This window comes from Okeania sp. KiyG1 (assembly GCF_014132355.1).
GTDB lineage: Bacteria > Cyanobacteriota > Cyanobacteriia > Cyanobacteriales > Microcoleaceae > Okeania.
The window spans coordinates 57,672-173,014 of the sequence record NZ_BLZO01000093.1 but is presented as its reverse complement, the minus strand read 5'-3'; the positions used below and the strand labels follow the sequence as shown (position 1 = coordinate 173,014).

89 protein-coding genes and 4 pseudogenes (1 of these 93 only partly in view) are annotated in these 115,343 nt (G+C 35.3%); 41 read left to right on the top strand and 52 right to left on the bottom strand.

Features of this window, described 5'->3' with window-relative positions; all coding sequences use genetic code 11:
- Positions 1–275, top strand: the 3' end of a protein-coding gene (locus SAGCYANO_RS22620; RefSeq protein WP_202222133.1) for a CADD family putative folate metabolism protein. The gene continues 409 nt to the left of window position 1, outside the view; only the last 275 of its 684 coding nucleotides appear in the window; its start codon lies beyond the left edge, outside the window; its stop codon occupies positions 273–275.
- A 113-nt stretch (positions 276–388) separates the two neighbouring features.
- Here the strand turns inward: SAGCYANO_RS22620 and SAGCYANO_RS48840 are convergent, their stop codons facing one another.
- Complete coding sequence (locus SAGCYANO_RS48840) at positions 389–823, bottom strand: calcium-binding protein (RefSeq protein WP_305081053.1); 435 nt, start codon at positions 821–823, stop codon at positions 389–391.
- Positions 824–834: 11 nt separating this feature from the next.
- Here SAGCYANO_RS48840 and SAGCYANO_RS22610 point away from each other — a divergent pair, with 11 nt between their 5' ends.
- Positions 835–1,872, top strand: coding sequence for an AAA family ATPase (locus SAGCYANO_RS22610; protein WP_307785954.1), 1,038 nt, complete (start codon positions 835–837; stop codon positions 1,870–1,872).
- A gap of 136 nt (positions 1,873–2,008) precedes the next feature.
- Here SAGCYANO_RS22610 and SAGCYANO_RS22605 read toward each other — a convergent pair whose 3' ends face one another.
- From SAGCYANO_RS22605 to phnC, 4 genes are all read right to left on the bottom strand, one after another.
- Positions 2,009–3,004 carry a phosphonate dehydrogenase gene (locus SAGCYANO_RS22605; RefSeq protein WP_202222131.1) on the bottom strand — a complete coding sequence of 332 codons (996 nt, stop codon included), beginning with the start codon at positions 3,002–3,004 and terminating at the stop codon, positions 2,009–2,011.
- A 792-nt stretch (positions 3,005–3,796) separates the two neighbouring features.
- Positions 3,797–4,600, bottom strand: a complete 804-nt coding sequence (gene phnE, locus SAGCYANO_RS22600) for a phosphonate ABC transporter, permease protein PhnE (protein WP_375339976.1) — start codon at positions 4,598–4,600, stop codon at positions 3,797–3,799.
- 712 nt (positions 4,601–5,312) lie between these two features.
- Positions 5,313–6,191: a phosphate/phosphite/phosphonate ABC transporter substrate-binding protein gene (gene phnD / locus SAGCYANO_RS22595; RefSeq protein WP_237396534.1), complete on the bottom strand. Its 879-nt coding sequence runs from the start codon at positions 6,189–6,191 to the stop codon at positions 5,313–5,315.
- Positions 6,192–7,010: 819 nt separating this feature from the next.
- Positions 7,011–7,766 carry a phosphonate ABC transporter ATP-binding protein gene (phnC, locus tag SAGCYANO_RS22590; RefSeq protein ID WP_202222128.1) on the bottom strand — a complete coding sequence of 252 codons (756 nt, stop codon included), beginning with the start codon at positions 7,764–7,766 and terminating at the stop codon, positions 7,011–7,013.
- 459 nt (positions 7,767–8,225) lie between these two features.
- On the opposite strand from phnC, the gene SAGCYANO_RS22585 reads away from it, so the two are divergent.
- Positions 8,226–8,894: a class I SAM-dependent methyltransferase gene (locus SAGCYANO_RS22585; protein WP_202222127.1), complete on the top strand. Its 669-nt coding sequence runs from the start codon at positions 8,226–8,228 to the stop codon at positions 8,892–8,894.
- A gap of 2,248 nt (positions 8,895–11,142) precedes the next feature.
- Entirely contained in the window at positions 11,143–14,187 is a 3,045-nt protein-coding gene (locus SAGCYANO_RS22580; RefSeq protein ID WP_202222126.1) for a VIT domain-containing protein, read from the top strand.
- A gap of 147 nt (positions 14,188–14,334) precedes the next feature.
- Here the strand turns inward: SAGCYANO_RS22580 and SAGCYANO_RS22575 are convergent, their stop codons facing one another.
- From SAGCYANO_RS22575 to SAGCYANO_RS22550, 6 genes are all read right to left on the bottom strand, one after another.
- On the bottom strand, positions 14,335–14,538 hold the full coding sequence (locus SAGCYANO_RS22575) for a hypothetical protein (RefSeq protein WP_202222125.1): 204 nt from the start codon (positions 14,536–14,538) through the stop codon (positions 14,335–14,337).
- Positions 14,539–14,633: 95 nt separating this feature from the next.
- The gene (locus SAGCYANO_RS22570; protein WP_237396533.1) at positions 14,634–16,826 is read right to left on the bottom strand and encodes a GUN4 domain-containing protein; all 2,193 of its coding nucleotides are present in this window, start codon (positions 16,824–16,826) and stop codon (positions 14,634–14,636) included.
- A 4-nt stretch (positions 16,827–16,830) separates the two neighbouring features.
- Positions 16,831–16,986, bottom strand: a complete 156-nt coding sequence (locus tag SAGCYANO_RS22565) for a hypothetical protein (protein WP_202222123.1) — start codon at positions 16,984–16,986, stop codon at positions 16,831–16,833.
- The gene (locus tag SAGCYANO_RS22560) at positions 16,961–17,449 is read right to left on the bottom strand and encodes a hypothetical protein (RefSeq protein WP_202222122.1); all 489 of its coding nucleotides are present in this window, start codon (positions 17,447–17,449) and stop codon (positions 16,961–16,963) included. The genes SAGCYANO_RS22565 and SAGCYANO_RS22560 overlap by 26 nt, the downstream gene beginning before the upstream one ends.
- A 2-nt stretch (positions 17,450–17,451) precedes the next feature.
- The gene (locus tag SAGCYANO_RS22555; RefSeq protein WP_202222121.1) at positions 17,452–17,784 is read right to left on the bottom strand and encodes a hypothetical protein; all 333 of its coding nucleotides are present in this window, start codon (positions 17,782–17,784) and stop codon (positions 17,452–17,454) included.
- 159 nt (positions 17,785–17,943) lie between these two features.
- The gene (locus tag SAGCYANO_RS22550) at positions 17,944–20,034 is read right to left on the bottom strand and encodes an amylo-alpha-1,6-glucosidase (protein ID WP_202222120.1); all 2,091 of its coding nucleotides are present in this window, start codon (positions 20,032–20,034) and stop codon (positions 17,944–17,946) included.
- A gap of 25 nt (positions 20,035–20,059) precedes the next feature.
- Here SAGCYANO_RS22550 and SAGCYANO_RS22545 point away from each other — a divergent pair, with 25 nt between their 5' ends.
- Positions 20,060–20,200, top strand: coding sequence for a hypothetical protein (locus tag SAGCYANO_RS22545; protein ID WP_202222119.1), 141 nt, complete (start codon positions 20,060–20,062; stop codon positions 20,198–20,200).
- Positions 20,201–21,918: 1,718 nt separating this feature from the next.
- Here the strand turns inward: SAGCYANO_RS22545 and SAGCYANO_RS22540 are convergent.
- Complete coding sequence (locus tag SAGCYANO_RS22540; RefSeq protein WP_202222118.1) at positions 21,919–23,808, bottom strand: hypothetical protein; 1,890 nt, start codon at positions 23,806–23,808, stop codon at positions 21,919–21,921.
- A 104-nt stretch (positions 23,809–23,912) separates the two neighbouring features.
- Complete coding sequence (locus tag SAGCYANO_RS22535; RefSeq protein ID WP_202222117.1) at positions 23,913–24,314, bottom strand: hypothetical protein; 402 nt, start codon at positions 24,312–24,314, stop codon at positions 23,913–23,915.
- 681 nt (positions 24,315–24,995) lie between these two features.
- Between SAGCYANO_RS22535 and SAGCYANO_RS22530 the strand changes: the two genes are divergently transcribed.
- Complete coding sequence (locus SAGCYANO_RS22530) at positions 24,996–25,745, top strand: hypothetical protein (RefSeq protein ID WP_202222116.1); 750 nt, start codon at positions 24,996–24,998, stop codon at positions 25,743–25,745.
- A gap of 851 nt (positions 25,746–26,596) precedes the next feature.
- Here the strand turns inward: SAGCYANO_RS22530 and SAGCYANO_RS45350 are convergent.
- The 9 genes from SAGCYANO_RS45350 to SAGCYANO_RS22490 all read right to left on the bottom strand — a co-directional run bounded on the left by SAGCYANO_RS45350 (position 26,597) and on the right by SAGCYANO_RS22490 (position 31,558).
- Positions 26,597–27,361 (bottom strand): hypothetical protein, encoded by a 765-nt coding sequence (locus SAGCYANO_RS45350; protein WP_237396526.1) that lies wholly within the window; start codon positions 27,359–27,361, stop codon positions 26,597–26,599.
- Between the two features lie 62 nt (positions 27,362–27,423).
- Complete coding sequence (locus SAGCYANO_RS45345; RefSeq protein WP_237396525.1) at positions 27,424–28,185, bottom strand: glycosyltransferase family 39 protein; 762 nt, start codon at positions 28,183–28,185, stop codon at positions 27,424–27,426.
- A gap of 163 nt (positions 28,186–28,348) precedes the next feature.
- Positions 28,349–28,489, bottom strand: coding sequence for a hypothetical protein (locus SAGCYANO_RS22520; protein ID WP_202222115.1), 141 nt, complete (start codon positions 28,487–28,489; stop codon positions 28,349–28,351).
- Positions 28,490–29,004: 515 nt separating this feature from the next.
- Positions 29,005–29,145, bottom strand: a complete 141-nt coding sequence (locus tag SAGCYANO_RS22515; protein WP_202222114.1) for a hypothetical protein — start codon at positions 29,143–29,145, stop codon at positions 29,005–29,007.
- Positions 29,146–29,168: 23 nt separating this feature from the next.
- A complete protein-coding gene (locus tag SAGCYANO_RS22510) occupies positions 29,169–29,309 on the bottom strand; it encodes a hypothetical protein (RefSeq protein ID WP_202222114.1) in 141 nt (46 codons plus the stop codon).
- Between the two features lie 23 nt (positions 29,310–29,332).
- Entirely contained in the window at positions 29,333–29,473 is a 141-nt protein-coding gene (locus SAGCYANO_RS22505) for a hypothetical protein (RefSeq protein ID WP_202222114.1), read from the bottom strand.
- A 23-nt stretch (positions 29,474–29,496) separates the two neighbouring features.
- Positions 29,497–29,637, bottom strand: a complete 141-nt coding sequence (locus tag SAGCYANO_RS22500) for a hypothetical protein (protein ID WP_202222114.1) — start codon at positions 29,635–29,637, stop codon at positions 29,497–29,499.
- 244 nt (positions 29,638–29,881) lie between these two features.
- Complete coding sequence (locus SAGCYANO_RS22495; protein WP_202222113.1) at positions 29,882–30,028, bottom strand: hypothetical protein; 147 nt, start codon at positions 30,026–30,028, stop codon at positions 29,882–29,884.
- Between the two features lie 6 nt (positions 30,029–30,034).
- Positions 30,035–31,558: a DUF6798 domain-containing protein gene (locus tag SAGCYANO_RS22490; RefSeq protein WP_202222112.1), complete on the bottom strand. Its 1,524-nt coding sequence runs from the start codon at positions 31,556–31,558 to the stop codon at positions 30,035–30,037.
- A gap of 440 nt (positions 31,559–31,998) precedes the next feature.
- On the opposite strand from SAGCYANO_RS22490, the gene SAGCYANO_RS22485 reads away from it, so the two are divergent.
- Positions 31,999–33,345 carry an alpha/beta hydrolase gene (locus tag SAGCYANO_RS22485; RefSeq protein WP_202222111.1) on the top strand — a complete coding sequence of 449 codons (1,347 nt, stop codon included), beginning with the start codon at positions 31,999–32,001 and terminating at the stop codon, positions 33,343–33,345.
- 179 nt (positions 33,346–33,524) lie between these two features.
- Here SAGCYANO_RS22485 and SAGCYANO_RS22480 read toward each other — a convergent pair whose 3' ends face one another.
- Positions 33,525–35,384: a hypothetical protein gene (locus SAGCYANO_RS22480; protein ID WP_237396524.1), complete on the bottom strand. Its 1,860-nt coding sequence runs from the start codon at positions 35,382–35,384 to the stop codon at positions 33,525–33,527.
- 358 nt (positions 35,385–35,742) lie between these two features.
- On the opposite strand from SAGCYANO_RS22480, the gene SAGCYANO_RS22475 reads away from it, so the two are divergent.
- Entirely contained in the window at positions 35,743–36,438 is a 696-nt protein-coding gene (locus tag SAGCYANO_RS22475) for an HAD family hydrolase (RefSeq protein WP_202222109.1), read from the top strand.
- 854 nt (positions 36,439–37,292) lie between these two features.
- Here SAGCYANO_RS22475 and SAGCYANO_RS22470 read toward each other — a convergent pair.
- Positions 37,293–38,825, bottom strand: coding sequence for a glycosyltransferase family 39 protein (locus tag SAGCYANO_RS22470; RefSeq protein ID WP_202222108.1), 1,533 nt, complete (start codon positions 38,823–38,825; stop codon positions 37,293–37,295).
- 38 nt (positions 38,826–38,863) lie between these two features.
- Here SAGCYANO_RS22470 and SAGCYANO_RS45340 point away from each other — a divergent pair, with 38 nt between their 5' ends.
- Positions 38,864–39,118, top strand: a complete 255-nt coding sequence (locus SAGCYANO_RS45340) for a hypothetical protein (RefSeq protein ID WP_237396523.1) — start codon at positions 38,864–38,866, stop codon at positions 39,116–39,118.
- Positions 39,119–39,618: 500 nt separating this feature from the next.
- Here the strand turns inward: SAGCYANO_RS45340 and SAGCYANO_RS22465 are convergent, their stop codons facing one another.
- The gene (locus SAGCYANO_RS22465; RefSeq protein WP_202222107.1) at positions 39,619–40,581 is read right to left on the bottom strand and encodes a lysylphosphatidylglycerol synthase transmembrane domain-containing protein; all 963 of its coding nucleotides are present in this window, start codon (positions 40,579–40,581) and stop codon (positions 39,619–39,621) included.
- A gap of 913 nt (positions 40,582–41,494) precedes the next feature.
- The gene (locus SAGCYANO_RS22460) at positions 41,495–43,309 is read right to left on the bottom strand and encodes an aspartate kinase (protein ID WP_202222106.1); all 1,815 of its coding nucleotides are present in this window, start codon (positions 43,307–43,309) and stop codon (positions 41,495–41,497) included.
- 147 nt (positions 43,310–43,456) lie between these two features.
- On the opposite strand from SAGCYANO_RS22460, the gene SAGCYANO_RS22455 reads away from it, so the two are divergent.
- Genes SAGCYANO_RS22455 through SAGCYANO_RS22445 form a run of 3 tightly spaced genes read left to right on the top strand, consistent with a single transcriptional unit; the run spans position 43,457 to position 44,403 of the window.
- Positions 43,457–43,747: a hypothetical protein gene (locus SAGCYANO_RS22455; protein ID WP_202222105.1), complete on the top strand. Its 291-nt coding sequence runs from the start codon at positions 43,457–43,459 to the stop codon at positions 43,745–43,747.
- Positions 43,748–43,789: 42 nt separating this feature from the next.
- Complete coding sequence (locus tag SAGCYANO_RS22450; protein WP_202222104.1) at positions 43,790–44,173, top strand: hypothetical protein; 384 nt, start codon at positions 43,790–43,792, stop codon at positions 44,171–44,173.
- A gap of 20 nt (positions 44,174–44,193) precedes the next feature.
- A complete protein-coding gene (locus SAGCYANO_RS22445; protein WP_202222103.1) occupies positions 44,194–44,403 on the top strand; it encodes a hypothetical protein in 210 nt (69 codons plus the stop codon).
- A gap of 52 nt (positions 44,404–44,455) precedes the next feature.
- On the opposite strand, the gene SAGCYANO_RS22440 is transcribed toward SAGCYANO_RS22445, so the two are convergent.
- From SAGCYANO_RS22440 to SAGCYANO_RS22430, 3 genes are all read right to left on the bottom strand, one after another.
- On the bottom strand, positions 44,456–44,833 hold the full coding sequence (locus SAGCYANO_RS22440; protein WP_202222102.1) for a hypothetical protein: 378 nt from the start codon (positions 44,831–44,833) through the stop codon (positions 44,456–44,458).
- A gap of 54 nt (positions 44,834–44,887) precedes the next feature.
- Complete coding sequence (locus SAGCYANO_RS22435; RefSeq protein ID WP_202222101.1) at positions 44,888–45,175, bottom strand: trans-aconitate 2-methyltransferase; 288 nt, start codon at positions 45,173–45,175, stop codon at positions 44,888–44,890.
- Positions 45,176–45,275: 100 nt separating this feature from the next.
- Positions 45,276–46,139 (bottom strand): sulfotransferase domain-containing protein, encoded by an 864-nt coding sequence (locus SAGCYANO_RS22430; RefSeq protein ID WP_202222100.1) that lies wholly within the window; start codon positions 46,137–46,139, stop codon positions 45,276–45,278.
- Positions 46,140–46,655: 516 nt separating this feature from the next.
- Between SAGCYANO_RS22430 and SAGCYANO_RS22425 the strand changes: the two genes are divergently transcribed.
- The gene (locus SAGCYANO_RS22425) at positions 46,656–47,267 is read left to right on the top strand and encodes a hypothetical protein (protein ID WP_202222099.1); all 612 of its coding nucleotides are present in this window, start codon (positions 46,656–46,658) and stop codon (positions 47,265–47,267) included.
- A 495-nt stretch (positions 47,268–47,762) separates the two neighbouring features.
- Entirely contained in the window at positions 47,763–49,547 is a 1,785-nt protein-coding gene (locus SAGCYANO_RS22420; RefSeq protein ID WP_202222160.1) for a metallophosphoesterase, read from the top strand.
- 285 nt (positions 49,548–49,832) lie between these two features.
- Here the strand turns inward: SAGCYANO_RS22420 and SAGCYANO_RS22415 are convergent, their stop codons facing one another.
- The gene (locus SAGCYANO_RS22415; RefSeq protein WP_202222098.1) at positions 49,833–50,990 is read right to left on the bottom strand and encodes a DUF819 domain-containing protein; all 1,158 of its coding nucleotides are present in this window, start codon (positions 50,988–50,990) and stop codon (positions 49,833–49,835) included.
- A 414-nt stretch (positions 50,991–51,404) separates the two neighbouring features.
- Here SAGCYANO_RS22415 and SAGCYANO_RS22410 point away from each other — a divergent pair, with 414 nt between their 5' ends.
- Entirely contained in the window at positions 51,405–52,316 is a 912-nt protein-coding gene (locus SAGCYANO_RS22410) for a lipid kinase (RefSeq protein ID WP_202222159.1), read from the top strand.
- Positions 52,309–52,431: a hypothetical protein gene (locus SAGCYANO_RS47905; RefSeq protein ID WP_255502655.1), complete on the top strand. Its 123-nt coding sequence runs from the start codon at positions 52,309–52,311 to the stop codon at positions 52,429–52,431. Before SAGCYANO_RS22410 ends, SAGCYANO_RS47905 begins: the two co-directional genes overlap by 8 nt.
- Positions 52,432–52,902: 471 nt before the next feature.
- Here the strand turns inward: SAGCYANO_RS47905 and SAGCYANO_RS22405 are convergent.
- Positions 52,903–53,115 (bottom strand): annotated as a pseudogene (locus SAGCYANO_RS22405) (XisI protein); the annotation flags it as partial.
- Between the two features lie 240 nt (positions 53,116–53,355).
- On the opposite strand from SAGCYANO_RS22405, the gene SAGCYANO_RS22400 reads away from it, so the two are divergent.
- From SAGCYANO_RS22400 to SAGCYANO_RS22390, 3 genes are all read left to right on the top strand, one after another.
- Positions 53,356–53,979, top strand: a complete 624-nt coding sequence (locus SAGCYANO_RS22400; protein ID WP_202222096.1) for a 7-carboxy-7-deazaguanine synthase QueE — start codon at positions 53,356–53,358, stop codon at positions 53,977–53,979.
- An 864-nt stretch (positions 53,980–54,843) separates the two neighbouring features.
- Complete coding sequence (locus tag SAGCYANO_RS22395) at positions 54,844–55,029, top strand: hypothetical protein (protein WP_202222095.1); 186 nt, start codon at positions 54,844–54,846, stop codon at positions 55,027–55,029.
- A 151-nt stretch (positions 55,030–55,180) separates the two neighbouring features.
- Complete coding sequence (locus SAGCYANO_RS22390; protein ID WP_202222094.1) at positions 55,181–55,759, top strand: hypothetical protein; 579 nt, start codon at positions 55,181–55,183, stop codon at positions 55,757–55,759.
- A 669-nt stretch (positions 55,760–56,428) separates the two neighbouring features.
- On the opposite strand, the gene SAGCYANO_RS22385 is transcribed toward SAGCYANO_RS22390, so the two are convergent.
- The 4 genes from SAGCYANO_RS22385 to SAGCYANO_RS22370 form a co-directional block, all read right to left on the bottom strand.
- Positions 56,429–58,213 (bottom strand): bifunctional serine/threonine-protein kinase/formylglycine-generating enzyme family protein, encoded by a 1,785-nt coding sequence (locus SAGCYANO_RS22385; RefSeq protein WP_202222093.1) that lies wholly within the window; start codon positions 58,211–58,213, stop codon positions 56,429–56,431.
- A gap of 26 nt (positions 58,214–58,239) precedes the next feature.
- Positions 58,240–59,661: an RNA-guided endonuclease TnpB family protein gene (locus SAGCYANO_RS22380; RefSeq protein ID WP_202222092.1), complete on the bottom strand. Its 1,422-nt coding sequence runs from the start codon at positions 59,659–59,661 to the stop codon at positions 58,240–58,242.
- A gap of 1,621 nt (positions 59,662–61,282) precedes the next feature.
- Positions 61,283–62,548 (bottom strand): HEAT repeat domain-containing protein, encoded by a 1,266-nt coding sequence (locus SAGCYANO_RS22375; protein WP_202222091.1) that lies wholly within the window; start codon positions 62,546–62,548, stop codon positions 61,283–61,285.
- A 537-nt stretch (positions 62,549–63,085) separates the two neighbouring features.
- Complete coding sequence (locus SAGCYANO_RS22370; protein WP_202222090.1) at positions 63,086–64,510, bottom strand: NADP-dependent isocitrate dehydrogenase; 1,425 nt, start codon at positions 64,508–64,510, stop codon at positions 63,086–63,088.
- Between the two features lie 635 nt (positions 64,511–65,145).
- On the opposite strand from SAGCYANO_RS22370, the gene SAGCYANO_RS22365 reads away from it, so the two are divergent.
- Both SAGCYANO_RS22365 and SAGCYANO_RS22360 read left to right on the top strand, forming a co-directional pair.
- Entirely contained in the window at positions 65,146–65,661 is a 516-nt protein-coding gene (locus SAGCYANO_RS22365) for a hypothetical protein (RefSeq protein ID WP_202222089.1), read from the top strand.
- Between the two features lie 1,569 nt (positions 65,662–67,230).
- Positions 67,231–67,731, top strand: coding sequence for a hypothetical protein (locus tag SAGCYANO_RS22360; protein ID WP_202222088.1), 501 nt, complete (start codon positions 67,231–67,233; stop codon positions 67,729–67,731).
- A gap of 360 nt (positions 67,732–68,091) precedes the next feature.
- Here the strand turns inward: SAGCYANO_RS22360 and SAGCYANO_RS22355 are convergent, their stop codons facing one another.
- From SAGCYANO_RS22355 to SAGCYANO_RS22325, 9 genes and pseudogenes are all read right to left on the bottom strand, one after another.
- Positions 68,092–68,583 (bottom strand): FxLYD domain-containing protein, encoded by a 492-nt coding sequence (locus SAGCYANO_RS22355; RefSeq protein ID WP_237396522.1) that lies wholly within the window; start codon positions 68,581–68,583, stop codon positions 68,092–68,094.
- 911 nt (positions 68,584–69,494) lie between these two features.
- Positions 69,495–70,274, bottom strand: coding sequence for an FAD-dependent oxidoreductase (locus SAGCYANO_RS22350; RefSeq protein WP_237396521.1), 780 nt, complete (start codon positions 70,272–70,274; stop codon positions 69,495–69,497).
- Between the two features lie 19 nt (positions 70,275–70,293).
- On the bottom strand, positions 70,294–70,806 hold the full coding sequence (locus SAGCYANO_RS22345) for a hypothetical protein (protein ID WP_375339975.1): 513 nt from the start codon (positions 70,804–70,806) through the stop codon (positions 70,294–70,296).
- 1 nt (position 70,807) lies between these two features.
- Positions 70,808–71,149: an FAD-dependent oxidoreductase gene (locus SAGCYANO_RS45335; protein WP_237396519.1), complete on the bottom strand. Its 342-nt coding sequence runs from the start codon at positions 71,147–71,149 to the stop codon at positions 70,808–70,810.
- Between the two features lie 176 nt (positions 71,150–71,325).
- Positions 71,326–71,559 (bottom strand): transposase, encoded by a 234-nt coding sequence (locus tag SAGCYANO_RS45330; RefSeq protein WP_237396517.1) that lies wholly within the window; start codon positions 71,557–71,559, stop codon positions 71,326–71,328.
- A 24-nt stretch (positions 71,560–71,583) separates the two neighbouring features.
- Positions 71,584–71,772 (bottom strand): annotated as a pseudogene (locus SAGCYANO_RS45325) (transposase); the annotation flags it as partial.
- Between the two features lie 105 nt (positions 71,773–71,877).
- Positions 71,878–72,519 carry a transposase gene (locus tag SAGCYANO_RS45320; protein WP_237396516.1) on the bottom strand — a complete coding sequence of 214 codons (642 nt, stop codon included), beginning with the start codon at positions 72,517–72,519 and terminating at the stop codon, positions 71,878–71,880.
- Between the two features lie 156 nt (positions 72,520–72,675).
- Positions 72,676–72,858, bottom strand: coding sequence for a hypothetical protein (locus SAGCYANO_RS22330; protein ID WP_202222084.1), 183 nt, complete (start codon positions 72,856–72,858; stop codon positions 72,676–72,678).
- 404 nt (positions 72,859–73,262) lie between these two features.
- Positions 73,263–74,969 carry an NAD(P)/FAD-dependent oxidoreductase gene (locus SAGCYANO_RS22325; protein ID WP_202222083.1) on the bottom strand — a complete coding sequence of 569 codons (1,707 nt, stop codon included), beginning with the start codon at positions 74,967–74,969 and terminating at the stop codon, positions 73,263–73,265.
- A gap of 120 nt (positions 74,970–75,089) precedes the next feature.
- On the opposite strand from SAGCYANO_RS22325, the gene SAGCYANO_RS22320 reads away from it, so the two are divergent.
- From SAGCYANO_RS22320 to SAGCYANO_RS22315, 3 genes are all read left to right on the top strand, one after another.
- A complete protein-coding gene (locus SAGCYANO_RS22320) occupies positions 75,090–75,731 on the top strand; it encodes a hypothetical protein (RefSeq protein WP_237396514.1) in 642 nt (213 codons plus the stop codon).
- 52 nt (positions 75,732–75,783) lie between these two features.
- A complete protein-coding gene (locus SAGCYANO_RS45315) occupies positions 75,784–75,978 on the top strand; it encodes a hypothetical protein (RefSeq protein WP_237396512.1) in 195 nt (64 codons plus the stop codon).
- Between the two features lie 616 nt (positions 75,979–76,594).
- On the top strand, positions 76,595–81,037 hold the full coding sequence (locus SAGCYANO_RS22315) for a DUF6973 domain-containing protein (RefSeq protein WP_202222082.1): 4,443 nt from the start codon (positions 76,595–76,597) through the stop codon (positions 81,035–81,037).
- 73 nt (positions 81,038–81,110) lie between these two features.
- Here the strand turns inward: SAGCYANO_RS22315 and SAGCYANO_RS47900 are convergent, their stop codons facing one another.
- The 3 genes from SAGCYANO_RS47900 to SAGCYANO_RS22300 form a co-directional block, all read right to left on the bottom strand.
- Positions 81,111–81,236, bottom strand: a complete 126-nt coding sequence (locus tag SAGCYANO_RS47900) for a hypothetical protein (RefSeq protein ID WP_255502654.1) — start codon at positions 81,234–81,236, stop codon at positions 81,111–81,113.
- A gap of 315 nt (positions 81,237–81,551) precedes the next feature.
- Positions 81,552–81,752: a hypothetical protein gene (locus SAGCYANO_RS22305; protein WP_375339974.1), complete on the bottom strand. Its 201-nt coding sequence runs from the start codon at positions 81,750–81,752 to the stop codon at positions 81,552–81,554.
- Positions 81,753–81,870: 118 nt separating this feature from the next.
- Positions 81,871–84,399 (bottom strand): M10 family metallopeptidase, encoded by a 2,529-nt coding sequence (locus tag SAGCYANO_RS22300; protein ID WP_202222079.1) that lies wholly within the window; start codon positions 84,397–84,399, stop codon positions 81,871–81,873.
- Positions 84,400–85,330: 931 nt separating this feature from the next.
- Here SAGCYANO_RS22300 and SAGCYANO_RS22295 point away from each other — a divergent pair.
- From SAGCYANO_RS22295 to SAGCYANO_RS49395, 3 genes and pseudogenes are all read left to right on the top strand, one after another.
- The gene (locus SAGCYANO_RS22295; protein WP_202222078.1) at positions 85,331–85,747 is read left to right on the top strand and encodes a Uma2 family endonuclease; all 417 of its coding nucleotides are present in this window, start codon (positions 85,331–85,333) and stop codon (positions 85,745–85,747) included.
- A 108-nt stretch (positions 85,748–85,855) separates the two neighbouring features.
- Positions 85,856–86,151, top strand: a pseudogene (locus tag SAGCYANO_RS22290) (Uma2 family endonuclease); the annotation flags it as partial.
- A 606-nt stretch (positions 86,152–86,757) separates the two neighbouring features.
- A complete protein-coding gene (locus SAGCYANO_RS49395; RefSeq protein WP_202222077.1) occupies positions 86,758–88,254 on the top strand; it encodes an RDD family protein in 1,497 nt (498 codons plus the stop codon).
- 2,890 nt (positions 88,255–91,144) lie between these two features.
- Here SAGCYANO_RS49395 and SAGCYANO_RS22280 read toward each other — a convergent pair.
- On the bottom strand, positions 91,145–92,347 hold the full coding sequence (locus SAGCYANO_RS22280) for an argininosuccinate synthase (RefSeq protein ID WP_202222076.1): 1,203 nt from the start codon (positions 92,345–92,347) through the stop codon (positions 91,145–91,147).
- Between the two features lie 481 nt (positions 92,348–92,828).
- Here SAGCYANO_RS22280 and SAGCYANO_RS22275 point away from each other — a divergent pair, with 481 nt between their 5' ends.
- The 3 genes from SAGCYANO_RS22275 (at position 92,829) to SAGCYANO_RS22265 (ending at position 96,890) form a co-directional block, all read left to right on the top strand.
- Positions 92,829–93,746: a glycosyltransferase family 2 protein gene (locus tag SAGCYANO_RS22275; protein ID WP_202222075.1), complete on the top strand. Its 918-nt coding sequence runs from the start codon at positions 92,829–92,831 to the stop codon at positions 93,744–93,746.
- A 549-nt stretch (positions 93,747–94,295) separates the two neighbouring features.
- Positions 94,296–96,011: a group II intron reverse transcriptase/maturase gene (ltrA, locus tag SAGCYANO_RS22270; protein ID WP_202222074.1), complete on the top strand. Its 1,716-nt coding sequence runs from the start codon at positions 94,296–94,298 to the stop codon at positions 96,009–96,011.
- Positions 96,012–96,668: 657 nt separating this feature from the next.
- The gene (locus tag SAGCYANO_RS22265) at positions 96,669–96,890 is read left to right on the top strand and encodes a hypothetical protein (protein WP_202222073.1); all 222 of its coding nucleotides are present in this window, start codon (positions 96,669–96,671) and stop codon (positions 96,888–96,890) included.
- Positions 96,891–97,274: 384 nt separating this feature from the next.
- Here SAGCYANO_RS22265 and SAGCYANO_RS22260 read toward each other — a convergent pair whose 3' ends face one another.
- Positions 97,275–98,078 carry a trans-aconitate 2-methyltransferase gene (locus tag SAGCYANO_RS22260; protein WP_202222072.1) on the bottom strand — a complete coding sequence of 268 codons (804 nt, stop codon included), beginning with the start codon at positions 98,076–98,078 and terminating at the stop codon, positions 97,275–97,277.
- A gap of 651 nt (positions 98,079–98,729) precedes the next feature.
- On the opposite strand from SAGCYANO_RS22260, the gene SAGCYANO_RS22255 reads away from it, so the two are divergent.
- The 9 genes and pseudogenes from SAGCYANO_RS22255 to SAGCYANO_RS22220 form a co-directional block, all read left to right on the top strand.
- Entirely contained in the window at positions 98,730–98,921 is a 192-nt protein-coding gene (locus SAGCYANO_RS22255) for a hypothetical protein (RefSeq protein ID WP_202222071.1), read from the top strand.
- Positions 98,922–99,505: 584 nt separating this feature from the next.
- Entirely contained in the window at positions 99,506–100,450 is a 945-nt protein-coding gene (locus SAGCYANO_RS22250) for a methyltransferase domain-containing protein (RefSeq protein ID WP_202222070.1), read from the top strand.
- Between the two features lie 151 nt (positions 100,451–100,601).
- Positions 100,602–100,769, top strand: coding sequence for a YqaE/Pmp3 family membrane protein (locus SAGCYANO_RS22245; protein WP_202222069.1), 168 nt, complete (start codon positions 100,602–100,604; stop codon positions 100,767–100,769).
- Between the two features lie 464 nt (positions 100,770–101,233).
- On the top strand, positions 101,234–101,704 hold the full coding sequence (locus tag SAGCYANO_RS45300) for a hypothetical protein (protein WP_237396510.1): 471 nt from the start codon (positions 101,234–101,236) through the stop codon (positions 101,702–101,704).
- An 80-nt stretch (positions 101,705–101,784) separates the two neighbouring features.
- Positions 101,785–102,234: an IS200/IS605 family accessory protein TnpB-related protein gene (locus SAGCYANO_RS45295; RefSeq protein WP_237396508.1), complete on the top strand. Its 450-nt coding sequence runs from the start codon at positions 101,785–101,787 to the stop codon at positions 102,232–102,234.
- Positions 102,235–102,762: 528 nt separating this feature from the next.
- Positions 102,763–103,806: a branched-chain amino acid aminotransferase gene (locus SAGCYANO_RS22235; protein WP_202222157.1), complete on the top strand. Its 1,044-nt coding sequence runs from the start codon at positions 102,763–102,765 to the stop codon at positions 103,804–103,806.
- Between the two features lie 956 nt (positions 103,807–104,762).
- The gene (locus tag SAGCYANO_RS22230; RefSeq protein WP_202222156.1) at positions 104,763–105,614 is read left to right on the top strand and encodes an EI24 domain-containing protein; all 852 of its coding nucleotides are present in this window, start codon (positions 104,763–104,765) and stop codon (positions 105,612–105,614) included.
- 254 nt (positions 105,615–105,868) lie between these two features.
- Positions 105,869–106,831, top strand: a complete 963-nt coding sequence (locus SAGCYANO_RS22225) for an RNA-guided endonuclease InsQ/TnpB family protein (RefSeq protein ID WP_375339973.1) — start codon at positions 105,869–105,871, stop codon at positions 106,829–106,831.
- Positions 106,830–107,219: pseudogene (locus SAGCYANO_RS22220) on the top strand (RNA-guided endonuclease TnpB family protein); the annotation flags it as partial. The gene SAGCYANO_RS22225 and the pseudogene SAGCYANO_RS22220, both read left to right, overlap by 2 nt.
- A gap of 44 nt (positions 107,220–107,263) precedes the next feature.
- Here the strand turns inward: SAGCYANO_RS22220 and SAGCYANO_RS22215 are convergent.
- Positions 107,264–107,596: a hypothetical protein gene (locus SAGCYANO_RS22215; protein ID WP_202222068.1), complete on the bottom strand. Its 333-nt coding sequence runs from the start codon at positions 107,594–107,596 to the stop codon at positions 107,264–107,266.
- Between the two features lie 662 nt (positions 107,597–108,258).
- Positions 108,259–109,218: an orange carotenoid-binding protein gene (locus tag SAGCYANO_RS22210; RefSeq protein WP_202222067.1), complete on the bottom strand. Its 960-nt coding sequence runs from the start codon at positions 109,216–109,218 to the stop codon at positions 108,259–108,261.
- 222 nt (positions 109,219–109,440) lie between these two features.
- Between SAGCYANO_RS22210 and sodN the strand changes: the two genes are divergently transcribed.
- Together sodN and sodX are read left to right on the top strand one after the other, a co-directional pair.
- Positions 109,441–109,899, top strand: coding sequence for a superoxide dismutase, Ni (sodN, locus tag SAGCYANO_RS22205; RefSeq protein ID WP_202222066.1), 459 nt, complete (start codon positions 109,441–109,443; stop codon positions 109,897–109,899).
- A 32-nt stretch (positions 109,900–109,931) separates the two neighbouring features.
- Positions 109,932–110,276, top strand: coding sequence for a nickel-type superoxide dismutase maturation protease (gene sodX / locus SAGCYANO_RS22200; protein WP_202222065.1), 345 nt, complete (start codon positions 109,932–109,934; stop codon positions 110,274–110,276).
- Positions 110,277–111,399: 1,123 nt separating this feature from the next.
- Here the strand turns inward: sodX and SAGCYANO_RS22195 are convergent.
- The gene (locus SAGCYANO_RS22195; RefSeq protein ID WP_237396507.1) at positions 111,400–113,367 is read right to left on the bottom strand and encodes an ATP-binding protein; all 1,968 of its coding nucleotides are present in this window, start codon (positions 113,365–113,367) and stop codon (positions 111,400–111,402) included.
- Between the last annotated feature and the right edge of the window lie 1,976 nt (positions 113,368–115,343).

Sequence of the window (115,343 nt, the reverse complement as noted above, 5' to 3'; positions counted from 1 at the left end):
ATGCTTATGAGTCTCAAATTCCTGAAGTAGCTACTACTAAAATTGCTGGTTTGAAAGAATTTTATGGCATTAATTCTGAAGCAGCTTTAGCCTTTTTTAAAGTACATGAAAAAGCTGATGAAATTCACAGCCAAGTTACAAGAGAAGCATTAGTGAAAATGTGTGAAACTGATGTTGAAAAACAGGAGGCATTATCAGCAGCAGCTAAGGCAGTAGATGCTTTAAATTTATTGCTTGATGGTGTTTATGAAGAATATTGTCAGGCTGTTAATTAATTGTTAGTTAACATCTTGAATAATTAGTTTGGTGATTAGAGACTAGAAGTAGACCAGAGTAGGGGCGAATAGCCATTCACCCCTACCCATTGTATGACCATCAATATTACCGATTATTCCAAGACAAAATCAGAAGCACTAATTCTCGGTGCACCGTCTAATGTAGCGATTTTTCCTCCACCGCCAAGACCAGGTAAAGCACTGTTGGCGTTGTAATATAAGTCTCCAGTGGAGCGAACGTAAACGATATCTGCAACTGAACCAGCAACGGCTTTTTTGTTTTTAACTGATGCAAATTCTCGCTTAATACTAAATCCTTCTCCTAAATCACTTTTTAGGGTAACAAATGTATCTGTATCGAGAATGATGTCGTCAACGTTGCGTTTAAAGTCTGTGATGGTATCAATACCTAAATCTTTTTTCTTGTAAGCTTTGCCACTGCCTAAAACAAAGTCATCTGCACCGCCACCACCAACTAAAGTGTCGTTTCCGGCTGCACCGATGAGAATGTCATTGCCATTTTTGCCGTCGATTTTTTCGTTAAACACCAACTCAATATATTATCGACCTAGACAAAGCACCGGAAATTATTAACTTTTATGGTCGCACAGAGGAACTTTCTACCTTATCAAAATGGATAGTGAGCGATCGCCTCCGTGTCATCTCGCTTTTAGGAATAAGTGGTATTGGCAAGACTACCCTTTCTCTACGATTAATTCAGGAAATAAATGGGTTTGGTAACCAAACCCCTACGTTTAATTACATCATTTATCGCACTCTTCGTTTTTCTCCCACCCTCACCACAACTCTCACTAACCTCCTGCAAATTTTCGTACCAGAAACAGAAATTTCTGACAATATCGAAACTCTATTATCACAACTACAAAAATACCTGGAAAAATATCGTTGTTGCATCATATTTGATGACGTACAAAAATTATTTGCTCCAGGAAAACTTTCAGGTCAATACAAATCTGGTTATGAAGATTATCGAGATTTTTTTCAACTACTTGTAACAGTCTCCCATCAGAGTTGTTTGCTATTAATAAGTAGAGAAAAAATCCCAGAAATTACCAAATTAGAAACAGAAAATTATCCAGTGGGAACCTTAATTTTAAGAAGTTTAGGAGCTTATGCAAATGAAATATGCCAAAAACGCCAATTAGTAGATCGAGAATCCTGGGAAAAATTGATTAATAATTATCAAGGAAATCCCCGATGGTTAGATATCGTAGCAACAACAATTCAAGAATTATTTGGCGGTCAACTAGCAGAATTTATGGAATATGAAACCCTAATTTTACCAGAAGCATTACAAGCAGAATTAGAACAACAATTGCAGCATTTATCTCTTGTAGAAATCAGAATTATGGAGCAAATTGCCAATCAAAACCAACCAATTTCAATGGGAGAAATAATTAGAAAATCAGAACTATCTATTCAGGAATCTGTAAACGTAATTCAATCCCTGAAAAAACGATTATTATTAGATGGAAAATTAGAGAATAATTTGACAGTATTTACTCTTAATCCTGTTGGGAAACAATACTTGAAAAATAAATTTGAAAAATTTGAAAGTATTAACGAAATCAAATAACGCAGATGGAGGAATTTAAACAGATTACAAAATTAATTTTCATCAAAAACCTTAACTGTCTATAGACGCATCTACTTTCTTTACTCCTTCTTAATTTTCTTTACTCCTTCTTCATTCTTCCTTCTTCCTTCTTGATTTATAGCTTTTTAACAGCTCCTTGAGGAATTTTTCGTGATAAAACTTGCACAATATTTTTTGCTGCTTCAAAAGCAATATCATGGCGAATTTCATCAACAGCAGAACCTAAATGAGGAGTGAAAAAAGTCTGATTTTTCTCAGTTATTAATGTGTTGCAAATTTCTTGAGGACGATGAGAAATTGCCCAATCTTCCATCTCAAATACATCAGCAGCATATCCAGCTAAATGTCCTGATTGAATTGCCGAGGCGATCGCTTTCTCATCTACAACTGACCCCCGGCAAGGATTAATCAAAAAACTATTTGGTTTCATCTTAGCTAAGGTATGTTCATTAATCAGATGGTAGGTATTAGGAATTAATGGTACCATTAACACCACATAATCACTACTTTTTAAGAGTTCTTCTAAAGAAACTCTAGAGATTTTCCAGGCAGTTTCTTGTTCTACAGATAAAGGAATAGGATCGTTGTAAAGTAAATTCATTTCAAAACCTACTAATCTTTGAACCAAAGCTTTTCCTAATTTTCCCATTCCCACAACTCCTAGAGTTTGATTTAATAATCTCCTACTATAAAGTTGTGGTTTCCATCCTTGAAAATTACCATCACGAATTAGGCGATCGCCTTCTAACATTCGACGACCTAATCCAATTAATAAACCAATGGTTAATTCTGCTGTTGGTGCTGCTAATAAATCGGGAACAATTGTGAACCAAATACCTCGTTTTGTACAAGCATCTATATCAAAATTATCATAACCTCTTAAAGCTCCGGCAATAATTTTTAATTGGGGACAAGCATCTAAAAAACTCGATTCAATATAGTCAGGCATAAATACCATTAAACCTTCAGCTTCTTTGGTTCGTTTGATAATTTCTTCACGAGATAATGTGTCTTGAGTTTCATTGAGAATAACTTCACAAGTTTGACTTAGATAGTCAATAACTTCAGGATGAATCCAATGAGTAATAACAACTTTAGGTTTTTTATTCATAATGAGGAAGGAATTCAAAATTTATGCATTCAAAAGTCAAAATAAGATTTTATAGGCTTAAAACTTTTCGCTGTGCGACATTAAATATACCAAGTAAATTCATGCATTCAAAAGTCAAAATAAGATTTTATAGGCTTAAAACTTTTCGCTGTGCGACATTAAATATACCACAGTAATTTCAGGAAATTATTTCACATCTAAAGTTTAAAATAAATTCAAAAGTCATGCATTCAAAAGTTAAAAGTAAGATTTTATAGACTTAAAACTTTTCGCTGTGCGACATTAAATATACCACAGTAATTTCAGGAAATTATTTCACATCTAAAGTTTAAAATAAATTCAAAAGTCAAAAGTAAGATTTTATCAGCAATTTCAGGAAATTATTTCATATCTAAAGTTTAAAGGTAAATTCAAAAGTCATGCATTTAAAAGTCATGCATTATGATTTTATAGGCTTAAAACTTTTCACTGTACGACATTAAATATACCAAGTAAATTCAAAAGTCATGCATTTAAAAGTCATGCATTATGATTTTATAGGCTTAAAACTTTTTGCTGTGCGACATTAAATATACCATAGTAATTTCAGGAAATTATTGTGTGCATCTCTATTTTGAATAAAGCCAAAAATTTATTGCTTTTAGGCAATAGGCAGCAGGCAAAAGGGAATATAAACTAGGGAATATATAGGAAAAAAGTATTTTTGCAAATATGAAATGCACACTATCGTTTTTCTCTTTTTTTCAATATTTACTCCTTCTTCCTTCTTCCCTCTTCCTTCTTCCTTCTTCCTTAATTAAATTTTTGACGTAAATAATTACTTAAACTATCAACTAAAGTAACCATTATTAACACAACCAATAAAAGTGCAGAAACTTCCTCATATTTGAGTAAACGTAAGGCTCCAATAATCTCAAATCCAATGCCACCAGCTCCCACAGCTCCTAATACCATTGAAGCTCGAAAATTGTATTCCCAACGGTAAAAAGTTACATCAGCAATTTGAGGAAAAATTTGAGGAAAAATACTATGAAAAATAATTTGTAAATGATTAGCACCCGCAGATTTTGCAGCTTCAATAGGAGCATTATCGGTATGTTCTATAGCCTCAGCAAAGAATTTTCCCACCATACCAATTGAATGAAATCCTAATGCTAATACCCCAGGAAGTGTGCCAAATCCAACTGATGCTACAAACAGAATTCCGAGAATTAATTCAGGAATTGCCCTGGCTATATTCAGAATCATTCTTGATAGGAAATAAACAAAAGGATGAGGTGTGGTATTACGAGCAGCTCCTAAAGAAAGGGGAATGGAAAGAATAATAGCCATACCTGTACCAGCAATACTCATAGCAATAGTATCAACTAAAGGTTTAATCCAGTCTAGAGCGCGACTAAAATCAGGCGGGAACATTTCTCCAACCATGTCAATTAAGTCAGGAACTCCCTCGGATAACCGTTGTCCATCCAATAATCCCACACTCCCAAAACTCACTAAAATAATGCCTAACAAAGTCAATGTTTTAGTCAAAGAAATATACCAACTTCTTTGTTGTTGACGGAGCAAACTATCAAATTTATTAGGATTAACCATCATTTCAGTTATTAGTTATCAGTTATAGTAATTTCATTTGAGTTGCTCCAAAAACCCGATCGCTTTTAGGCAACAGGCAACAGGCAACAGGCAACAGGCAACAGGCAACAGGTAAGAAGGTTTGCCGGACTTTTTACCGTTAGTAAATAACCAACTCTTATTTAACATCTCATTTGAAAACGCTATATTATTTGCTATTTGTCATTTTTCAGTTTTCATTTATTATTAAAGATAATTTTTAGAATAAAATTGACTAATTTTTTGTAAGCATTCAGCTATTAACAATCAGCTCTCAGATATTTAGGGTTTGCTGAAAAAGTATTTTTGCTCTTCGTAGTATTCGGTAGTCAGGATTTAGGGAAATTATAGAAGCGGTAGTAGGAAAAATTTTCCGTTGATTTTTCTGCCATAATCGTCTCAAAATACTAACTTTTTGAGCTTTTTTCACCGAAAAACTAACGCTTTTTTAGATAAAAAAAATCTACAACCAATATCAGTCAATGCTTTGATATTTAATCAGCAAGCCCTATTTAATATTTTTCATAAATTAAGCAAGCTTTTCCTTTAACTTCTACTATATTTTCAACTATAGAATTGAAACACAATAATGACTAACTTAAGTGGTTAACTCATACAATTAATTGTGTAGGAGGAAATTTTAGATGTGTTTCAGAAGCTGATAGCTGATAGCTGATAGCTGACAGCTTATTTATTATTTACTCAATTCAGCAAAATCAAGATCGAGTAGTTTTCCTAAGTCTCTGACCACATTATAATCTTCATCTGTAATTGATTGAAATCCATCTGCTTTAAATGGCTTTAGTATCGCTTCATCTTCTAATTCTAAAAATGCCTGTTGAATTTGCGTTTTAAGTTCAGGTTCTAAATCAGAACGCATTGTCCAAGGGTATTGAGGAAAAGGTTTAGATTCAGCAATAATAATTACCTTATTTTTATCAATTGTTCCCCTCTCAACTAAGGCAGTAAAAATGGGTTTGCTCAACCCTCCCGCTTGTGCTTTTCCATTAGCAACAGCAACAGCAACAGCATCATGGGCACCTGCAAAAACTTCTTCATAATTTTCCCCAGCTTTTAATCCTTTTTCCATTAACATTGACTTAGGAATTAAGTGACTAGAAGTAGAAGCTTGGTCGCCATAAGCCATTATTTTTCCTTCTATTTTTTCATAGGAATCAATTCCTGATTCTGCATTACCAATAACTAGAGCTTGATAAGTGGTTTTTCCATCTTTTTCTAAAGCAGCAAAGGGTTCAATATTACTTTTAGTTTTGGCTAAAACGTAAGATAATGGACCAAAATAGGCTAAATCTAAACGTCCTTTGCTAGCCACTTCAATCATGGAAGAATAATCAGTGCTGACAAATAATTCAATATCTTTACTTAGTTTATTTTCTAAATAAGTCTCAAGTCCTTTATTATTTTGAATGACAGTAGCTGCAGATTCATCTGGTAATAAAGCAACCACTAATTTCTCAGGATTTGCTTTTGTATCTGCTTGATTTTCTGTATTTGATGTTTGAGTATTAGAATTACTACAACTAACTAAACCTAACCAAGCCAAAAAAACCACTATCAAAAATTTTTTTTGAGGATTAAACTTAACATAATCTTTCTTGACTAAACAATTAATGAGTAAGCATTCAGCTATCAGCTATCAGCCATCAGCTATGAGTTATTAATTCATACTGTTTGGAAAGAAGAATTAGTCTCCAATCCAAGGAGAATTAAAAATCATCATCTGACTACTAATAGCTGTTTGCGCAGCAGTCCGCAGGAAATACTCACATTAATGAAATTATAGGTATTGTCTCTCAAAAGTCAATCCCTTTCACGGAAGTCAAAAGTCAAAATTCAAAAGTCAAAAGTAAGATTTCCACCATTTCACCGAAGTTAAAAGTCGAAAGTCAAAAGTCAAATTTTCACCGTTTCATGGAAGTTAAAATTCAAAAGTCAAAAGTAAGATTTCCACAATTTCACCGAAGTTAAAAGTCAAAAGTCAAAAGTAAGATTTTCACCGTTTCACCGAAGTTAAAAGTCAAAAGTAAGATTTCCACCGTTTAACCGAAGTTAAAAGTCAAAAGTAAGATTTCCACCGTTTAACCGAAGTTAAAAGTCAAAAGTCAAAAGTCAAATTTTCACCGTTTCATGGAAGTTAAAAGTCGAAAGTCAAAAGTCAAAATTTCACCGTTTCATGGAAGTTAAAAGTCGAAAGCCAAAAGTAAGATTTCCACAATTTTACCGAAGTTAAAAGTCAAAAGTCAAAAGTAAGATTTCCACAATTTCACCGAAGTTAAAAGTCAAAAGTCAAAAGTCAAAAGTAAGATTTCCACAATTTCACCGAAGTTAAAAGTCAAAAGTAAGATTTCATTTGAAACTATTTGTGACATTTTTAAGGTGAATTGGTATTACTTAAAGAGAACGTTTGATAAATTTCTTCAAGTTGGTGGTTTTTTATCTCTGAAGGACTACCATCAAAGAGAATAGTCCCTTTACCTAATCCAATAATACGATCGGCATATTCTAAAGCTAAATCAACTTGGTGTAAACTAACTAAAGCTCCAATTCCATCTTCCTGACAAATCTTTCGTAAATTGGATAAAACTTGATGAGAACTGGCAGGATCTAAACTAGCGATCGGTTCATCAGCTAAGAGAAATTTAGGTTGTTGGGCTAAAGCACGAGCAATTCCTACTCGTTGTTGTTGTCCTCCACTTAATGCTTTCACAGGTGTTAAAGCTTTGTCTAATAAACCTACTCTTTCTAGACAGTTTAAGGCAATATATTGATCTTTTTTAGGAAGAGGAAATAAACTTCTTAAAGTAGAATGATAACCTAAACGACCTACTAGAACATTTTTCAGAGCTGTTTGTCGAGGAATTAATTGATGTTGTTGAAAAATCATTCCTGTCCTTTGGCGATGTTTTTGTAATATTTTGGGGTGATGTAAATTACTGTTACCTTCAGTAATTACTTGACCACTTGTAGGATGAGTAAGAAAGTTTATACAGCGTATAAGGGTAGATTTTCCCGCCCCAGAAGACCCTAATATTACTGTGAATTCCCCTTGAGTAAATTCAATAGAAATGTTATGTAAAGCTATTGTGCCATCTTGGTAAGTTACCCCCAGATTATTCAGATAAATCATAATTTTTGATTAGTTAAATGATTAATTAATTTGTAAGCATTCCGCAGAAAATACTTGCATTAATTTTTCCTAGAGCTTACTTTTAATATCAATATTTTGTCAAGTATATTTTGTGAAATTATTGTCTAAATATCCGCAAGTCAAGCATATATATTAAACCTCTCCAGAAAATAGATAGTAGGGATAAATAATTGATGTATCTATTGCCGCTACGCGGAAGTTAAAAGTCTAGGAGCGAATGCCATTCGCCTGTATAATTGATTTAATTTTTTATTATCGGACGATTTCTATTGATATATTGAAAAAGTTTAGGTAAACTATAACCTTCAAAAATTGATGAAAAAATAAACTTCAGTTTAAGGTGTTTGACATTTATAAACCCTGAAAATTTTTAACAGTTTACTATTCCCTATTCCCTGTTCCCTATTCCCTAGTGCGTAGCGCTATAACTGAAATAATATGAACGAAATTAAAATTAAAAGGCAATACGATGAACTTGCTAATATCTACGATTTACGCTGGCGTAATTATATAATTAATACTCTTACCTTTCTACATAACTGGCAGCAAATTGAACCACAAGCAAGTATTCTAGATGTTGCTTGTGGAACTGGCGAATTTGAAAGACTTTTGCTTGAAAAAAATCCAAAACAAGAAATTATAGGAGTTGATATATCTGAAAATATGTTAAATGTAGCTAGGAAAAAATATCAGGCTTATTCTAACGTTAAGTTCCAACAAGCATCTGTTCATTCATTGCCATTTAACAGTCATTCTTTTGATGTAGTTGTATGTGCTAATTCTTTTCATTTTTTTGACAAACCTCAAGTAGCATTAGGAGAAATGAAACGGGTGCTTAAACCAAATGGTAAAGTAATAATTCTTGACTGGAACAAAGATTATTTTGTCTGTAGAATTTGTGACTGGTTCTTACAAATTTTCGATCCTGCTTATCAACAATGTTATACCCAAGCAGAGTTACATAAGTTATTAGTATCTGCTCAATTTGAAGTACATTCTGCAACTAAATTTCGTTTAGGAATTATTTGGGGAATGATGGCTGTAACTGCATTTTTTAGGAGTCAGGAGTCAAGATTCAGTAGAAATAGCCCATATATAATTTATTAGAGTTATTAGAATCAAACTCTGTTGTTAGTCAAGTCGACATTTCTAGGTAAATTTTTTTAAACACATTCTTTAGGAGTCAGGAGTCAGTAGTCAGTAGTCAGTAGAAATAGCCTATATATCATTTATTAGAGTTATGAGAATCAAACTCTGTTTTTAGTCAAATCGACATTTATGGGTAAATTTTTTTCACTACATTCTTTAGGAGTCAGTAGTCAGTAGTCAGTAGTCAGTAGAAATAGCCTATATATCATTTATTAGAGTTATGAGAATCAAACTCTGTTTTTAGTCAAATCGACATTTATGGGTAAATTTTTTTCACCACTATCATTACCGACTGCTGAAGTAGGAAGCTTGAAATATGAAATTTATTTTTTTAGTAGTTCTGCATAGTAATACTATATGTGGATGAATAGTACTTAGCGATAGAGCAAAATATTTTAACAATTTGAATAAAGAATGTTACGAATAATAAGGGAAATTAAAATATTTTATCCGAGATGTCTCTTGGAATAAAAAGATAAATTAAAACCTAAAAAATGGTATTAAAGTCATTCATTATGACTCTCCTGACTCCTAAGAAATATCCTAGCTATTTGTAGCAAAAATTTATCAATTTGTTGTAACTCTTGCACTTTACAAAAAAAGTTAGACAAAAATTTTTTTCTACTATTCGGGAAAATAGGAAGTTGACAGTGGAGATCAACAAAATGATATTTCCTTATTTAAAATCTTAGGTAATGTCGTTTTGGGTTGATTATACTAATTTGAAAAAAGAATGTTACGAATAATGAGGATAATTAAAATACTTTATCGGAGATATCTCTTGAACTAAACAGATAAATTCCGACCTAAAAACTGGTATTAAAGTCATTCCCATATGACTCCTGACTCCTGACTCCTAAGAAATATCCTAGCTATTTGTAGCAAAAATTTATCAATTTGTTGTAACTCTTGCACTTTACAAAAAAAGTTAGACAAAAATTTTTTTCTACTATTCGGGAAAATAGGAAGTTGACAGTGGAGATAAACAAAATGCTATTTCCTTATTTAAAATCTTAGGTAATATCGTTTTTGGTTGATTATACTAATTTGAAAAAGAATGTTACGAATAATGAGGATAATTAAAATACTTTATCGGAGATATCTCTTGGACTAAACAGATAAATTCAGACCTAAAAAATGGTATTAAAGTCATTCCGATACAACTCCTGACTTCTGACTCCTGATTCCTAAGAAATATCCTAGCTATTTGTAGCAAAAATTTATCAATTTGTTGTAACTCTTGCACTTTACAAAAAAGTTAGACAAAAATTTTTTCTACTATTCGGGAAAATAGGAAGTTGACAGTGGAAATAAACAAAATGATATTTCCTTATTTAAAATCTTAGATAATGTCGTTTTGGGTTGATTATACTAATTTGAAAAAGAATGTTACGAATAATGAGGATAATTAAAATACTTTATCGGAGATATCTCTTGGACTAAACAGATAAATTCAGACCTAAAAAATGGTATTAAAGTCATTCCGATACAACTCCTGACTTCTGACTCCTGATTCCTAAGAAATATCCTAGCTATTTGTAGCAAAAATTTATCAATTTGTTGTAACTCTTGCACTTTACAAAAAAGTTAGACAAAAATTTTTTCTACTATTCGGGAAAATAGGAAGTTGACAGTGGAAATAAACAAAATGATATTTCCTTATTTAAAATCTTAGATAATGTCGTTTTGGGTTGATTATACTAATTTGAAAAAGAATGTTACGAATAATGAGGATAATTAAAATACTTTATCGGAGATATCTCTTGAACTAAACAGATAAATTCCGACCTAAAAACTGGTATTAAAGTCATTCCCATATGACTCCTGACTCCTGACTCCTAAGAAATATCCTAGCTATTTGTAGCAAAAATTTATCAATTTGTTGTAACTCTTGCACTTTACAAAAAAAGTTAGACAAAAATTTTTTTCTACTATTCGGGAAAATAGGAAGTTGACAGTGGAGATAAACAAAATGCTATTTCCTTATTTAAAATCTTAGGTAATATCGTTTTGGGTTGATTAGTCACACAACAATATTGTCTCTTAAGAATAGGGTGGGATAGTGAGGTCTCAGAACCATATCCATCAGACTAAGAGAAAAGAAGATTCTGTATTTTTGTAGCCTCCTTATTGCAGAGATACTGATAACTGATAACTGATAACTGATAACTGAAATGACTGTCATTCTAGAAAGTTGAGAAATGCCATGAGTAAATGTTTTAATCCTAACTGTTTACATCAGAATTCAGCAGAAACAGAACTATGTCAGGAATGTGGTTCAAAACTATTATTGGCAGAACGATATCGTGCTTTAGAAATTATTGGTGAGGGTGGTTTTGGTCGAACTTTTAAAGCTGTGGATGAGTTCAAACCTTCAAAACCTTTATGTGTAATTAAACAATTTTTCTCTACAGTTCAAGATGCTAAAAGTATTCAGAAGGCTACAGAATTATTTGAACAAGAAGCAATACGTTTAGAAACCCTCGGCAAACATCGACAAATACCAGAACTTTTTGCTCATTTAGTTCAAGATAATCATCAATATTTAGTACAAGAATATATTGCTGGTCAAAACTTAGCTGAAGAGTTGGCAACAGAGGGAGTTTTCAGTGAAGCTAAAATCCGAGAATTTCTGAATGAAATGTTACCTATCTTGGAGTTTGTTCATAGCCATCAGGTAATACACCGAGATATTAAACCAGAAAATATTGTTCGTATTGCTAACTCCGAGCGGGATGAAAATCAAAAAAATTCTCTAGTTTTAGTTGATTTTGGTGCAGCTAAATTTACCTCTAAAACTGCTTTGGCAAAAACTGGAACTTTAATTGGTTCAGCAGCATATATTGCGCCGGAACAAGTAAGGGGTAAAGCTATCTTTGCTAGTGATATTTATAGTTTGGCTATAACTTGTATTTATCTACTTACTGGAGTAGCACCTTTTGATTTATTTGATAGTAGTGAGGATAGTTGGGTTTGGCGAGATTATTTGAAAAGTCCTGTTTCTCTTCAGTTGAGTCAAATTCTTGATAAAATGCTGAAAACTGCGACTAAAAATCGTTATCAAACAGCACGGGAAATTTTACATGATTTGAATAGTTATCCAGAATTAACTACAGTCAAAAATAATCTTCCTAAATTATTTATTGGTGGAGTTGCAGGTATAACTTGCTTATTTTTAACGGGGATAGTTTTAGCAGGAATATTTTCAAGTTCTCCTCGACAAAAACCTGTTGTTATTCAATCAGAAAAACTTAAATCAGAACCTCAAAAACCAGTTATTTCGCCTCCAGAATTTGGCGGATTATATGCAAAATCTCCCACAGGGACAGTACAAGCTTTTCCATTAGAACATACAGATGTTACAGCTAAAATTGCGGGAAATGTATCGAGAGTAGAAGTAGTACAACGTTTTACTAATCCTTATAAAACTCCTTTAGAAGCAGTTTATCAATTTCCACTTCCCGATGAATCTGCCGTGGATGATATGGAAATTCGTATAGGCGATCGCGTGATTAAAGGCATGATTAAAAAACGGGAACAAGCAAAAAAAATCTACAATAAAGCTAAAAAAGAAGGAAAAACTGCTGCTTTACTGGAACAAGAACGAGCTAATATTTTTACTCAGTCTTTAGCTAATATTCAACCAGGGGAAACTATAGAGGTAGTAATTCGCTACACTGATGCTTTAAAATTTGCCGGGGGTGACTATGAATTTGTCTTTCCAATGGTTGTCGGACCTCGTTATAATCCAGGAAATTCTAATTTAAGTAGTTTTCCAGAAAAACCAATTCATTTAGCCAGTTTACCTACCACAAATTATCTGACTAACTTACTTTCTCAAACGGCAAAAACTCCACCAAAAGAACGTTCTGGTCATGATATTAATGTCACAGTTGAAATTGATGCCGGAGTACCAATTTCTAATATTATCTCTCCCTCCCATCAAATCCAAATTCAAAAAATTGCTGCGTCAGGATTACCATCTATTACTCAAGTACAATTAAACAAAACTGACACTATTCCCAATAAAGATTTAGTTCTTCGTTATCAAGTAGCTGGCAAAGAAACCCAATCTACAGTTCTCTCTCAAGCAGATAATAAAGGCGGACATTTTGCAGTTTCTTTAATTCCCGCTCTGGAATATCAAACCAAAGAAATTGTACCGAAAGATGTAGTATTTTTGATGGATACATCCGGTTCCCAAAGCGGTGCGCCTTTAGCACAATCAAAAGTATTAATGCGCCGTTTTCTTCAGGGATTAAATCCTGACGATACCTTCACAATTATTGACTTTGCTAATAGCGCTCAAACATTATCAACCCAACCTTTAGCTAATACTCCTGCTAACCAGAAAAAAGCCATAGATTATGTTAATAACTTAAAGGCAAATGGTGGAACAGAATTACTCAATGGAATTGATACTGTACTGAACTTTTCACCAGCAAAAAATGGGCGACTGCGAAGTATTGTCCTAGTAACAGATGGTTTAATTGGCAATGAAAATCAAATCATTTCTCGCATACAAAAACAACTACAACCAGGAAACCGTCTCTATAGTTTTGGTGTTGGTAGCTCCGTAAATCGATTTTTATTAAACCGACTAGCAGAAGTAGGACGGGGTACAGTCCATGTTGTACGTCACGATGAATCTGTCGATGCGGTAGTAGAAAAGTTTTTCAATGAAATTAATAACCCAGTTTTGACCAATATAGAAGTAACTTGGCAGGGTTTAGGAGAAGCTCCCGAAATATTCCCACTCAAACCTGCAGACTTATTTGCTCAAGAACCTTTAATTTTGTACGGACGTAAACAAGACCGACTCAGTGGAAACTTGCAAATAACTGCCGTTGCTGCTGGTGGAAAACCATATCGTAAGACCTTTCCCTTGCGCTTCGACTCAGATGGTGGGAATGAAGCGATCGCTCAACTTTGGGGACGAGCCAAAATTAAGGAATTGATGTTGGAAATGACTGATGGGGAGATGTCAGAAAAAGTTGAAGCTGTGACAAATGTCGCTTTGGGTTATCGGTTGATGTCGAAATATACTGCTTTTGTGGCGGTGAGTGACGAGCAACGAGTTGATCCTAGTAGTTCTAGTCGTCGGGAGAAAGTGAAAAAACAGACTCCTGATGGGATGGTAGGTATTCCAGAACCTAGTTTTGTTTGGGCGATATTGTTATTTGGTTTGTATATGGGTTGGAAACATTGGGTGCAGTTGTGCAAAGCTAAGAAATTGTCAGAGAATAGTTAATTAATTAGTTTGTAGGTTGGGTTGAGGTAACGTTAGCGCAGCTTATCCGAAGGATAAACCCAACTCTAACTACCTGTTTTGAGTTTGGTATTATTTGTTGGGTTTCACTTCGTTCTACCCAACCTACTTTTATTCAAATAATTTTTTCTACTCAAAATTACCTTGATAATGTCTGACAAAAGTTTCATCTTGAATACTGCCATAAGTGTTTTCAATAAACTCATGCCAAGACTGATTTTCAGGTTGGTTATTATCTTGAATTAAATTAATCATTTTTCCCAAAAGCTGTTTTTCTTCTGGAGTTAAGTTGTTAATTATTTCTGCTAAGGATTTAACTAATTTTAAATTCATAAAAACCTCTAATAATTACTTCGGGAAGATAATTGGGAGACTATTGAGACTAGCTGCTCAGTTGTCAGATATTCAAATTCACCCCTCCAGATCAATCATAAAAGTTTACCCAAATTAACAAATTCTATCTTCGGCCTCATTGATTCTGTCGCTTCCCAATACTGCCATGCCTGAAACGGGAGATGCCCAGTATAATCAGTATTCAAGCTAAAAGTTAGGTCTGAATAATGCAACTGTTTTTCTCCTGAACGCCATCCGACTTCATTACCAAATGCTTCGTATACTTCCTTGTCATATTTTCCTTTTCCACCCAAACTCTGATAAATTTTCTTTTGGACGGAAAAACCAAACTTACCATTACTATATTTTATCCAAAGTTGGTCTATGTACTTAAGTATTGACATTGGAAACTCCTTATCATCATAAATAAAAGATGTTTGAATATCCCTTAATGCCATTACTTGATAAAAAATAACTACTGTCTGCTCATCAGCTTTTCTCCATTCACCTTGACACAAATATTCTTCCAAATTATTATTCTTTAGTAGTTCTGTTAGTTCCGTTTTGATTTGCTTAAGTTCAGACTTATAAGCAGAATCAGCTGCACTATAATAGTCGCAGGACAACATTTGAGAAAATCCCTCTCGAAATCGCTCAGGATTTTCTTTATTGGCAAACTTTAACCGGAAAATCTCACGCCATTTTTCCTCACTTCTATTGTCTTTCTTCCCCCATAACTCAAACAACTTTTCCGAACCTTTTTCATACAAAGAATAAACTTCAGGAACTTCAGGCAATTTAATACTCGAAATAATATGAGGTACAATCCGTGAAACTCGATAAACACGCTCAGATTCTTCTACTTCCGAACCAGTTTCTATTAAACCTAAATCTACCGCTTGATTTAACTTTTCTTGATAACCAGAAATAGACTCACAAACCGCATCTAAAGCTAACATCGGTACAGGAATTTCCAACACTAAACAATTACTCAATACCTGAATACCTTTTTCATCAATTTGTGCATAAAGTTCAGACCTAGTTATTTTCCATTTCCAATCTTCAGAACTAGATTCATGCTCAGTTAGTTTGGCATCAATATTCTTACAGGCAAGCACATCTTTATCCAACCATTCCAATAAACGGGGATTTCCATCTGCAAGTTTTAAGGCTCTTTCGATTAACTTTTCATCAATTTTTCCCGAATTAAAATTCTCCAGACGTTTCAATTTTTTCTTTAAATCAGCTTTGCGAAATGCGTCTAAACCTTGTACCCAAAACTCACTTAATAAATCATATTGAAACTCATAACGAGAAGTAATAATAATTTTTTCCCTACCTATTTCTCGAATTGCAAAAACCAAAGCATCTAAAACTTCTGCCACTTCAGGTTTCAAAACAAATCCACCCTCACGAGGTTCGAGATTAAATTCAAAATCATCAAAGAGGAAAAGAAAAGGTTTTGCTCCAGCTTCAATCAAATTTTCAAACAAATCTCGCAACCTATATTTAAGTCCATTTTTATTATTTTGTAATTTAGAACGTAGGTCAGCATCCCTCAATTTATCTGCCAATTTTTGTACTAAATTAGAACTATCTATTTGTTGCCACCATAAGACTGTTTCATATTCCGAGAAACGTTCCCAAAGTCGAGAAGCAATGGTACTTTTTCCTAAACCTCCCATACCATGAATTAATATTCCCAACTTATCATCTAACTTAAAAGCACGGAGACAATTTTGTAACTGACGGCGACGACCAACAAAATTTTCACGATTTACTACTCTAAATTTACGCTCTTCATCCCTAAATTCATCAATTGTTTTGTTGTAACGGGGTGCAGGTTTCCGACCTGGTTTTCTCAAGGGAGTTACTAACGCTCCCGGTAAACTACCCGCCACATAAAGTCGTAATTTATGCCAGTCTCTAGCATTAACTTTAATTAATTCCTGGTAAGTTTCCGCCAATGCTTCCGTTACTCTTTTTCCAGAAGACAACCCCTGATAAAATTTTGCTGCTACTGTTGTTGCATCTGTATCTAAAACCCGATCGCCCCATCCTAAAACTGCTGTTACACGTTCACTCAATAAAGATTCTGCCATTGACGGAATATTTTCTTCATATTCATATCCAGTCCGACAACCGGATAGAAAAATCAGTTTAGGGTATCGATATTGTAATTGTGTAGCAATATCTTCCCCACTACTATATTCTGCCTCTCCATATTCTGTCTCAGTAACAAAGCAAGGTTTATCATTCCGAAATTTTGTATGACCTGTGAGATGAATAACATCAAAAAAAATTCTCTTCCTGATTTCCCACCAGATAACCTAATTCAGTCAAACAACCACTTTCTTCTACTTCTAAAAACAAAGGTGTTCTTTTAGTTGCTTCTAAAATACTTCCCTCCTCCGCTTCAAAATCAAGTTCCGAAAAATGGTCTCCCATGTTGCGGGGGGGAAGTTGCCATAAACACAACATTTAATGCTCGGTTATGAGGTTGATTTTGAAAAGAAAGTTGTTGACTATCCGTCATCCAACGAACAGGAATAATGGCAGGTTTAGAATTAACTAAAAATCCTTTACCATCATGGAGCAATTCCCAAGGTAAATGAGCTAATCTTTCTGAAGTAGAAATAGCTAAAACAATTCCTTCTCGTCGATTTTTATCAATTTCCCTTTGCAAAATACGGCTATTTCCATCTAACCAGTTATAAAGTATTTGACCAGTTTTGTCAGGGTCTTCTGGCAGTCTGGTGTAATAGTATGAGTTTGACTTTTCGACTAGAGCAGAAATTTTTGTCAGAGGTAATTGCTCGGAGGTTTGATAATTATTAGGATTATTCCAAAAGTATCGGAATTGAGCATAATTATCCCCTATTAATTTCAAGTCTAAGTGAAGAATTTGCATAGTTATTTTTTCAGGAAACTTTCCAAAATATCTTTAATTTGTTCTACAGTTGCCCCGTGAAGTATAACTCGGTTGCCATTCTTAGAAACAAATTCTACCTTCTCTAGTTTTGTCTCATGTTTTTTGAAACACTGGGAAATCTTCTCTGCAATATTTAGAGTATTAATAATCATAACAGAAGTTCCTGCACCAATTCCAACTATTGTCGCGATAGTTGCTAAATCAGCTTCTCTTTCAATACCAACTATTTCATAACTACCTTCTATACCTTCAATTGCCAGAATTTCTTCTGTAAATTGGACAGCATTTAAACCATCAATAGCTATTTTAAGCATTGTTCAACTCACCAACTTTTTTGGTTTGATTATAACAGATAGCTAAAATGGTGCGTTACGACGGATTGTTAAATGCCTTTGAAAGCTTATATTTTTGCCGTCTAACGCACCCTACTGGAGTACTTTTAACTCATTTGATTAATAATTATTAATTATCAATTATCCATTAATTACCGTCCACGCTCGCAAAACTTCTGCAACACTCCACGCTTGAGCAATACAACCACGGGGTGTCATCGGTTCATTTCCATCAAAAATTTCACTGATGCTGCCAATACCATGTACCGTTAAATGCTCTGCCATCGGTTTTAATAACTCTTCAGCTTTTGCTTGGTTGTTATAAATTCGTAGATGCGCTACAGCATAATGACCAATCAACCAACCCCAGACAGTACCTTGATGATAAGCACCATCTCGTTGATAAATATCGCCTCCATAAACACCTTTGTATTCAGGGTCGTCACTAGCTAGACTGCGTAACCCATAGGGAGTCAATAGCTTGTGCGTGCATATATCCATCACTTGTTTTTCCTGCTCTGGAGTTAGTAGAGGTGGATAACTAAATTTCCCGATCGCTGGTAATGATAAGGCAAATATTTGATTAGGTCGCAAAGCAGCATCATTACCATTAGGTGTATCAAGTACATCGTAACAATAACCTTCCTCTTGATTCCAGAAACGAGCAAAACCCTTTTCCTTAATCAACCTTGCCAACCTTTCATAATCTAGATTATCCTTACCCAACTGTTGGGCAAACTTATCCATGATTTGCAGAGCATTATACCAAAGCGCACTAATTTCAATGGGTTTACCAATACGCGGTGTCACTACCCAATCATCTACTTTGGCATCCATCCAAGTAATTTGTGAACCTGCTTCTCCAGCATAAATTAAGCCATCATCAGTATCTAACTGAATATTGTAACGAGTACCTCGGCGATAGTAGTCAATGATTTCTGCTAAAGTTGGAAACAATTCTACTAAAAGTTGGCGATCGCCTGTAGCTTCATAGTATGCACGAACTGCTTCAAAATACCAAAGTGTGGCATCTACAGTATTATAATCTGGTGTTGTACTACCGTCGGGGAAGCGGTTTGGCAACATTCCTTGGTCAACATACTCGGCAAAGGTGAGCAGAATTGACCGGGCGACATCAAATTGTTTTGTACAAATAGTTAAACCTGGTAAACTAATCATTGTGTCGCGACCCCAGTCTTCAAACCAATGATAACCTGCAAGGATAGTTTTGCCGTATGGATGTTTGGACGATTTGCGATCGACAATAAATTGGTTAGCTGCTAATACTAATTGGTTTATCCAGTCTGGAGTTGGTTTTGCAGTAGGTTGTGGTTTTGTCTGGGTAAATGATTTCCAGAATTTAACGACTGGATTTTTGACTTCTGAGTTAGATGTTTTAGTAGTGGCAAATTTTTGGATTATTTGTTGTTCGTAATTATGATGAAAAGCTAGTTCTCTCTCGCCATTAGTAGTAGCATTTTCTTTTGTGCTGGCAACTATTGTTAGAGATTTTCCTACTTCAATTTGTGCATGAAAAGTAACAGCGTGTAAGTGGTCTTCTAATTCTTGTTGACCACGATATTTTTCTACTGCTAAGTTAAATCCGTAATACCAATTATTGGCGGGTGTGGATACTATATTTTTGTCATCTGGATGAGGGTCTGTCAGCAGATATAAGGGTGTTGCTTCAGGAAAAGCTTGTATACGGACTCCCTTTTTAATTTTGTCAGTACTGATTTGCCAATCTTGAGCGTTGGTATGATGATGATGATCGCGATGGTTAATTAATGCTTTAATTTCTAAGTTTAAGGGTTGACTACCATTGCGCAAATTATAATGAATATAGGTGGTGTTTTCTCCTTGTTCCATCCAGATCCGCTTCTCTAATACCACGTCTGCAAATGTAAATTTCCATACTGGTATTGTTCCTTCTAGGTGGAAGCTTTCTGTTTGTTGATAACCTTCTGGGTTTTCTGCGCCATCAGCCCAACGGTTACAGTAAAGAGGATAGTCTAGACCTTGATAATTGGCAGTTTCGTCTAGTTTTGTTAGCAATAATGTACGCCCTAATGGGGGTTTGAGTGCTGCTATGAGTAATCCATGATAGCGACGGGTTAGGATGTTAGCTACTGTACCAGAAGCGTAGCCTCCAATTCCGTTTGTTACTAACCATTCGCGGGATTCAGTTATGTTGAGATTACTACAAGTTTCTTGATCGAAACTGATGACCATAAAATAAAATATTCACAATATATAAGTGCAAAGGTTTCTGCTGAAACCCGATTTCTTTATATCACATTTACGAAGGAAGAAGGAAGAAGGAAGAGGGAAGAAGGAAGAGGGAAGAAGGAAGTCAGAAGTTAGGTTTGATAGGTTAAACACTTTGACAATGCAATAGTTCAGGCAATTACAATTATTTGACATTTTAAGGAGCGAAACTATCTTAGGAATTAGCCAGTATAAAGCATTTTCGTCATTGCGACTGACAGGGAAGAATCTCAAATCCCTAGTTTTTCATGCCTCAAATGTGATTATTTCTCAGTATTGCGATCGCTCTGCTATTTTCTTTGTTGAATAAAAAGTCATGCGTATGGCCGAACACCACCCAATAACAATAGTGTATCAGAATTTTTGGTGTCGCGCAACCCTAATTCCCTTCCGCCATGCCGCTTTTTTTGAGCTTCACAAAATGACAAGATGTGATTATTTCTAGTTCTCTCTATTGCGATCGCTGATCAAAACATGATTTTTAGTTGAATAAAAAGTCATGCATATGGACGAACTCCATCCAATAACTAAAGTGTATCAGAATTTTTGGTATCGTGCAACCCTAATTTCCTTCCGCGCCGCTTTTTTTCTCGGAGTGCTTTCGAGAATGAAGGAAGATAGTAATTGCGCCTCACATTAAAGAATAAATTGAGCGAGCATCAACACTTACCTACTTTCAAGAGTCGGACAAACATCGGACTGTCTTAGGGTTGATCGTCAGCATAAGTTCTAAGCAACTTGATATTTGTGATCGCATCCAGTTCTATCTATAATTCTTTGTTGAATAAAAAGTCATGCGTGGGGGCGAACTCCTCCCAATAACAATAGTGTATCAGAATTTTTGATGCCGTGCAACCCTAATTTCCTTTTCTCGTGGTAGTGCTTCAGAAGATGAGTTTGACCGAACATCAAGACTTTTTGGTTCTATGCTTTGTTGAAAAAGGGCGGCAATGGCACAAAAATCGGACTGTCTTACGGTTCATCATCAGTATCAGTCTTCAGCAACTTGATATTTGCGATCGCATTAGTTCTATCTACAAGATATTTTTTTGTTGAATAAAAAATCATGCGTATAGGCGAACGCCTCCCAATAACAATAGTGTATCAGAATTTTTTGTGTCGCGCAACCCTAATTCCCTTCCGCGCCGCTTTTTTTCTTGGAGTGCTTTCGAGAATGAAAATAGTAATCGCGCCTCACATTAAAGAATAAATTGAGCGAGTATCAACACTTACCTACTTTCAAGAGTCGGACAAAAATCGGACTGTCTTACGGTTTATCATCAGCATCAGTCCTCAGCAACTTGATATTTGCGATCGCATCTAGTTCTATCTACAGATATTTCTTTGTTGAATAAAAAGTCATGCATAGGGGCGAACGCCACCCAATAACAATAGTGTATCAGAATTTTTGGTGCTGCGCAACCCTAATTTCCTTCCCCACGCCGCTTTTTTAGTGCTTCACAAAATGACGAAATGTGATTATTTCTAGTTCTCTTTATTGCGATCGCCTATCAAAACATGATTTTGGCGTTGAATAAAAAGTCATGTGTAGGGGCGAACACCACCCAATAACAATAGTGTATCAGAATTTTTGGTACCGCGCAACCCTAATTTCCTTCCCCACGCCGCTTTTTTTAGTGCTTCACAAAATGACGAAATGTGATTATTTCTAGTTCTCTTTATTGCGATCGCCTATCAAAACATGATTTTTGTGTTGAATAAAAAGTCATGCGTAGGGGCGAACACCACCCAATAACAATAGTGTATCAGAATTTTTGGTATCGCGCAACCCTAATTTCCTTCCGCCACGCCTTGAGCTTCACAGAATGAAAAATTTAGTAATCTCCCTTATTTAAGACCTAAAATACATTTTGCTTCTAATAAAACTAAGTCTGGAATATCTAGAACTTGACAACTTTTCTGAACATTTAACAAACTGGGAACCACACCATTTTCCATCTGCACCTTAACTACAGCAGCAGCAGTATTATTTAATTGCCTCAGACGATGATTTTTAGTGACATATTCTAAAGTCAACCCTTGAGAATCTAATAACCAAAAATCAATTCCATATTTTTCAATAAAATTTTGTACCTGTTTTAAATCGGGACTATATTGTGCTTCGATTAAATCCTTAGCTCGTTGTTTTATTTCCCGATAATATCCCTGATGATAAGGCAAAGCATATTCCGAACCTACTAATATTGAACGTTGAGCAAAAGTAGGAATATTATTAGCTTCCAATGCTAAAGAAGCAATGCGAATATCTGAAGGTTGTTGGGCTAAATATTCATAAAGTTGAGGTACTTTTCCCACAACATAATTAGTCACAGGAAAGTTGTTGGTTAAAGCTGGATATAAAAGGAGGAAAATTAGCACTATATATATAGATATAGTTTTGATTTTTACCGAATAATTAAGGTTTAAAGCCTCTCCATTTATGGAGAAAAAAGCCGTCGAGGGATGGCGAGGAGACTTTGCCATATCCAATCGACCAAGAGAAGAAAAAAAATCTTTTGATCTAATCATCTTATTTATAAGAAGAGGTAATTCTAAATTCTTAATTCTAAATTCTAAATTCTTGAATACTGGTTTGGTTTTGGACGACTGGTTGAGTAGATGAAATTTGTGCCAGACAAAATCAATTATTAAAGTAAAGGCTATGCCACCCGCTAAAGCCATGATTATTCTGAGACTATGTTGACTGTAACGACTGGGATGATGTAACCGAAACAGTAAAAAGTGAGCAGCTAAAAATATTCCGGTTGATGCTAATAATAATTCTGGTAAAAGGATGATTTTATGAGTGATTTTTTTGGCTAGGGGAAAATATCTTGAGCTTAAAAAAATGAGTAATAATCCTGCCCAAACTTGGGGAGGTAGGAAAGATTGAGATAACCATTCTGGGGGAATAATGCCGGAGCGATCGCCTGTGAACCAAAAGTCAAAACTATTATTTGAAAAGAAGGAAGCTCTACCTCCTGGCCAAAATTCTGGTAATTTTTTAGCTTCAGCTAATGTAATAATCGGACTATATTCGGAGGTATTCAAAGCGTAGGGTAAAAGTACGAAAAAACCTGCTGTTAAACCAATAGCTAAAATGATGAATTTTGGGCGACTTCGGAAGTGGAGAAAATCTAAGACTAAGATAGCAAGACAGAGTAAAACTCCTTGGGGATAAAATAATCCGAGCAGAGCGATCGCTACTGCAATTCCTAACTGAGAATGTCTGAGGAAATAGTATAAAAATGCCAAAAATAAAGGATATAAAAATGCTCTGGGGGTAGCGGAGATTAAGTCATCTTTTAGCCAGAGATTTTGATTCAAAAATAATGTGCTGAGAAACCCAGCGAGTGGCACTGGGAATATTTCTATTTCTACTCTAAAACAATAGGCAGTTGTGATTAATCCTAATATGATTGGCAGAAATTTATTTAATAGTAAAGGTGGAATACCGATGAGGGAAAATAATTGGTAAAAGGAGGTATATCCGGTGGGGGCGACAGATTGAAAATAGTCAGCAATAATATCGTTGGGAAAAAGTTCGGGATTGAGAAATCTTGCCATCCAAAAAACGTGGGAGCGAGCATCATCCTGCACTACATATTCACTACTAAAAGCGGGAATAATTCCTAAAATTCCACAAATTGCTGCTAAACCCAGACTTAAATAAAACCAAAATCTGATTGGAGTGGGTGCAGTTAAAAACTTATGCAAATTAATCTCTTCATAGTCCATAGATAGTTACAAAAAAATGGGGCATTGCTGAAATCAGGTATGAAATTCGTGAGTGAGTAAGATTGAGAGTCAGGAAAAAAGCTGTTTTACCTACTGGCGTTTTGCTACCGCATAACTCCGTTAACGCTCCGTGATATGTAGAGCGGCAGCTCTGCGTTAGCAAATGGCCATTCGCCCCTACAATATAGACTCTTATCTTTAAAAATACTGAATAATATCAAATCCGCTGAATTCGGTATACAAAAATGTTTCAACCGATGCGCCATTGCCAAATCTTTCTTGATATTCCCCTCCTGGGAGGGGAGGGGTGGGTCCCCATCTCCCCAAACTCCCCAAACTCCCCAAACTCCCCACACTTCCCAAACTTCCCAAACTCCCCACCTCCCCATCTCCCCACCTCCCCATCTCCCCATCTCCCCATCTCCCCATCTCCCCATCTCCCCACATTCCCGTTCCCTGCTATAGAGTAATAGCAAGATTTGTAAAGGTTCTATGAAGACAAGCACTTCATTCTATGTAAAAATACTATAAGTAAAATTTATTAAATAAACGTATTTGTGTTATTTCAGGGTTTTTACTTATATAGATAAGTAATAAAAATCAATATTATTTTGCTAATAAATAATGTTGTGAATTAAACAATTCAGGTATTAAATCTAAAGTTATGGAGAGTCTTGTGTATGAATAATTATGTTGATTTGACATTTAGAACAAGCAAATATTAAGTCAGCTAAAATGCTTATATTCTCTATGTTGCTTAGGTTAAAATAAACTTTCAGCTCAGTGAGTAGGGGTCTATCTTCCCGTCTTACCTATCCTAAATCATCATTTAACTTTCCTTGAACAAAAAATCTATCAGTACAATAATCAAAATTATATTGTTCGATATAACACATTATAAACATAAAAAACTAATATATTTAAACAAATTAAATATATTAAGTTTTCGTGAAGATAGTAATTTTAGTTGAATTAGCTGATGACTTTGTTGCTATGGTTAGAGTTATAGTTAACTTGTAACTAAGTTGTAATTAATTAATTAAGTAATTACACTGTATTATGAAGCTGTAATCAATAGAGCTTCCTGACAGTGTTGTCCTGATTAGGACCATAAGCTATAGCTGATTGACTGTTCTATATATCTGTAGTCATATCTGTAGTCAAAGTTATTTGGAAGGAGAATTTGTATGAAGAGACATCAAAAATATGTTTTTAGCTTATTGGCAGCCACAGCTATGTTGGGAGCAGGCAGTGCTCAAGCAGCTCCAATTATAATCGACGATTTTAGCGTATTCCAGGATGTTGGATTTCAGGCGGTTGACCCCGTTATACCTAGTAGCAGCCAAGTAGGACCAGATGGTTCTATCATTGGTGGGTTTAGGGATATAGAAGTTACGGGAAATGCTGCTTTAGCACTTCAAAGTCGTATCACAGCAACTAATGGAGTACTTGACTTTAGTAATAATGTAGGTACTGACGGGTCTGGAACTATAGTTTGGGATGGAGATGACGATCCCACAGTAGTAGATCCTACGGGTTTGGGAGGAATAGACCTAACTGGTGGTGATTGGCCTCTAGATCGTATATTAGTAGAAGTCATCTCAGCTGACCTTCCTGGTTTAGAGTTAAACTGGACTATCTATGACCTTGATAACGGTGTTTCAAGTCTTTCACGTACCTTTTCCCAGGCTATCACAACTCCAGAAACTGTAACTTTCCTCTTTGATGATTTTAGTGGCGATGCAGATTTCACTAATGTTGGCGCAATTAGGTTGGATATTGATGGTCCGCTAGAAATTGATGCCGAATTCTCTATAATTGAGGTTGGTAAAGATCCTCGTCGTCGTGTTCCAGAACCTTTGACATCTCTCTGGACTTTGGCAGGAGTATCTGCATTAGGTGGATTATGTGCAAAGAAAAAAAGTTTGCAGCAGTAAATAGATCATATTCTCAAAAGCACTTGAAAGATTTCCTGGATGACAGATAATTTAATGTTAGTGTCAATTCTATGTCCATGAGTTAGGGATAATTCTGACGGCTGTTTAAGCATATGGACAGAATAAGTTAGACTACATTCGGTGATTCTACAGGAGTCACCGAAGTGAGTGTGTAGAGCTTGATAATAAAATTTTGGGGAGATTGCTCTTGTATAGCTTTTGGATTTTTGACCTCCTTCCTAGTTGACTATTACGTCTCGGTACTTTTGATTATTGCTCTCAACAATTCGGTAGTCCTGCATAGTTAATGGTATAGAGCAAATAAGGAATAACTGGCACGGGAGCAAGATGCTCACACTGTTTTTGTAAAAAACATTACCGGGCAATGCACAACCATTACAACCGACATTCCGCACCACAAAATGTAGCATAAAAAACATAATTCAAAATTCAAAAGTCAAAAGTAAGAAGTCAAAAGCAAGAAATAAGAAATAAGAAATAAGAAATAAGAAAGAAGAAGTAAGAAATTAAGAAGTAAGAAGAAAATTATAGTGGTCAATAGGAATCAAGGATTCAGTAATATCATGTCCGGATAAGAGCGATCTGGAAAAAAACTATCCTGTCACTTTCAGGGTAAATCTCTATATTTTCCCTCCATACCTACTCCCTATTTCCCCTCCACCGGAGGGGTTAGGGGTGGGTCCCTACTCCCTACTCCCTGATTTATAAGTATTCAAACGGACATGATATAAGTGTTCAACCGGATTTGATATGACTCCTGACTTCTAAGTAATTGAAATTAATGCCATACACGCGCTTCAGCAACGCAGTTTTTTCTTCTTTTTTCTTGATTATTTTAAAATCCAGAGTTCTCCACTGTTATGAACTAATTCTAGCGGGGAGTTTTCTTGTGTTTCTAATCCTGAAATTAAACTCCATTCTGGGCGAAATATAAACACATGACTAAAACCATCAGGAATTTCTGGTATATCACCGACTTCAACAAATTGAAATTTAACTTGAGGATTAAGTAAATAACTCAGAGAAGCTAATCTCAGGGAATGATTACTAATTACAAGTGGGTTGTTTGTTTGGTTAATTATTTTTGCTACTTGAGGGTCATAATAACTACTATATTTATGCCACCAAGTTTCAGCTTGGGAACTAATTCCACAAGATATTACTCCTACAGAAATTAGAGTAACTGTTACTATTTGCCAAAATTTATATTGAATTTGGTTACTAAAGTTGGTTAAATTAGTAGCTAAAAGATAAGCAACAGATATTTGAATTCCTAAGTAAGTAGGGATGAAATAACGAGGAATAGTTGAACGTTGTCCACCAGAGATTAAATCGGGAATTATCAAGGTTATGGGAGTTAACAATATCAAGGTTAAGATGAACAGACTTACTGATTTAGATGTATTCCGACAGATAAAATAAATTGAGTATATTACTAAGATTAAACTTATCAATAATAGATACGGCCAGATTGTATTGAGGCTTAATAAAGCATCATTATCAAAAACAATATTTTTGACATCAAATAATCTTTCTGAAGAGCCAATTTGAATATCGATAAAAGTAAAACCTATATTAATAAACCATCTTTTCAACAGGGTTAATAAAGGTGCTGTTCGAGATACCCATTTTGTGCCATCGAAATGCTCAATTATTACTATAAACCAGGGTAAAAAATTATAAATCCAGAAACAGATGCTAGGAGATAAGCTTTTAATTTTTTGGTTAATTTTAGTTTTTCGATTAAAAGTATATATATTCCATGACCAAAGGCTACTAATATGGAAAAAAGATGAGTATATAAGGCAAAAATTAAACTTATTGTGTAAATTTGCCAGTTACGTTTAGTGGGAATTTTCATTGCTCGAAGTAAGGCAATACTTGATAATAAAATTGTTACTGTAAATAAACTATAAACCCGTGCTTCTTGAGCATATAATACTGAGATTGGAGAAACTGCCGTCAGAGCGATCGCTATTTCTCCAACTAATGGTTGATTGAACAATTCTCGGCATAACAAATAAATACAAGGAAATACTAATAAGCTGGTCAAAGCTGAGAAACTTCTGGTTACTGCTACAGAATGACCAAATAATTTTACCCACCATCTGAGTAGTACAAAATAAATTGGTAAATGTTCGGGGTTTTCTGTTGCTAAGGAGTTGATAGTATTAATGACATTTTTATTAGGGTTAGTTCCTTGATACTGCTGGAAAAATTTCCCATTAATTATATCAGCTTCATCGGTTATGTCTTCTAATTCGCCTCTAGTATAACCAGCAATTCTTAAGGAGGTAATTGTTTCATCGTACCAGTAAACTTTGCGGTCAATATTTATGAATCTGAAACATATTCCTAAGATTAAGGTAATGGTAATAAATATTTTTAGCCAAGTAAAATAAGGTTTTTTATATAACATTTTTGAAGAATATGGTAGGTTTTAGGTGGTAGGTTTTAGGTAGTAGGTTCAATTTGATTGGGAATTTCAACCAAATTAATTTTAGAAAGCTTCAACAAGGTTTCCTCTGCAATACTGTTCTTGAAAATCTGCTTTTTCATAACACAAACCTCCAATTGAATACTCAAGGAAAGGGTAGCATTAAAGAAGGTGGTAAGTCGTAGATTTTAGGTTCAATTTGATTGGGAATTTCCACCAAATCAATTTGAGAAAGCTTCAACAGGGTTTGCTCTGCAATACTGTTCTTGAAAATCTGCTTTTTCATAACTCAAACCTCCCATTGAATACTCAAGGAAAGGGTAGCATTAAAGAAGGTGGTAAGTCCTAGATTTTAGGTTCAATTTGATTGGGAATTTCCACCAAATCAATTTGAGAAAGTTTCAACAAAGTTTGTTCTGCGATACTGTTCTTGAAAATCTGCTTTTTCATAACTCAAACCTCCCATTGAATACTCAAGGAAAGGGTAGCATTAAAGAAGGTGGTAAGTCCTAGATTTTAGGTTCAATTTGATTGGGAATTTCCACCAAATCAATTTGAGAAAGTTTCAACAAAGTTTGTTCTGCGATACTGTTCTTGAAAATCTGCTTTTTCATAACTCAAACCTCCCATTGAATACTCAAGGAAAGGGTAGCATTAAAGAAGGTGGTAAGTCCTAGATTTTAGGTTCAATTTGATTGGGAATTTCCACCAAATCAATTTGAGAAAGTTTCAACAAAGTTTGTTCTGCGATACTGTTCTTGAAAATCTGCTTTTTCATAACTCAAACCTCCAATTTAATACTCAAGGAAAGGGTAGCATTAAAGAAGGTGGTAAGTAGTAGATTTTAGGTTCAATTTGATTGGGAATTTCCACCAAATCAATTTGAGAAAGCTTCAACAAAGTTTGTTCTGCGATACTGTTCTTGAAAATCTGCTTTTTCATAACTCAAACCTCCAATTTAATACTCAAGGAAAGGGTAGCATTAAAGAAGGTGGTAAGTAGTAGATTTTAGGTTCAATTTGATTGGGAATTTCCACCAAATCAATTTGAGAAAGCTTCAACAAAGTTTGTTCTGCGATACTGTTCTTGAAAATCTGCTTTTTCATAACTCAAACCTCCAATTTAATACTCAAGGAAAGGGTAGCATTAAAGAAGGTGGTAAGTAGTAGATTTTAGGTTCAATTTGATTGGGAATTTCCACCAAATCAATTTGAGAAAGCTTCAACAAAGTTTGTTCTGCGATACTGTTCTTGAAAATCTGCTTTTTCATAACTCAAACCTCCAATTTAATACTCAAGGAAAGGGTAGCATTAAAGAAGGTGGTAAGTAGTAGATTTTAGGTTCAATTTGATTGGGAATTTCCACCAAATCAATTTGAGAAAGCTTCAACAAAGTTTGTTCTGCGATACTGTTCTTGAAAATCTGCTTTTTCATAACTCAAACCTCCAATTTAATACTCAATAGAACTGTAGTGATGATGATTTTTATGAATTTATTAACTATGCCTGATTTCTTGTACTTTTTGTCTGGAAATAATTCTTTTTTTTTGCTTTCCCTAGATTAATCTAGACCCTTTTCAACATTTTTTGGTTAGTAATTTTTTGAAAATTATCAAATAGGGATTATTTTGTCAATGCTAGTTGTTTCTCTTTTTATTTTGGGTTTAATATCCCGCCGTCTACAGGGTGTTTACAATTGATTGGGGTTTGAGTCCCCATTCACTTTTTCCTTTTTCCTTCTTGCTTCTTGCTTCTTGCTTCTTGCTTCTTGCTTTTTCCTTCTTCAACAATTTATATAAAGGAAGAAGGGAAGCAAAATTTTTCAATAGTAGCTATTTTTCAATAACTTTATACATCTTATATAAATTGTCAATGTAAGTTTTTTCTACTCCTGAACATTGAATAGAATCATTATTTTCAATAATTATATGAGTTATCTGATATTTATCAATTAAATTTTGCAAAGTCTGACATTTAGCTATGGCAGAATTATCATAAAATTGCTGTGCCATTAATAATCTATTGTGCCATTCAATAACTTCTGTATCTTTGTAGGGATGAGATTTAAGATTAATAAATATTGGCGCACCTGTAGCAATTCTAAAATCAACGAATTTCCCAGAAGCGTAAGGAACTAAATATATATCTCCTGCCTGTTTATTTTCTTTGACATATTCCATAATAATTGGCGTATCTTTTTGATTAATAGTTAGCTTTTCTAGTTGTATTCCTACTCCTGACAAGATGAATAGATATATTCCTACTAAAGTGCCAATTTCAAACAGCTTTTTGTATTTCAGGATTTGAGGATGATACTTATCAAAAATAACCGCCACAATATAGGCACTTATCATACAAGTAGAAATCGGAACTAAAAAAGCGGAGACTCGCCAAGGAGTAAGAAACGCCAAAGTATTACTGACAGAAACTATTTGAATTATTGTCAGAATAGTTGCTGTGACAAAGGGCAAAAATAAGATAAAAAATAATCGAGTTTTGCGGAGAAGATAGAGAGCGATCGCTACTACTAAGATTTGAATGGGGGCGGCAGGTTCAGTTAACCAAATATCGGGGAAGGAATGATGGGGAATTCGATTTACAAGTAAACTTTCAGAAATTTGAAAAAGCTCTGGAGATGTGGGTCTAAAAGTAATAGTCATATAACTGACTACTGGTAATACAAATATAAATGAAACGACACCTATTAATAATGATTTTTTGAGCTGATTTTCATTTTTATAAGTGAGAATCAGATAAGCTAAAGTTAGTAAAGCTGCACTGGGAAGATATGTAGGATGAAAAGTTGCTGCTATCCCTAAAGCGAATACTGCTAAAAAGGGTTTTTTTCTCAGAAAGGCATAGATAGAAAAGATAATTAATACTCCAAATGTACAGGGTTGAAAATAGTCACCGAGAATATATTGTTCGGCTAAACCGTAGTGGAGATGTACATGAGTTTTAAAGTCAAATATTCTGATTTGTAGACAGTGGATAGTCAGGAGGAGGAGAAAATAAATTAGTAGTTTAAGTCGGGAAGTATTAATTTTGAAAATTACTGAAGCAATGCCAAGCAGACTGTAAATATAGATGCCAAAGATAAGGATGTAATAAAAGTAGAAAAAGTTTTCGTGGAAGTAATTATAAGTAATTTGAACTAAAAAAGTAAAAGCGGGTAAAGGGTCGAGTGTATTAGCTAACCAATCTTGGTTTAAATAACCTAAATTAGCTTGAGCTAACCCTTGCAGAAATTTAGTATGTTGATTTGAGGTATATAGAGGGTCTTGAGTATAGGAAATTCCAAAAATTAAGCCTAAGATAAAAATTTGAACTATTGAAGTTAGAGTGCTGATTTTCACTGTTTTGTTATTCTAAAGGTTTCAAGATAGACAGAGCTTGACACCACCTTCTCTCAAGTATGAATTGATTTGTCAAAAATTATGAATTAATTTGTAAAAAATATAGTTTAAGTGGTATAGTTATAATTAAATATTTTGCACCACTTAAGAGCTGATTAGTAAACTTAGCTGTTTGCGTAGCATTTCGTAGGAAATTAATTAATATTCAAAGCACTATTCAAAAAGTTAAGACAAGTCCTAAAACTGAGATTATTGTTAATTTAAAGTTTTAAAGGCAGTGCCAATACAGACTATTCAGAATTTATAAATTAATGCAAAATATGAAGGATTGAATGAACGATTTCTGGGGGCGAGTCAAAGCTTCCATAATATAGTAGTGTAACTTTAATAGAATCAGAAAACTTAGTCAAACTTAGAAAATCAATAAAAAATCAGTGAGTATGTCGTACAATCTTAATGTAATTCAGGAATTAATTAACGAAGCTCTAACTTCAGAAGAATTTGATGACTTAGTTAAGAACAGTTTTCCTAATATCCAAAGACAATTTACTAATGAACAAACAAAGTTTCAAAAAATCCAAATTTTAATTGATTATGTGAATACACATGGAGAAATTGATAAATTACTCGAAAGCATTAAAAGTATCAATCAAAAAGTTTATGAAGAGTATGCACCAAAATTACTGATAGACGACAATCTAGTTACACCTGAAAAGTTTGAGGGACCACCGTCAATGGCGATACCGCCAGAGGAATTGTTAATAGCGGGTTCGGCGGCCCCGGCCAAAGGGACTCTATATCCTCTCTGGTTTGGGACAAACAGAAAAGCTGTAGACAGACAAGATATCTCCAAAGGATTTTCTGGAGAAAGAGACAATAAGCTTAACTATGGTATTTGTAAAGTAGCTGTTCCTAAATCCCATAAAATAGGTTCTACAGGGTCTCCTTGGTGGAAAAGATTATTAACCTTAACAGACGATCGCCTCAAACTACAGTCAGAAACTTTGCAGATTTTAGATGAAGCAATGTTTTGGGCTAATATGAATCAAGAATTACAAGAACATGAAATAGATGAACGGTCTGCTTTAGTCTTTATTCATGGATTTAATGTAAGTTTTGAAGATGCAGCATTAAGGGCAGCACAAATCGGTTTCGATCTTCAAGTACCAGGAATTATGGCATTCTATAGTTGGCCTTCACAAGGAAAACTAACAGATTATACAGTGGATGAAGCAACCATTCAAGCTAGTGAAAAATATATTGCTGAATTTTTACTAAACCTAGCTCAAAAAAGCGAGATTGAGAAAATTCATATTATTGCTCATAGTATGGGAAATCGAGGTTTACTCAGAGCAATGCAACGAATTGTCGCTCAAGTTCAAACAGCAAGTAGTGATAATGATATTGCCTTTGGACAAATTTTTCTAGCTGCACCTGATGTAGATACAGACTTATTTAAAGACTTGGCCTCTGCGTATCACCAATTAGCTGAACGAACCACATTATACGTTTCATCTAAAGATAAAGCTCTAAAAGCATCAGCGATTATTCATGAGCATACCCGTGTTGGTTTTTTTCCTCCTATTACAGTTGTTGAGGGAATAGATACAGTAGAAGTTTCTAATATTGATGTAACTTTATTAGGACATGGTTATTTTGCTGAAGCTCTTACCTTACTTGAAGATATAAAAGATCTGTTAATCAATAATACATCTCCTCAGCAGCGACAAAGTATCTCAAAACCTTCACAAGATGGGAATTATTGGATTATGGGGATAGGGAAATAATCAATTTTTCAAGTCTTATATGAAATACGTTAATGTTTGCTACCTATAATTGGATAAGGAGATGGAAAGATAGGAAGATAGGAAGATTCATCAATAGCATTATTTTTCGTATTTCATATTATTTTGACAAACAATCAACTCAAAAAAAGAGATTGCTAACTTAAGTTTTTCATTCTTACTTATTCAAGCAAAATACATTTCGCCTCCAAAACCCATAATTTTTCTGTTTCTAAAACCGAACATTTATCTATAGTGCCAACTACGGCAGGAATATTTCCATTTTGCAGATTAATCTCAATTTGATTTCCTATCTGAAAATACCACTGCTTCAACCAACGATTTTTTAGTACATATTTTGGCATAAATGCTCTGCGGTCTAAGATTAAAAAATCTATTTCATAAGTATTGATAAAATTCTCCATCCACTGAATATCTGAGTGATACTGAGCAAAAATAAATTCTGTAGCTCGTTGTTTAATTTGACTGTAATAACCGAGATGATAGGGAATAGCATATTCCCAAGCAAACAATACCGAACGTTGAGAAAATGTAGGGATATAATCCACCTCTTGTGAGAGAGAAGCAACGAGAATATCTTTTGGTTGTTGAGCAAAAAATTCATAAACTTCTGGAGATTTACCTCTTCGATAATTAAGGTGATAAAGATTTTTCCACAAGCTAAAATTACCAATAAGTAAAATCCCTAAAAATCCAATAAAAATTAATCCTGAAAATCTTCTAATTTTGTCAGATGGCTGTTGAATTAGCCACTGAAATACGGCATCTAAAATTATGCACAAAACAACGGCAGTTGCTATAGCTAAAATTATCCGAAAACTATAATTTGTGTAACGACTTGGTAAATGTAACTTGAATAATAAAAGATGAGCTGCCACGAATAAAACTACACCAGCAAAAAAAATCTGAACTAACAATTTAATATTCGGTGTTATTTGTTTCATTAAAGGCAGTCTTCTGAGAAAATTTTTTGCCCCATCAAAGTTATAAATTTCTTCTTCTTCCTTCTTCCTTCCTCCTTCTTCCTTCTTCTTACTTCCCTCTTCCTTCTTCCCTCTTCCTTCTTCCTTCTGAAAAAGTATTGGCAAAAATAATCCAAGTATTAATATGCGAGGCAGAAATAATTTTTGAGGTAAAATGCCACTACGACTGCCGAAGATGAAAAAATCCCAAAAATTTTGTAAGAAAAAAGGACCTCTACCAGCTTGGCCAAATTCTGGCAAAATTCTTGCTTGAGCTGCTGTAATTACAGGTTCATAATTACTAGAATTTAAAGCATAAAATAAAATCACTAACAAACTTAATCCTAAACCTACTGCACTAAATAGATAATCTTGTGAATTTTTACTCAGACAAAACCGCCCTTTTTCCCAGTTTAAAAGTCTGATAATTAAAATCAAAGCAGTCAGGATAACGTATTGAGGATAAAATAATCCCAACAGGGCGATCGCTACTAAAAATGGAACTAATGACTTGCGTAATAAATAGTATAAAACTGCCAGAAATAAAGGATATAAAAAAGCTCTAGGTGTGCCAGAAACTATGTCATCTTGAAGCCAGATATTTTGACTTAATAATACTGAGGCAATAAAACCAGCAAAAGGTATGGGCAATATCTGAAAACAAATTCCAAAACAGTAGGCAGCAGTTATTAAACTTAAAGGTAATGGTAATAATTTATTCAGGAACATTGGGTCTATTCCTATTTGGGAAAATAACCAATAGAAAGTTTTATAACCCCATGGTGCAACAGACTGAAAATAATCAGCAATTAAGTCGTTGGGAAATAATTCTGGGTCTAAAAAACGACGCATCCAAAAAACGTGCTGTCGTGCATCATCTTGCACAATATATTCTCCACTAAATGCTTGTTTAAGTGCCAGTAAACTATATATTGTTGCGAAAGTTAAGCTGAGAATTAGCCAGAATATTTTCTGATTTGTTTTTGGAGTATTTGATGGGATTAAGATTTGTTTAAGATTTTCGATATACATGATTTTGTAGTAACGGTGTAGATTCAAAGTCTGCCTTGCTTACAACCTGCTTCAGCCATATTTTTACTATGTTATTGTGATATATGGTAATTGCTTAACTACTAACAGAAAAGCATTCTATATTGGACTAAATTTAGATTTTATCGCTTTATTTAGTAATCCCGTATTTTCTAGGGGACAGTTTTTTTCACAAATCATTTAGGATTGCTATATCTACAAAAGCTATCTAAATTATGTCAAAAGGCAAAATTCAAAAATTTAAAAGTAAGAAAAGATAGAATATTCGTAAATGGGTGAGAAAGAAAATACTTTGAGGATAAAATAATAGTTAAAAGTACGAAATATTTATTAATTTCTAAAAAATTAACCAGTTACCCTAATCAAAATGACTACAATACTATTTTGGGATATTGACGGAACATTATTAACCACTGGTAGAGCAGGTATTTTTGCCCTAGAAGATGCTGCTAGAGAAATAATTGGCAAAGAGATAGATTTATCACAGCTCAACACAGCAGGAGCAACAGACCGCTCACTAGCAGCTCAAATTTTAGAATTAGGTGGTATTACTCCCAATGATGGCAAAATAGACCAATTATTACAAGTTTATAGTGAATATTTACCTCAAAATCTCACTAGAAAACAAGGGGTAGTATTACAGGGAGTAAAAGAAATTCTCTCTTACTTACACCCCCACCGTAACGATGTAATTTCTCTATTACTAACAGGAAATACCTCTGTAGGAGCAAAAGCAAAACTTACTCATTATGGTTTAGATAATTATTTTAATTTTACCCAGGGTGGATTTTCAGATACAGTAGCAGATAGAAAAGCGATCGCCCGTCAAGCGTTAACTATTGCTAAAGAATTAGTAGGAGAAATTAATTTAGAAAAAGTCTATGTGATTGGAGATACGCCCCATGATATAAACTGTTGCCATGCTATTGGTGCTAGGTCTATTGCTGTTGCGACTGGTTCCTATAAATTGGAGGAGTTACAACAACATAATCCCTGGTGGGCCATACCCTCCTTACCGACACCAGATATTTTTACTGATAAAATAGGTTTAGAGAATAGTTAAAAAGCTACTGAAAAAACAAAACTTTCTCTGAAGCTTTTCTTACAAATTAAAGACCTAAAATTTATCAAAACTTTATCTGTTAATGCTTTGATATTTAATCAGCAAACCATACTTATTGGAATTGCTTTAATAGGAAAAATGGATTGACCTTAAAAAGCTTTGAAAAAGTAGAATTTATGAATTTATGGGATTAGATATCTTCAGAAAAGAGGTGAGATTTTTCCCCTCATCAAATCTTGCCATTAATCCTTCTTCATTCGAGAACCACAAACATCCTCATTTTATGAAGCTCAAAAATCGCGCGTCAAAAGATTTGAGGTTGCATCCTCACCATTTTTGTGATATCGTAAGTATTAACTGGGGTAACTCGCCCATACGCATGACTTTTTATTCAACTTATTTTTCCTACTAACAGAGTGATAGAACGACCTTCCGCTCCGCGATCGCTCTGATGCAGGAATTTTTTCCAAGAGCAATATCAGAAAGATGTTCATCTTGTATAGCTCTCATAAAATGCTGACTTTTACCTCGTCAAATCTTGCCATTAATCCTTCTTCATTCGAGAACCACAAACATCCTCATTTTATGAAGCTCAAAAATCGCGCGTCAAAGGATTTAAGGTTGCATCCTCACCATTTTTGTGATATCGTAAGTATTAAATGGGGTAACTCGCCCATGCGCATGACTTTTTATTCAACAAAAAAAAATGTATCGTTTCTGAGTGATAGAACGACCTTCCGCTTTGCTTCCTATATAAACGCGTTGGCGGAGGATGGTGGCGGCAGCTATAACCTTCAGGTTGTAGAAATGATTTGCGAAAAAAACAAAATATCACAACCAATTAAGGCCAGACCTCAACTTAAATCATATAAATATACATAAGACCCAGGCTTTTCAAAAGTATCCATTCTCAAACCAATTTCATTCAGATAATAATTTAAAAATCTCCTTTCTGCTGGAATATGAGTATGAGAAAATAATAACCAAACTCTTTTATTCCCCCGCAATTTATCTAAATCTTTTTCATATCTTGTCATTTCGGCAATTGATAATTCTTGACCATCATATTTATCTAAATCATCCACACCAATAATATAATCCCCCTCTTGATAACCATATTTTTCTGCATAATACTGAAATTGATATATACCTCGTTGATAAACATACAAAACATCCCCTGGTTGTTGATGTTTTTGAATATAATTCAGCACAGGCTTAATTTCTGAATAAGTTATCGGGTCTTCTATCAAATCAATAGCTTTTGATAAAGGTTTATATAACAATAAGATAACCAAGAAAATCCCAATAATTTTTATCGGTCGAAATTTAGGTTTTCTCAGAATATAACCTCCACCTGCTGCGATGAGAAAAATTACGAATGGTGTGAGAAATAAAACTAGACGACTCCGAAATGGGTATTGGTGTAAAAAGGATGCCAGAAAAGTTACAAATAATGGAGAAAGTAATAGCAATAAAATTTCTTTTCTGCTCAACCAACAAGAAATACAACCTACTAAAAAAAGGATAATAGCTAACCCATCCATCCATTTACTAAAACCCAAAGGTTTATAGAAAAACTTGCCAAAAGCATCAAACATCCAAACAATATCAAACGGGGAACTAGGAAAACCATCGCCCCAAGAAGTTGTGAGAGTTTCGTTGCCAGTTAAACTTCTCAAAGACACAAAATAAAAGATGACAAAACTGAAAACCCAAGCTGAATAAATGAGTAATAAATTTTTGACTTTACTCAGGTCTTTCTGCCAAAAATTAATTAGTAAAGCACTACCCCCAATACTTGCCAAAATAAAGATAGAAGGATGAGAAAACCAAATAGCGATCGCTCCGAGCAAACCAAATCTAATCATTTGACCAAAGTTCAATTTTGCCTTAACCAAAGGTAGTAATAGTAGATATAAAAAGAGAGCGATCGCTACATCACTAGAATATTGTTTTACTTCTGCGGAATAGTAGACTAAATATTCCAAACTGGCAAACAAAATTAAACCTATAGGAATAGCAGATTTAGGAATCCATTTTTTTGCTAATTCATAAAATATAAACAACGAACCTACGCCACAAATAAAAGGAAATAAACGTAGAGCATACTCATTATTCCCTAATATCTGAACTGCCAATTTTTCTACCATCAAAAAACCAATTGGAGCACCTTGGTCATAATCCAAAGGTTGGAGCAATTCTAAATAGGAACGATTAACAATATTCAAAGCCAAAACCGCTTCATCTGCCCAAAGAGAACGATTAGATAAATATTGAACTAACCTTACAGCCACCCCAAAAGCAATAATTAAATATGGCAGTATTTGATTGTCAAGGAAAAACTTAAAATCTGGTAAACCAAACTTTTTATTTCTAATAATTTCCATGTTAATTCAAAATTCAAAAGTCAAAAGTCAAAAGTTAAGTGAATTCAAAAGTCAAAAGTCAAAAGTCAAAAGTAATAATTTATAGAACCCATTTAGTATCTTTTATTGAAATACAAAAGCTTCAGGAAAACCGTTTTAAGGGTAAGCATTCAGCTATTAGCGGTCAGCTCTCAGCAATAAAAATGAATGAAGCAAGCATTTGCTTAACTTCTACAACATTTTTAAACAAAGAATTGAAGCACAAGAACAGCAAGCTTAAATTGTCTACTAAAGGTAATAAAGCTGATAGCTGACCGCTGTTTGCGCAGCATTCCGTAGGAAATGCTTACTTTTAAGGAACCTAACAACTATAAGGGTTCAGGAGACCAAAAAATTATGAAAAATGACTGCCAGAATCATAAAACTATAGAAGGGGAAGCTTTAAACCAGAATTATTTAATTAGGGTTTGCTGAAAAAGTCTTTTAGTAGGGGTAGGAGACAGGAGACAGGAGACAACCCACCCCTAGCTCCCAGGAGGGGAAGACAGGAGAAATGGGAATTGTAGAGGAGGTAGTCGGAAAAATTGTCCCAAGATTGTTCTGCCATAATCGCCCCAAAATACTAGCTTTTTGAGCTTGAGCGACCGAAAAGCTTACACTTTTTAAAGGCAAAAAAAGGCTGAAACTAATATCAGTCAATGCTTTGATCTTTAATCAGCAAGCCCTAATTATTTATAAGAAGAGGTAATTCTAAATTCTAAATTCTAAATTCTAAATTCTAAATTCTTGAATTATAAATTCTAAATTCTAAATTCTAAATTCTTGAATTTTTTTCCATAGCAATTAAATATTGTCCGAAAAATGGTAAACCAGCAATTGCTGGTAATACATAACGGGATGTACAAAGTAATCCTAAAGCCGCCCCAACTTCTGTAGAAAAATAAGGTTGATAAAACAGAATAAAAGCAGCATCACGAGTACCAACTCCAGCAAAAGTTAAAGGTAATAATCCAGCCAAAATTGCTAAGGGAGATAATGCTAAACTTGCCAAAAGTGGAACCGAAACATTTAACGCTAGAGTAAAAAACCAAATTTGTAATAAATGTCCGAACCAGATAAATATTGAAGTAGTAGCAATTTTGGTTAATTGTACTTTGTCGTGCCAAAAATATCTGTGCATTTCTATCCAAGAATGCTCTAAACTATCAATTTTTGAATAGATTTTTTTCGGAGCTATTTTTCGTGTTATTTGAAAAAATATATTAGTAAATTTGCGAGAAGATAATAATAATAATCCAATAATTAATCCTAAAGTTACTCCGGCAGTCATCACCCAAAATAATAAATCTTTTTCTGGATAAACAATCAATCCAAAAGCACACCAGATTAACAAAGAAACTAAATCACAAGCCTTTTCAAATATCACTAGAGATAGAGATAAACTCCCCTCTAAATGCCCTCTTTGTTTCATAAAATAAGCTTTGACAATATCTCCCATTTTTGAGGGTAATATCATATTTAAAACACTGGCAGCTAAAATTAATTGATTTGCTTCTCCAAAATTTAAATAAGATGATGATTTACTCCCTCTTTTTGGCATTAATTGTTGTAACCGCCAAGCAGTTAACATTGTCAATGGCGCTATCATACTAACACTGATTACCATCCATACAAGGTGAGAATTTTGGAATACTTTTATCAGTCCAGCAAAATCAATTTTCCAATAGATAGCTGTCAGAATAAGTAAACTGATAATTATAGAAATTAGTCGTTTCATAAGGGATACTCAAGTCTTTAACTGAATCTAAATTACTATAGCAATTCCCATACTGCTGAAGTACAAAATTGTAGGTTTGAGGGAACAGGGAACAGGTAACAGGGAATAATATCATGTTCGGATAATTACTTAATAACAAAATTTTTGTTTGTAGTTGGGCTTTAACCCTTACAATACTTACTATTATTGCTCAAGCCCAACTATGAGCCTAATTATAACTGTTCTACTGAAAATGATATAAAAAGACAAAAAGATAACTGTACCTCACGACCTTGGGAAACGCTATATGGATAGTTCAATAATTATAGTAGTGGTGTTGCATAATATTATGATATTAAATCCGGTTTATAAAGCATCCTTTTATTTTGATGGGGAGATAGGATGTAGAGGAGATAGGGAGAGGATTTAATCTTACCGAATAATTAAAGTTTAAAGCTTCTACCTTTAAGTAGAAAAGAATTAATCAGCAAATCCTAATTACAAGAGAAACCCATTGAGCTACGGTTATCCATTTTTATAGGGTTTATTTGACACTCTACCAAATGAAATATTATTGGAGAAGCAAGTAAAATAAATATTATTGATATTACAAAAATAGCAATAGAAATAGCGCATACCAAATATTTTATTTTTCTCATTTTTTCCATTATTTTCGGATACTAACTTACAGCGAATTCCTAGTATATGAAGTACAAAGATTAACAATTAAATGAATGCAAGTGCGGGCATCTTGCCCGCGACGGGTGTACCTCATCAAAGTGGAATCTGCTGTATATCTAGTCCGCTTAATTAGCGATAAAAAACTTTCTTCTTCTCTTCCTTCTCTTTTCCTCCTGACTCCTGACTCCTTTTTTTGTCAATTATTTGAAGTAATTATTAATTATTAATTGTTGAACTACCTGCTTAATTAATATCAAGTAGGAACTTTAACAACCTCACTACTAGACAAACCAAAAGCTTTATGAATAGCTTGCAACGCTTTTACACCATCCTCCTCTTCTACCACACAACTAATTTTAATTTCCGAAGTAGCAATCATCAAAATATTGATTTGACTTGCTGACAACGCCTCAAACATTTGCGCTGCCACCCCTGGATGGGCAATCATTCCAGAACCGACTACACTCACTTTAGAAATAGCACTCTCCAACACTACTTCTCCCCAACCAAACTCTAATGCTGCATTTACCAAAATTTGATATGCAGTTTCTCCCTCTGGTTGGGAAACAGTAAAAGCAATATCGCGAGTCAAAACCCCATCCACACTATGACAACGTTGTGACTGAATAATCATATCCACACTAATATTATTCTGCGCCAATAAACCAAATATTTTAGCGGCAACACCTGGAGTATCAGGAATTTGACGTACTGCTAGTCTTGCTTGCTTCATGTCTAAAGCAACTGCTCGCACTGGTGAGGGAACTTCTTCCGACTCAGAAGCAGCAGAATTAGTAGAAATATCTGCAACATCCACATCAAATGCTTCACACAAAGAATTAACTGCCTTTTCACAGTCTTCTGCATCAACCACACAACTAACCTTAACTTCCGAAGTAGAAATCATTAATATATTTACTCCTACTGCTGCCAAAGTCTCAAACATTTTTGCTGCTACTCGTGGTCGTCCGATCATTCCCGCACCCACAAGACTAACTTTAGCAATAGGTCGCTCTTCTGTTTTGACTTCCGGTTCGCCCAAACTGGGATCAGAATTTTTACCCAAAGCAGGTAGTATAGCATCCGCTACTGCTGCCGCTTGTTTCAAAGTATCTTTCCCGACAGTGAAAGCAATATCATTAGTATTACTTTCGTGAATAGACTGAATAATTAAATCTACATCTATATTTTGTACCGCAATACCAGCAAATAATTTAGCTGCCACACCAGGGCGATCGGGAACCCGCAACAGAGAAACTCCCCCTTGGTCAATGTCATATTCCACAGCATCTACAGATTTTGTCAACTCCAAATCTTGCAAAGCACGATGTTGGGGTATTGCAGAAACTACACGAGTACCAGGAGCATCGCTCCAACTGGATAAAACTACTAATGGCATTCCATAATTTCGAGCAATTTCCACTGCTCTCGGATGTAGTACTTTTGCGCCTAAACTTGCCAACTCCAACATTTCATCACAGGTAATATCTGACATTAACTGTGCTTCGGGTACTATACGGGGGTCGGTTGTGAGAATTCCAGGTACGTCTGTATATATTTCACATCTTTCTGCTTGGAGTGCTGCTGCTAAAGCGACTGCGGAAGTATCCGAACCCCCTCTACCTAATGTTGTGATTTCCTGGTAGCGAGTCTGACTAATACCTTGGAAACCTGCAACGACTACGACTTCTCTCTGTTTGAGATGTTCTTCTATGCGTTCGGTTTTAATATTTAAAATGCGGGCCCGGGAATGTTCAGCTTCTGTGACTATTCCTACCTGCGCTCCAGTCAGGGAAATAGCTGGCACTCCCAACTCTTGTAATGCCATGCTCATGAGAGCGATGGTCACTTGTTCCCCTGTGGATAGTAGCATATCCATTTCTCGACGACTGGGGTTGGGGGAAATTTCGTTTGCTAGTTTGACTAAACCATCTGTGGTTTTTCCCATTGCTGAAACGACTACTACTACTGAGCGATCGCTTGCTGTTTGAGCTATACGTTGGGCCACTGCTTTAATTCTTTCTACAGACCCGACTGATGTACCACCGTATTTTTGGACTATTAGCATATTGATTTGAGAATTAGACTATTAAAATATAAACTGTATTGATGTTAAATTCTTTGGTGGAGTGTTGTTAACCGGATTGATTAAAATTTTGTATAATTTAACATTTAAAAAATAATCAATTTGGGTTAAATACTGAGGATTTATCTTATGCCAGAAATTAATTGGATGAAAATTTTAGAATCACAACAAGATGAATTTATTATCAAACTAAAACAAAGAATGCCTGCTTTTACAAGGAGTAAATATGACTTTGATGAGGCTATTCATCTATATTCTTTAGTTGATTTGGATGACATAGACTTAGCAGACAAATTAAATTGGTTTTGTCAGGAGTTAACATACAAGTATTATGGTGGGTATAGCGATTACTTTCCTGATGAATTTATTAATTATAAAATAGGTAAAATAGGGAAGAATCTTTCAATAATTGATAATTGATAATGGATAATTGATAATTACCTCTCCCTAAAAGGAAGAGGATTGAATCAAAGGAAAATTTTTTCTTGTTTCTCCTTAAAAGGAGAGGCTTTAAACCTTAATTATTCGGTAAAAGAATATTTAGGTGAATTAATTAGTAATGTTAATTACGAGTTATATGAATGGGGAGATGATGGAGCGGATTTTTATTTGACAAATAATAAATCAGTAAATTTACAAGTTAAAACTACTTGTTTTTCTAGGATTTTGGAGGAAAATGTTGACTATGAATATGAAGAAGATGAAGATGAATATTTTTATGTTTTATACCATAATTATGTAAACCTAGAAGATGATGAATGCCAGAAAATTTTAGATGGAGTTAAATGGAAAATAAGTGAAAAAGAACAAAAGAAAACCAAATTTGTATTTTTGTTCTATTGTTAAATCAGGTAGTAGGAGATAGAATGCCTATCTATGTTGACATTAAAGAAATAGATAAAGAATTTGTTTCATATATATATCATCCAGTTTATGATTTTGACTGCAATGGTATTTACAGTTCTATATTATGTGGATTTAAACCAACAAATTTATTAAAACCTAATACAGATATTTATTTAAAAGACCTGTTTTATATTGGTGGACTCAAAGGCTATCTCAAACATTTTACTTAAAATTATTAGCAGGAAAATATTATAAATTTTCAGTTTCAGTACCAATAGACTTTTATCTCTTTTTGTAGACCGCCAAGGTATTCTCATTATTAACACCTTGGAAATCAAATCCTGCTTCATCAAATAATTTCTGATAAGCATCCTGTCTAAACAAGGTAATTGTTAGTTGTTCTTGAGCTAGAATTTTACCATCTTTCTTAAAGAAATAGCTTTTTTTACGAGTGTGATAATCTATCTTATCTTCTAATTCCTCAATAAGTTGAGAATATACAATTCCTCCTGGTAAATGTTGTTCAAAATCAATCCCCGACTTTTGTATACTTAACAAAAACAAACTTCCTGTTCGTAAATGACGAGCTAAATTTTTTAACCCTTGATAGTTAGCTTGAACATCAGGAATATGACTAACTAACTCTAAGCGATCGCCCAAATTAATAAATAGCCAAACTCCGGCATTTGATATGGCAACATCGAAGGTTTTATTTTATTCCATTGTTAGGGCATCAGCGACAATAAGTTTAGCTTTATTTCCCAAACGTTTTTTGGCAATTTCCAAAAAGGATGGTGTAATATCGACTCCAGTAAACTGACAGTTTGGGTCTATTTCTATGTATTTTTCTGCAAGTAATCCCGTTCCTGTTCCTAATTCAATAATCTCACAATTATTACCTATAATTGAGTATACTTCCTTAGCTATATTATGGTAGTCATAGTAGCCAGACATCATCAATAAATCGTAATAATTAGTAATTCCTGTATATTGATTGACCATTTTTTTTACTTTAATTTCTTGCCAAATTTTTCATATTTAATTATATCAATAATTTCTTTTTATTTATCATCCCTAATTTTTTATTTAAAAATAACCAGAATTATTCAGGAATTTCCCATAAATTTTCAGCTTCAGTACCAACAGTTCTTATTCTAAATTTTTCACTTAATCTCTGAGTTTGAGAAAGTGAGAAATGTGCCTTCCAATCTCCTACTTTTCCTTTACGAATAAATGGAGTCATATTAGCTGGACGTTGACTAGACCAACGACTTTGATTTTTGCTCATGCTAGTAAAATTTGTATGGTAAAGAATGCTTTCTAGAATTTGTGGATTTTCGATTTTTTCTAAATAGCGATCGCCTAAAAATTTTGCTATAGCAATAATATTTTCTTTCTGGTTATTTTTCATAGATTCATAAGTTAAAAACAACACATTTTTATCGTTTTTATGTTGCACCCAACCAACTAAATGGTCGAAATAATCTCCCCAGTCTACTTCTCCATTAATAAAACATTCAAAAAAGTCATCAAATGTACCTTCAGCAAAATCATAATGTTTGATGAATCCTTTAGTATGATAATAGAAAGAAACAGCACAGTCGAAAGGATTACGAGCTATATAAATGTATTTTGAATCAGGATTATAGGGAGTTAAATCGTAAGTTAAATGAGTTTTGATAAAACGAGTTTCGGATAAATATTTCACAAAATCACTTCCTACTTCTTCCAGGTGAGGAACTTCTAAATTAATATTTTTACCAACAGGAAATGGTTTTCCATCATGGGATAACATCCAAACAATATGTTGAGTCCAAGTTGTTCCACATTTGGGATAAGTAACAATAAAAGTGTCTCTTGCTTGAGCTTGATATGTAAGTCCATAATCAAAATTTTCTGGAGAAAATCCCATTGGTAGGCGAAAATTTTTGTGTAGTATATAACTTGGTTTTATACTTTGTTTCATCAAGGCAAGCTCCTATTTATTTAAGTTATCAGTTATTAGTGATTAGCTATTAGTTATTAGTTAACAGCACTTTCATCTGAAGCTAGATTTTTAAATACTAAAGTTGATTTTTTTTGCCCCCTTATACCAAATCTCAAAAATTTTTCTATGTTTCCTTGAGTGTGGGAGTAGTAGACAGAAGAATAATATACACTTTCAGTGAATAATTAAATTCTTTATATATTTTCTATTTGACTTCAATGTATCTACAAAATTGACTAGAAATTGACAAAGTATTTTTTTATAGTATTCTGAGCATCAATTTATAATAATAGTTCAATTTAGAATAACTTAATAGGAGTAAATATGCAATCCATAACTTTAGAAAAGTTACTCTGTGAAAGATCGAAGCAGAACTTTTATGATTATCAAGCCCAAGCTTATCGTAACTGGAAGCAACTTTTAAATAGACAATTATAAAGTATTGAATATCGAGCAGTTCAACCATTTATTGAAGGTTTAGCAAATATCAAAGATTTGATTCAAGATATTCCTAATATTAATGATATTTCCGATTTTTTACAAGAGCAAACTGGATGGCAACTATGGCCTGTAAAAGGTTTATTAGAAGCAGAAGACTATTTTTATCTTCTATCTCATCGATATTTTCCAGTAGCAACTTTCGTCAGCTCGAATACTGATATTGATTTTTCTCAACTTCCCGATCTTTGGCATGATATTTTTGGTCATATTCCGTTACTTTTTTCCCCAATATATTCTAACTTTTTGCAAAATTTAGGCAATCAATATATAACTATAAAAGATGTCAACGACAAAGATATAGAACAAGAAATAGTTCGGCTTTTTTGGTATACAATTGAAGCTGGTGTTTGCGATGAAAAAGGGAAACTTCGAGTCTATGGAGCTAGTCAACTTTCTAGTATTAAAGAAATAAAATATGCCTTAAGCGATCGCCAAATTAAATATCCCTTTAAATTAGAGAACGTGATTAATTTAACTGTAGAAATTGACCGGGTACAAGACCGACTATTTGAGATTCCTTCCTTTGAATATTTAAGAGTAATTCAAGATGATTTTGACAGTTACATTGCAAGCATTTCCTACGGAATGCTGCGCAAACAGCAGTAAGCTATCAGCTATTCCTACGGAATGCTGCGCAAACAGCTTTATTAATTTTAGTGGAAAATTTAAGCTTGCTGTTCTTGTGCTTAAATTATTTTTTTAAAATGTCGTAGAAGTTAAGTAAATGCTTGCTTCATTTATTAAAAAGCTGTTTGCGTAGCATTACACAGGAAATGCTTACTTTACATTAAAGGAAGAAGAGAAAATAAGTAGGAGGGAAAAAAGGAGGAAATTTTGCATAAAAGGTAGTATTGTGCAAGTAGTGATATTGAGAGAAAAACTAAATTCAGCAAGCAAAAGGAGAGGTAATTATTAATTGTTAATTATTAATTGTTTATTTCCTCCAGTATAAATCACTACTTCTACAAAGCTACTGAATAAAAAAGAAAAAAATAATAGAAATAGCTGTCTTAAATGAATTGAAGCAGCTCATTTTAAACATCTATAATCAAGATGCACCTTCTTGTAGTATTATTTTTTCAAATTGGTCTAATTATTTCTATGTTTAATCCTCCTCCAGAAATATTTGAAAATCCCAGAGATTCTTATCGTAATCCATGGATTTTTGGTGTTTTAATTATTGTTGTTATCTTCATATTTATAATTATGTATTCTCTCGAATCTCCAGTCCAATTGTTAACAGATCCATTTCTCCAAGCTCCGACAGAAAATTCTGTACAAGTTGTTTGGTTTACTGAATTTCCTGGCAAAGGTAATTTTGTAGTTTATGGTGAAAATTTGAATCAAGTTATTGAGGCAAATACTACTAAACTAAGTCGCACTCGTGAAGACCAAGATTCTCGCGTAGGAAAACAAACAGAAAAAGGTTTAATTTATCAACAACCTATTATGCGAGATATCTGGCGACATGAAGCAAAAGTTATTGGTTTAACACCTAATATTTCTGTGCCATATCGAATTATTAGTCAAAAGGAAAATGGGGAAAATATGAGGAGCAAAATTTTTACTTTGGCTGCTAAACCAACCCCTGATAGACCTTTAAAAATTCTCCTCACTTCCGACCATCAATTAAAACCAATGAGTTCGGCAAATCTGCAAAAGGTAACAGAAAATTTTGATAAATTAGACGCTATTTTTTTTGCTGGAGATTTAGTTAATATTCCTGACCGTGCTTCAGAATGGTTTGATGATAATCGAGGAAATGCTTTTTTTTCTAACCTCCAAGGTAGAGCTAATTATGAATTAGAAAAAAATGGTACAAAAACTATTTATAAAGGTGGGGAGTTAATTCAAAATATCCCTCTCTTTCCAGCAATTGGCAACCACGAAGTTATGGGTATATTTTCCATGAAAACTTCTTTGAATTACCAATTTAGTCAACCCTACCCACGGGATGCTGCGTCAGATTTATATAGACAAAATTCCACAAATATCGCTCCTGATATAGCTTGGTTAAAAAATAATTCTTTTAATACAGACACTTACCAAGAAATTTTCACCCTGCCTCAAAATGGTTCAGAGGAAAAAAATTACTATGCTGTAACTTTTGGCGATGTACGTTTAGTAGTTTTATATATTACGAATATCTGGAGAGTTCCTCATTTAAGAGATAATGCGAGAGGTAAATATCGGGAACGGAAAAAAGATTTTGATAATCCGGCTGAATGGGGTTATGGCCAGCATATTTTTGAACCTATTAATCAAGGTAGCGAGCAATATAATTGGTTAGAAAAAGAACTGGCAAGCGAAGAATTTAAACAAGCTAAATATAAAGTCGTAATGTTTCACCATCCGCCCCATTCTCTTGGTGAAAATATTGCTCCTGCTTATACTAATCCAGTACAATTTATTGACAGAGATGAAAATGGCAATATTACGATGATTCGTTATGAATATCCCCAACAAAATGACTATATTATTCGAGATGTTTTACCCTTGTTAGAAAATGCTGGCATACAGTTAGTATTTTATGGGCATTCTCATCTTTGGAATCGTTTTGTTAGTCCGAGTGGAATGCACTTTCTAGAAACATCAAATGTGGGTAATAGTTATGGAGCTTATGTAGGAGATAAAAAGCGAAATGTACCTTTAGATTACCAGGAAAAATATGCTGAAATTGGAAATCCTAATGGTTTAGAACCGATAATTCCAACCATTGTACCTTTGCTAGATGAAAAGGGAAGACCTCAACCCTATATTGCCAGTAATGATATTACAGTTTTTAGTATTTTTGAGACCGAGACAGGAACAGTTAGTAGTTACTATTTTGATACCAGAAAACCTAATTCTGAAGTAGTAAAATTTGATGAATTTCAATTGTTTTAGGGAGTATTAATTAATTGATAATGGATAATTGATAATTGATAATTACCTATGGTTAAAACCGTTACAGAATTGAATATAAGGAAATATTATTTCTTCTCTTAGTCTCATGGATATGGCGAGGAGACCCGTTCTTGCAGACCCGCTCCACTAACGCCATCCCTCGACCGCTTTTTTCCCTTTAAAAGGGGATAAAAAGAAAAAATTTTTTTTGAGTCAATCCTATCCGTTTTAAAGGAGAGGTAATTCTAAATTCTAAATTCTAAATTCTAAATTATTGAACATTTTTTAACCCAAAAAATTAGCTAAAGCAACTCCAATAAAAGTAGCTAGAGCATAACCAAAAATACCACAAAGAATGGCAGGAGTTACTAATTGATACCAATTTTTCGCTTTTGCCATAGCAGCAGCAGTAGTAGGACCTCCCAAATTGGCGTTAGAAGCTACAACTAACTCAGCCAATTCTAAGTTTAATAATTTACCAGCTAGTAATAGAAAAAGTAAATGAACAGTCAAAATTACCCCAGCGAAAAAAAATAAAACTGGTCCAAATTCTAGAACTTTCCAAATATTAGCACTAGCTCCAATTACGGCAAAAAATATCTGCATTAACAAAGTACCAATTTTGTCTGCTACTGTTAATTTTCCTAAATATTGGGGAAATATTGTGGCTAGAGAAACTATTAAAATAGTGGTGAATAAAATTGCTGCTTTATAAATGCCTAATAAACTAGCAATACTAATGCCTAATGCACCTGAAATTCCACTAATAGCTAATGCTTTACTCATATCTAGAACCGATAATTCTTGTGTTAGTGACTCAGAAAAATTCCTTTTACTTTGTTCTAGAAAACTTGTATCTTGAGCAAAATTATTAGCAGGAAAAATTTGTTTTACCCATTTCAGAGAAGGTAAAGCAAATAACAGTAGAAAAAACAAGGTCATAGCCAAATTATCTGCTGCTGTTCCTGCAGTTAACAAATCTCCTGAATCTAAATTTAATTCGATAATTTGAGCAGTGGCAAAAAAATTTACAGAACCACCTATGTAAGTAGCACAGAAAACTCCAGCTAATTTCCAATCTAACTCACCTATAGGAATCAAATAATATGCTAATATAGTTCCCAAAACTGTTCCCAAAGCACCTAAAAAATAAGCAATTAAAACTCGCCCACATTCATGCATAATTTGTAGTATATTAGCTTGAAATAAAAGCAGAGGAATAGAAAAAGGAACCAGAAAAGACCAAACTACATTATAGACAGGAGCATCAATAGGTATAATTCTTAAATTCGACAGAAAAAATGTTACAACCATAGTTACGACAGCACCAGATATGCTTGCACCCCACTTTTTTTGTTCTGACCAAAAACCAATAGTTGCTGCTGAAAGAAGAATTGCCCAAATAGCGAAATTTTGCTCAGGTTGAATCAAACTGTTTGTCATAACCAGTCGAAAATTCTTTTTCAAAGATTACAAAATTATACAAAAATATGTTATACCAATTCCCAAAAATAATACTATACTTCCAATGCGACTTCTGTTATTAAGTAATAATAATAATTCAGTAATGAATGTATAGGATTATCGGCATTAATCCAAAATATATTATGCCTTTAAACCCTACTCCCTACTCCCTACTCCCTACTCCCTACTCCCAAGGGAATGTAGCAAAAATTTTGATAAATGGTATTAGTAAATGCAATAAATATCTCCAATTTTAGCAATAATATGAAATCCGGTTATACAGTTATCGTATTTGCTAGTAAGCATTTCCTACTTCTCGATTTATTGCTTAAATCCTTCCTTTTTTTCTTACTTTTAAATTTTTACTTTCTTTATGAACTCAAATAAAATAGAATCAAAAAAGCTCTTTTATTAATTAATCCCCATGCTAGAAAAGTCACTAATAATTTACCTTTAGCTTTAAATTATTTACAAGATTTTGGCTTAGAAGTTATTTGTAAAGAAACTCAATCTCCCCAGGATTTTAACCATTTTATTCAAAACTACAAAAACCAGATAAATATGGTAATTATTGGCGGTGGAGATGGCACATTAAACTTGGCAGTAGATGCTCTAGTAGACACAGGTTTACCCTTAGGAATTTTACCATTAGGCACTGCTAACGATCTAGCTAGAACTTTAGGAATTCCTGATTCTTTATTTGAAGCTTGTCGAGCGATCGCTACAGGTAAAAAACGTTATATAGATTTAGGTGTAGTTAATGGCAAATATTTTTTCAATGTTGCTAGTATCGGATTAAGTGTAGATATTACTAACAATTTAACTAAAGAAGCAAAACGTCGATGGGGTGTATTAGCTTATGCTATTACTGCCAGTAAAATGATTTTAAAAAGTCGCCCTTTTACTGCAGAAATTCGCTGCAATGGTGAAACAAAAATAGTTAAAACACTGCAAGTTGCGGTAGGAAATGGCAAACATTATGGGGGTGGTATGACTATTGCTCACGATGCTGCTATTGATGACCAAAGACTAGATTTATACAGTTTAGAAATCAAGTATTGTTGGCAATTTATTGGTATGTTGCCTTCTATATGGCAAGGAAAATATCAAGAAAATTTTGGATTTCGTTTCCTTTCTGGTTCTGTATTTAATGTTTATACCCGCAAACCTCGTCCCATTAATACAGACGGGGAAATTGTTACTTATACTCCAGCACATTTCCAGGTAGTTCCTTTAGCTTTAGCTGTTATGGTACCCAGGAAACTAACAACTGAAAAGGAAAAACTTAACCCTGGAATTGATTAAAAGAAGGAAGAAGGAAGAAGGAAGAAGGAAGAAGGAAAAAATTAATTTAAAAGTTGATCATATAATTTATAACTATTCAACCGGACATTATATACAGCAGATTGCAGGTATATGAGGTACAAATATTAATGTTCCAGTCTTTGTAGTGCTGGCATCTTGCCCGCAACAGATGTACTTTCAACAATTAATAATTAATAATTAATAATTAATAATTAACAATTACCTCTCCTTGGAAAGAAGAGGATTAACGCTTAAGGAAATTTTTTTCTCTCTTGGTCGATTGGATATGGCGAGGACACCTCGCCATCCCTCGACCGCTTGTTTCTCCTTTAAAGGAGAGCCTTTAAACCTTAATTATTCGGTAAGTTTTAAAAATTACTATTTGGAAAAAATAATGTTACGAATAATAAGCACCATTGCGGGTACTTCATAAGAAAGTCTATTTGACGAAAAAGATAATTCACAACATCAAAAATGGTATTAAATCTATTCCCGTGTGAATTCTGAATTCTAAATTCTGTTTGCGGAGCATTCCGTAGGAAATTCTAAGAAATATCATAGCCATTTGTAGCAAACATTTATCAATTTAACTAATCCCATACTCGGTAAATTGCCTCATATAGGGGGAATGAAATCCTAAAACAATATCGTGTTTGGGAACTCCTAATGTCAATAATTCTTCAGCAATATCGACCTCGGTTCCGTTGTACTGTATCCAGATTTTTTCGTTGATAATATCGACGTGAATAATACAACCATAAATTCGCCTCCTTTTATGCCAACCCACCCTAAATAATAAATAATTGTCTCCTTCTCACTGTATCGTGAAAAATATCTTTAGGAGGCATTGTTTAAAGTTTTTCTACTTATATAGTCATTTTAAATAAGAATGAAACACTTTTTCTGCTGAAACCTTTTCTCTTAAAGAAAATCTTGTCTCAATCTCAACTGAAATGACTATAAGATTGGAGATGTCTATTATTGAAGATGTCAATGACTAAAACAAAATCCTTTTTTTATTCTTATTTATAACTCAAACATGACAGAAAATTTAATCATTCCGATCCATGAAACATTCCAAAAAACTATTCAAGGAGAAGGCTATTGGGCAGGTACACCAGTAGATTTTATTCGTCTTGCTGGTTGCCCAGTAGGCTGTCATTATTGTGATACTGGTTATGCCGATGGAGGAACTAATTTACCAAGAAAAATTAAAACTTTTGATGAGTTAATTAATGAGTTATTTTCTCCCAGAGTTGTTATTTCTGGTGGTGAACCTTTTATCCATAAACAGTTACCTAATCTAGTGAAAAAAATAGAAGATACTGGTAGACAAGTTTCTATAGAAACTTCAGGTTGCTATTGGCAAGAAATTTCACCTCAGACTTGGATAACCCTCAGCCCTAAACAACATATTAGTCCTAAATATCCAGTTGTAAAACAGATGTGGATGCGGGCTTCAGAAATCAAATTAGTAATAGAAACTGGTAAAGAGTTAGAATTTTATAGTAAAACTTTATTGGCAAATAATAATATTCCAGTTTTTCTCCAGCCAGAATGGTACAACCGTAATTTTGCCTTACCATTGGTCCTAGAGTTACTCCAAAAATATCCTAGATACCGCCTATCCGTACAATTACATAAATATTTGGGGGTACAATAATTAGGGTTTGCGCTCAAAAGTCTTTTTTAAGGAGTAGGGGAGCGGGGAGTAGGGGAGTAGGGGAGTAGGGTAGGGACGTTGCATAAGGGCGTCCGTACGGGAGTATTTTTTTGCCCTACTCTCGCCCAAAATACGCTCTTTCTTTGAGCATGAAGGGCTGAAAATCAAGGTATTTCAGACCTAAAAAGTCTAAAACCTTTACCTGTAAATGCTTTGAGATTTATGAGCGCAAGCCCTAATTAATAATAATTCAAGTTAAAAATAATACCCATTTAACGAAGTCAGAAGTCAGAAGTCAGTAGGGGCGATTCGCGAATTGCCCGTACAGAAGTTGTTTTTGCAACGGAGATTTGAGTTCCCCTCCAAAAATATTTCGCCTTAAAGGGCTGGGTTTTAGACCCAATTATTTTGATAAAAAGACTGGATTTAAAGTTTGGGACCTTAGTTTACTTCTTTACTCCTAATTCCGTCTTCCTCTCCTAGAGAATAATCGAAAAAAAAGCTGTTTATTTGGACAATAAACAGCTAGTTCAGAACTGCAGATGGAGATACACCCTGATAGTTAAATGAAATAAAGTAGATGCCCCTGATGGATAACTCCTAGATGGACTAATTACCTGATGGTTTAACTCCCTAATGGCTTAGTCTCCACATCCCAAATAGCAGGATTGGGGAGAAAATAGTAATAAGACTACTAACACCTCACTTCCGGCTTTTGTGATCCATCAGGTCGTGCCTATGCTTCTTTTATAATTGCAGACTGATTAATCGGAAGACAAGAGGTCTTTTGCAACAACCCACTTTTTACCAGTTGCAAAGCATTGCGAGTCTATCTAAAACACTAGACAGGGTTCATCTACTACTATGAAACAGAATATTATCATTTTTGGGTTAATAGCCTCCGCAGGCTTGACATTTTTCCAAGTACCAAAGGCCACAGCCTTGGGTTTAAGGTCATCTAATGAGACTAGCATCAAAGAGAGTCAGATAGTTAGTTATGAAGGCCGTGATGAAGATGGGAATGAAGAAAACATAAATACAGATCAATGAAAATAAACTATAAGTAAGGCCGAAATAACTTCCTTGAGACAGTAAAGACAGATTAGACTAGATATTCACATATGGGTAGAACTTTATGCTACTAATTACGGTTCTACCCTCCATTATCCTTGTATTATGTTCTGATTAATATTATCGAAAAATGATGGACACAACGACTACTACACGAAGAAAAAGGATTATTACAAGAACTGCAGAAAGAAGACAAGCAACTCCTAAAGAGAGAGAATTAATCCATCTGTTAGCTAATCTTGGATGTAGCTGTGCAAGATATGCTTTTCAGCACTCATCCAAAAAAGGACAAATACCTGCTGAAGACCGAAAACATTTGGCAGAGTGGCACTATCTCCGGTTGCAGCAAATTCGCCGGGTAGAAAGAAGTCTCGAACCTGTTGCCCAACTTAAGCGGGTTTACTATCGAAGTCAACTAAGTCCGAGGTCCCTTAAGTCCCTAAAACTTCTATGGGTTGAGGAGGACAAACCAAGGGTGAAGCGGGTTAGTCCGGAATTAGATGAATTATTAAGTTTAGCCCTTAATTTAGGGGATACCCTCAAGCAGATATTTCACATTGTTGAATGTGGGGAAAGGGTATTCTCTATAACTCCTCAAGCAGGGGTAGGAGTTGTGCCATTGTGGGTTCATGAGTGGGAAGAGTCGGGCTATGATATTAATTTCTTTCCTCCTTCTTTTCCTGATTGGGCTAATATTGTTGATGACTAAGTTTCTGACGCAAATTAAGTCATAAATTCCCATACCATGTCCTAAGCAACTCAATATTTGCTATTGTTTTTGGTCAAACTCTCCCATGAAATTTTTGCTAAATATTATCTAAATATTTAGGTGGGGAGAGCTTGAAAATTCTGGTCGGGGATTTGAAAGTTACAAAAATTAATTTTTTTCAATAAAATTTAAACTTATTTAAAGAAGGAAGAAGGAAGAAGGAAGAAGGAAGAAGGAAGAAAAAATGGATGGGGACTTAAACCCAAAATAAAAAGATAAGAAGGCAGAAGGCAGAGGGGAAAATTACTTATGGATAGTCAATGACCCGCCACTCCATGTCTACAAACCCCAAGCATTTTTCAGCAACGCAAATGACGGTGGGGTATTAAACCCGCAAAAGAAAAGATAAATAAATTATTAATTAGGGCTTGCGCTCATGAAGCTAAAAGTCAGGATAGTTAAAGTAATGGAGCTTTTTATATTCAATTTATCTCCTAAGTTATTAGCTAGTTCGACATCAATTTACTGAAATTTTCTGCTGAAATTCAAGAAAATTTCTTCACATAAAATGGCCGAAACCATTGCCTGTTCTCCACAAATCGACCCGTCCCCGCGTCACCGTGTCCCCGTGTCTTACCCCCACCAACCAATTTTTTCAGCAAACCCTAATTATTTCTCCCTGTTCCCTGTTCCCTCTTTTGAAACAGGATGAGAAACTGCCACTCTCAAACCTACTGACTTATACTTACTTCTGGGAGTTTTCCAATTTCTATTGGCACTACGACAACCTTTAGAATAGTTTAAGTATCCTCCTCCTCTCAACATTCTGTAGTTATAATTGCCATCTTTTTCCCACACACTACCATCTAAAGGAGCGCCCCGATAATTATTATGCCAGGGGTCAGCACACCACTCCCAAACATTGCCATGAAGATCGTATAATCCAAAAGCGTTGGGTGGAAAACTACCTACATCTGTTGTTTGTTCGCGATAATTTTGTTGTAATGAACAAGCATAAGCTTCTTCGCCATTATAGTTTGCTAGGTCAGTTATCAGACTATTACCAAAGTAAAATAATGTAGTTGTTTCTCCGCGACAAATATATTCCCATTCTGCTTCTGAGAGTAACCGATAAGTTTTTCCAGTTTGAGCAGATAGCTGACGACAAAATTCAATTGCGTTATACCAAGACACCATTTCTACTGGTCTATTTTCTCCTTTGAAATAAGCTGGGTTTTTTCCCATCACTGCTTGCCACTGTGCTTGAGTAATGGGATATTTGCTCACAAATAAAGGTGCTATTGTAACTGTATGTTGTGGACTTTCTGTTTCCCATTTTTCTGCTGTTGTTTTTGGGGAACCCATTAAGAAAGTATTACCAGGAATAGATACCATTTCTAGGAAAATATTATTGGCAATATTTTCAATAAATTGTTGAGCTTCTCGTTGCTCTTTTATATTTTCAATTATTTCGCATTTTGGGCTGATTTTGATTGTTAAATATTCAAATTTAAAAGTTTGCAATTCGAGTTCAAAACTAGAATCAACAGTTAGTAATTCTGGAGGAGTGTCGGTAATTGTTGGCAGAGTTGCTGGTAAAGTTGAGGGTACATTAGTTATGACAAATTCTTGTGCAGGTGATAATAAAGTCAACCATTCAGCAACAAATTGAGGCCGTTCTTCAGGCTCTAATTTCATGCCTTTAATAATTGCATTATTGACTTGATCGCTAATTTGGGAATTATATTTTTTTGGTGGAATTAATGGTATTTTTCCTTCTTGCCTGACTTTTGCTGGTGTAGGCATTTCACCTGTCAATAAAACGTATAGGGTTGCTGCTAGGGCATATATATCAGTAAAAGCTCCTCGTTTTGCTCGTCTTTCGTATTGTTCAATTGGTGCAAAGTACAATGTACTATCAGTTGTATGAGTTTGTACGCTGCCGCTATTAAATTCTCGTGCTAAACCAAAATCAATTAATACTGCTTCTAAAGTATCTCGACGTAGCAGAATATTTTGAGGTTTAACATCCCGATGCAAAAATCCTTGATTATGTATAAATGTTAGTGCTTCTCCTACTTGTTTAATTAGATGTATTGCTTCACTTTCTGATATAATTCCGTCTTGTTCTTCACGATAAATTCCTAAGTCATCCCCATCTATATATTCCATCACCATGCACCATAATTTATTTTCTTTAAAAAGGCGGTGAACTTCTACAACATTGGGATGACTACATTTTGCTAAACATAAGGCTTCATTTAAAAAGTTTTCTTGATATTTGTCAAAATTTGGTTTACGTTGTACTCGATAATTGAGAGTTTTAATCGCAACTAATTGATTAGAGCTTTGCTCTAAAGCACTATAAGTAATACCGAAACCGCCAATACCAAGCAGGTCTTGAATTATATATTTGCCATTTTGTAGTTGTTTACCTGATTTCCAGTATTTCATTTTATTGACATACTCCCGACGCTCCCCTACGGGAGAGCGCAGGATTCTTCACTCAGAGACGCCCTGACCGCAGTTTTAACAGAAGTGATGTCCTCCTCCTGTGTTGATAACAATCCGATTTTCTGTATCAGAAGTGCTGAGTTATAGTCCCTGTCTAGTTCTTGTCCACATTTAGGACATGAATGCCAGCGCTCTGATAAGCTTTTAGAGACTTTATTCAAGCATTTCCAACAATGTTGAGACGTACCTTTTGGGTCTACTTTTACAACTCGCTTACCCAGTTTCCAAGCTACATACTCTAAAACTTGGATGAATTGACCAAAAGCAGTATCTTGCAAAGACTTATTTAATCCTGATTTTGCAGATTGGCCGTTTGGTAAGAACTGACCGTTACCGCCTAATTTAGCTTTGCAACGTCGGACTAAATTCGCTATCTGTAGGTCTTCTAAAAATATCACGCTTACATCACTAAACAAATGATAAGCAAGTTTGAATTGCCAATCCACACGCTGTCTAGCTATTAATTGATGAAGTTTTGCTATTTTACGTTTGAGAATTTTCCAAGGTTTTGAATGCTTTTGTTTCTTAGCCAATCTCACCTGTAGTTTAGACAAGCGATGCTCACAGAGCCTGAAAAATTTAGGAACTTCTACAAACTCTCCATCGGATGTAACAGCATAGTGCAACAGTCCTAGATCGATACCTTTTGAGTTATCTTCAGTGGGTTGAATTTCTGCAACCTCTACAGGTACGGTTTTATCTTCTATCGTGAAGCTGATATACCATCCGTCGGCTTCTCGAATTACTGTACCTGTCTTAACCTTGAAACCTTTTGGTATTTGGCGATTATAGACGAAAGGGACTAAACCAATTTTTGGTAGATTGACACAACAACGACCGTTAGAATTTTTGACGGGTATGGTATTTGATAACTGAGGATAACTGAACGAATTATAATAATGTTTTCCCTTAAATTTAGGCTTACCACTGGTTTTACCATTTTTGTCTGGCTTGGTAAAGTTATCCATTGTTGTTTGTACTCTTTGGATAACATCCTGCAAAACTTGGGAATGTATGGACTTATATTCAGGGAAAAGTTTTTTAGTTTGTGATAGGTCTGCTAACTGTACTGTTTCCCAAGCAACATAACCATTTATTATGTTGGGATGTTTGTCACCTTTTCTAGTTAGTGGATTACCATTACTGTCTTTTTTTCTGCCGTCTCGTGTTTGTATTCTAAATTCAGGAATATTTTGATAAATTCGTTCTACTGGCACTACTGAAACATTAAGTGGACAAGCGTTTACTGATGTGCGCGTTGCTTCAAACCAATTCAACCTTTCAGCTAAACGATAATTATATTGCTTCCTGGCCATTTCTAACCAGTTAGATATAATCACCACTTGCTTTTTATGTGGTTTTAACTTGTACTTGTATTTCAGTAGCATTGTAGTATCGACCTTTATATCTACATTAGTTATTATATCAAAAATCAGGACTAGCTACACGCATAACCCCCGGCTTTCATCCCGACGCGCTCATTGAAAATTACAGCGCGGGACTTCCCGCCGGGGTAGTTAATAGGGGATTCAGGATTTTAAGTTATCCCTGGAATTAGAGCTAAAAATAGGAGCTAATTATACCTCATGTTATTATATAATAACATATTCACGAAAGTCAAAAGTTAAAAGTCAAAAGTTAAAAGTTAAAAGTTAAAAGTTAAAAGTAATATTTTATAGACTCAAAACTTTGACACTACAGTAATTTCAGGAAATTATTTCACATCTAAAGGAGCGAAACTATTTGTAACATTCTTTTTCACCCTTGGTATTACTCCCTTTTCAAAAGTCAAAAGTAAAAAGTTAAAAGTTAAAAGTTAAAAGTAATATTTTATAGACTCAAAACTTTGACACTACAGTAATTTCAGGAAATTATTTCACATCTAAAGGAGCGAAACTATTTGTAACATTCTTTTTCACCCTTGGTATTACTCCCTTTTTCAAAAGTCAAAAGTCAAAAGTCAAAAGTTAAAAGTTAAAAGTTAAAAGTTAAAAGTAATATTTTATAGACTCAAAACTTTGACACTACAGTAATTTCAGGAAATTATTTCACATCTAAAGGAGCGAAACTATTTGTAACATTCTTTTTCACCCTTGGTATTACTCCCTTTTTCAAAAGTCAAAAGTCAAAAGTTAAAAGTTAAAAGTAATATTTTATAGACTCAAAACTTTGACACTACAGTAATTTCAGGAAATTATTTCACATCTAAAGGAGCGAAACTATTTGTAACATTCTTTTTCACCCTTGGTATTACTCCCTTTTTCAAAAGTCAAAAGTCAAAAGTTAAAAGTTAAAAGTTAAAAGTAATATTTTATAGACTCAAAACTTTGACACTACAGTAATTTCAGGAAATTATTTCACATCTAAAGGAGCGAAACTATTTGTAACATTCTTTTTCACCCTTGGTATTACTCCCATTTTAAAAAGTCAAAAGTCAAAAGTTAAAAGTTAAAAGTTAAAAGTAATATTTTATAGACTCAAAACTTTGACACTACAGTAATTTCAGGAAATTATTTCACATCTAAAGGAGCGAAACTATTTGTAACATTCTTTTTTCACCCTTGGTATTACTCCCTTTTTCAAAAGTCAAAAGTCAAAAGTCAAAAGTTAAAAGTTAAAAGTTAAAAGTTAAAAGTAATATTTTATAGACTCAAAACTTTGACACTACAGTAATTTCAGGAAATTATTTCACATCTAAAGGAGCGAAACTATTTGTAACATTCTTTTTTCACCCTTGGTATTACTCCCTTTTTCAAAAGTCAAAAGTCAAAAGTTAAAAGTTAAAAGTAATATTTTATAGACTCAAAACTTTGACACTACAGTAATTTCAGGAAATTATTTCACATCTAAAGGAGCGAAACTATTTGTAACATTCTTTTTCACCCTTGGTATTACTCCCTTTTTAAGTAGGGAAAAAAGCTTACCTAAAACCTAATACATAAAACCTAAGATATTTTTAATGATTCCATTCAGCAATAGCTGTAGCTATTCCTGTTTTTAACTCAGATTTTATATTTGCTTTTGAGATAAATAAATAAGTTGTTGATATGCTCTTTCTGAGTCTAATTGTTTCAATGCTGCTATACAATGAAGTCTCACGCTAACATCATTTTCTTCTAATAACTGAATGAGATAATCTAGAGCGCGAATATCTCCCAAATATCCCAATGCTAAAACTAAAGAATTTTTGACACGAACGCCTTCTAAAACTGAATTATTATTTCTGAGAAATTCAATCAAAATTTCTGTAGCTTTTGGCTTTAATTCCTGACACTCAATTTTACCTAATGCTGTAATAATTTCATTCACAATTTGTGGCTGATATTCTACTGCAACTAAACAATTATCTCCTAGTAAACCTTGTAGATATTCCACAGATACTTGAGTTTCAATCCAACCTAAAGCACGCACCGCATCTAGCTTTAAAAAAACTGAAACATTCGTTGTTTTTAACAGTTCAAATAAAGCCGTTGCTGCCGTATTTGTACCGATTTTTCCCATAGCGATCGCTGCTTGTTGACAAACTTCAAAATTAATATCCCACAATAAAGGTTGTAGCAATTCCACTAAACCCAATTCTTGGTGTAAATTAGCATAAGCACTCAAGCCTATTACTGCTTCCTTTCTAACTTGAGCTACTGTATCTTTTAAAGCCGAAATTAAGACAAAAGGCAACCGATAATCATGGTAATTACTCAAAGCATTAATTGCAGTTTTTCTAACTTCATCATTGCTGTCTGTTACTACAGTTAATAATGGTCTTATAGTGCTATAGGAATTAATTTGAGCTAAAGATTTTGTTGCTAATAATCGTGAATCTGACTTTGCCAATAAATCTGTTAAAATATCAACTGCTGAATCTCCCAAATTTGCCAAAGTATCTGCTGCTATTTCTTGTAAATCTTCCACCTGTGAACTAATAATTATCTTTTTCAGAACTTCTCGAACTTCATCACTGTTAAAATCTGCCAATATCCGAACTACAAACCAACGTTTTTCTAGCTCTATTTCTTCATCCTCAATCATTTCAATTAACGGAGCGATCGCTGGTTTACCAATCTGCTTAAATAGTTTATAAATATCCCATCTTTCTTGAAAATCTCCATTTCTAAGAACAGTTATTGCTAGGTTTATCGCCACATCTAAATCGGCATTTTCTAACAATTCAACACGGGTCTTTTGAGATGCTAATAAAAATTGCTGTAAATACTGATTAACTAAAGACCAATTTTTTTCTTGGCTAGCTATTTTTGCTTGTTCGAGAATATTTGACATATCAGTAGTAATAGCTTATATATCATTTAGTTAGAGTCAAATCCTGTTCTTAGTCAAATTGACATTCCTAGTTCAACAATTAAGAATTAATTATTACCTCTTCTTTTCAAGGAGAGGATTTACTCAAAGGAAAATTTTTTTCTTTTTCCCCTTAAAAGGGGAGGCTTTAAATCACAATTTATCGTTAAAGTCTTTTAAGCAGAGAAATTATTCGTAGCATTCTTTTAGATTTCATATTATAGCAATTCCTAAAAAGCGTGAGGTACAAAATTTTAGGTTTGAGAGAACAAGGAAGAAGGAACAGGGAATAAAAAGACAAAAAGACAAAAAGATAACTGTATCTCACTAATTTGAGAAACACTATATAGCAGTTGAAGGAAAGGTCAGGACAGTTCAACAGTTTAAAACTCAGACAACATAAGATTTTTCCTTCTTCCGCTTCTTCCTTCTTCCTTCTTCCTCCTTCCTTCTTCCTTCTTTTCAAGGAGAAGTAATTATTAATTATTAATTATTAATTATTAATTGTTGAACACTTATCTAATCTTGAAAATGTTTGATAATTGCATCAGCAAACTCAGAACATTTCAAAGCTTCCACAGGTGGTTCCATTAACCTTGCCAAATCATAAGTTACTTCACGATTAGAAATAGCAAGCTCAATACCTTTTTTAATTAAATCGGCAGCTTCTTGCCAACCCATATATTCCAACATCATTACCCCAGAAAGAATCAAAGAACCAGGATTAACTCTATCTAAACCTGCGTGTTTTGGTGCAGTGCCATGGGTAGCCTCAAAAATAGCACATTGATCACCAATATTAGCACCAGGCCCCATACCTAAACCACCAACAACAGCAGCAGCAGCATCAGATACATAATCCCCATTCAAATTCATAGTTGCCAGAATAGAATATTCCCCTGGTCGAGTTTGAATTTGTTGGAAAATACTATCAGCAATACGGTCATTTACCATAATTTTATCTTGCCATTTTCCATCCCCATGACTATCCCAAATAGCTGCTAATACACCTTCAACTTCTTGACAAATTTCAGCTTGTTTTTCTGGTGTTAAACCATCATAACCAGGCTCAATTTTTCGAGCATTTTCTTCACTACTAATATTAGGATTTTCCTCCTTATTAGAAAGTATCCAAGATTCTCTTTCCGTCACACATTCAGTCCGAAATTCAGTAGTTGCTAATTCATAACCCCAGTCACGAAATGCACCTTCAGTGTACTTCATAATATTACCCTTATGGACCAAAGTTACCATTTGTTTTGACTTGGGTAAACGTAAAGCATTTTGGATGGCACGTTTGATTAACCGTTGCGAACCAGTTTTACTAATAGGTTTAATACCAATACCTGAGTCGAGGCGAATTTGCTTTTTCCCATGTTCGGGAGTAGCAGGAATTAAGTCTTTGTTTAAAAGATCAATCAACTTACTAGCAATATCAGTACCCTCGCGCCATTCTATTCCTAGATAAATATCTTCAGTATTTTCCCGATAAATAATGACATCTAATTTTTCTGGAGTTTTGTGGGGAGAAGGGGTACCCGCGTAATATCTACAAGGACGAACACAAGCATATAAATCGTTAATTTGACGCAATGCCACATTTAAGGAGCGAATACCCCCACCGATGGGAGTGGTCAAAGGACCTTTAATGGCAATACCGTATTCTTTAATAGCGTTGAGAGTGTCTTCCGGCAAATATTGGTAAGTGCCATATTTTTCACAAGCTTCATCACCAGCATAAACCTTAAACCAATTGATTTTGCGTTTACCACCATAGGCAGTAGCGATCGCGGCATCAAAGACTTTTTGAGATGCTGGCCATAAATCTACCCCTGTACCATCGCCCCGAATAAATGGGATAATGGGGTCGTCTGGAATATTAGGTTGGCCGTTGCTGAAACTGACTTTAGAACCGGTGGTTGGGGGAGTTATTTTTTCGTACATACTTCGATCGTCTGGACTACAATATTTTTCTTTGTGTCCAGATTATGGATCTATAATTGTATATCTTTAAATATATCTATGATTTTTTTATAATTTAAGTTGAAGTTAAGAAGGAAGAGGGAAGAAGGGAAGAAATAGTTTAATTATTTTTGTAGATTTTTGCGGAATAAGATTAGCATAAATAGCAGAATTTTGCGAGTATATTATCTTTGCAAAAGTATATTACTTTTTTCGGTTATATATTTCATCTAAGTAAGCATTCAGCCGTCAGCTATTAGCTAGCCTCCTAGGTCGGAACTGCGGACTTCAGCTATTAATTTTGGAGAAGGTAAAAACAACCTTTGAAATTGAGTTTGAATAAAAATTTACTGCTAAATTCCCATTTATAAATCTGAGAAGTAATTATTCATTACTAAGAGCTGTTTGCGTAGCATTCCCTAGGAATAGCTGACTGCTAATAGCTGTTTGCGCAGCATTCCGCAGGAAATGCTTATTCATCTAGTGAAATTTATAATTATAATCATCCATAGAAAAAGATTCAAAAATACTTCCAAGTACATTTTTATCTGTATCCAAATCTGAGAATAGATTTGCCTGCCATACTCTAAAAAGTTGTCTATATTAGTTACATCATTATGGTTGATTTTAGTATTTCATTATTGGCTCAAGGTTTTAATTCAGGTATAAAAATAGCAGAAATAACTGGTTTCATAGAATCTTCAAATGTCAAAATAGATAAATTGATAAACACAGAGTTAAATTCAGGTATTAGAGACTTACAAAATAGTGAAAGAACCTATGATATTGAGAGAAAATTTTTTTTTGTAGGTGAAGCATACAAGTGTTTTAGAAATGCTCTGAGTATGGAAAAAAATGAAAGATTATGTTTGGCTTATGTTGGATATATTTATTGTCTTGCTTGTATGAATGATAGAGAAAATCTGAGAGCTGCCCTCAAAGAGTTTTCATGCAAACATTTCCAAGTTAATTTTTGGAGTTCTATAAATGTTAAAGAAGATGTTATTGATGTTTTTGTTTACGAGTTACGACAAGACTTATTTTTCAACCTCTTTAAATTGTTTAAATTGAAAAACTGGAAACTATTTGTAGAAGCATTTTTACTTTCTATTAATTTTTTATTGTCTTATTGATTCAATATTTTGATCCTCAGTATCGTAGACTGAAACATAGATATACAAAAAATAAAAATGTAGAAGAATTTAATGAACTTGCACACAGAATAAAATATTTTAAAAAGCGAACAATTTTACATAAAGAGATAATTAAATTTCTCAAAAATTCAAAAACAAAACTAGCAGAAGATACAATTAAAAACTCAAGAAAAATCCTAATATTGATAGAAAAACAGATGCAGATATTTGAATTACAGAAAGAGGCTTACAATTATGCCAATGAATTATAAGTAATTACCTAAATAGGGTTTGCGCTCAAAAGTCTTTTAGTAGGGTTAGGAGACAGGAGAAAGGAGAAATGGGAATGAGCGAGGAGGTAGGAGCGGGCGTTTTGTAAGAATGATTTTTCTGCCCAACAAAGCCGCCTAAAATACTAACTTTTTGAGCATGAAGAGCTGAAAACTAGGCACTTTTTCGAGTCCAAAAGGCTAAAGTATTTATATTTCAATGCTTTTAGATTTAATCTACAAGACCTAAATAAACAAAAAAATTCAAGCAACAGAATTTCTAATATTGTTAACTATCCCATATCATTTTTGAAATTCTAAATTCAGAATTCTAAATTCAGAATTCTAAATAATGAAAGATTATGTTTGGCATATCTTGGATATATTTATTGTCTTGGTTGTATGAATGATAGAGAAAATCTGAGAGCTGCCCTGAAAGAGTTTTCATGCAAACATTTCCAAGTTAATTTTGGAGTTCTATAAATGTTAAAGAAGATGTTATTGATGTTTTTGTTTACGAGTTACGACAAGACTTATTTTTCAACCTCTTTAAATTGTTTAAATTGAAAAACTGGAAACTATTTGTAGAAGCATTTTTACTTTCTATTAATTTTTTATTGTCTTATTGATTCAATATTTTGATCCTCAGTATCGTAGACTGAAACATAGATATACAAAAAATAAAAATGTAGAAGAATTTAATGAACTTGCACACAGAATAAAATATTTTAAAAAGCGAACAATTTTACATAAAGAGATAATTAAATTTCTCAAAAATTCAAAAACAAAACTAGCAGAAGATACAATTAAAAACTCAAGAAAAATCCTAATATTGATAGAAAAACAGATGCAGATATTTGAATTACAGAAAGAGGCTTACAATTATGCCAATGAATTATAAGTAATTACCTAAATAGGGTTTGCGCTCAAAAGTCTTTTAGTAGGGTTAGGAGACAGGAGAAAGGAGAAATGGGAATGAGCGAGGAGGTAGGAGCGGGCGTTTTGTAAGAATGATTTTTCTGCCCAACAAAGCCGCCTAAAATACTAACTTTTTGAGCATGAAGAGCTGAAAACTAGGCACTTTTTCGAGTCCAAAAGGCTAAAGTATTTATATTTCAATGCTTTTAGATTTAATCTACAAGACCTAAATAAACAAAAAAATTCAAGCAACAGAATTTCTAATATTGTTAACTATCCCATATCATTTTTGAAATTCTAAATTCAGAATTCTAAATTCAGAATTCTAAATAATGAAAGATTATGTTTGGCATATCTTGGATATATTTATTGTCTTGGTTGTATGAATGAAAGAGAAAATCTGAGAGCTGCCCTCAAAGAGTTTTCATGCAAACATTTCCAAGTTAATTTTTGGAGTTCTATAAATGTTAAAGAAGATGTTATTGATGTTTTTGTTTACGAGTTACGACAATACTTATTTTTCAACCTCTTTAAATTGTTTAAATTGAAAAACTGGAAACTATTTGTAGAAGCATTTTTACTTTCTATTAAATTGTTTATTGTCTTATTGATTCAATATTTTGATCCTCAGTATCGTAGACTGAAACATAGATATACAAAAAATAAAAATGTAGAAGAATTTAATGAACTTGCACACAGAATAAAATATTTTAAAAAGCGAACAATTTTACATAAAGAGATAATTAAATTTCTCAAAAATTCAAAAACAAAACTAGCAGAAGATACAATTAAAAACTCAAGAAAAATCCTAATATTGATAGAAAAACAGATGCAGATATTTGAATTACAGAAAGAGGCTTACAATTATGCCAATGGATTATAAGTAATTACCTAAATAGGGTTTGCGCTCAAAAGTCTTTTAGTAGGGTTAGGAGACAGGAGAAAGGAGAAATGGGAATGAGCGAGGAGGTAGGAGCGGGCGTTTTGTAAGAATGATTTTTCTGCCCAACAAAGCCGCCTAAAATACTAACTTTTTGAGCATGAAGAGCTGAAAACTAGGCACTTTTTTCGAGTCCAAAAAGGCTAAAGTATTTATATGTCAATGCTTTTAGATTTAATCTACAAGACCTAAATAAACAAAAAAATTCAAGCAACAGAATTTCTAATATTGTTAACTATCCCATATCATTTTTGAAATTCTAAATTCTAAATTCTAAATTCTAAATTCTAAATTCTAAATTCCTTACTCATTCCATTCCACAAAAGTTGTTTCTACTTTAGCACCCGGAGAAACATTACCTTTAAACGATGCTACTTTTCCCGGTTCAACCGTACTAGGTTCAGCATAAATAAACCCATTATCAATGATATTACCAGCATCATCTAATACCTGATAATTTACTTTAATTTGTTTCACAATTTGACAACTTTGATTAGCAACTTTACCAGTTAAAAAATTACCATCATACTTAACATTACTAATCGGTATCTCTGTAGATTTAACTTTCTCTGATTCTGATTTGCAACTAATTTTTTTACCTTCATCAATATCTTCTCGATCGCCACAGAGATTAACTAAATTAATAATTTTCCCCTCCGTAGTTTCCATATAACAAATTGGGTTATCAAACTCAGAATTTTGAGCAAATATATTCACCTTATGATTCTGTAATAATTGACGACCGACTCCCCCGTGTAACAATGGTATTAAGATAGTAAAATATAAGTATTTCATAGTAAATATTAGACATTTACGAATCAAAATATAGACTTTTTCAAGAATTTAGAATTACCTCTCTTTGAAAAGAAGAGGATTGGGTTAAAAAGAATTTTTCCTTTTTTCTCCATCAATGGAGAGGCTTTATACCTTAATTTTTCGGTAAAACTAGGGAATAGGTAATAGGGAATAGGGAAGATATTTTTAGGAAAAAAACACGGAAAATAATTTTTTGAGTTATTATACCAAGCGTGAAAAAAGAATGTTACGAATAGTAAGAGCAATAAAAAGACAAATGCAGGATATTTCCTTTGACAAAAATAATGATTTATGACCTGAAAAATGGTATTTAAACTATTAATTATGACTCCTAAGAAATAGCCTAACTATTTGTAGCAAATATTGATCAAATTGGTATTACCGAATAATTAATAATTAATAATTATTAATTAAATAATTCTGGTTAAAAGCCTCCCCTTTTATATCAAATCCGGTTGAATACTTATTATATAGTTGGGAGTAGGGGAGTGGGGGAGTGGGGAGTGGGGGAGTAGGGGAGATTAAAGGCTTGAACATTATGCACACATATCAAACCAGACACCATCTGTAGGTGGTAACGAAAATTTTCCCTACTAGATATGGTAGTTCTGCCTAAGTCCTGTTGAAGTAATTTAAGAAATTATAAACAGATATTATATAACCGAATTCTATGTGCAATTAACCGGATTTGATATCAAGGGAAAAAAAGAAATAATATTTCCTTATATTCAATCAAGGACGGTTTTAACCAGAGGTAATTATCCATTATCCATTAATTAAACCCTAGTTTATAGCAAATAAAAGGCAAGTTTATTTTCTGGAGATGTCTATTAATCACTGGTAAACTTATTTTTGCACCTTTGAGCTAGTTTTGAACCACTAATAACTTATTAATACTTTCTCAAACTCTTAGCTCGCTGACTCCTCATTGCTTCAACACTACCTTTTAAACCTAAATCTTGTAAAATTTCCATAGCAGCTATTTCACCAGTCTGACAACCACCTTCCATATAACCTTGATTTTCTAGAAAAGATGTATGCTCCCCGGCAAAAAAAATATTACCCACTCGCTGTCTTTCTACACCATAAAACTTTGTCCACTCCCCCGGTCTGTAACATAAATAAGAACCACGAGTATAAACTTCTCCTGACCAATAACTACGAATTGTCCGATCTGGTATAGAAATATTACTAATACCAGGAAAAACCCGTTCGAGTTGGGAATTCAATTTTTGAGCATGAATTTCAGGACTACCAGTTCCTATTGCTACACCTGGAGTACCGCCAACAAATTGTGTAATCAAACCCATACCTGGATGATAACGACTCTCAGAAGTTTCCCAAGTATTTTGAAACCCTAAATCTAAATAGACATTAGCTGTAGAGTTGTAGCGAGTACGCCAAATTTTCTCTTGATAAGTAGTAATTAACTTAGAGTTCGTTCCATAACTAGCAGTATCTATAGATAACTTTTTCAAAGGTGGCAAATCTACATTAATCTGAACTTTTCTTAACAAAGTTAAAGGTAATGTGAGCAAAATTCTCTCATAAGTACGTTCAAAAGTACTGTTCCCCGACCTTAATACCACTCGATACCGACCATCAGAAAGATAATTTATCGCTTCTAATATTGTTCCCGTCTCAATAGAATTAGAGACTAAATTTGCCAACTTTTGGGGGATCAGTTCGTTACCTCCCTGTACATAAAAAAAGTTGCTCGGTAACACCAATAATGCCAAACTTACCTAGTTGAGCACCTATTATATAGATTAAATTGAGACTAGACTGCTCTTCCATATTTAGACCGTAGTAAGTTTCATAAGCAGCTTTGACTAGCTCGCGAATTGCTGGTGTAGTTTGAGGAATTTGGTCTAAATATTCAGCAATTGAGATATTATCTAGTTCTACTGCTGCTGGAATTTTTGTAGTATAGTCCTTAAAATTAGCGATCGCCTCAAAATCTCTATTAATCTGCTCTGCAATTGGTGCAAAATCTGTGGTAATTTCTGCCAATGAAACCTTGCGACCTTCAAAAAAGTAAGTCTCTTGTGTTTCCAAATTTTCATCCACTGCGTGCAAATCTACAAGATGTAATCCTAATTCCTCAATCAAACTACGCAAATAAATATGCTCGGCGTAGATAAATTCCCCACCAAGTTCAACAGCAAATGGAGTACCTAATGCTTTTTGGCGAGTTCGGATTCTACCCCCCTACACGGTTATTTGCTTCAATCACGTTTACTGGAACTCCCGCTTGAGTTAGACGATAAGCAGCAGTTAATCCAGCAATTCCTGCTCCTACTATTAATACTGGAGTTGTTTGAGCCATTGTCCTTTCTCCACCCTTGGACAAAAGGGAAACTTTAAATTTTTGAGCTAAGTCTAAACTATCTTTTAATAAGGGACTGCAAGCATTCGGAAATTTCCTAGCTTTAGCTTCTTTTACCATTCCTAATAATTCATCACTAGGGATACCAGTTTGTCTTGACATTCTGGCAATAGTATGAGCGCGACTTAGTATTGTCATTATGGAAGATTTGGTCATTTTTGAGGTCTCATTATCACAGGACTTATATCATGCGCCGTTCTACTAAACTTACCCAAACTTACCCATACACGTTCGCATAGGTTTTGGAGCTAGCTTCCTGCTTCTGTGAGAACCACTGACCGCAGTCTGTAACTTATTCTCTCCACAGGCTTAAAATCGCTCTTGTTCTCAAGCTACTGATTCACATAGTTTTTCAGGTTGACAGCAGCGTTAAAATCTCTATCAGTTTCAAAACTGCATTCACTACACTCATAAGTTCTCAAGTGCAACGGCATTTTCTGTTGATGCCCACAGTTTGAACATATTTGAGAACTTGGATAATATCTATCAGCTATGACTAATTCACTGCTGTACCATTCACATTTGTATGTAAGTTGACGCTTGAATTCATAAAATCCACAACCCACCCCCATCCCCTCCCGGGAGGGGAGCTAGAGGGGTGGGTCTAGTTTGTGATTCTTGAGCATTCCACTTACATTCAAATCTTCAATTACTATGGTGCTGTGGTTTTTAGCTAACCATGAAGTGAGTTTATGTAGTGCATCTGCTCTAATATCAGCTACTGCTTGGTGCGCGTTCCCTTGCGACTGACGTCGTCGCGGGGTCGCATCCGCTTTTTTTGTGAACCTTTGCTAGTTTTTTTACTGCTTTGCGTCTGTTTTTGGTTTGCGTAGCATTCCGCAGGAAACCAATAACTTTGTTGCTGACTGCACGTTGATGACGAACTAATCTTTTTTTTTTGCTTTCCTGTAGGCTTTGACGTTAGCAAATTTACTGCCATCAGAACAGGTTGCTAAAGTATTTATGCCAATATCTACACCAATAGTTTCTCCAATTTTTTCTGTTGGAGCTGTTTCAATATCATATTTAAAACTGATGTACCAACTATCTGCTTTTTTTGTTAGCGAAGCTCCTCTGAAAGAGGCTATTCTGACATTTTTTACTTGTACTGAAGGTAAGATTTCATAAGTTTTTACTATTCCTATTCTGGGTAATTGTATGTAGTTTCCTTGTAAAATATTAATACTTCCTTCTAAGTAAAAGCTGTCTTTTCTGCCTTTTTTTTTAAAGACTGGAAATCCACGTTCAGGAATAGTTAGAAAGTTTTTAAATGCCCTCTCTAAATCTCTTAATGCTTGCTGTGGGGCACATTTAGATACCTCATAATACCAAGGATTAATTGATTTGACTTCGGCTACTAAACGTTTATGCAGGGTGATGGCGCTTGGGCGTTTTTTAGTTTCTTCGTACTCTTTTATGCAAGTTGCTAATCCCCAGTTATAAGCATGACGAGCTACTCCTGCGTGTTTAGCAAGTATTGTTTTTTGCTGATTGTTAAGTTTGAGCTTAGTCTTAAAAGATTTCATGATTATTGTTTTTGTTGGCACTAAGGGCGCAGTTCTGCTGTTTCATATATAGTTAATAAGTTAGACATAAATCTAGTATACCACAGTAAATGTCTAAATTATTACTTAATAACTGAAGTCGCATTGGAAGTATAGCATTATTTTTGGGAATTGGTATTACTTTAGTGGTAAACCCCGCCTTCTGCGAACACCATTACCTCTAGGTCCCTGTCTTCGGCCACTACGACGACTTACTTGTAAAGACTGTTTAACCCTCAGTGCCTCAACAGCAGCAGCTAAACCCAAATCTTCTAGAATTTCCATCGCAGCTATTTCACCACTCTCACAACTACCTTCCATCAAACCTTGATATTAATCAACTAGAAATTCTGGCGTTGGTGAATCAAACTATGAATTATATCATGTCCGGTAGCATCAGTATTGTATAGCAAAGGTAGGGAATAGGGAATAGGGAATAGACAGAAAAACTTAAGAAAGAGCAAGAAAAAAACTTAAATTCCCTGTAGATATTTACGCTAACTTTTACACAAACGATTGCGTTCGGACATGATATTAATCTATTTGGACTAACCATAATCAACATAAGAATTATGAATACCCCTTTCATTACTTACTCCCGAAAAACCCGTAAACGAAATAATCTGTAGGGACGTTGCATGCAACGTCCCTACTATTCCCTCCATACCTATTCCCTATTCCTACAGCCACGAAAATCATAGCTAAATTCACCAACGCCGAAATTCTTACCTTTGTCTAATTGGTAAACCTTGCTTTACACGAATCTCAGTAGCTTTAGGTCCCGGAGGGCGAGGACCGCGACGCTCTTCTTGTAAAGACTGTCTAATCCTCAGCGCCTCAACAGCAGAAGCTAAACCCAAATCTTCTAGAATTTCCATCGCAGCTATTTCACCACTCTCACAACCACCCTCCATATAACCAGAAAAATCTAAAGAAGTATGTTCGCCAGCAAAAAATATATTGCCTACTCTCTCGCCTTCAACACCAAAAAATTGAACATATTGCCCTGGTCGATAACAAGTATATGAACCCTGAGTATATAATTCTCCAGGCCAATAAGTCCGGACTGCCCGACCGATGCGATCGCTACTTATTCCCGGATATACCAAATCAAGCTCTGGCAAAAAGCGTTGTGCGTGGTCTTCTGGTGTTCCGCTACCTAAAACTACCCCTAAATTCCCACCAGGCAAAAATTCCAGCACACCCTCCGTAGTCGGACTTGTTGGGGCAACTTCTCGGGTATTTTGAAACCCTAAATCTACATAAGTTTCCCCACTTGAACCAAACCGAGTGCGCCAAACTGGGTTATTAAAAGCTATATGTAACTTAGAATTTGTACCAAAACCGTAATTATCAATAGCAAATCTTTTAACTTGTGGTAGATCGACGTTGAGTTGAACTTGTCTGAGTACCGGAAAAGGTATAGTTAAAACAATTCTTTCATAAGTACGGTCAAAAGTTCTTTCTCCAGACCTCAAACTAACTCTGTAACTACCATCTGATAAAGTTGTTATTGCTTCTAAAACTGTGCTAGTTTCAATGGAACCTTGTAGAAGATTAGCAAGACTGTTAATAATTTGACTATTACCACCAATAATTCGATAACGTTCGTCAGCAGAACCATATAATTCAAATGTATTGGGTTCAGTGCCAATAATATATATTAGATTCAAACTCGACTGTTCGTTAGCATCCAAACCATAGAAAGAATTGTAAGCTACTTCCAGCATCTGTCGCAAAGTGGTGCTAGTAGGAATAGTTTCTAGATATTCGGTAATTGAGAGATTATCTATATCTGCGGTAGGTTGGTCAAAAGTCCTATAATCTTCAAAATTATCAATTGCTATCAGAGTCTCATCTATCCTTTCGGCAACAGGAGCAAAATCATTAATAATTTCTTCTATCGGAATAATTCTACCCTCAGCAAAGTAAATTTCTGGCGTTAACCCCTCCTCACCAGCTACCAGATCGAATTCTGTCAATCCCAGTTCTGCTGCTAAGTCACGAATGCAAACGTGTTCAGAGTCAATATAAGCTGCCCCTAATTCAGCATCAATAGTTGTTCCGGCAATTTTCGAGATACTTCTAATCCGACCGCCCACTCTATTTCTAGCTTCTATCACATTTACTGGTACTCCTGCCTGAGTGAGACGGTAAGCTGCAGTTAGTCCCGCAATTCCTGCACCTACTATTAATATAGGTCTTTGTTGAGCCATTGCTCGTTGTCCACCTTTGAAGAAATTAGAAGCTGCCATTGCCCCAGCAAACCCTAAACCACCTTGTAATAAGCGACGGCGAGTAGTCCGAAATTTATTACTTTGAGCTTCTCTGACCATTCCTAATAATTCATCGGTGGGAATTCCTGTTTTTCGCGACGTATTGGCAATGCCATAAGCACGACGTAGGATTTTCATTAAAGAAGATTTACTCATAATTAATGTCCCTTAATTTTTAAGTATAAATTTTGAATTTAAAGCATACAGAAATGAACGATTGTAGTAAGATAACATTGCTTAGGTTACAATGTAAACTCAAAAATATTTTTTTAAGAAATGTTAACTATTGAAACTCTGTTTGATGAAGAATTTTATTTATTTCAAAACCCTGATGTTGTAGATGAAATTGCTGCGGGTAATTTCAGTAGTGGGTTGGAACATTTTGTGAATGTGGGTCAATTTGAAAATCGCGACCCCAATGCTTTATTTGATACTAGCTTTTATCTTGAAATTAATACTGGTGTAGCTGCTGCTATTGAAGCAGGTAGTCTGACGGCAGTGGAACATTTTATTAGCTTTGGTCAATTTGAAAATCGTGACCCTAGTCCTTTTTTTAATACTGCTTTTTATACCTCTAATCCTGAATTAGCTACAGCATTAGAATCATCAGAATTAACGCCTTTTGAACATTATGTTAGGTTTGGTCAATTTGAAAATCGCGATCCTAGTTTTTTGTTTGATACAGATTTTTATCTTAGTCAAAATCAGGATGTAGTGGAGTTATTAAATAATGGTAGTTTTATTAGTGCAATTCAACATTACATTTTAGTTGGTTTGCCAGAAAATCGTTTGAGTACGCCTCCAGATTTTAGAGATAATTTGTTGAATATTACTGGTGATTTGGAGTTTTGGGAACCGCAGAAGCTAGTAATTTTGTCGGAGATGGAAACCCAGTTGATATTTATAGCTTTATTTTGAATACTCTAGTAGTTTAGATGTTGTATTAACTGGTTTAGTTGGGGATGCAGATGTGGAGTTAATTGAAGATATTAATAATAATGGAGTGGTGGAAATTTTAGAGGTTTTTGCTGAGTCAAGAAATGAAGGTACTTTTGATGAAATAATAGATATTGATTTCTTAGCAGAGGGTAATTATTTTGTCCGAGTTTCTGAGTTTAGCGGTAATACAAATTATTCTTTGCTTTTAGAATCTAGTCCAATTTAGAAAAAGAAGAGGTTTAGTAGGGTGCTGTTAGCGATCGCATAACGCACCTAGCAACATCAAAAATAACGAAAGACTAAAAATCAAAAATAATGCCAACAAAAGATAGATATGATGCTGGTATTACTAAAGATAAAATTATTTTAGCATTTTACCGAATAATTAACTAATTAATAATTAAATATAGCAATGTGCGCTGGCATATTTACAATTGCTATAGAACATCAATAGAGAGCGATATAGCTGCCACACTTGCTCCGCCAACGCGAATCAGCATAGCAATAACTATTGGACAATAGATCAATAGAACATCAATAATCGCGTGCTTAGAGCCATATAGCTGCGGAATGGATGTTAAGAACGCTACTTTCATGCAACAAAGCCTATAAATATTGCAAACTTTGAAGATCATAAGTCATTGGTGTCGTGGAATATTGATATTTTGCGTAAGTCCTGATATTACAGGTTACGAGTTTTCAATAAATTCAGTAAATTTTCTGATTTTTTAGAGCATAAATATTATGGTACTGTAGCAAATTGAGTCAAATAGTTAGTCATACTATTTCTCTGTTTGTCACCTCATGTGACGCTTTATATCAGTTTTATGAAGCAGGATATTATGGATACTATTTTTGATCGAGAAGCTAGTGGTTTAGGGTTAAAATCTACTGACCAAATGTTGGCAATAGAAGTCAGTGATGACCTGGGATCGCTTAGTGCTATTAGCTCCAGTGCCGAAAGTTCGGAACTAAAAATTGAAAATCTAAATCGCGATGATGAACTGTTACTGGCCCAGAACAATTCGGCATTGTTTAGCTCAAGTAAGTCTCAGGAGTCATTGGAGAATACCTCAAAAGAGGAAAAAGACTCACTGACAGGAGAAGAAAATAATTCAGTGGAAGAAATTGCTTCCCTAGTATACGAAACTTCCGATCGGGTAGAAATTAAACGGCGAAGCTCGAAGCTCTCAGACCCAGGTAACAACCGTCGTAAAGCTGAGAATATTGGTACTCTGAACGGGAACGAATTTTATAGCGATTCAGTGAGTAGGAGAGACCGCAAAGACTTTTATAAATTTAGCGTCGATAATAGGGGTCAAGTAGAGATTGACTTATCCGATCTGAGGGATAATGCTGACCTGTTTCTGCACAACAGTCGAGGTAAAGTGATTAAAAAGTCGAGGCGCGGTGGTAGTGCTTCCGAAAGTATTAGTCGCATTTTGAACCCAGGTGATTATTATGTACAGGTGAAATCCAGGAGTAAATGGGATTCAACAGATTATGATTTAGAGTTGAACTTCAGCGAAATAGCTCCAGATAATGCCGGGGACAACAGGCGCAAGGCGCGAGAATTAGGAAGTCTCAGCGGTAGCAAATCTTACAATGACTTTGTGGGGAGGAGCGATCGCAATGACTTTTACACTTTTGCTTTAGATGGGGAAAGGGATGTAGATATTTCCCTAGAAGAATTGAGTGGTAATGCGGATTTGCATTTGTGGAAGAAGGGGACGAGAGGGGTTGTCGGGCGATCGACTAACTCTGGTAGCAGGAGCGAGTCAATTAATCAATCCCTGAGTGCTGGTACTTATTACTTGCGGGTAAAATCTAAAGGTGGAGCAGGTACTGACTATAGTTTGAGTTTGGAGGTAGAAGATCCACTGCCAAATTATTACATCAATGTTACTGCTCCTAATATTGGGGGTAGTTGGGAATTAGGAGACACCATTAATATCGGTTGGGATGACAATATAAGTGAAAATGTCAAAATCGACTTGTATAAAGGTGGTATTTTCCAAAGGACTATTAGTAGTAGCACCACAAGCGACAGCAGTTACAGTTGGACAATACCTACGGACTTAACTGCTGGCAGCGACTACAATATTAAGATTGCTAGTACCACCGATGGAAATATTTCGGATTTTGGCGACAGTAACTTCACAGTAGTAGAACCAGGTTTTATCACTGTTACTGCTCCTAATATTGGGGGAAGTTGGGAACCAGGAGACACCATTAATATTGGTTGGAATGACAATATAAGTGAAAATGTCAAAATCGACTTGTACAAAGGTAATATCTTCCAAAGGACTATTAACAGTAGCACCACAAGCGACGGTAGCTACAGTTGGACAATACCTACGGACTTAACTGCTGGCAGCGACTACAATATTAAGATTGCTAGTACCACCGATGGTAATGTTTATGATTTTGGCGATCGCTACTTCACCATAAAGCAAGGAATTATAGCAGAACCAGCAGTCAACGAACGAGAAGAGTGGCAAGGTTGGGTATCTAAATGGGATGCAAGTAGGGGTGCCCCCTCACCTGTGAATGTCAATGATCATACAAGCTTTGAACTCGTTGGGAAACTAAATTTAGGTTCTAACATTCGAGAAATTTTCGATGACGGTCGCAACGGCATTAATAATGCTGATTGGGGATTTGGCTCTGTTAAAGGATATTCTCAACTGCCGACAGATCATTTTCTGGTCAAAGCTTACACTGAGGTAGATTTAGAGGGCGGTAAAACTTATGAATTTGAAGCCAAGGGCGATGATGGGTATCAGATTTGGCTGAAAAATCTTGATACTGATGAGTGGCGTTGGGTGACACCAGAGAATGAGTGGCAAAGTACAGTAGGAAGAAAGGAAGAAACAGACAAATTCACTCATACAATCCCAGGAGATAAAGGGGGTCGGTATTATGTGGGATTTTTCCACTATGAAAATGACCAAGATGCTTATTTTGGTTTTAATTGGAAGGAAGTTGAGGAGGAACCTTATTCTATATTAGCTCCAAAGGGGAATCTTGTAACTGTTGAAGACTCAAATGGTAATTTGCAAGCCTTTGGAATAGGTCAAGATAACGAAGTATGGCAGTGGCGCGAGGATGATGGTAATTTGACCCGGTGGTACAAGATGGGTTTACTTGCCAAAGACCTGAATGTTATTCAAGCGGACGATGGCAACATAGAAGTGTTTGGCATTGGTACCGATGATAATGCTTGGCAGTGGCGCGAGGATGACGGCAATTTGACTCAATGGTACAAGATGGGCTTACTTGCCACAGAACTGAATGTTATTCAAGCGGACGATGGCAACATAGAAGTGTTTGGCATTGGTACTGATGATAATGCTTGGCAGTGGCGCGAGGCTGATGGTAATTTGACTCAATGGTACAAGATGGGTTTACTTGCCAAAGACCTGAATGTTATTCAAGCGGACGATGGCAACGTAGAAGTGTTTGGCATTGGTACTGATGATAATGCTTGGCAGTGGCGCGAGGATGACGGTAATTTGACTCAATGGTACAAGATGGGTTTACTTGCCAAAGACCTGAATGTTATTCAAGCGGACGATGGCAACGTAGAAGTGTTTGGCATTGGTACTGATGATAATGCTTGGCAGTGGCGCGAGGCTGATGGTAATTTGACTCAATGGTACAAGATGGGTTTACTTGCCAAAGACCTGAATGTTATTCAAGCGGACGATGGCAACGTAGAAGTGTTTGGCATTGGTACTGATGATAATGCTTGGCAGTGGCGCGAGGATGACGGCAATTTGACTCAATGGTACAAGATGGGCTTACTTGCCACAGAACTGAGTGTCATTAAAGCCGATGATGGCAACATAGAAGTGTTTGGCATTGGTACTGATGATAATGCTTGGCAGTGGCGCGAGGCTGATGGGAATTTGACTCAATGGTACAAGATGGGTTTACTTGCCAAAGACCTGAATGTTATTCAAGCGGACGATGGCAACATAGAAGTGTTTGGCATTGGTACTGATGATAATGCTTGGCAGTGGCGCGAGGCTGATGGGAATTTGACTCAATGGTACAAAATGGGTTTATTCGTGCTGGAAGAGGAGTATGTTCTTCCTGACGGTTGGACAGATTTGCATTCTAACCCAACAGAATCTGACCCCCTAACAGGATTCCAATCTCCTGTTCGAGGCAGCGGATGGTATCTTTCACAGTTGCCTGGTGGCAGTTTTAGTCATACCGGTAATTTATATTACGCCATAGATATTAGCATTCCTGGTTGGGCAGACTTTGGTGAACCGGTGTATGCTATGCGTCCAGGAAAGGTAAAGAAAGTGGTTGATTATCATCCAGATACTGCCGTTCCTAACCAGCTAAACCTGGTAGAAATCGAACATGACAATGGTTATATTGCCAGGTATTTGCACCTTCAGCAAAACTCTAATTCAGATGCAGGGTTACGAGTAGGTCAACAAGTATATGCAGGTCAAATGATAGGACGAGTTGGAAATTCTGGTTGGAGTACGGCTCCTCATTTGCACGTTGATGTTGGATATTATGAAGGTGGTAGTTTTAAATCAAAACCATTTGAGATAGAAGGAATTTTTAACTACTCTAATGGTGGTAGAAACTTGCCATTGTCTGATTCCGAAAATGACGGCAATCAAGATATTACTGAAGATGACAGTAATCAAGAAATTGAGTCTCCAGATCGTTTGTTGCAGGAAATACTTAAGAACTACAAGGTTGAGGATATTGAGGAGCATGAACTTGTAAAAGAGTGGCCAAGTTATGGAATAATAGGCAATCTAATACCTGAGACAGTCTCAATACCTGGGTTTGAGGAACGGATACCAACCAGAATGTCGGATATAACTCCGACCGAAGAAACAATGCTAAACGAACTTAATCTAAAGCAGCAAATATTATATGTGACAATGACTGGTACAGCAAAACTGTATGCGATACAACAATTTCCGAATGACATTGACGTTGATGGACACCGAGATGCCTTCCGTCACGCCTATTGGAATAGTTTATTAACCCAGAAATTTGGAGAAGAGTGGACTGCTAAATTTACGATCGCCCACGAAGCAACACCATACGTTTCCGACATCAGCGAAACTATGGACTTATATAACAATGAAGTAGGACGAAAAATAGCTGCCAATAATCCTAATGCAAATGAAATAGCTCTAGCAAGTTTAGTAAAGCAAGCAGTTGAGAATGGAGAGCTAATTGTCATTGACAAGGATGATAACCTTGCTTGGAGTGATACACTTCCTGTGGGTTATCAACTCTAGTGATAAGGAAATTAATAAATTCATGTGTATAGTTGCCACCTGATGGCAATGCACAGCCAAGGTAACTAGCTATCTAAACAAGAATGATCGCTCCTCCAAAACCAACCACGTTTAAGGAGCGATCGCTTTTTCCTTCTGGAGATGTAACAAGAGCGATCGCCCTCAAACTAAAAAATTTCTCCAGACAAAAGACGACCATCCACACGCTCGTAATCATCCTCAACTAACCATGAGTGTGCTTCATCATAAATAGCGCTCTCAAACAAAGGTTTGTAATTAGCAGTGGCATCTTCAATAATTGATAATTGATAATGGATAATTGATAATTACCTCTCCCTAAAAGGAAGAGGATTGAATCAAAGGAAAATTTTTTCTTGTTTCTCCTTAAAAGGAGAGGCTTTAAACCTTAATTATTCGGTAAATGCAACAATTACCCTGTTTGCCACCAACTAACATCAAAATTCGAGGTGGAAAAACAATCGGAGCTACCCATAGTTCGATAAATTCCCAATCATCACCTAGCTCGACGAGGTTTTGTGCGACGGATAACATGGTATTGATTACCTCCTTTAACAATTTTTATTTCAGCATAATAAAGCGCAAGACTGCTACCGTCTGCTCGAATTTGATAACCTATCGGTTCATCAAAATAAAGTCCATAGCGTTCATACTCATCATTTTCATCCTCAAATCCTGTCAATTCTTCTCTTTCTATAATTGCAGGAGGGGCTAAATAGCTAAAAGTCTTATATTATCAGCAATTTATTCCCCTCCTGGGAGGGGCGAGGGGTGGGTTGCCTGTTGCCTGCGCACAGCGCTATAAATTCTGAATTCTAATTATCATTATTTCTAATAGTTCCTAAACCCGCACTATTATCTTGGTCTATTTCTGCATTTCGACCATTGCTTAATTGTACCCAAAAATATTCCTGTTTTTCAACTTCTGTATCACCAATAATAGGTACTCGAATTATCTTCTTTGTCTGACCAGGTCTAAATGTTATCGTACCCTCTCTCGAACGATAGTCTGACCCACTGATAGCTGTACTATCATTAGTTTGATAATCTACTTTGACTGTCCTCGGACTTTCTCGGTCAAGAGTTACTTCAAACCTCGCATTCTTATTACCCCTATTACCTTCGGTTACTGTAGCACGATTAATAGAAATACTTGCTAAATCATCATTTTTAATAGTTGCCACACCTTTATTATCGGCAATAGTAGCATTTCGGGGTTTACTAAGTTTGACCAAGAATTTCTCATCCAATTCATCAGCAGTATCTCCGAAAACTGGTACAGTAATTTGTTTTGTGGTTTGACCTGGTCTGAAAGTAACAGTACCACTACGAGGTCGATAATCTGAACCTGCTTGAGCTTGATTATTTGTGGTAACAAAATCAACTTTCACCGTCTTGTCACTAGGTTCGCTGAGATTGACTGTAAACTTCGGTCTCTGTATTCCACTATTACCCTCATTTACAGTAATATCATTGATAGTAATTTCTGGTGTAGTTGGTTCGTCATACAAAATCTTCATTCGCCTTCCTGCTTTAACTCCATAATAATTAGAAATAGTAATTGAACCATTTTCTTCACCTAGGTCGAGAATTAAATCTTTCCTATTTCGACTTCTTGTTACCTGGGAGCTACTATATTCTGACAAGTCTAAAACATCCTTTTGATTTGTCCTGAAAATCTTATCATTTCCTGTATATTCTCCTGGTGCATAACCGCTAAACTTATTAGCAGCACTATTAGCATAAATTAAATCATCTCCACCAGAATTAATCAGATTTTCGATAACTGCATCATAAGCGATCGCTGTACCAGATGTAGTAGTTTTATATTTCCTACCACTGGTGTCCTGAAATGCAACATATTCATGTTTATTGTAAGCGTCAGCAGTAGTAATTAACCCACCTTCTCTTAAATCTATGCGATAATCATAACTAAAATCTTCTAATTCTAAAGCAGGAAGTTTGGATAGATCGATAGTATCAAAACCACCCCCATCCCAAAGCGTTACTTTTGTTCCTGTGTCAGCACTGCCTAAATATTGATTACCATCAGAAAATCCATAAACACTATCAAATGAATAGGTTGTATTTTGGGAATTAAAGTTGTTATTTCTACCATATAAATATTGTAAACTTTGAATATCATAAGTCATTGGTGTCGTGGAATATTGATTTAAACCACCCAAACCAATGTAGGTCATCATGGTATTAGTATTGTTATCTTGAGCATAAGACAAGAAAGGACCCCGTTCTCCAGAACTATAATTACCAGGATGTTTTAAACCTAAAGCATGACCTATTTCATGGGCGATAGTTATATAACCATAACTTCCAGGAACATCCTCATATTCGTGTCGATAAACAGATGATAAATGTATATCTCCATCAATAGGATTTTCTATTGTACCTGGTGGTTGGTATGCATAACCACGAGATCCACCTGCTAATGGTCCATTGGATAACATTATGCGTATTTGACCGTAGTTATCTGCTGTATCTGCTACTTCTTTAAATGTGACATCTAGATATTGTTCAAAGAGATCAAAAATCTCCGTGACATTTCTTTTAATTGGGTCAGTTAGTGGTAATGGATTTTCTCTTCCATAGTATGAATTAACTGCTTGATTTGATAAAAAGCTATAAGTAATTGTATTGTCTTCTCCTGTCTCCCAACGGGTTTGAGTTAATAAACCGTTGATTTTGTTGTTATTAGATAATGGTATTATTTTTTTAGGGACAAATCCACCAAAAACACTATCAAAACTGCCATTACCAAGAGCGTCTTCTAAATTTGATTGGTTATCTTGATGGTTGGGTGTTTGATGACCACCGCCACAAATATGACAATGAGAAAAGGAGGAAGTTTCTAGTTGATTAACTACAAATTCATCTTGGTCTAAGGAACGAATTTCATAAAATTCATCTTGTTTTTCTGGGTCTTGGTAACCTAGTCTAATTTCTCCTAAAATATTACTTTCATCTTTACTGCTAATCAAAATAACTTGACTATTTTCGACTCCTACTACTTTACCTGTTCGTACCCAGTCTTGTTGATTTGGTGAAGTTTTTACTTCGTCAAGTTGAACATCTAGGGTGACATCTGAAAATAAGTTTAATCTGAGGGTTTTGTCAGATTTATCTGTGTCATCTAGAAGATTAAAGTCTAATTCAACTTGTCGCTGACGAATTATAGGTGTATTTTCAAAGTTGATTTTTACTCCTCCTTTTGGAGAAACTTCAGTAAATAGTAAAGGTGGTTCTTGACTGATGGATGCTCCAACCAGTTCTTCTCCTTCTTCTATTCCTGTTAGAGGGTCTTTTTTTGTTTGACTAGCAGACCTCAAGACATCAGAATTCTGTGTTGATTCTGTAGTAATAATTTCTGGTTTTGTTAATAAAATTTCATCTAATTCTGTTTCATAATTCTGGGTAGGAAAGGCAGCTTCTAAATCAGATTCATAATCATAAAAATTTGTAGTTCTTTCGCCAGTTGGTAAGATGATTTCTTCTTCTGGAATTAGAGAAGATTGAAGATTTTTCCATTCTCTAAATTACTAAATATTGAGGAGCGATCGCTGCTATCTGTAAAGAGTGGTTCTAACATTATTGGTTGGCCTATTTAAAAAATATATTATCCCTTTATACTCTTGATTATTCATTTAGTCCTCAGTGTTATCAGAGAGAATTAAAATTTATTTATAAAAAATTTATACTTAGAATTTTGGCAAGGCTTGAATTTGGACTATTAAAAATAGAAAATTATTTCCTGGTACTCCTAAATTATCAAAATAATTGGGTCTAAAACTTCCTCTTTTAAGGCCAAATATTTTTGGAGAGTTGCTCAAATCTCCGTTACAAAAATAACTTCTGACTCACAGGAGTGCGCGTTCCGCAACCGAGCTGGCGTCGTCGCGGGGTCGCACCGCTTCTGACTTCTGACTTCTGACTTCGTTAACAGTACCTCTAGTTAAAACCTATAGGATTGAAATACTTAAGTTTATTTTTTTCATCCCCTTAAAAAGGGAGGATTTATATCTTTATTTTTCGAGGATATCTGAAAAGTTGTTTAATACTGAATTTTGCCCCCTAGCCCCCAATTCTGGGGGAACAAGAATTCCATAGCCCCCAATTCTGGGGGAACAAGAATTCCATAGCCCCCAATTCTGGGGGAACAAGAATTCCATTAGCTGGTAAAAGTCCCCCAAAATTGGGGGATGCGCGGGGGCTTTGATATAGCAAATGAGACTTCTCAAACAACCTCTTCGGTAAAAAATTATGGTAACAACTAATTCAATTAAAACAATAGCAGTTAATATTCCCCAAGAAATTAAGTTGAAAATTACTCACGAACAATTTCTGAAGTTAGCACTGGTTAACCGAGATTTACAGTTAGAAAGAACAGCTACAGGGGAGTTAATTATTATGACACCTACAGGAAGTGATACTGGCAGAAAAAATTTAGGAATTGAAGCTCTATTATGGTTATGGAACCGTCGCACAAAGTTAGGAGTAGCTTTTAATTCTTCTAGTGGTTTTCATCTGCCTAATGGTAGCGATCGCTCCCCTGATACTGCCTGGGTCATTTCAGTTATCAGTTATCAGTTATCAGTTATCAGTACCTCTAGCTGTTTGCGCAGCATTCCGCAGGAAAGCAAGAGGCTTGACATAAGGAATGCTCTTTTCTCTTGGTAGATTAGATATGGCGAGGAAACCCGCTCTTGACAGAGCCGCTCCGCTAACGCCATCTCTCGACCGCTTTTTATCCCCTTAAAAGGGGAGGCGCATACCCACAATTTTTCGGTAAAACAGGAAAGATGGGATAGTTTAACTAGGGAATAACAGGAAACTTTTGCGCCTTTATGCCCCGATTTTGTCGTAGAATTACGTTCTAAAAATGATACTATTTTAGAGTTACAAAAAATATGAAATAGTATCAGCTAAATGGTGCAAGGTTAGGTTGGTTAATTGATAGTAAAAACCGAAAGGTAGAGATTTATCGGCAAGACCGGGAAGTAGAAATATTAGAAAATCCTAATAGTTTATATGGAGAAGATGTGTTGCCTGGATTTATTTTAGATTTAACAGAAGTTTGGTAATTGAGTGCTAAATAAACATTTGTTGCTGAGAGGATATCTGAAAAGTTTTTTGATACTGAATTTTGCTCCCTAGCCCCCCAATTTTGGGGGAACAAGAGTTAATTTGCTTTTAAAAGTCCCCCAATTTTGGGGGATGCGCGGGGGCTTGGATGTAGCAAATGGGACTTCTAAGATTGCTATATTATATTTTAATTAAGCAAAGGTTGCAGACATTGCTCAATGTTGTTCGTGCAACATTTGGACATTGAAAGCTCAGTCATAGATTGCTTCTGACTTCTGACTTCTTTATGATGCACCATTTACCAAAAAATTATGGTTTAAAGCTTCCCCTTTTAAGGGGATAATAAAGAAAAATTTTTATGATTAGTCAATCCTCTTCTTTTACAGGAGAGGTAATTATTAATTATGGCGTTGCTGATTATGGGTATGATGCAAGTCCCCCTGACCCCCCCAATTTTGGGGGGAATAAAACTCTAAAAGTCCCCCAATTTTGGGGGATTTAGTGGGCTTGACTAGAACCAAACAATCGTGCATTCATACTTCAATTCAGCAACGCCTTAATTATTAATTATTAATTATTAATTATTAATTTTTGAACAACCTGCCATGAGCTATTGCATAAATCCTCAATGTTCTAATCCTCAAAATAGTGGCACTCCTTTATTTTGTCAAAGTTGTGGTTCCCAACTGTTGCTGCAAGACATTTATCGAGTCATTCGACCCCTGGGTGGCGGTGGTTTTGGTAAAACATTTGAAGTGGAAGATTGTGGCACTCCCAAAGTATTAAAAGTTCTACATAATAATCATCCTAAAGCAGTTGAATTATTTCGACAAGAAGCTGAGGTTTTAAGTAGTTTAAATCATCCCGGTATTCCTAGAGTTGAAGCTGACAGTTATTTCACTTTTCAACCTAGAAATAATCAAGAATATTTGCATTGTTTGGTGATGGAAAAAATTGAAGGGATGGATTTAGAAAAATATATGCAGCAACGCAACTTTGAACCTATTTCTCAAAAAGCAGCATTTAGATGGTTAAAACAGTTGATAGAAATTTTGGATGAAGTTCATCAACAGGAATATTTTCATAGAGATATTAAGCCATCGAATATTATGATTAGAGAAAATAGTCAGTTAGTATTAATTGATTTTGGTACAGCTAGAGAAGTTACTCAAAGTTATCTACAACAATTAGCAGGGAAACAAGTAACAGGAGTTATTTCTCCTGGTTATACACCATTGGAACAAGTGAATGGAAAAGCTGTGCAGCAATCTGATTTTTTTGCTTTGGGGAGAACTTTTGTTTATTTATTAACAGGTAAGCATCCTAATAGTTTTTCTGAAGACTCTAACACGGGGGATTTAATTTGGCGAAATAGTGTTGAGGTATCAAATGATTTGGGTGATTTTATAGATTATTTAATGAAACCTTTTCCAGGGCATAGACCTCAAAATACACAAGATATTTTTAACTATTTAAAGAATATAAATCAGGAAAAACAGAGTTCTGGTTTGCCTAAACCTAATCAGGAAGAAGAACAATCAACAGTAGTTTCTTCTCCTCCTGAATATGCAGGATTTTTTAGGCGTTTTTTTGCTTGGGTATTCGATAATATTATTCTGATAATCGTAATGGGATTATTAGGCAAAATCATTTTAAATAATAAATTTTTGTCTGATGACATAATCAATTCAATAGGTGCTTTTGGATGGTGGATACGTTGGGGGTCTTTCAGTATAACTACAGGAATTTTCGGTATTATTTTGATGATTTTAATAGGATTAAACGAGGGAGGATTTGAAGATTCATCATATATAGTGACTCTAACGTTTATCTTATTCACTAATATATTAAAATGGTTTTATTTGACGCGACTTGAAAGTTTACCCATAAAAGCAACTCTTGGGAAGAAAATAATGGGAATTATCATCACAGACTTAAATGGAAATCCCATATCATTTGCTCGTGCTAATGGAAGGTATTTCGCCAAAACAATTTCGTCAATAATTCTGCTAATTGGGTTTATTATGGCAGCTTTTACCAAAAAAAAGCAAACATTACATGACAAGATAGCTGGTACTTTAGTTGTTAAAAAAAAGCCATAATTTCAAAGTTAAAACCCACATTCCGCACTTCGATAATGAATGTAGTTAATGTAGGTAGGGTTGAGGCACGAAACTCAACATTATACCAAGTTGAAAAAAGAATGTTACAAATAAACTGGCTAGTAAATAACTAATAATCCACCTAAAACCTAAAACCTAGCACCTAGTACCTAAAACCACACCTAACACCTAACACCTAGAAAATTATTTGTAGCAAACATTTATCAAATTGGTATTATTTAGGGCTTGCTGATTAAATCTAAAAGCATTGACATATAAAGATTTTAGCCTTTTTGGGGCCTTTAAAAAGTACCTGGTATCACGTCTAAAACGCTCAAAAAGTTAGTATTTTAGGCGCATAGTTGGGCAGAAAAATTCAGGGACAATTCTTACTCCTAACTTCCTCGTTCATTCCCATTTCTCCCCTCCTGGGAGGGGCTAGGGTGGGTTGTCTTCCCTCCTGGGAGGGGCTAGGGTGGGTTGTCTTCCTCCTGGGAGGGGTTAGGGTGGGTTGTCTTCTCTCCTGGGAGGGGTTAGGGTGGGTTGTCTTCCTCCTGGGAGGGGTTAGGGTGGGTTGTCTTCCCTCCTGGGAGGGGTTAGGGTGGGTTGTCTTCCTCCTGGGAGGGGCTAGGGTGGGTTGTCTTCCCTCCTGGGAGGGGTTAGGGGTGGGTTGTCTCCTGTCTCCTACCTCAGCAAAAAGACTTTATTCAGCAAACCCTATTTAGATATTTATAGATATTTGTTGGGTTGCCCGTTGACGGAGTAAGTGCGACAGCTATATCCCTTAACTCAACCTACACAAAAAAAATTATTCCTGTAGAAACAAAAATATATCCCTATAGGAACTGATTAAAGTTAAAAAATCACCTATCTATTAACCTCGAAGTAGTTAATATAGGTAGGGTTGAGGCAGTTTAGGGCAGCCTATCCTTGGAATCTACCCAACATTATTTAGATATTTACAGTACTTAGGCAAAGACACTATTTATAGACTCCAAAACTATTGTCCAATAGTTGTAAACACTATATATAGAGTATTTCCCTTTTGTCCTAATTTATAGATATTTGTTGGGTTGCCCGTTGACGGAGTAAGTGCGACAGCTATATCCCTTAACTCAACCTACACAAAAAAAATTATTCCTGTAGAAACAAAAATATATCCCTATAGGAACTGATTAAAGTTAAAAAATCACCTATCTATTAACCTCGAAGTAGTTAATATAGGTAGGGTTGAGGCAGTTTAGGGCAGCCTATTCTTGGAATCTACCCAACATTATTTAGATATTTACAGTACTTAGGCAAAGACACTATTTATAGACTCCAAAACTATTGTCCAATAGTTGTAAACACTATATATAGAGTATTTCCCTTTTGTCCTAATTTATAGATATTTGTTGGGTTGCCCGTTGACGGAGTAAGTGCGACAGCTATATCCCTTAACTCAACCTACACAAAAAAAATTATTCCTGTAGAAACAAAAATATATCCCTATAGGAACTGATTAAAGTTAAAAAATCACCTATCTATTAACCTCGAAGTAGTTAATATAGGTAGGGTTGAGGCAGTTTAGGGCAGCCTATCCTTGGAATCTACCCAACATTATTTAGATATTTACAGTACTTAGGCAAAGACACTATTTATAGACTCCAAAACTATTGTCCAATAGTTGTAAACACTATATATAGAGTATTTCCCTTTGTCCTAATTTATAGATATTTGTTGGGTTGCCCGTTGACGGAGTAAGTGCGACAGCTATATCCCTTAACTCAACCTACACAAAAAAAATTATTCCTGTAGAAACAAAAATATATCCCTATAGGAACTGATTAAAGTTAAAAAATCACCTATCTATTAACCTCGAAGTAGTTAATATAGGTAGGGTTGAGGCAGTTTAGGGCAGCCTATTCTTGGAATCTACCCAACATTATTTAGATATTTACAGTACTTAGGCAAAGACACTATTTATAGACTCCAAAACTATTGTCCAATAGTTGTAAACACTATATATAGAGTATTTCCCTTTTGTCCTAATTTATAGATATTTGTTGGGTTGCCCGTTGACGGAGTAAGTGCGACAGCTATATCCCTTAACTCAACCTACACAAAAAAAATTATTCCTGTAGAAACAAAAATATATCCCTATAGGAACTGATTAAAGTTAAAAAATCACCTATCTATTAACCTCGAAGTAGTTAATATAGGTAGGGTTGAGGCAGTTTAGGGCAGCCTATTCTTGGAATCTACCCAACATTATTTAGATATTTACAGTACTTAGGCAAAGACACTATTTATAGACTCCAAAACTATTGTCCAATAGTTGTAAACACTATATATAGAGTATTTCCCTTTTGTCCTAATTTATAGATATTTGTTGGGTTGCCCGTTGGCGGAGTAAGTGCGGCAGCTATATCCCTTAACCCAACCTACACAAAAAAAATTATTCCTGTAGAAACAAAAATATATCCCTATAGGAACTGATTAAAGTTAAAAAATCACCTATAGAAACAAAAATATATCCCTATAGGAACTGATTAAAGTTAAAAAATCACCTATCTATTAACCTCGAAGTAGTTAATATAGGTAGGGTTGAGGCAGTTTAGGGCAGCCTATCCTTGGGAGCTACCCAACATTATTTAGATATTTACAGTACTTAGGCAAAGACACTATTTATAGACTCCAAAACTATTGTCCAATAGTTGTAAACACTATATATAGAGTATTTCCCTTTTTCCTCATCTATAGATATTTGTTGGGTTGCCCGTTGGTGGAGCAAGTGCGGCAGCTATATCCCTTAACCCAACCTACACAAAAAAAATTATCCCTGTAGAAATAAAAATATATCCCTACAGGAACTAATTAAAGTTAAAAAATCACCTAAATCGCCAATTTCTTAACCTCTAAGTTTCTCAGACCAAACACGAGTAGGCAAACCCCAAACATAAATAAACCCTTCCGCCGCTTTATGGTCGAACTCATCCTCAGCACCATAAGTCGCCAAATCAAAACTATACAAAGAATTGCCAGACTGACGACCGACAACCATCGCACTACCCTTAAACAACTTCACTCGCACAACACCAGTAACCCTTTCCTGAGTCTGCTGAATAAAAGCATCCAACGCACCCTTCAACGGACTAAACCATAAACCGTTATAAACCAACTGACTGTAAGTTTCCTCAATACCCCGCTTATAACGAGTCACATCAGCAGTCAAAGTTAAACTTTCCAAGTCACGATGCGCTTGAATTAAAACCCACATTGCCGGAGACTCATAAATTTCTCGTGACTTAATTCCCACAAGACGGTTTTCAATCATGTCAATACGACCAACACCATGACCTCCCGCTATCTGATTAAGTTGAGTAATTAACTCAATACCACCCATTCCTTCACCGTTGAGACTAACCGGAATACCCTTCTCAAAACCAATTTCAACATATTCCGGTTCATTCGGAGTATCAGCGATCGCCTTCGTCATATTATAAACTTCCTCCGGCGCCTCCACCCAAGGGTCTTCCAACTCCCCTGCTTCGATCGCCATCCCCAATAAATTTTTATCAATACTATAAGGAGAAGACTTTTTCACTGGAGCAGGAATACCATACTTTTCACCATAAGCAATAGTCTCCTCTCGACTCATTCCCCACTCCCGTGCTGGAGCAAGAATCTTGATTTTCGGGTTAAGTGCAGCAATAGCAACATCAAACCTTACTTGGTCATTACCCTTTCCAGTACAACCATGGGCGATCGCATCAGCACCATATTTTTCTGCTGCATCTACTAATATTTTAGCAATTAAAGGTCTAGCTAATGCTGTAGCTAAAGGATAACGATTTTCATATAGAGCATTTGCTTGAATAGCAGGAAAAGCATATTCTTTAATCAAAGGTTCGATAACATCTATAACCAAAGATTCTACCGCACCAGAATCTAATGCTTTTTTGCGGACTCCTTCTAACTCATCTCCCTGTCCTAGATCTGCGGCAAGAGTAATTACTTCTTTGACACCCCACTCATTTTTTAAGTAGGGAATGCAAACGGAGGTATCCACTCCACCAGAATAAGCTAATACAACTTTAGTGGCACGACTCATAGATTTTTCTCTAGAATTACAACTGGGTTTTTATTATGGGACTAAACCTGTAAAATTATTGTCAGGCAAAGTACAGATTCTAGAGTGTATCTTAACTGTGGGAAGAATGAAAAGCGGTTAAATAATTAATAATTAATAATTAATAATTAATAATTAATAATTAATAATTAGAGTCTGCTGATTAAATCTTAAATAATTACCAGATAAAGGTTTTAGCCTTTTTAGGTATTGAAAAAGTACATGGTTTTCAGCTATTCATGCTCAAAAGTTAGCATTTTTAGCGCATAGTTGGGCAAAAAATTCTCCCCTACTCCCCCTACTCCCTTTTCCCCTCCTGGGAGGGGTTAGGGTGGGTCCCCTACTCCTTAAAAAAGACTTTTTCAGCAAGTCCTAATTAACAATTACCTCTCCTTGAAAAGAAGAGGATTGACTCAAAGAAAAATTTTTCTTCACTTTTATTCCATTTATTGTAGGAGACAAAATGTTTTTCAGTGTAGTTATCCCCACTTATAATCGCAAACCGATTTTAGAAAAGTGTCTTCGCGCTCTGGAAAATCAGGATTATGACCGCCCAATTATAGATTATGAAGTAATAGTTGTCGATGATGGCTCGACGGATGACACTATCCCCTGGTTAGAAACAGAGGCCAAAGAGTTTCCCCATGTCCGACTATTTTCTCAGTCCCACCAAGGGCCAGCAGCAGCTCGGAATTTGGGTGTTGAGCAGGCCAAAGGAGATTTTATTATTTTTATTGATAGTGACCTGGTGGTGACAGATTCTTTTCTACAGTCACACGCAAATAGTTTGATTGCTCAAAAGTCAGATAATGTATTTACTTATGGCAGAGTTATTAATACTTGTAATTTTGATTTTCCGACTTCAGAACCTTATAAGTTGACTGATTTTTCAGCAGCTTTTTTTGCTACGGGAAATGTGGCGATCGCTTGTCGTTGGTTAATTGAAGCTGGATTATTTGATACTCGTTTTGAACAGTATGGTTGGGAAGATTTGGAGTTAGGAGTTAGGTTAAAAAATTTGGGTTTGAAATTGATTAAGTGTCCTGATGCTGTTGGTTATCATTGGCATCCACCTTTTTCTTTGGAGCAATTACCAGGAATGATTGAGCGAGAAATTCAAAGGGGAAAAATGGGAGTTTTGTTTTATCAAAAACATCCTACTTGGGAAGTAAAAATGATGATTCAAATGACTTGGCTGCACAAATTATTATGGGGAGTTTTATCATTAGGTGGGATATTAAATGAAAAGACAATGGCTGGTTTTTTGCAATGGTTAATTGACCGAGGTAAGTCACAATTGGCTTTAGAAATTTCTCGCATATTTTTGAATTGGTATAATGTACAAGCTGTTGTGCGATTCGCTAGCCTAAATTGGGACTAAAACCCAAGGGACGGTAATACTGGCCCATTTGCCAGGAAAACTGATTATTTATGTGGGTGAAGCGGGAAACCGTCAGTCCCACCTTCCAGGTGCAGGAGTGAAAGCATTTCCCCTACTACATAGACATAAGCAACCTATAGAGTAAAGCGGGGATAAAAGACAGAAACACTGGTAGTCGAATCTGGTGACTGTCAAGCAAGAGTCCATGCGTAACGCAAGTGAAGATACGTTTGAACCACCGTTAGTACAGATGGCCAAAACGACTGATTAAGGCCAAGCCAAAAGGCAAGGATAAGGCGTAGGCAATTAATAGCTTGACCTATAAGCACTGCTTAGAAACCCGGTGGAAAGTATTCACGCTAAAGACTCAAAACAATAGGTAATCGGAACGAATTAACTCCCAAAAATCTCTAGGACAGGTCGATAACCTAGTAGGTGCTAACCGTATGATTTCGGGAGAGGGATAGAGTCAGAAGCCAACGCCGATCCGTAATGGATTGGATATGCTGACAGACTCACGGTAACTTCAAGGAAATTGATTAAGTAGCAATGAATAAGGCTAAAGCACGGGAAAACCTGATGACGGAATGGAAGGACGTAAATTGGCGCAAAGCTGAGATACGAGTCTTTAAGTTGCAGCATAGAATATTTCGAGCGAGTGAACGTGGTGATGTCAAAGCAGTACGCAAGCTTCAGAAAACCTTGATTAGGTCATGGTCAGCAAGATTACTTGCGGTAAGGAAGGTCACTCAGGATAACCAAGGGAAAAAGACGGCAGGAGTGGATGGTGTCAAATCATTGTCCCCAAAAGCCCGTATGAACCTAGCAAACAACTTGAGAATTACTGGGAAAGTACGCCCGACACGGAGGGTAATGATTCCAAAACCAAACAGCGATGAGAAAAGACCCCTAGGAATACCGACAATGTATGACCGTGCCTTGCAGACGCTAGTGAAACAAGCGTTAGAACCAGAATGGGAGGCCAAATTCGAGCCAAACAGTTATGGTTTTAGACCAGGACGCTCATGCCACGATGCTATCGGAGCTATATTTAATAGCATTCGGTACAAAGCCAAATATGTGCTTGATGCGGATATATCAAAATGTTTCGACCGTATCAACCACCAAGCTCTGCTTAAGAAGGTCAATACATACCCCATCCTTAACCGGATTCTAAAACAATGGTTAAAAGCAGGATACATTGACCAGGGAGATAATTTCTTCCCTACTAATAAGGGTACACCACAGGGAGGAACAATTTCACCTCTATTGGCAAACATTGCCTTACATGGTATGGAAGAACGGATTAAGGAATTTGCAAGAACCCTTAAAGGTGGCAAAAAAGCAAACCAGGATAAAATGAACCTAATCCGTTACGCCGATGACTTTGTGATAATCCATGAGGACTTAGGTGTGATTAAATCCTGCCAACAAATAATTGAAGAGTGGCTAAGTGACATGGGATTGGAATTAAAACCGGAAAAAACAAGATTAACCCATACTCTCAGAACACACGAGAAGGAAACTGGGTTTGAGTTTCTAGGATTCCACATACAACAGTACAAAGTAGGAAACTACAGAAGTGCAAAGAATCCGCACAAAGAAATTCTAGGTTTTAATACACTAATCACCCCCTCCAAAAAGTGCATCAAGGCTCATCTAAATAAAATCGGGGAAGTAATAGACACCCATAAGACTGCCCCACAAGCTGCCCTCATAAGCAAGCTGAACCCAATTATACGCGGGTGGTCAAACTATTACTCGACCGTAGTTAGCAAGGAAACATTTTCAAGATTAGATTACCTTGTGTATCAAAAACTAAGAGCGTGGGCAAAAGGTCGGGGAAAAGGTAGCATCAATAAGGACAAATACTGGAGAACGGTAGGCGAACAACATTGGTGTTTCAGTACAGAAAACGGATTAAGACTAAGAACACACTCAGAAACTCCCATTATTAGACATATCAAAGTCAAGGGAAAGGTTAGTCCGTACAATGGTGACTGGAAATATTGGAGCAAGCGTAAAGGGGAATATCCCGAAACACCCACAAGGGTAGCCAAATTAATGAAACGGCAAAAAGGGAAATGCCCTCACTGCGGTCTATATTTCACAGATACAGACATTGTAGAAGTTGACCACATAGTGCCTAAAAGTCTGGGTGGGAAAGATACCTACGATAACTTACAACTTTTACACAAACACTGCCATGACACTAAGACTGCATCAGATGGCTCCCTCCACAAGAGCCAGGACGAGAAAGTCTGAATGTATCTATAACAAGGATGGAGTTATTGAGGAGCCGGATGAGGTGAAAGTCTCACGTCCGGTTTTGAAGGAGAGGTAGGAGTGGAGACGCTCCTATCGACTCTAACTATGCTGCTGATTTGACATCCTCCCCGGCCTAAAGGCACGGGGATTCCTACTGAGCCGTAGATCTTCGGCGGGTTGACGCTTCTTAGGCTGCTGCTACTTTGACAGTAGTCTTATGCCTGCCTCCACGTCCGTTTAGAGTTTCCGAGTGCCCCCCGGCAACTTTTAGTACTATAGCATATATTCAATTTACTTGCAAATAAAAAGTCGCCCTAGAAGGGCGAGGCTTTAAACCCAATTTTTCGGTAAATATTAGACATTTTCAGAAAAGAGGGAGTAGGGAGTAGGGAGTAGGGAGAAAGAATTGATAATTTCTGTGCAATGGTTGATTTTATTTTTTATTATCACCAGATGTCTATTGAGCATAATAGTTAACTTAAGTACAATTGAAGAAAGTTTTAGGTAGTAGGTTTTAGGTTAATGATTCAACCCTTAAAGAAAGTTGTTAAAAAGTCGCCTTTCTAGGGCGAAGCTTGAAACTTAATTTTCCGGTCATATTTTTTCTACAACCTACAACCTACAACCTACAAAGTTTAGAGCGTAGCAACGATAATGATTGAACCTGATTTTCCTCATATTGTACTGGCCTTTAACTATAAGGGTTGGAAAGTTGAAATTGACAAAGGTGAAATGGATGGATGTCCTACTTATGCAGCTTGGGCAAACTATAATTTGGGTTGCGTTGTGGCAGTACCTTATGCTTCTTCTAGACAAGAGGTAGTTAAGCGTGCCAAGCAATGGATTGATGCCCGAAATAATCAGAAAATAAATTAGTAAAAAATATAAATTATTATATAAAACAACAATAACTTAAACAATCAGTAATTTAGTCATTATTTATTCAAAATTACCAAATAATTAGGGTTTGTTGAAAAAGTATTTTTGCTATTTTTAGTAATCAGTAGGGGCGATTTCCTACGGAATGCTCCGCAAACGTGAATCGCCCGTACAGTAGTTAGGAGGAACGGGAAATAATGAGGAGGAAGTCGGATATATTTATCCCTCGATTTTTCAATGCTTTGATCTTAGATCAGTAAGCCCTAATTAAAGTTTAAAGCCTCTCCTTTAAAGGAGAAAAAATTTTCCCTACAGCGTCAATCCTCTCCTTGAAAAGAAGAGGTAATTAATAATTAATAATTAATAATTAATAATTAATAATTATTGAACTTCCTTAAAAGCCATAATCCTAATTCGCTTATAATCAGCCGTCCACCTACCCTTCTTATATAGATGAGGACGCAATCTATTTTCAATATCATCAATAATAATACTTTGCTTTTTTTCAGGAATTCCTTCAAAGAAACAAGTTGCAAACATCTTCAGCCAATTACGCAGACCATATTCTCCATCCTCAAGTTTAGTTGGTCTTTCTAATAAACTAGCAAAAGTCAACACAAAACCTTCTGATTCTAAGAGAGTAGCATATTCTCCAATACTAGGAAAATACCAAGGATTAAGTTGTTTATTACTACTATAACCAGCAGCATCTAAAGCTTCATAAATACTTCTAATAATTGTTTGAACATTACCTTTTCCACCAAACTCACTAACGAAACGACCCCCAGGTTTCAGGACGCGCCAAATATTACAGATAACTTTTTTCTGTTCTTTAATCCAATGAAGTGCTGCATTAGAAAACACAGCATCAAATGTTTCTTTTAAGTCTATATTACCTCCATCTCCTACTAAAAATTTAATATCTGGATAACAACTATTTGCTTTTTCAATCATAGTTGGAGCATTATCAATTCCTAAAACTTTTGCTCCCTTTGTAGTGATTTTATAGGTCAGATGACCTGTACCACAACCAAGGTCAAGAATTTTTTCTCCAATCTGAGGACTGAGCAATTCTAATAAATCTATTGCCAAATTAGAAACAAAAGAATGTTTACTTTCATACAGTTCTGCATTCCACTCATTGAAAAATATATTTGGGAAGTTGTTAGTTGTATTATTTTCCATAGCACTATGAGGAGTAGCTTATTCAATAGATTATACTTGAAGACAAGCTAATAACCGATAGAATCAAAAGTTAAAAATGCCAAGACCCTACCTCACCAGTTAAGAGATGCAGAGACTTACTCCCTACATCAAATCAATCAATAGAAAGGACGATCGCCAAGACAGTCAAAAGTAAGACTTAACTGATTAATTTTAGATAGTTTGAATTAGGAAAAGTTGTTTTTGCTCTTGAAGCGATTGAGTAAAATTACTCTAATTATCGGGATAAAACTATGATGATTTAAGTAATAATACCATAAGCATTTCCTGCGGAATGCTGTGCAAACAGCTATTAGCAGTCAGCTAGCCTCCTCCGGAAGAACTACGCTCTTCAGCAATTAGTAATTAGTAATTACTTCTAAGGTTTAGTCAGGGGACGCATGCCAGTAACTTTCATTCTTTCTCAATTTCAAAGGTTGCTTTTACCTTCCTCAAAATTAATAGCTGAAGTCCGCAGTTCCGACCTAGGAGGCTAGCTAATAGCTGACGGCTAAATGCTTACCTAAATAACACAGGAGCATGAAAGCCATCGTCTTTTAAGCGATGGATGAAAGGCGAGGAGTCGGATGTTAAGGAAATGTATTTTATTTTACCGAAAAGAATAGCTCAATTATGTCAAGAGTATGGAATAATATTTATAGAAACACCAACGCCAGTTATACAAGTGTCGCTTCATTTTTAGATGGTGACTATCTACCTAATTATGGTGAAAAACTCGGTGCTTCCTTGCTCGGACTCAGGTTCCGAGCAAGGAAGCACCGACCCTACGGGCCAATGATTGGAAACCGTCACCGAAAAGAATAAAGCGATGCAGCGCCGCCAAAGGGGGTTTCTCCCATGAGCGACTGCATCAAGACAGCGTGGTTTGTATAAAGCAGGTAATAATTGGTGTGAAGACTGCAGACTGTAATGGGGCTACAAATATCATCACCAAATGTAAGCCGCAAAGCTAAGTTTAGACGCTATGCCGACTGTGTAGGGGCACCGCGGACATCGTCCCCAAAGAGTGTATCTTTGGTCAGCGCTCGAACAGACGGAGCAACACGGATTTATCGGTGTTGCGTAGTATCTACTTAGAATCCCCTCGGCAATAGCTGCGGGGAGTAGTCAAATAATACCTTTCTATTAAATCAAAAATCATCCATCCAGACTTAACTAATTAATTTAGATAGTTTTAATTAGGAAAAGTTGTTTTTACTCTTGAAGCAATTGAGTAAAATTACTCTAATCATCAGGATAAAATTTAGATGATTTAAATACAATAATACCTGTAAAACCTCAAATTTGTATTCAGTATAGTTGGAATCTAAAACCATTTTGTGCTAATAAATGTATCCTGTCCTAATATTGACTATTGAAATAAAGTATGTGATTTAGGAGTATGGCTTATGGCAGGTAGTGAAGTTGGTGCAGATTTATGGATTAGCGAGTATATCACACCTTGGGATATTTATGTTCATGGCGTTACTGAGGTACTTGCCTACAAAAAAACTGCCTATCAGGATATGTACATTATAGACACAGGTATTTACGGTAAAGCACTGGTTCTTGATGGTAAATGGCAATCTTCTACAGGAGACGAATTTTTGTACCATGAACCCCTGGTACATCCGGCCATGATTTTTCATGGATCTCCTAGTAAAGTTCTTGTTCTTGGTGGTGGTGAAGGAGCAACTATTCGAGAGGTCTTACGTTGGCTAACAGTAGAACAAGTGGCCATGATTGACATTGATGGAGAAGTGGTTGAAGCTTGTCGTCAACATTTACCTGAGATGCACGCTAATGCTTTTGATGACCCTCGCCTCAAATTGGTCATTGGTGATGCTTTAGAATTTTTGGATACTTCTAGTCAAATTTGGGATGTAGTTATCTCTGACCTTTCTGACCCTATTGAAGAGGGACCTTCATTTCAGTTATTTACAAAGGAATACTTTGAAAAGATTCTACAGGTGCTTACCCCTGAAGGGTTTTTTATTGTGCAAGCTGGCCCTGTTTCCCCAGGAGAAATGAAACTTCATACTCGAATTGTGAATACAATGAAAGAAGTTTTTCCTTATGTCCAATCTTATAGTAGTTATGTTCCTACTTATGGACAACCTTGGGGTTTTGTAATGGGTTCAAGAGAAATGATTAATAGTCGTCCTGACCCAGAAACAGTTAATCAAATTCTGAGAGAAAAAACTACTGGTGGGTTTCGGATGTTGGATGGGACTACCTTATTGGGGATTTTACAAGTACCTAAACATTTGCGGGAAGCGATCGCTACTGAGACGGAGGTATATACTTTAGCAAAACCTCCAAAATTTTTCGGAAAAGGTTCTACTAACAGTTGAAGCTATAGAAGAAGGAAGAAGGAAGAAGGAAGAAGGAAGAAGATTAACTATATAAAATTCCTTTGTTTCGGCTATTCTATAATTCCTGGCCTTTGTGGCGACTGCCACATACTGAAAGAACAATAGTTTAAAAATTACAAGAGTAACTAAAATGACTATACTACGAATTCTAGCTGCTATATTTTTACCGCCTTTAGGTGTTTTCTTGACCGTTGGTCTCGGCGGTGCTTTTTGGATTAATCTTCTCCTAACTATTTTTGGTTTTTATATTGGTGGTATTGTTCATGCTGTTTGGGTTATTGCCAAGCATGATCGATAATTTTTCAGTCAAATAATTTAGGTGTAGAGGTAGGGGTAGGTTTTTTGACTATTTCTAAGTTATAGCCAATCATAATATTAGCCTAAACCTATTCTCTACTAAAATACAGCTAATTTTTATACTTTAAATTCTTTAATTACGAAAAAAGGACGAGAGTTTGAAAGACACGTCTTTTTAAAGCGTTGATGAAAAACGAGGGGGGAATTTTAACACCTTAAAAAGTTGTCCTGCATTTATTCTTTAATGGGAGCATAGTAATATGGAGGTGCTCAAGATGTATGGATGCCAACAAGAGTTAATTAAAAGTCCAGACAATGTCCCGTTTTTAGAATACTTATGTATTACAGCAAATAAGCTTATTAATTGTGGGATTTATTTAGCTAGACAATGGTATTTTAAGTTTGGGTATATTATAGGAAAATACGACTTAGAAAAAGCTCAAATCTAATACAAATTATCAGTTTTTGTATTCTCAAGCAGCACAACAAACTCTTAGAGGGGTAGCAGAAGCATTTAAGTCTTATAAAGAACTTTCTCATAAGTACGCAAAAGGAGAATTAACTGATCGACCTCAATTGCCTAAATACCGTAAAAAAGGAGGAATGGCAGTTATAAATCACCCTAAACAAGCTTTAAAGTTGGAATTGGGTAAAGTTAAATTACCTCTGGGACGAAAGGTTAAAGCAGCATTTAAAATTGACAGTTTTTTCTTAGATTTTCCAAGTAATCTTGAGTTTAAAGAAATCAGAGAAATTAGGATTTTGCCGCGTAATGGTTGCTTTTATGTCGAATGGGTTTATGAGTTAAAAGCTGCTCAACCTCAGTTATATAAAGCCAAAGTCTTAGGCATTGACCACGGGGTTGATAATTGGTTAAGTTGTGTCTCAAATGTAGGAATAAGCTTCATTATTGATGGTAAACACCCACCCCTTTAGTTCCCCTCCCGGGAGGGGATAGGGGTGGGTTGGTACAACAAACAAATTGCGACAATTAAAGAAGGTAAACCCCAAGGATTTTGGTCAAAAAACTAGCTGGCATAACTGAGAAACGCAATCGACAAATGCGGGATGCTGTCAATAAAGCAGCAAGATTAGTTATCAACAACTGCTTAAAATATGGCATTGGTAGAATTGTTTTTGGTTGGAATAAGAGGCAAAAAGATAGTATTAACATTGGAGGCAAAAACAACCAAAAGTTTGTACAAATTCCTACAGCAAAACTCAAAGAACGGATTAGTCAGTTATGCGAATTGTACGGCATAGAATTGATAGAAACCGAAGAATCTTATACTTCACAAGCATCGTTTTTAGATGATGATTTCTTGCCAACTATCGGTGAAAAACCCCAAAGCTGGAAAGCGTCTGGAAAACGAATTAAGCGATGCAGCGCCGTCAAAGGGGGTTTCCCCCATGAGCGACTGCATCAAGACAACGAGGTTTATATCAAACTCAATGTGGTTTATTAGTTAATGCAGATATTAATGGCGCAGCTAATATCCTCAAAAAAGTAGCGACAACTTTGAAATTTTCTCTCAAAGGAGTCAGTAGAGGCACTTTGATAATGCCTTTAAGAATCCAATGGATGGATTGCTTAAGAATCCCCTTACCTTTAGGTCGGGGAGTATCAATGGCGACTCATAACGTAAGCATTTCCTGCGGACTGCTGCGCAAACAGCGGTCAGCTATTCCTACGGAATGCTGCGCAAACAGCTTTATTACCTTTAGTGGGCAATTTAAGCTCATTGTTCTTGTGCTTCAGTTCTTTGTTTACAGCAGTTTTCATTTGGGTAGGCCACAGTAGGGACGTTCCATGGAACGTCCCTACAAGGTTTAATGTGTGAAGATGTGGTTCATCAATGAGCAAAAGCGCTGTAAAAAGCTGAGAGCTGACCGCTCATAGCTGAATGCTTACCTCATAACTGATAAATGATATTATAGAGAAACTACATTTACTAGACAAGCCAGGTAATAATGACAACACTAAATCTTCAAATATCTATAGAAAAACTAGCTCCTCTCGCATTAAAGAACAAGATATTAATAATAGTTCATTTGGCAAAGTATTTAGCGACCATATGTTAGTTGCTGACTACAGGGATGGTAATTGGCAAGATGTGAAAATTGTTCCTTATGGCAATATTCCAATGGCTCCTTCTCTGTCAGCTCTGCATTATGGTCAGGCGGTTTTTGAAGGTTTAAAAGCTTATCGAAGTCCCACAGGAAAACCTTTACTATTCCGCCCACAAGCTAATTATAAACGGATAAATGAATCAGCTTTTCGATTATGTATGCCACCTATTCCTGAAGATATTTTTCTGGATGGTTTAAAGGAATTAGTTAGGCTAGATTCTGACTGGATTCCTACTCAGTCAGGTAGTGTATTATATATTCGACCTGTTTATTTTGCTACAGATGAATCTGTTGGTCTTAGACCAGCAAATAGTTATAAATTTATTATTATTTCTTGCCCTGTAGGTGCTTATTATTCAGAACCGGTTAAGTTAATTGTTACAGATAAATATATACGAGCTGCTGAAGGTGGAACAGGTTCTGCTAAATGTGCTGGTAATTATGGTGGTAGTTTATTAGCAGATCAAGAGGCTAAACAACAAGGTTATGATAATGTTTTATGGTTGGATGGGAAGGAAAAAAAATACGTTGAAGAATGCGGCACAATGAATGTGGCTTTTGTTATTAATGATGTTGTTATTACTCCTAAATTAACTGGTACTATTTTACCTGGAATTACTAGAGATAGTGTATTAACTTTATTGAGAGATATGGGTGTTAAAGTTGAGGAAAGATTAATTTCTATTGATGAAGTCGCAAAAGCTTATGAAGATGGTAATCTTTCTGAAGCATTTGGTATGGGAACTGCTGCTACAATTGCTCATATTTCTACTATTAATTATCAAGGTAAAGATATGATTTTACCTCCTGTTTCTGAACGAAAATATGCTCCTCAAGTATTGCAAAAATTAGAAGATATTAAAACTGCTAAAGTGACTGACCCTTACGGTTGGGTTTATCCACTGTAAACTATCGGCTACTATAAATTGGTCTTGGGATGAGATGAAAACTAAAAATTATGACTTGATTCACTAATATGAATTTTCTATCATCCCATAATTTTTATATGTTAAATATAGTTAACTTTCTATTGTATTTAGTATCAAAAATATTCTGGGAATGATTGAAAGATAGAGAAGCTAAATATAAATATGTATAACAGTCTGATTTTCTACAAATAATTTAAGATTGCTATAGAGTAGGGATTTTTCCTCTACAAAAAATCTGAATCTCCACTCACTCATTAAACAACTGTTTGTCAAATAAATATTAAACCATGTATGGTGCGAAGTGTGTTATGCCAATTTAAGGTGTTGCTGATTCTGGGTATGATTTGATGATTTTGGATTTGGGATTTGGGATTTGGGATTTTGGATGGTTTGAACTACTTGTTAATATTAACTGTTCCCTGTTCCCAGTTAAATGTTCCCTCCATACCTATAACCCACATTCCGCACTTCAAGAGCGTAACATGAAAATTAGTATAAAATCCTGAGGTTGCTTAAGTATTTATACTATATAAATTATCTTCATTTACCTTGATCGGGAGTCAAATTCTCAGATTACTTATGCCAGCATAAATACTTACTGAATCGTTGATTCCCATTGACCACTATAATTTACTTCTTACTTCTTACTTCTTACTTCTTACTTTTGACTTTTGACTTTTGACTTTTGACTTTTGACTTCTTACTTTTGACTTATATTTTTATGCTACATTTTGTGGTGCGGAATGTGGGCTATAAACCTACTTTCATACCTTAATTCAGCAATGCCAAATGTTTGTTAAAAATGGTAGGGACGTTGTATGCAACGTCTCTACGGAATAAGGAAGAAGCAAGAAGGAAAAGGGGATAAATATTGAAAAAAATGGAAAAACTATTTGGTATAACTACTCTCAATTAATTCATGGTAAAACAAAAAAATTAAGTCAATATTATCTATATTTGTATCTATATTTGAGGCTCCTATCGGATTATTAGCAGGGGCAACTTACCATCTTCGTGCTTTAATAATATTTGTCAAAAATCCAAAGTTAATAGGTTATATAGTTGTTCCAATTTTGATTAATATCGTGGTAGGTATTCTCCTTTATATTAGTTTACTCCTACCAGGAATTGATTTAATTAATACTATTTTTAATAACTTATCTTTAAGCTTTGATGCTTTTATTGCTCAATTACCAAAATGGTTACACTTCTTAAGTTATATAGATAATATTTTAGATAAACTTGTACAATTCATTCTATTCGTAATATTATTGCTAATAATTGGATTTTTGTTAGTACAATTTGGAACTATTCTAGGTTCACCTTTTTATGGTCAACTTTCTGAACAATTAGAAAAAATTAGAACTGGTACATTGCCTGAAGCACCGCCAGGCTTATTAGGCTCTCTCAGAGATATTTGGCGAGCCATCCTTTTTGAGCTAAAAAAAATTGGATTACTGTTAGTAATAGGTTTGCCGATGTTGCTACTCAACTTTTTGCCTGGAGGCTCTTTAATAGCAACTATTGGTGGTATAACTTTAACAACTTCCATTGTTTGTCTTGACTTTTTTGATGGATTTTTGGAGAGAAGAAAATTAAAATTTCGAGAGAAGTTAAAAGTAGTGCGTCGTAGTTTACCAGCAAGTGCCACTTTTGGGTTAATTTGTCAAGCTTTAATTACCATTCCCATAGTTAACTTCTTAGGTATTCCACTATGTGTTGCAGCAGGGACTTTATTTTGTTGCGATCGCGTCTTACCGAATTTACTGCCAGATAATCAAGTTTGAAGAAGGTTTTAGGTTCAATTTTTATCCTTTGATTCAACTATTCAAAAATTGTAGACCTAAAACCCAAAGAAGCGTAATAATTATAATCCTGAAAAAAAAGGGCTTATCTAGATGAAACAGAAGTTCATTTCATCTCAACGTTGGTTGGAGACCCGCGCTCTCCCCTAGGGGAGCGTCGTCCGCGAAAACCAATCAATCTTGCGGTTTTACAGACAGTATGTTAAAGTTTAAATCTTTAGTAAGTAAACACATAGATGGTTGAAAAAGCGTATAAATTTAGGTTTTACCCAACTTCAGAACAGGAAAATCTGTTGCGGAGAACCTTGGGATGTGTACGCCTGATCTACAACAAAGCTTTAGCTGCCAGAACTCAAGCTTGGTATGAAAGACAAGAACGGGTAGGATATGCCCAAACTTCAGCTATGCTTACCAACTGGAAAAAGCAGGAAGAGTTAAAATTTTTAACAGAAGTAAGCTGTGTCCCATTACAGCAAGGCTTAAGACATCTACAAACTGCTTTTACTAATTTTTTTAGTAAACGTGCTAGATATCCTAATTTCAAGAAAAAGCGGAATGGTGGTAGTGCTGAGTTCACAAAGTCTGCATTTAAGTGGAAAGATGGTCAAGTCTATTTAGCTAAGTGTGCTGACCCATTAGCTATTAGATGGAGTAGGCAATTACCACCAGGTTGTGTACCTAGTACAATCACAGTCAAACTTGACCCCAGTAGTAGATGGTCTTTGTGTTTGAGAATTAATGACACCAGAGATTTAAAACTCAAGCCAACTAAGAAACAAGTAGGCATTGACTTAGGGATTACTAACCTATTAACTACAAGTGATGGAGAAACATTTGCTAATCCTAAGAATATAAACAAATTACACAAAAAACTTAGATTAGCGGGGAAGTCTCTAAAGAGAAAAACGAAGGGATCTAATAACTATCAAAAAGCCAGACTAAAATTAGCCAGGATACACGCAAAAATTAAAGACTCAAGACTTGATTACACCCATAAGCTAACTACTCAACTGATTAGAGAAAATCAAACTATTGTGGTTGAGGATTTAGCAGTAAAGAGTATGGTGAAAAAGCGGTGCGACCCCGCGACGACGCCAGTCGCAAGCGGTCGGACCCCGCGACGACGCCAGTCGCAAGGGAACGCCGACCAAGAGAGGGAACGCCGACCAAGAGAGGGAACGCGCACCAAGAGACCATAAGTTAGCCAAGGCAATAAGTGATGCCAACTGGTCCGAGTTACTCAGGCAGTTAGAATACAAGGCTGAATGGTATGGGCGCGAATTAATTAAGATTGATAGATACTTTCCTAGTTCCAAACGTTGTTCTAATTGCGGTCATGTAGTGGATAAATTACCTTTAAATATCAGAGAGTGGGATTGTCCAGAGTGTGCAGCTCACCATGACAGGGACATAAACGCAAGTATCAATATTTTGGCTGCGGGACTCGCAGTGTCAGTCTGTGGAGCGACCGTAAGACCTTCTGGGAGCAAGTCTCCGAAGGCGGGTGCTATGTTAGCGCAGCTCCTCCGGAGGAGGAAACAGAAAGCCCCTAGCAGTGATGTTAAGGAATCCCGCGCTGTCTCGTAGAGCAGCGTTGGGAGGATGTCAATTAGATTCTAGTTCAAACAATACTAGATCATCCGAGTCATAGCAGATACTTTTGTAATCTTTTCTTTATCCAAGCCTTCGAGTTCTCCAAGCTTTAACCATCCCTCTTTTACTAAGCCAGCCAGAGCAAAAATCACAGTTGCATTTCTAGAGTCATACTTACCATCTAGATCGTATCTTCTGGCACTGAGGAAATCATGTAGATACCATAAATCATTAAATTCTTGAATACCACTTGCTTGTTGACGCACTGTTGTGACTAAAGCATTGATTTCTCGTTCCTTAGCTTTAGATAAAGCTGTTTGGGCAATCTTTTCTTCTGCTATGGACCACTGAGTATCAGTAAGTTGCATCATCTTTCTTATTTCTTAAAAATCTATGTGTGATTATGATTTTTTATGTAGTTGCTAATCATAGCATATATAATTTAATTCAGTAGCTAGGTAAAATAAAATTTATATTAATTTACAAACCACATTCTGCACTTCAATTTGTAAAATGAAAATCAGTATAAAATCTGTAGCTTGCTTCAGTATTTATACTATATAAATTATCTTCATTTACCGAAAAATTGTGGGCATTAGCCTCCCCCTTTTAAGGGGATAAAAAAAAGAATATTCGCCAAGGTCAAGCCTCTTGCTTTTCGTTTGTCATGCTGCGCAAACAGCTAGATGTACTGATAACTGATAACTGATAACTGAAATGACCTCGATCCGGAGTCAAATTCTCAGTTAAATATTAAGCATAAATACTTGCTGAATCTTTGACTCCTATTGACCACTATAATTTTCTTCTTACTTCTTACTTCTTACTTTTGACTTCTTACTTTTAACTTTTAACTTATGTTTTGTCGTGCGGAATGTAGGTGACAAGGCGATTTTATTAAGTCCTATAAAAAAAAAGAGTGTTCTGTTTAAGGACACTCTTTAAAATTTATTTGTATCTTAATTTTCCTGGAGTTAAATATCTTTGCTAAAATTAGCTCCAACTACTATAATTACTGATTACCTATCTCTTTCTACCGGGCCAAATTCAACAACTCCTTAGCAGAGGCCAACAAGTCGATCGCCACAAAGAAAATTTTACCTTCAGCATTAAGCAAAAATCTCCAAGCAATATTCATACCCACACCAGCTCCAAACCAAGGAGTTTGGCATTTACCAGTAACCTTAATCTGAGTAAAACCATCCTCAACAGGTTCAGAAATTCCTTGCTCTGGGATTAACTTGAGGTTCTGACATTCTTCTTGGAAGAATCGCAAAATGGCATCTTTGCCCACAATTGGTCTACGGAAAGGAGGTTGTAGTCCACCATCCGGAGTGAATAACTCAATCAATGCATTAAAATCATTGGCATTCAAGTTATTCATGTAATTCAAGATAGTAGGATTATCAACACCTTGAATCGTAACTTTACTTCGCTCTGCCATATTCTGTGGAGCAACAACTGGCTCAGAAACTCGGGTATAGTTGCCCAAATTTTTAACATCAAAACCCATATCAATCACAGAATTTCTCAAAACAGTGATTTGCTGACCAGAATCTAATCCTTGAATAGTGCCCAAAACCGCTGAAGCATTAGCAGAAAGCTGATAACCTTCTGGTATAGGAGCAACAAGTCCCTGATTCATCCATTCTCCAAGTTGATACCAAAAGCCCAACTTAATGTTTGGAGTCCAAGTAGCGTAGGTACGACAGATTGGAGTATCGGCGCGGTTAGCCAAGTCACACATTACTTGGGTTTGCTCCTGAAAGCTCATTTGCTTAATTTCATTCATAGTTATTTCTGCCAGCTGCATATTGGCAGCTCCAGGAGCAGCAATTGTGATAGTTTTACCCATTTCCAGGTAGGCGAACCAAATGAGAGCTAGTTGGTCTTCTGCACTTAGCTGACTGAAGCGAGCAATGGTTGCTGGCACTGCGTCAGCAGATAAGGTACTGGGAAAGATATTACGAGCTGTATCAATTGAAAATGGCATAGGTTTATCTTAATAAAGGAATCAAAAATTCAAAATCAGAAATACCCACACTTTTCATTTTAAATGGGGTGGGTGGGGATTATCGGAAATTTAGAAATACCCACACTTTTGATTTAAACTAGGGTAGGTGGAAATTATTAGGAAAATCCTTCCTTGTGAACCACTATTTCATCGTAACATTACTTTACATTTTTCATACAGATAGGAATATCTTAGAAAACTATGCTCAACAGAATTGCTAATCAGATTAGAAAGTCCTTCCCAGCACCAGAAGTTAGCGCTCACTGCGATGGCCCTTGCGGTGTTTATGACCCTGCTTCTGCTCGCATTTATGCTGAAGCAGTATTGTCTATGACTAAGAAAATTCTAGATCTTGACCCAAAAGCAGGAGACCATAAGACTGCTAATACTCTTTCTCGCTATATTGCTATTAAGGAAGAGCAAGCTCAGAAGACTAAGGAAGATTTACTGATTCTCTGGACTGATTATTTTAAGCCTGTACATTTAGAAAAGTATCCAGACCTCCACGATACTTTTTGGAAGGCTGCTAAACTTTGTTCTGCTTGTAAAGTGGAAGTTAGTTTGGAGCACGCTACTGAGTTACTAGCTGCTGTGGAGAAAATCCACAATATTTTCTGGGCCACTAAGGAAAGAGAAGTAACCTGGTACAAGGCTAGCTAAATTTTTTTAATTTCAGGTGGTAGGCAAAAATATTGATACAAACAAGCGACAATAAAGAGTTATTGTTATGGTTGTTTAGATTGCGTCAACGCTTTTGTGTTACAGGGTTTTCTATGTTTCCCTTACTCAAACCAGGGGAGGATATTCTTGTTGACACTAAAGCCTACCGCCGCTGTTTACCTGAAATAGATGATTTGGTGGTGGCTAAACATCCCCATCGCCCAGATTTAAAAATAATTAAGCGGGTTGCCTTTGTTGATGAAAATGGCGACTGCTTTTTGGTAGGAGAAAATAGGGAAGAAAGTAGCGATAGTCGTTCTTTCGGTTTTGTCAGTTCGCAACAGATAATTGGTAGAGTTACTAGCAAATTTCCTTAGAAAAGAAAGTCAAAAGTCAAAAGTCAAAAGTCAAAAGTATTTTCAAGTCAAAAGTCAAAAGTCAAAAGTTAAAAGTATTTTCAAGTCAAAAGTCAAAAATAAAAAGTCAAGTATTATATCAAATCCGTTGGCTAAAGCCAAAAATTAAAAGTCAAAATTCAAAATTCAAGAGTCAAAAGTTATATCAAAATCTGTTGGCTACTGTTGCCAAGAAAAAGTTATAGTCATTTAACTTTAGATTGAGACAAAGCTTTCTTGCTCTGAGGAAGTTTCAGACGAAAAAATGTCTCATTTTTAAGTTAAACAACTATAAAAGTCAAAATTCAAAATTCAAGAGTCAAAAGTTATATCAAATCTGTTGGCTACTGTTCCCGAGAAATCGAAGTAATATAATCAAGTTAAAAGTCATACAATGCGTAAGGATATTTTACCAGGGAACAACGACGTTAACGCCACTACTGTGGTTTAGCGAAATGAAAACCGCTGTATAGAAGTCGGGAATTTAAACCCAAGCTTTTAGTGTGCTGAAATGCTGATAGCTATTCAATAATGGATAATTGATAATTGATAATTGATAATTACCTCTCCCTAAAAACGGATAGGATTGAATAAAAGGAAAAAATTTATTTTTTCTCCTTGAAAGGGAGGCTTTAAACCTGAATTATTTAATTATTTAATTATTAATTCTTCGGTAAATAGGGCTTGCTGATTAAATCTAAAAGCAGTGACATATAAAGATTTTAGCTTTTTTGGGGTTTAAAAAAGTACCTGGTTTTCAGTCTAAAACCCACATTCCGCACGTCAATTTGTAACATTAAAAGTAGTATTAAATTTCTATTATTGGTAAATGTTTATACTGTATAAATTACTTCTCAAAAGTCAAATTTTCAGTTAAATACTAAGCATAAATACTTGCTGAATTATTGACTCCTATTGACCACTATAATTTACTTCTTAACTTCTTACTTCTTACTTCTTACTTCTTAATTTCTTACTTTTAACTTTTGACTTTTGACTTCTTAATTTCTTACTTTTGACTTTTGACTTTTGACTTTTGACTTACTTTTAACTTCCCCCTAACGGCACTAGACTTCAGAAGTTCCGATCGCTTCTATTGCTATTTTTAATAACGAATGATGTGAATATCTTTTAAAAGAATTAATAACGCTTCATCCAACTTAGCTTCCAAATCTTGATTTTGAATATCTACAATTATTTGATAGAGAAGTTCAAAAGTAATACGTTCATCTTTGATCAAAACAACATATTCGCCATTATCTGTATTTTTAAACTTATCTAATTCTGCCATACTTTTTTCACCACTAACTTGATACCCCCTAGCATCTCGATATAGATAAAACTTGAGGTGAGAATTTCTTGCTACTAATTCATTCCAGTTAGTCATCCGAGAAAAAAAGGCGTTACCTCCTTCATATAAAAAACCTATAGCATAGCCTTGAGTTTCTGTTTGAATAAGCAGGTGGTCTGGAATTTTTTTCGGTCTATCAAAGGCGAGAAAATCTAACTTGAGAGATGGTTGAATTATTTTCAAAGATTCAAAAATTTTCTCCAATTTTCCTCGGTCATCACTACTTGTAATAATTTGAGACTCACTATATTCTTCTTCTATTTGCTGATATTTTTGATTCAGGTAATCTCCGATGATTTTATTTGTATCAGCTTGAGTCTCCTGATGAATATATTTTTGATTATTTTGCTCAATTTTTGTTTCTAGATTAGATTCAATATTCAGTTTTTCAGCTATCTTCAGAACAAGTTCTTTAATCTGCTTAATATCTGAGACAAAATTTTGTAAATTGGAATTATTCTGTAGTTCAATATAACTATTTGTCTCTACTTTCAGATAATCTGGCAGTGGAATATTATGAATTTTATAATTATAGAAATCTGCAGCAGAATTAATAATTGAGCGGATAGAATTTTTACTTAATATCTTCTCAATTTCTTGTGGTTCAAAAAGTTGATCAATCGGTAGATTAATAGACTTAGATTTTTCATTAAGAATTGTTATTAGCTGTTCTTCAGATGGCTTATTCAAGAATACTTGACATTGAGAAATTCTATCTACAATAGAATCATCAAACTCTTGTTTAAACTGTTCCCATCGGTCGGGGAATAAATTTAGGATAATCAAGCTATTAGGAATATGAGTAAAAATTTCTTTAATTGCTTCTCCAAAACTGTGCAAAAGATTCTGATTATATTCCCTACCTAAACCTTCTAATTGGTCAAAAACAATAATCAAAGGTTCGTCTAAAAGTGATAAATAACCCAATACTTTTAACGCTTCTAGAGATACTTCCTCCCGATTGATACTTTTATTCCAAGATGCTATTTTAACTTTATCTAATAATTTTTGAGGTACATCATTCATTGCTAACCATTCTCGAATGATGCGACGATAATCTATAGCTCTATACCCGCAAAACTTGATAATTCCTTTGAATATTTCTGGTGCATATCCTGCCGTTGAATAATTTGTACTCCACCACAGATTAGCTCGATTTTCTATATGTTCCCAAAACTCTCGTTTTCCTTGCGTATCTGATGATAAAAAAGAGAGTAATTCCAGGTTTCCATTTTTGACTAACTCTATAACTGTATGGTCTTTTTTACTTTCTTTTTTTGGGTACAAATCTGGATTTTCTATAATAATTTCTTGAAAAATTTTGGCACAACTATTAGCAATCAAATATTCTAATTGAGTATAGTTAATTTTTGGAATACACCTAATAAGTGATTCAAGTATACGACTATAAATATGATAAATAATAGCATCTGGATTATTAGGCTGACGGATAAATAAAAGTCGGTTAGTTTTTAATCTACTATTTGCTAGTCGCATCATTAGGTGAGTTTTGCCAAACCCTGGTTCCCCTACAACAACAACCCCTTTACTTTGATGATTAATATCTTGCTTAATATCTTTGAGAGTAGATTGTATTCTATTAAATTCTTGACTAAAAACATTATCTGCATCGCTATGTGTCTGAAAAGGATGATCGACTCGACTACTTCCAAATGGATTTTTCCTTTTTTGTAGTTGGGATTGAAAATGTAGCTCGATCATAGGCACTTATAAGCAAAGTTTTGATAATCTAAATTATTATATCTTCTTTTGATACTCAAAAGAAATATTTTGGGCTAAATATTAAGACTTCTCATAAATCTATCAGAAGTTAGAAAAAAGAGGCATAGAACTTACGCATTTATCAGTCAATGCTTTGATATTTAATCAGCAAACCCTATTTACTCATGTAGAAGCGATGTAGCTACCGCACTTGCCCTGCCAACACTATATTAACTTTTCAATCCAATTATCATCCTGTGAAGCTCCAAAAAAAACGGGAAGGTATTTCTCCCTTGCATTCCCCAAAAAATCGTGATAGTATTTTATTATTGGGTGCAACACGCCCCTACGCATGACTTTTTCTTCAACCAAAAAACAGCATATCGCCACTGAATATATATAGAAGGGATACTCAGACCATCAAAGCACCAGAAAAGTTATCATCCTGTGAAGCACTTTAGTAAAGAAGTGGCGACACCGAAAATTTTTCACCCCATCAGCCAGACAAGGATTTGGTCACGGATACAGGGATGATTAATCTGCATCTTGTGAAGCTCCAAAAAAAGCGGCAAGGTATTTCCCCTGGCATCCCCAAAAAGCGAGTGTGTAATTCCGAGGTCTCCTCGGAATGAAAGACACACTCAAGACAAATCGTGATAGTATTTTATTATTGGGTGCAACACGCCCCTATGCATGACTTTTTATTCAACCAAAAAACAGCATATCGTCACTGAATACATATAGAAGGGAGACTCACACCATCAAAGCATCAGAAAAATCATCATCCTGTGAAGCACTAAAAAAATAAATAGAAGCGATCGCTATATTAACTTTTCAATCCAATTATCATCCTGTGAAGCTCCAAAAAACGGCAAGGTATTTCCCCCTTGCATTCCCAAAAAAATCGTGATAGTATGTAATCATTGGGTGCAACACGCCCCTACGCATGACTTTTTATTCAACCAAAAAACAGCATATCGCCACTGAATATATATAGAAGGGATACTCAGACCATCAAAGCACCAGAAAAATTATCATCCTGTGAAGCACTTTAGTAAAGAAGTGGCGACACCGAAAATTTTTCACCCCATCAGCCAGACAAGGATTTGGTCACGGATACAGGGATGATTAATCTGCATCTTGTGAAGCTCCAAAAAAGCGGCAAGGTATTTCCCCTGGCATCGGCAAAAAAATCGTGATAGTATTTTATTATTGGCAGTCGTTCGCCCCTACGCATGATTTTTTATTCAACCCAAAAACAGCATATCGTCACTGAATACATATAGAAGAGATGCTCACCCCATCGAAAGTATCGATATTTACTCATGTAGAAGCGATGTAGCTACCGCTAGGCTCCGCCAACGCGATATCAACTTTTCAATCCAATTACCATCCTGTGAAGCTCCAAAAAAAACGGCAAGGATTTTCCCCAGGCATCGGCAAAAAAAATATGATAGTATTTTATTATTGGGTGCAACACGCCCCTAAGCATGACTTTTTATTCAACCCAAAAACAGCATATCGTCACTGAATACATATAGAAGGGATACTCACACCATCAAAGCATCAGAAAAATCATCATCCTGTGAAGCACTAAAAAAATAAATAGAAGCGATCGCTATATTCACTTTTCAATCAAATTATCATCCTGTGAAGCTCAAAAAAACGGCAAGGTCTTTCCCCTTGCATCCCCAAAAAAATCGTGGTAGTATTTTGTTATTGGGTGTTACTCGCCCCTGCGCATGACTTTTTATTCAACCCAAGAACAGCATTTCGGCACTGAATATGAATATATATAGAACCTCTGATCGTATCTTTGTCGGCGATTCAGTTTTTTTGTCAGTCCTCAGGAGTCAAGAGGTAGAGGGAAGGTATCAGAGAAAAAGGTTGAAAAATACTCCCCATCTCCCCATCTCTTTTCCAGAAATGATCAATTGTTCCTCCCTTTTCCCTACTCCCTACTCCCTACTCCCTCT

Excerpts from the sequence above, each read along its gene's own strand:
- SAGCYANO_RS22500 (WP_202222114.1), bottom strand. The coding sequence starts at position 29,637 with ATGAAAAAGCAGATTTTCAAGAACAGTATCGCAGAACAAACTTTGTTG.
- SAGCYANO_RS22210 (WP_202222067.1), bottom strand. The coding sequence starts at position 109,218 with ATGCCATTTTCAATTGATACAGCTCGTAATATCTTTCCCAGTACCTTA.
- SAGCYANO_RS45335 (WP_237396519.1), bottom strand. The coding sequence starts at position 71,149 with ATGACCAAATCTTCCATAATGACAATACTAAGTCGCGCTCATACTATT.
- SAGCYANO_RS22260 (WP_202222072.1), bottom strand. The coding sequence starts at position 98,078 with ATGGAAAATAATACAACTAACAACTTCCCAAATATATTTTTCAATGAG.
- SAGCYANO_RS22195 (WP_237396507.1), bottom strand. The coding sequence starts at position 113,367 with ATGATCGAGCTACATTTTCAATCCCAACTACAAAAAAGGAAAAATCCA.
- SAGCYANO_RS22485 (WP_202222111.1), top strand. The coding sequence starts at position 31,999 with ATGTCGTACAATCTTAATGTAATTCAGGAATTAATTAACGAAGCTCTA.
- SAGCYANO_RS22250 (WP_202222070.1), top strand. The coding sequence starts at position 99,506 with ATGGCAGGTAGTGAAGTTGGTGCAGATTTATGGATTAGCGAGTATATC.
- SAGCYANO_RS22550 (WP_202222120.1), bottom strand. The coding sequence starts at position 20,034 with ATGGTCATCAGTTTCGATCAAGAAACTTGTAGTAATCTCAACATAACT.
- SAGCYANO_RS22275 (WP_202222075.1), top strand. The coding sequence starts at position 92,829 with ATGTTTTTCAGTGTAGTTATCCCCACTTATAATCGCAAACCGATTTTA.
- phnC (WP_202222128.1), bottom strand. The coding sequence starts at position 7,766 with ATGATTTATCTGAATAATCTGGGGGTAACTTACCAAGATGGCACAATA.
- SAGCYANO_RS22280 (WP_202222076.1), bottom strand. The coding sequence starts at position 92,347 with ATGAGTCGTGCCACTAAAGTTGTATTAGCTTATTCTGGTGGAGTGGAT.
- ltrA (WP_202222074.1), top strand. The coding sequence starts at position 94,296 with ATGAATAAGGCTAAAGCACGGGAAAACCTGATGACGGAATGGAAGGAC.
- SAGCYANO_RS22420 (WP_202222160.1), top strand. The coding sequence starts at position 47,763 with ATGTTTAATCCTCCTCCAGAAATATTTGAAAATCCCAGAGATTCTTAT.
- SAGCYANO_RS22395 (WP_202222095.1), top strand. The coding sequence starts at position 54,844 with ATGAAACAGAATATTATCATTTTTGGGTTAATAGCCTCCGCAGGCTTG.
- SAGCYANO_RS22355 (WP_237396522.1), bottom strand. The coding sequence starts at position 68,583 with ATGAAATACTTATATTTTACTATCTTAATACCATTGTTACACGGGGGA.
- SAGCYANO_RS22505 (WP_202222114.1), bottom strand. The coding sequence starts at position 29,473 with ATGAAAAAGCAGATTTTCAAGAACAGTATCGCAGAACAAACTTTGTTG.
- SAGCYANO_RS22320 (WP_237396514.1), top strand. The coding sequence starts at position 75,090 with ATGTTAACTATTGAAACTCTGTTTGATGAAGAATTTTATTTATTTCAA.
- SAGCYANO_RS22370 (WP_202222090.1), bottom strand. The coding sequence starts at position 64,510 with ATGTACGAAAAAATAACTCCCCCAACCACCGGTTCTAAAGTCAGTTTC.
- SAGCYANO_RS22215 (WP_202222068.1), bottom strand. The coding sequence starts at position 107,596 with ATGATGCAACTTACTGATACTCAGTGGTCCATAGCAGAAGAAAAGATT.
- SAGCYANO_RS22580 (WP_202222126.1), top strand. The coding sequence starts at position 11,143 with ATGAGTAAATGTTTTAATCCTAACTGTTTACATCAGAATTCAGCAGAA.
- SAGCYANO_RS22225 (WP_375339973.1), top strand. The coding sequence starts at position 105,869 with ATGGTTGAAAAAGCGTATAAATTTAGGTTTTACCCAACTTCAGAACAG.
- sodN (WP_202222066.1), top strand. The coding sequence starts at position 109,441 with ATGCTCAACAGAATTGCTAATCAGATTAGAAAGTCCTTCCCAGCACCA.
- SAGCYANO_RS22555 (WP_202222121.1), bottom strand. The coding sequence starts at position 17,784 with ATGCTTAAAATAGCTATTGATGGTTTAAATGCTGTCCAATTTACAGAA.
- SAGCYANO_RS22560 (WP_202222122.1), bottom strand. The coding sequence starts at position 17,449 with ATGCAAATTCTTCACTTAGACTTGAAATTAATAGGGGATAATTATGCT.
- SAGCYANO_RS22470 (WP_202222108.1), bottom strand. The coding sequence starts at position 38,825 with ATGGAAATTATTAGAAATAAAAAGTTTGGTTTACCAGATTTTAAGTTT.
- SAGCYANO_RS47900 (WP_255502654.1), bottom strand. The coding sequence starts at position 81,236 with ATGGTCGTCTTTTGTCTGGAGAAATTTTTTAGTTTGAGGGCGATCGCT.
- SAGCYANO_RS22510 (WP_202222114.1), bottom strand. The coding sequence starts at position 29,309 with ATGAAAAAGCAGATTTTCAAGAACAGTATCGCAGAACAAACTTTGTTG.
- SAGCYANO_RS22530 (WP_202222116.1), top strand. The coding sequence starts at position 24,996 with ATGAAGAGACATCAAAAATATGTTTTTAGCTTATTGGCAGCCACAGCT.
- SAGCYANO_RS22515 (WP_202222114.1), bottom strand. The coding sequence starts at position 29,145 with ATGAAAAAGCAGATTTTCAAGAACAGTATCGCAGAACAAACTTTGTTG.
- SAGCYANO_RS22475 (WP_202222109.1), top strand. The coding sequence starts at position 35,743 with ATGACTACAATACTATTTTGGGATATTGACGGAACATTATTAACCACT.
- SAGCYANO_RS22360 (WP_202222088.1), top strand. The coding sequence starts at position 67,231 with ATGAATGAAAGAGAAAATCTGAGAGCTGCCCTCAAAGAGTTTTCATGC.
- SAGCYANO_RS22380 (WP_202222092.1), bottom strand. The coding sequence starts at position 59,661 with ATGCTACTGAAATACAAGTACAAGTTAAAACCACATAAAAAGCAAGTG.
- SAGCYANO_RS22540 (WP_202222118.1), bottom strand. The coding sequence starts at position 23,808 with ATGGACTATGAAGAGATTAATTTGCATAAGTTTTTAACTGCACCCACT.
- SAGCYANO_RS22430 (WP_202222100.1), bottom strand. The coding sequence starts at position 46,139 with ATGAAACAAAGTATAAAACCAAGTTATATACTACACAAAAATTTTCGC.
- SAGCYANO_RS22265 (WP_202222073.1), top strand. The coding sequence starts at position 96,669 with ATGATTGAACCTGATTTTCCTCATATTGTACTGGCCTTTAACTATAAG.
- SAGCYANO_RS22460 (WP_202222106.1), bottom strand. The coding sequence starts at position 43,309 with ATGCTAATAGTCCAAAAATACGGTGGTACATCAGTCGGGTCTGTAGAA.
- SAGCYANO_RS22415 (WP_202222098.1), bottom strand. The coding sequence starts at position 50,990 with ATGACAAACAGTTTGATTCAACCTGAGCAAAATTTCGCTATTTGGGCA.
- phnE (WP_375339976.1), bottom strand. The coding sequence starts at position 4,600 with ATGGTTAATCCTAATAAATTTGATAGTTTGCTCCGTCAACAACAAAGA.
- SAGCYANO_RS22520 (WP_202222115.1), bottom strand. The coding sequence starts at position 28,489 with ATGAAAAAGCAGATTTTCAAGAACAGTATTGCAGAGCAAACCCTGTTG.
- SAGCYANO_RS22325 (WP_202222083.1), bottom strand. The coding sequence starts at position 74,969 with ATGAGTAAATCTTCTTTAATGAAAATCCTACGTCGTGCTTATGGCATT.
- SAGCYANO_RS22245 (WP_202222069.1), top strand. The coding sequence starts at position 100,602 with ATGACTATACTACGAATTCTAGCTGCTATATTTTTACCGCCTTTAGGT.
- SAGCYANO_RS22375 (WP_202222091.1), bottom strand. The coding sequence starts at position 62,548 with ATGTCAAATATTCTCGAACAAGCAAAAATAGCTAGCCAAGAAAAAAAT.
- SAGCYANO_RS22315 (WP_202222082.1), top strand. The coding sequence starts at position 76,595 with ATGGATACTATTTTTGATCGAGAAGCTAGTGGTTTAGGGTTAAAATCT.
- SAGCYANO_RS45345 (WP_237396525.1), bottom strand. The coding sequence starts at position 28,185 with ATGTTATATAAAAAACCTTATTTTACTTGGCTAAAAATATTTATTACC.
- SAGCYANO_RS22465 (WP_202222107.1), bottom strand. The coding sequence starts at position 40,581 with ATGAAACGACTAATTTCTATAATTATCAGTTTACTTATTCTGACAGCT.
- SAGCYANO_RS22255 (WP_202222071.1), top strand. The coding sequence starts at position 98,730 with ATGTCAAGAGTATGGAATAATATTTATAGAAACACCAACGCCAGTTAT.
- SAGCYANO_RS22605 (WP_202222131.1), bottom strand. The coding sequence starts at position 3,004 with ATGAATAAAAAACCTAAAGTTGTTATTACTCATTGGATTCATCCTGAA.
- SAGCYANO_RS22330 (WP_202222084.1), bottom strand. The coding sequence starts at position 72,858 with ATGGAAGGTAGTTGTGAGAGTGGTGAAATAGCTGCGATGGAAATTCTA.
- SAGCYANO_RS22585 (WP_202222127.1), top strand. The coding sequence starts at position 8,226 with ATGAACGAAATTAAAATTAAAAGGCAATACGATGAACTTGCTAATATC.
- SAGCYANO_RS22435 (WP_202222101.1), bottom strand. The coding sequence starts at position 45,175 with ATGGTCAATCAATATACAGGAATTACTAATTATTACGATTTATTGATG.
- SAGCYANO_RS45320 (WP_237396516.1), bottom strand. The coding sequence starts at position 72,519 with ATGAAATCTTTTAAGACTAAGCTCAAACTTAACAATCAGCAAAAAACA.
- SAGCYANO_RS22455 (WP_202222105.1), top strand. The coding sequence starts at position 43,457 with ATGCCAGAAATTAATTGGATGAAAATTTTAGAATCACAACAAGATGAA.
- SAGCYANO_RS22390 (WP_202222094.1), top strand. The coding sequence starts at position 55,181 with ATGATGGACACAACGACTACTACACGAAGAAAAAGGATTATTACAAGA.
- SAGCYANO_RS22365 (WP_202222089.1), top strand. The coding sequence starts at position 65,146 with ATGGTTGATTTTAGTATTTCATTATTGGCTCAAGGTTTTAATTCAGGT.
- SAGCYANO_RS22385 (WP_202222093.1), bottom strand. The coding sequence starts at position 58,213 with ATGAAATACTGGAAATCAGGTAAACAACTACAAAATGGCAAATATATA.
- SAGCYANO_RS22445 (WP_202222103.1), top strand. The coding sequence starts at position 44,194 with ATGCCTATCTATGTTGACATTAAAGAAATAGATAAAGAATTTGTTTCA.
- SAGCYANO_RS22565 (WP_202222123.1), bottom strand. The coding sequence starts at position 16,986 with ATGGGAGACCATTTTTCGGAACTTGATTTTGAAGCGGAGGAGGGAAGT.
- SAGCYANO_RS49395 (WP_202222077.1), top strand. The coding sequence starts at position 86,758 with ATGAGCTATTGCATAAATCCTCAATGTTCTAATCCTCAAAATAGTGGC.
- SAGCYANO_RS22295 (WP_202222078.1), top strand. The coding sequence starts at position 85,331 with ATGGTAACAACTAATTCAATTAAAACAATAGCAGTTAATATTCCCCAA.
- SAGCYANO_RS22400 (WP_202222096.1), top strand. The coding sequence starts at position 53,356 with ATGACAGAAAATTTAATCATTCCGATCCATGAAACATTCCAAAAAACT.
- SAGCYANO_RS22575 (WP_202222125.1), bottom strand. The coding sequence starts at position 14,538 with ATGAATTTAAAATTAGTTAAATCCTTAGCAGAAATAATTAACAACTTA.